The organism is Sphingomonas glacialis, assembly GCF_014653575.1.
Taxonomy (GTDB): domain Bacteria; phylum Pseudomonadota; class Alphaproteobacteria; order Sphingomonadales; family Sphingomonadaceae; genus Sphingomonas; species Sphingomonas glacialis.
Map to the genome: position 1 here is coordinate 1 of NZ_BNAQ01000003.1, position 111,845 is coordinate 111,845.

Here is a 111,845-nt window from a genome sequence, read left to right on the forward strand (position 1 = left end):
CCCTCTTTTCAAAGAGCCCCTCGGCGCCGACAATTTGGTGACTGCAGAAGCGAACCGTCCGGTCCGTCGCTGCGGTGACACCCCTCTAGGTCCACGCCCTGATTCGGTCAAACCCTTTTTTGCACTTTTCTTGCAATCCCGCGTCAATCCCGCAGAAACGCTCGGGTTTAGGCTCCTTAAAGGCTTTGCGGCTAAGGGTTGCTCCATGACCGCCGCCGCCGACGCCCCGATTCCCGCCACCGAATCGCTATCCAATCAGGTGCGCAGTGCGGTGATCTGGCGTTCGGGCAGCCAGATCCTCGCGCAGCTGGTGCAATGGTCCTCGACCTTCCTCGTCATCCGCATCCTCAACCCGCACGATTACGGGCTGTTCGCGATGACCGGCGTGGTGCTGGTATTTCTCAACATGCTCAACGGCTACGGCCTGGCGAGCGGGCTGATCCAGAAGCCGCAGGTCACGCCACGCGACATCCGCCAGCTGTTCGGGATGCTGCTGCTGCTCAACGGGCTGCTTGCCGCGGCGCAGGTGTTCATCCTCGCCCCTGCCGCCGCCGCTTACTATCGCCAGCCGATCGTCGCGCACATGCTGCAGGTCCAGGCTTTGCTCTATGCGACCACCCCGTTCATCGCGCTGCCCTACGCGCTTCTCTCGCGTACGCTCGACTTCAAGCTGCAGGCGCGCGTCAACATCCTTGCCTCAATCGCCAGCGCAAGCGCCGCGCTCGGCGGCGCGTTGGCTGGACTGGGCGTGTGGACGTTGGTGCTCGCGCCACTCGTATTGTTCGGCGTGCGTGCCATCGGGATGACGATCGCCGCAAAGTCGCTGGTCTGGCCGAGCTTCGACTTTCGCGGATCGGGCACGCTCGCGCGCTATGGCGGGGTGATGGCGATCGGCCAGCTCTTCTGGTTCGCGCAGAGCCAGGCCGACGTGTTCATCGCCGGCCGGCATTTCTCGCCGCACGAACTGGGCCTCTATACCGAAAGCCTGTTCCTGACCCAGGTGTTCGTCTCGAAATTCGTGCCGCCGCTCAATGAAGTCGCGTTCTCGGCCTATGCGCGGATCCAGCATGACAGCGCGGCGGTCGCAAACGCGTTCGACCGTTCGGTGCGGATCGTGATGCTCGCGGCGCTCCCCTTCTATTTCGGGCTGGCAGCGACCGCGCGGCCGCTGGTCGACGCGGTGCTCGGCGACAAATGGAGCGGGACCGCACCGGTTGTCCATCTGCTCGCGCTCGCGATGCCGTTCATGACCTTGCAAGTGCTGCTGCAACCCGCCTGCGATGCGCGCGGGCGCCCGGGAATCGGCGTCGGCAACGGCGCATTCGGCGCGCTGGTGCTGTCGAGCGGCTTCCTCGTCGCGGTGCAATGGGGCGCGACCGGCCTCGCCACCGCGTGGATCCTCACCTATCCGATCTATCTCGGCTTCAGCCTGTGGCGCTCGCTTCCCGTGATCGGGACCAACCTTCGCCGAATCTTTCACGCGATCTCGCCGGCGCTGTGCGCGGCAACCGCGATGGCACTGTGCGTCACCTTCGTGGCGGCGCTGCTCCCGCCACTACCCGACTGGCCCGACCTTGCGATCCTCGTGACGACCGGTGCTCTCGTCTACGTCGGCTGGCTGCTCGTCTTCTCGCGCGCCGCGGTGCGCGAGCTCATCGCGGTGGTGCGCAAGCAGCCGATCCCGACCTGAGCCTCACGCCGACTGGATGTAGCTGCGCATCGCCTCGGCATCGGCCTCGATCTTGTCGATGCGATATTTGACGAGGTCGCCGATCGAGACGAAGCCGACCACGCGGCCCTGATCGACCACGGGCAAATGCCGGATCCGCCGCCGCGTCATCAGCGACAGCGCACCAATCACCGCTTCGCCCGGGGCGACGGTGATCGGCGGCGCGGTCATCGTGTCGCCGACGCTGCGCGTCATCGCAGCGCTGCCATGCGCGGCGATCGCGTGGATCACGTCGCGTTCGGAAAAGATGCCGACGACCGCATCGCCTGCCATCACCGGGACCGCGCCGACGCGGCGCTCGGCGAGCAAAGCGACCGCGTCGCCGACGGTCTGCTCGGCGGTGATCGAGACCACCTCGCCGCCCTTGGTGCGAAGGATTGCCGCGATCGTCATTGGCTCTCTCCTGTCTGCGCTCGTCAGCCGAGTCTCTCAGGCGCTGGAGGATTCCACGTTTGGCAGCGCTTGGGAAGCCGCGCCCCGCAATCGCTAGCGATCGGCCGATACGCGATAGCCCAGCTCGCGCGTAGCATTGGCGGGGAGTTCGAGCGCCCAGACCAGCTTGCCGTCGGTGTGGGTCAGCGCGCTCGTGGGATGCGACACGCGCGGCGCAATCCGCGGATCGAACTGCAACTCGAACCGGACGGGATGAGGATTGGCGTTGCGCAGGGTCAGCGCGACGTCTTCCCACGCCTTGCCGCGATTGGCGCCGCTCTCGCGCGGCGTCGTCTCGAGCGTGACTTGCGTCGCGACCGCCAGATTCGCCTCGACCAGCTCACCGACTGCCTTGTCGTCGATCGCGCCTTCGCCGATCAGCACGGCGGCATCGCCGCGCGGCTGAAACACCGCGACCGGCCCGGCGGGAAGCGGCACACCGAGCCCCTTCGCACTACGATTGAGCGCGCGCAGCGTGAGGTGCGGCGCGCCGGCCTCGCCCGCCGCGTCGACCGTCGCGACATACAGGATATCGACCGGCACGGCGTGCCGATCGAGCAACGCCACCTGTTTCTGCGCGAGCGCTGCGACCGTCGTGCGATCGGGCACGCGGTAGAGCTTGAGGTCGCCGAGATCCTCCTGCGTCACCCGGCGCGGCGCGCGCATCGCCATTCCGGTCACGACGATATCCATTGTCTCGGCTGGCGGCGGCGGGGGCGGTGCGCCGGGCACCAAATCCGCGATCGGGTGCGCAAAGCAGTGAAACGTCAGCGGTGCACTGCCGCGCGCATATGGATAGGGCGCGCGGTCCTCGCGCTTCACGCGCCCGGCGACGACCATCGTCTCGGCATCGGCGAAGCTCGTCGAATCGCCGCTCGCGAGCGTGACCCAGGCGAGCAGGTCGGCGCTGCGGCCGTCCGGCTTCAGCGTCGCGACGTAGTTCGCCTGCCAGTCGAAACCCCAGGCAAGATACGACAGCGTGATCGTGACGGTCGCAGCGCGCGGCGAGTCGAGCGCGACCGACAAAGTCGGTTTGGACGACAGCCCCGGCGCGATGCCATTATAGACCAGCGTCTCCGTGGCCGGCCCGCAATCGACCGCGACCACGCCGTCGCGCGTCTGGACAATCGCCGCGCCATCGGGGCTCGACCGGATGATCGCGGGCTCCTCGACGCTCCGCTTGGCGATGGTGCGGCGGAGCGTGACGGGGCGGCCGAAAGTCCCCGCGTAGAGGCTGCGCGGCGACAGCAGCTCGGCATCGAGATTCTTCTCGCGAACGCCATTCGGCAACCCGGTCACGATGGCGCTTTCGGGCAGGATCCCCGCCGCGACACCCTCGAAGCGGAGCGTGGTGCGCCCAGCCGGGATGGCCACGCGGCGCTGCTCGGTGATCAGCGCATAGCCGCCCAGCCAGCTTAGATCGATCGGCGAGTCCGCCGATCGATCGGGCGCGCGGTAGATCGTCACCGCAACGCGGTCGGGCGCGGGCGAGACCGTCTGCGCCGGCGCCGCGCGCGCGACGACCGCGACGAGCAGCACGCTCAGCCATCGCAGCGCGCGGCGCACCGGGCTCAGTACCGCGTGTCGAAAGTCGCGGTCACGCTCGCCGTGCCATTGGCGGGGACGCGGACGTGCCACACCGCCTCGTCGGCGGTGACGCGCTCGCTCGGTTGGCTCTCCGTCACGACGCGGGTGTCGTGCCACCAAGTGTCGAGCCCGTCCTGCGCGACATCGACGACCGCTTCGGTCGCGCGCGCGTTGGTCAGCGTGTAGCGCATCGTCGTGCGCCAGCGATCCGCCGAGATCCGCTCGCGCTTTTCCACCACCGGCAGCATCTTCACGTCGAACGCCTCGCCGGTCTTGAGCGCGAGCCGCGAGCCCATCGGCGTGTGCGGGATGGCGCTTTCGCCGATGAATTGCGGCGCGCCGCGCGCATCGCGCATATAGACGCGGACGATCCCAGCGGGGAGCGCATCGCCGAGCCCGCCGTCGCGCGACGAACTGAAGGTCAGCACGGTGTCGACGCTCCTCGCTTCGCTCTGCGTCGCGAGCCACGGATTGCGATAGAAATACGCCTTGGCGGCGGGCGACCCGGCGACGTCGAGAAAGCTGACTTGCTTGGTCTGCGCGTTGGCAATCGTGGTGCGCTCGGCGAGCGGGTAGAGGTAGAAATCGCCGAGTTGTTCGCGGTTGGCGGTCTCGGTGCCGGGCTGGTTGCCGCGCGGCGTGGTCGGGCGCGCGGAATAGCGCGGGCCATTGTCGTCCTCGGCGCTGCCGACCGATCCGGCGACGAGCAGCGTCTTGGCGGCGGTGAAGGTCGTGCCGCTGGTGTTGTTCAGCGTTATCCAGCCCTGGACGTCGAGCTTTCCCGCCTTTTCATCGAACAAGGCGACATAATCGGCCTTCCAGCCGAGCCCGCGCGACAGATAACTGAGCGTCGCCGGGCGCGTCCCCGCCGCATCGCTGTCGAGCGTGACCGACAAGGTCGGGCGCGCGCGCAGATTGGGCGGCAGCGTCGGGAAGATCACGCGGCCGGCGCTGCGGTCGAGCACTTCGATCCGGCTGCCGATCTGGACGATCGTGCCGCCATTGTTGGCGAGCACGCGGGCCTCCTCGCGCGTCTCGGCGCCGGTCGCGGGGTTGGTGCGGACGAGCGTGACGGTCTGGCCAACCGCCTTGTCCATCAGCTTTTGCGGCGAGAGCAGGTCGTAATCGAAATTCTGCTCGACGATACTCGCGCCCGTTGTCTTGAGCGTGACGGTCTCGGGGCGGATCGCGGCGGAGACGTCGGCAAAATCCTGGCGACTGCGGCCGCGCGGGAGCGCGAGTTGGCGCGTGTCCTGGATCAAGGCGAGATCGTTATTGTAGATCGTGACCGCGACGTCGCCCTGCCCCGAGCGCGCGCCTTCGTCTTGCGATAGGGCGGTGGTCTGCGCGCAGGCGAGCGCGGGGGCCCACAGCATCGTCGTCGCCAGCCAGATCCGCATGTCGCCTCCCCCACTTCGTATCTTGGGGAATAGGCTAGGAATATAACGACGGTGTTACAATCCCTTCGCTGCGGCCAGCGTGTGGGACGCCCACCCCGGCGCGCGGCCGGGGTGAGGACATAGCGTGACTATTCGACCGTGGTTGCCGCGGTTGCGGGCGGGCGGCCGCGACGGCGGCGTGGCTTTTCGACGACGTCGCCTTCCTGGCCGAACTCGGGCTCGACGACTGCAGAGACGTTGAGCGACGGCGGCAGGCGATCGGCGGCGAAACCGTTATCCTCGAAACCGGCATCGTCCGATCCGGCTGCGTCGGACGTCACGGGCGCTTCGACGATCGGCGCGACTTCGCGGCGTGGACGGCCACGCCCGCGACGCGGCGCTTCGGCGACGGGCTCGACCGGCGCTGCGGCGTCGAGCGGAAGCTCCGCACCGGTGGGCTGCGCTTCGACGACGGGTTCGGGCGCGCGCGACACGCGGTCGGGGCGCTCGTAGCGCTCGCCGCGCGGCGGGCGCTCGGCACGCTCTTCGCGCTGCGGCTCGGCCTGGCGATCGTAACCGCCTTCGCCATTGCCATTCACGCGACCGCGCGGACGATCCTCATAACCTTGCGCGCCTTCGCGCTGCTCGCTGCCGTGCTGCCCATTCGACTGCCCGTTCGCCGCAGCGTGATTGGACTGGCCGTTTTGCGCGTAACCGCGATTGCCGTCCTGACGGTTGCCATCCTGACGGTTGCCATCCTGGCGGTTGCCATCCTGGCGATAGCCGTTCTGGCCGCCGCGCTGCTGATCGCCGCGCGGTTGTTCCTGGCGCGACGGATCGTGGCGTTGCTGGTCCTGACGGGGCTGGTCCTGACGGGCCTGCTCCTGACGCGGCTGCTCGACGACGCGCTCGCCCTCGTCCTCGTAATCGGGCTCGTCCTCGTCGAGCGTCGCGCCCTGGATCCGCTTGGTCGAGACCGCGCCACCATTTTCCTCGAAGCGCGCGCGCGTTTCGGCGAGCACGCGGAAATAGTGATCGGCGAACTGGAGGTAATATTCGACGTTGACGCGGTCACCCTGCATCTGCGCGTCGCGCGCGAGCGTCTTGTATTTCTCGAGCAATTGCGCGGCATTGCCGCGGGCGCGATTGTCGATGCGGTTGCCGGTGTCCTGACGACCCGGATTTCCACCACCACCCGACGAGCGCTGCTGCTGCCCGCCACGGCCGCGACGGCGGCCGGCCTGACGATTATTGATCAACGTCTTGTTGTCCTGTCCTTGGGAACCAACCTGGTCACGCTCCAGAAATATGGATGCAATGCCTCCTGCGCGCCGGCCACCGACCATCGGCACTGCGCGCTTGCCAGCGTCGCCGGACGGGGCGACTGCATGACGATGGAGGCGGACACCAGCCCATTTTCAACCGACTATGGTGAGAATGCGTGCCCCTGCGCCGTCCAATAGCGGGTCGCGGGGCAATCTCCAAGCACAATATTGTGCTGATCGAACGCAATATCACGCGCTGTGCGTTGCGATCAGCGCGCGCGGGTGGCGCGCGAGATCGTGCCGCAGCGCGACCGCGAGGCCTTGTGCGGCGAGCAAAGCGGTGACGGCAGGCGCCTGGGTCGAGCCGATTTCGAGGATCGCGGCGCCGCCGGGCGCGAGCAGGGCGGGGAGCTGCGGCGCGATGCGACGATAGTCGTCGAGCCCGTCGGCGCCGGCGAACAGCGCCATGCCGGGTTCGTGCGCACGGACCTCGGCGGGGAGCGGTTCGTCGGCGCCGATATAGGGCGGGTTCGAGAGGATGAGGTCGAACACGCCGTCGAGACCGGTCGCCCAATCGCCGGTCCGGAATTCGGCACGGGTCGCGAGGCCGAGCGTGGCAGCGTTGCGCGTCGCATAACCGAGCGCCTCGGGTGACGCATCGACGCCGAGCCCGGTCGCGCCCGGCCATTGGTCGAGCGCTGCGAGCAGCAGCGTGCCGGGGCCGGTGCCGAGATCGAGGATACGGCGCGGTCCGGCCTTGCCGAAATGCGCGAGTGCTGCGTCGAGCAGCGTCTCGCTATCGGCGCGCGGCACGAGCACGCCCGGGCCGACCGCGAGCTCGATCGTCCAGAAGGCGCGGGTGCCGGTGATATAGGCGATCGGCTCATGTGCGAGCCGGCGCGCGAGCAACGGGCCGAAGCTGTGCGGGGTGGCGGAATCGAGCCGGTTGAGCAGGAGCTGCTCGCGGGGGATGCCGAGTGCATGCGCCATCAGGAGCTCGGCATCGAGGCGGGGGGTTTCGCTGACGTCGGCGAGGAAGTTCGTGGCGGCGGAGAGCGCCGACCGTATCCTCCCCTCCCCTTCAGGGGAGGGGCTGGGGGTGGGGGAAGCCTCGCAGAGATCTGGCGTCGCGCACTTCCCCACCCCAACCCCTCCCCTGAAGGGGAGGGGCTTTTCGGGCTCGTCACGCATCGAGGGCGGCCAATCTTTCAGCCTCGTCCTGCGCGATCAGCGCGCCGATCAGTTCGTCCATCTCGCCCTGCAAGATCTCGGGCAGCCGGTGCAGCGTCAAATTGATGCGATGATCGGTCACGCGCCCCTGCGGGAAATTGTACGTCCGGATCCGCTCGGAACGATCGCCCGACCCGACCATCGACTTCCGCGCGCCCGCGCGCTCCTGATGCAGCCGGTCGCGCTCGGCTTCGTACAGCCGCGTGCGCAGGACCCGCATCGCCTTGGCCCGGTTCTTGTGCTGCGACTTCTCGTCCTGCTGGATGACGGTCAGCCCAGTCGGAATATGCACGATCCGCACCGCCGAATCGGTGGTGTTGACCGACTGCCCGCCCGGCCCCGACGAGCGGTAGACGTCGATCCGCAGGTCCTTGTCGTCGATCTTGACGTCGACCTCCTCGGCCTCGGGCAGCACCGCGACGGTCGCTGCCGAAGTGTGGATGCGGCCTTGCGCCTCGGTCGCCGGCACGCGCTGGACGCGGTGGACACCGCTTTCGAACTTCAGCTTGGCGAAGACGCCCTTGCCCTCGACTGAGGCGATCGCTTCCTTGAAGCCACCGCTTTCGGACGACGAGGCGGAGATCAGCTCGACCCGCCACCCCTGCGCTTCGGCATAACGCTGGTACATGCGGAACAGGTCGGCGGCGAACAGCGCCGCCTCGTCGCCCCCGGTGCCGGCTCGGATCTCAAGCATCGCGGCGCGCTCGTCGGCAGCGTCGCGCGGGAGCAGCGAGAGCGCGAGCTTCCGTTCGGCATCTGGAAGCGTGTCGCGGATCGTCGCGATTTCCTCGCGCGCCATCAGCTTGATCTCGGGGTCGCTCTCCTCCTCCATGCTGGCGAGCACGTCGAGCTCGGCGCGGAGCCGCCGCACCTCGCCCGCCGCGCGCGCGATCGGTTCGAGTTCGGCATAGTCCTTCGAGACCTGGACGAAGCGGTCCGACGGGAGGTCGCCCGACGCCATCAGCGCCGACAGTTCGTCGCGCCGCGCCTCGATCTGCAGGATGCGTTCGGGGGAGATCGAGGTCATCGCGGGCGCCAGATCAAGGCGATCCCCGTTCCGATCAAGGTGGCAGCATCGTCCGCGCCAACCGCGATATCGGCGGACAGCGCCTTCAAAACAGCGTCCGCCCTGTCCTCGAGCGCGACGGGCCCAGTCCCGATCTTGCCGAGCTTGAGCGACGCTGCGGTGCCGCCGTCGACGCCCACACGCCCGACGAAAAGAACCTCGGTCACATTCGCGCGCCGCGCGCGCTCGACTTGGCGCTTCGCATTACCGGCGAACGCCGCCGCAACGGACAGACCGCTGCGCCGAAGGCCTGCCACCACGCGAACGGCATCGAGCGGATCTGCGTCATTCTCGGTCACGACCGCGATATCGACCTGGTCGACCGTCGGCTCCTCGAGCAGCATCGCCAGCCGCTCGATCCCTGCCGCCCAGCCAACACCCGCCGTCTCCGGACCGCCGAGGCTGCCGATCAGCCCGTCATAGCGCCCGCCCGCCAGCACGGTGCCCTGCGCGCCGAGTCGGTCGGTGACGAATTCGAACGCGGTGTGGCGGTAATAATCCAATCCGCGAACCAGCCGCGCGTTGCGCGTCCACGCGACACCCGCCGCATCGAGCCCCGCCGTCACCGCATCGAAGAACGCGCGCGCCTCTGGCGTCAGATAGGCGTCGATATCAGGTGCGCTGTCGGCCACCGGGCGATCGCGCGGGTCCTTCGAATCGAGGATGCGCAGCGGGTTCTTGTCGAGCCGCGCGAGGCTGTCCTCGCTCAGCACGGCGCGGTGCGCCTCGAAATGCGCGACCAGCGCCGCGCGCCACGCGTCGCGCGTCTCGGCGTCGCCGAGCGTGTTGAGCTGGAGCGTCACGCCATCGGCGATGCCGAGTTCGCGGAGCAACTGGTCCGCCAGCACGAGAAGCTCGACATCGGCAGCAGGCTCGCTCGCGCCGATCACCTCGGCGTCGATCTGGTGGAACTGGCGAAAGCGCCCCTTTTGCGGACGCTCGTAGCGGAACACGGGCCCATGCGTCGCGATCTTGAGCGGCGCATATTGCTGCCAGCCTTCGGTCAGATAGGCGCGCGCGATACCGGCGGTGAATTCGGGGCGCAGCGTCAGCGAATCGCCGCCGCGATCCTCGAAGGTGTACATCTCCTTCGACACGACGTCGGTCGTCTCGCCGAGCGAGCGTGCGAACACCGCGGTGCTCTCGAACACGGGGATGTCGACGCGCTGGAAGCAATAGAGCCGGCGGACGCGTTCGAACGTCGCGATGACGTGTGCGAAGCGACGCTGCTCCTCGCCGAAGATGTCCTGCGTGCCGCGGATGCGTTTTGGGGTTTCTATGCGGGCCATAAGGGTGCGTTCTCTATGCGAGCGTTCGGGCGAACGCCAGATGGTTGTGGATTCTGCTCCCCTGCGTGGAAGGGAGGGGAGGAAGAGCGGCTTGACACGTCCGGCTCCCGCGCCGCAGCATAAGCGTAACGGGGGCGGCAACAGTCCCCATTTCAGCATCCGCAGGATCTCACCCGGCTCGTTTCGGAAAGGTCGCCATGCGTCTGTTTGCCGTGTCCGTTGTCCCATCCCCGCGTGCCAGCGCATGAGTGCCGTGCTCGCCTGGGCGCCCGCCATCCTCGCCATGCTCGCCGCCGGGCTGTTCGCGGGCTTTGCCGCCGGATTGTTCGGGATCGGCGGTGGCTTCGTCGTCGTTCCCGCAATGATCGCGCTGCTGCCGCTGCTCGGCGGCGCGAAGGGCGAATATACGCATGTCGCGATCGGCACGTCGTTCGCGACGATCGTCGTCACCGCTTTGCGCTCGACGCTCAGCCACCACAAACGCGGCGCGGTCGATTTCGAGATCCTCAAGACCTGGGCGCCGTGGATCGTCCTCGGCGTCGGTGTGGGCGTGCTGCTCGCACAGCGGATGACGGGGCAGACGCTGACCTTCATCTTCGCTGGCGGCATCGTACTCATGTCGATCAATTTCCTCGTGCCCAAGCTCGCGCGGCGCCAGGTCAGCGACACGATGCCGAGCGGCCTGCCCCGCGCCGCGATCGCCGGCGGGCTTGGCCTCTTCTCCTCGCTGCTCGGCATCGGCGGCGGGACGGTCGCGGTGATCGTGATGACGCTGTGCGGCCGCTCGATCCACAAGGCGATCGCGACCGCGAGCGGCTTCGGCTTCATCATCGCGGTGCCCGGCACGATCGGCTGGATCCTGATCGGGCTCGGCAAGCCCGGCCTGCCGGTCGGGTCGCTCGGCTATGTCAATCTGCTCGGCGCGGTCGTCATCACCTCGATGTCGATCCTCACCGCCCCACTCGGTGTCGCCGCCGCCCACGCGCTGCCGGCCGAGCCGCTCAAGCGCGTGTTCGGCGTGTACCTGCTGTTTATCGCGGGGGTGATGGCGAACCGCGCGCTGCAGATGTGACAGAAACGTTATGTTTGCGCGAGGATTTCACCCTGCACAAAAGCGCGGTAGCTCTGTTGCATGAGTCTGAATCTCGGCAACAAGGTCGCCCCGCCCCGCTTCATCCTGTTCGCGACGCTGTTCGTGATCGGGCTATTCGTCGCCATCCCCCCGCTCGGCTGGGGGCGCGGTGCGATGGCGGCGTTCGACGTCGCCGCTGCCGTGTTCCTGATCGCGATCTCGACGCTGCTCGGCCACGGCGAGGCCGACAAGATGCGCAAGGCCGCCGCGAACAACGACGCCAATCGTGCCGGGCTGCTCGTGCTCACCGGCGTGACGATGCTCATCATCCTCACTTCGGTCGCCAAGGAATTGCAGGGCAAGACGAGCGTTGCCGCGACCGTATTGGTGATCGCGACGCTGGTGCTTGCGTGGCTGTTCTCGAACACCGTCTATGCGCTGCATTATGCGCATCTCTTCTATTCGGACTGCGACGACGACGGGCAGGATTCGGGCGGGCTCGATTTCCCCGAATGTGCCGAGCCCGATTATTGGGACTTCCTCTATTTCAGCTTCACGCTCGGCATGACCTTCCAGACCTCCGACGTCGAAATCTCGTCGCGGCGGATGCGGCGCGTGTCGCTCGGCCAGTGCCTGGCGGCGTTCGTGTTCAACATCGGCGTGCTCGCCTTCACGATCAACGTGCTCGGCAGCAGCAGCGGGTCGTAGCGGAATCGCGCGGCGGGGGGCTGGACGGCGCGCGCTTCAACCGCTTTAACCACCGCCAAAGCCGCTCTTCCCAAGAAAGCTCCCCTGCATGATCCGTCGCGTCGCGTTCACCGCCCTGTTGCTCGCCACCACCGCATCGCCGGTGCTGGCCGAAAATTCCAAGCCGCAGCCGGTGCCGATCGTCGACACGATCCCCGAGGCGCGCGACACGCCCTTTCCCGGCACGATCAGCCTCGACATCGACGCGACCGACACGACGCGCGGCATCTTCACGACGCGCGAGACGATCAGCGGCGTGAGCGCGGGCCACATGGTGCTGCTCTTCCCGAAATGGCTGCCGGGCAACCATTCGCCGACCGGCCAGCTCGACAAGCTCGCCGGCCTGCACATTCGCGCGGGTGGCAAGGAGGTCGCGTGGACGCGCGATCCGGTCGACGTCTATGCCTTCCATATCGACGTTCCGGCGGGCGCAAAGAGCCTCGACATCGACTTGCAATTCCTCTCGGCGACCGCAGGCGACCAGGGCTCGGTGGTGATGACCCCGAACATGCTGCGGCTGCAGTGGAATTCGATGAGCCTCTATCCCGCAGGCTATTTCACGCGCCAGATCCCGGTCAAGGCTGTGGTCAAATACCCGATTGGCTTCACCGCCTCGTCGGGCCTGCCGTCGAAGGCGAACGGCTCGACCTATGCCTATCAGCTCACCAATTACGAAGTGCTGGTCGATTCGCCCGTCCTCGCCGGGCGCTATTACAAGCAGTGGCCGCTCTCGCCGCGCGTCAATCTCGACGTCTATGCCGACACGCCCGCCGAGCTCGCTGCAACGCCCGATCAGATCGACGCGCACAAGCGGCTGGTCGACCAGGCGGTCAAGCTCTACGGCGCGCAGCATTACGACACCTATGAATTCCTGCTGTCGATTTCCGACGTGATGGGCGGGATCGGGCTCGAGCATCACCGCTCGTCGGAAGACGGCGTGAAGCTTGGCTATTTCACCAAGTGGAAGGACGGCCCTGGTTCGCGCAACCTGCTGCCGCACGAATACAATCACAGCTGGGACGGCAAGTTCCGCCGCGGCGCCGATTTGTGGACCCCCGATTTCCGCATGCCGATGCGCGGCAGCCTGTTGTGGGTGTATGAGGGCCAGACGCAGTTCTGGGGCTATGTGCTGCAGGCGCGCTCGGGAATCGTGTCGAAGCAGGATACGCTCGACGGCTATGCCGCGATCATGGCCGAGCTCGACAACCGCCCGGCACGCAACTGGCGCGACATGGTCGATACGACCAACGACCCGACGATCTCGCAGCGCCGCCCCAAGGGGTGGACGAGCTATCAGCGCTCCGAGGATTATTATAACGAGGGCCTGCTGGTGTGGATGGAGGTCGATTCGATCCTGCGCCAGCAATCGGGCGGCAAGAAATCGATCGACGATTTCGGTCGCGCCTTTTTTGGCCTCAACGACGGCGATTACGGCGAAGTCACCTACACGTTCGACGACGTGGTCAAGACGCTCACCGCGATCCAGCCGTACGACTGGGCCGGTCTGCTCACCAAGCGGCTGACCGAGACCGGCGCCCCGGCCCCGCTGAAGGGCTTTGAAGCAAACGGCTACAAGCTGATCTACACCGAGGAGCCGACGCTCGCCTTCAAGAATGCCGAGGCCGCACGCAAGAACACCAACCTCACCTTCTCGCTTGGCCTGACCGTCGACAAGGACGGCAAGCTGACCGGCGTCGGCTGGGACTCGCCCGCGTACAAGGCCGGGCTGACGATCGGCGACAGCATCGTCGCGGTCGACGGCACCGCCTTCTCCGACAGCGCGCTGAAGGGCGCGGTCACCGCCGCCAAAGCGCGCAAGACGCCAATCGTTCTCCTGGTCAAAAGCAACGACCAGATCAGCCCGGTCAGCATCGACTATCACGAGGGCTTGCGCTATCCGCACCTCCAGAAGATCGGCACCGGAGAGGGTGGACTGGACCGTTTGCTGGCACCGCGTTAAGGCCGATTTTCTTCCATATTATTCAGTGTAGTTAAGGACTTACTATGCGTATCGACATGATCCCGGTCGGCAAGGGCCCGCCGGACGACCTCAACGTGATCATCGAAGTTCCGACCGGCGGCGAGCCGGTCAAGTATGAGTTCGACAAGGCGTCGGGCGCGCTGTTCGTCGACCGCATCCTGCACACGCCGATGCGCTACCCGGCGAATTACGGCTTCGTGCCGCACACGCTCTCGCCCGATGGCGACCCGCTCGACGCGCTGGTCGTCGCGCGTTCGCCGTTCATCCCGGGCTGCGTCGTGCGCGCGCGGCCGATCGCGGTGTTGAACCTCGAGGACGAGGCCGGCGGCGACGAGAAGCTCGTCTGCGTGCCGGTCGATTCGACCTTCCCGTATTATTCGAACGTCAACGAGCGCGGCGACATGCCCGAGATCGTGTTCGAGCAGATCGAGCATTTCTTTACGCACTATAAGGACCTCGAAAAGAAGAAGTGGGTCCGCGTCGGCAAGTGGGGCGACCGCGACGAAGCGCGCAAGGTCGTGATCGAAGCGATCGAACGCTATGAGCAGGCCAAGAAGGCCGGCAATCCTGCACCAGGCGAAGTCGCGCAGGCGGACTGAACCGCTTGAGCCCCTCCCCTTTAGGGGAGGGGTTGGGGTGGGGCCGTCCATCGCGTCCACCGCCGACAGTCTCGGTGAGACCTCCCCCACCCCCTGCCCCTCCCCTGAAGGGGAGGGGTGGTAGCGGCTACGTCCACGCCTTCTTCACCGGCGCGCGCATGCCCGCAGCAACGCCAAGCGCCGCCCATTCGCGCAGCGCATCGGCGTCGTCATAGACATCGTCGGGCGCGCGGCGATAGTTCATCGAGCCTTCACGCCCCTCGCCCATCGTATAGCTGAAGCGCGGGCAGCCGGCGGCATCCCACACCGGATCGCTCGTCGCATCGGCCTTGATCCACAGCCCGTCCTCGACCGCGATCGCGAAGATCGTGCCGTCGAGATAGAGCGTCGCCCCGCCCATCATCGCGCGCTTGGTCACCGTGCCCATCGGTGCGAGCGCTTCCTCGATCCAGGCGATCAGGCCCGAATCGACCGGCATCAGCCCTGCCCCGCCAGCTTGGCGAGCGCATCGCCGGTGACGCGGTAGACGGTCCATTCCTCCATCGGCGCGGCGCCCATCGAGCGGTAGAACGCTATCGCCTTCTCGTTCCAGTCGAGCACCGACCATTCGAAGCGCGTGCAACCGCGCTCGACCGCGAGCTTGGCGAGATGCTGCAGCAACGCCTTGCCGACGCCCGCGCCGCGCGCCTCGGGCGTGACGTAGAGATCCTCGAGATACAGCCCGCGCCAGCCGGTCCAGGTCGAGAAATTGTGGAAGAACAGCGCCATCCCGACGGGTTTCCCGTCGAGCTCGGCGATCACCGCCTCGGCGGCCGGGTGCGGACCGAACAGCGCGTCGTGAAGCAGCGGCTCGGTCGCGACGACCTTGTCGGCGGCGCGCTCGAACTCGGCGAGCTCGCGCACGAGATGCAGGATCAGCGCGACGTCGGCGGGGGTGGAGGGACGGATTTCGATCATGCGGCAGCCTCGGTTTGTGGAGCGGGTGCGGCATGGCCGCGCACGGCGAGGACGCATCCCAGGATGATCAGCGCCGCGCCGCCCGCGGTGTAGAGCGAGACGGTCTCGTGGAAAACCCACCAGCCGAACAGCGACGCCCAGACGAAAGCGGTATATTCGACAGGTGCCAGCACCTGCGCCTCGGCATGGCTGTACGCCCAGGCGAGCGCCATCGCCGAAAGCGACCCGAGCACCGCCGCCACGCCGATCGACGGAAGCTGCGCTGTGGTCGGCAGCCCGGCGAACCACGGCGCGCCGAGCAGCAGCAGCCCCCCAAGCACGACGCTGGTGAACAGTGCGACCTCGAGCGGATCGGCGACCTGCGCCTGCTGGCGTAGCAGGATCAGGCTGTAGGCGTAGAAGATCGACGCGGCGAAGATCGCGAGCGAGCCGAGCACATGGGCGGTCGAGGCATGCCCCTGCACCTCCCCTGCGGCGATCACCAGCACGCCCAGACTCGCGACGATCGACCCGAGGATCGCCGCACGCCGGATCGTCTCGCCAAGCAGGGCAGCCGCGAAATAGAGCGCGATCAGCGGCGCGAGAAAGGTCAGCGCCACTCCCTGTGCCATCGGCACGCGCACGAGGCCCCAGAAGAAGAGCAGCACCGAGAAGCCCGCCGTAGCGCCGCGCAGCGCGTGCAGCTTGAGCGCCGCGCGCCCCGGAAACGGCCGGCGCCGCAGCACGAAGATCGTCCCGAGCAACGCCACGCCGACGACCGAGCGCCACAGCACCGCCGAATAGGCGCCGCTGGTAATGCTCAGCCCTTTCATCAGCACATCCATCGCCGAATAGGTCGCGATGCCGGCGGCGGCGACAGCGAAAGCGAGCGCCGCACCCACCTTCTTCGGTGTTGGCACACGCATGTTCAGCGGATCAAACGAAGTTCGAGACCGATATCGACGCCGGCGAGTCGACGGTCTCCGGTATAGACGGTCGCGCGCCGCTCGGCGGCGAGCGCCAGACAGGCGCGATCGCCGAGCGAAATACCCGCCGCCTTGGTTGCGGGACGCAAATCGGCCGCAGCGATCGCGTCATCCATCGTAAAAGGAACGACTTCGATCTCAAGACCCTTCAGCAATGCGAGTACGCGCTGTGTCTGATGGCCCTTGTCTGCCGCACGCTGGAACGTCTCCGACGCGTTCACCGCCGAGAGCGCGCTCCCGCGCATCACCGGGATCACGATCTCCGCGCCGGGTTCATCCAACAGCACCGCGAGAATTGCTGACGCATCGAGAACGACGCTCATTCCTCGCGCCAGTCGCTCGCACGCTCACGCAAGAACTGATCCACGGAATAGTCGTCACCGGTCATCTCGCGGAACGCCTGCTGCGCCTCCCGGACTACCTGCCCGTAGGTTTTCAGCGATATCCCGCCATCGTCGCTCTTGGCGAGCACGAGCGAGTCACCGTCCGCAATCCCCAAGTCGCGGCGCAACTCCGCCGGGATAACGATCTTGCCGCCAGCGATCACTTTGGCATGATAGGTCATGTCAGGCCTCCCGAGACCTGACACATATCACAAGACCTATTCCGCCGCCACAGCCACCGGCGCCGCCGCCGCCAGCGCCGCATCATGCGCCTCGATCGACGCGGCCTTTTCCTCGACCAGCTTGACGATGTGCTCGAGCATGTCCTCGGAATTGACCGTGTGATCGGTCACGCCCGACAGATACACCATATGCTTGCCGTTGCCGCCGCCGGTCAGCCCGATATCGGTCTCGCGCGCTTCGCCCGGGCCGTTGACGACGCAGCCGAGCACCGACAGCGACATCGGCGTACGGATATGCTGGAGCCGCTCTTCCAGAGCCTGCACGGTGCGGATCACGTCGAACCCTTGGCGCGCGCACGACGGGCATGACACGACGCGCACGCCGCGGTTGCGGATGCCGAGTGCTTTCAGGATCTCGAAGCCGACGCGGACCTCGTCCTCGGGCTCGGCCGAGAGCGAGACGCGGATCGTGTCGCCGATGCCGTACCACAGCAGCGAGCCGATCCCGATCGACGATTTGACGGTGCCGCCGACGAACCCGCCGGCCTCGGTAATGCCGAGATGCAGCGGGCAATCGACCTGTTCGGCGAGCTGCTGATACGCCGCCACCGCGAGGAAGAAGTCCGACGCCTTCACCGCGACCTTGAACTCGTGGAAGTCATGGTCCTGCAGGATCTTGATATGGTCCATCGCCGATTCGACCAGCGCGTCGGGACATGGCTCGCCGTACTTTTCGAGCAGATGCTTTTCCAACGACCCGCCATTGACGCCGATGCGGATCGCGCAGCCGTTCGACTTGGCCGCGTCGATCACTTCCTTGACGCGGGCGGGCGAGCCGATGTTGCCGGGGTTGATGCGCAGGCACGCCGCACCCGCATCGGCGGCTTCGAGCGCGCGCTTGTAGTGGAAATGGATGTCGGCGACGATCGGCACGCGGCTGGCGCGGACGATCTGCTTCAACGCTGCGGTGCTCTCCACGTCGGGGCACGACACGCGAATGATGTCGACGCCGGCATCCTCGCAGCGGCGGATCTGGTCGATCGTCGCCTTGACGTCGTCGGTCGGCGTGTTGGTCATCGTCTGGACGGTGACGGGCGCGTCGCCGCCGACGGGCACGTTGCCGACCATGATCTGGCGGCTCTGACGACGGTTGATGTCGCGCCACGGGCGGAGGGACATGGAAAACTTCCTCTGGTTGGTCGCGCCCATATAGCGACGATCCGCGCCATCGGAAACCGCTAGAGTTTGCTCGATCGGGCACATCGCATTAGGGCCGCGCGATGGAACGGCATTACGGACTGGACTGGTTGCGCATCGGCGCGTTCGCGCTGCTGATCCTCTATCATATCGGCATGGTGTTCGTGCCGTGGGGATATCATGCCAAGACCGCGCAGCCGCTCGCATGGGTCGCGATCCCGATGCTCGCGGTCAACAGCTGGCGGTTGCTGCTGCTGTTCGTCGTGTCGGGCTATGCCAGCCGGGCGCTGCTGGTACGCGGGCCCGCAACCGGGCATTTCGCGGTCAACCGTACGTGGCGGCTGATCATCCCGCTCCTGTTCGGCGTGATCGTCGTGGTGCCGCTCCAGCCGTGGGTCGAGCTCATCACGCAGCACGGCTACACCCATGATTTCGCGTATTTCCTGCTCCACGATTATTTCAGCTTCCGCGTCGTCAACGGCCTCGCGCTGCCGACGTGGCAGCATCTTTGGTTCGTCGCGTATCTGTGGATCTACACGATGGTGCTGGCGGTGCTCGTCGCCGCGATGGGACAGCGCAGCCTTCAGCGCGGATTTGATCGGTTGTTCGGCGGATGGCTGGTGTGGTTGCTCCCGGCCGCCTGGCTCGTGCTGGTCAGCGCCTGGCTGTTCCCCGGGGTCGGGCCGAGCAACGATCTGGTCGGCGATTCGGTGAGTCATGTCCAATATCTGCCCGCCTTCCTGTTCGGCTTCGCGCTCGCCGGGTCGACGCCGGCGCTGGCGACGATGCGGCGATTGTGGCCATGGGCGCTGGCGATCGGAATCGCCTGCTACACGATCGTCGCAGCGACCGAGTTGCGCTGGCCGAACAGCTCGATGCCGACCTGGCCATGGGGTATCCTGTTCGCCAGCGCGCGCGCCGTGCAGGGCTGGAGCATGATCGTCGCGTTGATCGGCTTTGCCGACAGCCACCTCAACCGCGACCTGCCGTGGCGCCGCGTGCTGACCGAGGCGGTGTTCCCCTTCTACATCATTCACCAGACGATCATCGTCGGGGTCGAGGGCGCGCTCCTCCCGTTCGGCCTGCCGCGCTTCGTTGAGTTCGGCGTGCTGGTCGTGACGACGCTGGTCGGATGCTGGCTGTTTTACGCGATCGGCCGCGAAATCGGCTGGCTGCGCCCGCTGATCGGCCTGCGCCCCTTCCCCCAGACGAAAGAGACATGATGAGCTGGACCCTGATACTCCATGGCGGCGCGGGACAGATGACGCGCGACACCGTCTCGCAGGCACAGGCCGAGGGTGCGCGCGCCGCGCTCGGCCGCGCGCTCGATGCGGGCGCGGCGGTGCTGGCAGCGGACGGTGCGGCGCTCGATGCCGTCGAGGCGGCGGTGCGCGTGCTCGAGAATGATCCGCACTTCAATTCGGGGCGCGGCGCGGCGCTCACGCACGCCGGTGTCGCCGAGCTCGATGCAGCGATCATGGACGGTCGGGATCGTAATGCGGGCGCAGTGGCAGGGGTGACCGCGACACGCAATCCGGTGAGCCTTGCCCGCGCCGTCATGGCGAACAGTCCGCATGTGCTGCTGAGCGGTGCTGGGGCCGACGCGTTTTCGATGGAGCAAGGCTGCGAGCCCGCGACACAGGACTGGCTGGTCCTGCCCGAGCGGCGCGCGCAGCTCGACGAGATGCTCGAAGGCGGCGGCGCGTTCGATGTCGACATGAAATATGGCACGGTCGGCGCGGTGGCGTGCGACGTGCACGGCCATGTCGCCGCAGCGACCTCGACCGGCGGGGTAACGGGCAAGCGCTGGGGCCGGATCGGCGATTCGCCGCTGATCGGGGCGGGCACCTATGCCGATGATCGCGCAGGCGCCGTTTCGTGCACCGGATCGGGCGAATTCTTCATCCGCGCGAACGTCGCGCACGAGATTTGCGCGCGGGTGCGGCTGGCGGGCGAAACGCTGGAAGCGGCGGTCGAGACGGTGCTGGCCGAAGTAACCGCGCTCGGCGGGACCGGCGGCATCATCGTCGCGGGGCCGAAGGGCGAGGCGCTGTGGCGGTTCTCGACGCCGGGCATGTACCGCGCGCGCCTCGACTCCGCCGGGGGCCGCGAAGTCGCGGTGTTCGGCGACGAATAGCCTGCAAGGCAAAATCCTTCTTCTCCTCCGCGTCCTCCGCGCCTCTGCGCGAAAAAAGAAGATGGGTTCGCGCAGAGGCGCGGAGGACGCAGAGGCGGTTGCTTTCGCCTCTTCGTGCCTCCGCGTCTTCGCGTGAGCATCCCTTCTTTTCTCACGCGAAGGCGCGAAGGCGCGAAGAGCGGGCGTGACGGCGACGAAACTCTCGTTTCGGCATCGGACTTGCGAGACCCGCTTTCGCGGGAGGAGCAACGCCGCTAAGGCTGGAGCCCATGACCAGTCTCCGTCGCGTTCGTCCCGGCCTTGCCGTTGCCGCCACCTTGATCGTCGCGGCGACCGCGTCGCCGGCGGCGGCCTATTGGGAATATGGCCACCAGACGATCGCCCAAATCGCCGACGCGAATGTCCGCCCCAAGACGCGCCTGGCGATCCGCGCGCTGCTCGCGCATTCGGAGCTGCTCGGCACGCCCGAGTGCAAGGCCTCGACCATCTCCGACGCCGCGGTGTGGGCCGATTGCATCAAGCCGCTCAAGGGGCCCGACGGCAAATCGCGCTTCGGCTATGCCTATAGCTGGCACTATCAGGACGTGAACATCTGCCACCCGTTCGACCTCGTCGCGGCGTGCAAGGACGGCAATTGCGTCTCGACGCAGATCACCAAGGACGTCGCTGTGCTCAAGAACAAGCGCGCGCCGCTCCACGACCGCGTCGAGGCGCTCGCCTTCCTCGTCCACTTTGTCGGCGATCTCCACCAGCCGCTGCATGCCGGCGAAAAGGACGACCAGGGCGGCAACAAGGTGCTCGCCAGCTATGGCGGCTACGGCACCGCGCGGCTCAACCTGCACAGCATCTGGGACGGCTATCTCGCCGAGCGCGCGATCACCAGCGGGCCGCCGATCGTGCGCCGCTACCCGGCCGCCGTGCGCGCCAAGATCGCCGCGGGCGACGTCACCGACTGGAGCCGCGAGAGCTGGCAGGTCGCGCGCGACGTGACCTATGCGAGCGTGATGGCCGATCCCTGCGCGCCGACACCGGCGCACGTCACGATGGACGAAGCGACGATCGAGAAGGCCGTGCCGATCGCGCGGCTCGAGGTCGAGCGCGGCGGGCTGCGCCTGGCGAAACTGCTCGACCAGGCGCTCGGCTGAGGCCTGCCTAGCCCCGGATACCCCAGCGCCAGCTCCAGCCGCCCTTGGTCCTGCGCACAGCGATACCGGTGAAGACCGCGAAGAGCGCAACGCCGATCGCGATTTGCGCGATCCGCTCGTGGACGAAGCGAATATCGGCAACGAGCAACGCCGCAAACCCGATCGTCAGCGCCCAGCCCTGCCACGTCACTGGCGTCGCGCCGATGCCGAACAGCTTGGGCACGAACCAATAACCCGGCTCGGCGCGGTAATGGTCGATCACGTCACGCGTCTGCATCGTCGTCCTCCTTGGGTGGCCGCCCGCGCCGGGGCGGGTTGGGCGCTTCGAGCTTCACGCCGCGCTTGGCGAGCGCCTCGCGCAGCAGGCATTCGAACTGGGCGTTGACGCTCCTGAGATCGGCCGCCGCGATCCGCTCGACCGCCGCGTAAAGCGAAGGGTCGAGGCGAAGCGCGAACGCCTTCTTGGGAGGAGCCGCCACCGTCCAGCTCGTTACTGGTAGAGCGAGCCGGCGTTGACGACGGGCTGCGTATCGCGCTCGCCGCACAACACGACCATCAGGTTCGAGACCATCGCCGCGCGGCGCTCGTCATCGAGCTCGACGACGTTCTTCTCGCTGAGCAAGGCGAGCGCCATCTCGACCATCCCGACTGCGCCCTCGACCAAGGTCTTGCGCGCAGCGACCACCGCCTGCGCCTGCTGGCGGCGCAGCATCGCGCCGGCGATTTCCGAAGCATAAGCGAGGTGCGTAAAGCCGCATTCATCGACGGTGATCCCCGCGGTCGCGAGGCGCGCGATCAGCTCGGCGCGCAGCTCGGCGGCGACCTGGTCGTGATTGCCGCGCAGCGTCACTTCCTGATGCTCGAAATCGTCATAGGGGTAGCGCGCGCCGATCGTGCGCACCGCCGCCTCGATCTGGACGATGACGAACGCCTTATAGTCGTCGATGTCGAACAGCGCCTGCGCAGTGTCGGTGACGCGCCACACGACTTGCGCCGCGATCTCGATCGGGTTGCCGCGCAGGTCGTTCACCTTCAACCGCTCGGAGATCATGTTGTTGGCCCGCAGCGAAACCTTTTTCCGCGCGAGCCAGGGGAGCAGCCAGCGCAAGCCGGTCTTGCGATCGGTGCCCTTATACGCGCCGAACAGCGTGATCGCGGTCGCCTGGTTGGGCTGCTGCATGTAGAAACCACAGGCGACGAAGGCGATGACGAGCGCCGCGATCGCAACGAGCACGCCGCCGAGCGTCGATTCGTCCTGAAACAAGCTCGCGCCGAACAGCCCGAAGCCGAGCGCCACGAGCATCACGATCAACATCATGTACCCGCTCGACGTAGCCGCGGTGTGTTCGTGCGACAGCGTGAGTGCTGTGTTGCGTGTTGGCGACTCGACCATCAATGCCTCCCGTTAATGTGATATCATATTTATATCGGGATTTGAGGAGAGGCAAGCCTATTCCCTCGCCCGTTCAGAGAGGGAGTGTGGAGCATAGCGACGGGAGGGGTAAGGGTGACGGACATGGCAAGGGCGACGCCAGCGAAAACCGACGTCGCCCCCATCCCCATCTTCGTCACCCCGGCCCCGTGCCGGGGTCCACCGTGCCACACATTCTACGACCGTAGGGCGCGCATCCGAGTGGACCCCGGGACGAGCCCGGGGTGACGGATCTGTTAGTTCAGAACGATCGTCACCGCGCGACGGTTCTGCGCCCAGCTGGCTTCGTCCGAACCCAGCGCGATCGGGCGTTCCTTGCCGTAGCTGATCGTCGAAATCCGTCCCGGCGCGACGCCGCGTGCCGCGAGATAGTTCTTCGCCGAAAGCGCGCGACGATCGCCGAGCGCCAGATTGTATTCGCGCGTGCCCCGTTCGTCGGCATGGCCCTCGAGGCTCACCGGCGTGTTGGGATAGCGCGCCAGCCACGTCGCCTGGCTGTCGAGGATCGACCGCGCACGGTCATCGAGGCTGTAGCTGTCGAGCGCGAAATTGACGGTGTTGCTCGTCACCGACCGCTCGAAATCGGCACGCGAGCCGGGAACGATGGCGCCCTGCCCGCCCGAGCCGCTCTGATCGGTTACCGCCCCGGGCGCGGGCGGCAGCTCGGCGGGGCGCTTCTTGCTGCACGCGGTGGTCGCGAGCAAAGCGGTGGCAATCAGCAGCGTCGTGGTCAGTTTCGCCATGGCGGCTTCTCCCAGAGGTAAAAGGTCGTTTCGGGCACGGACCGAGGTAAGCCAAGGGCTTCGCCCGGTCGCAACGGTGAGTCAAACGCTTGGCTTGATATCAGGGGCGTAACGGTCCCCAGGCGGGATCGGATCCATCGAGCACCGTCGGAACGCGCCGAACATTGACCCCGGTGAGATCGACCGACCACAGATCGGCCCGCCCGCCGCCGCCCATCCCTGAGCGGAAGAACATGATGACGCGGCCGTTGGGCGACCAGCTCGGGCCCTCGTCCTGCGCGCCGTCGGTGAGCAATTGCTCGTTGCCGCCCGCGGGGCTCATCACGCCGATGCGGAACGATCCGCCGATCTTGGTATAGGCGATCAAGTTGCCGCGCGGGCTCCACACCGGGGTCGCATAGCGCCCGCTGCCGAAGCTGATGCGCTGCTGCGACGATCCGTCGGCATTCATCACATAGAGCTGCTGCGTACCCGAGCGATCGCTCTCGAACACGATTCGGCCGCCATCGGGCGAATAGGTCGCGCCGGTGTCGATCCCGGGCGAATCGGTCAGCCGCTGCGGACTGCCGCCGGTGAAGGCGACACGGTAGATGTCGGTATTGCCGCCGACCGCCATCGAGAACAGCACGAAGCGGCCATCGGGCGAGATGCGCGGCGCGAAGGTCAGGTTGGCGCTCGCCACGAGCAGCCGCGACGATCCGCTCGCCAGATCATAGACGTAGATCGCCGGGCGATCCTTGAGATAGCTCATATAGACGATCGAGCGCTGGTCGGGCGAGAAGCGCGGCGTCAGCGAGATCGCCTGGCCGTTGGTCAGGAAACGGTGGTTGCCGCCGTCCTGGTCCATGATCGCGAGCCGCTTGATGCGCTTGCCCTTGGGGCCAGTCTCCGAAATGTAGACGACGCGGCTGTCGAAATAGGGGCCTTCGCCGGTCAGCTTCGAATAGACCATGTCGGCGCATTTGTGCCCCGCGCGACGCCATTCGCTCGGCGGCACGACAAAGCCCTGCCGCGCGATCTCGGCGCGCGACGAGACGTCGTAGAGGTAGCAGCCGACCGTCAGCGTCCCGTCGCCATTGGCGCGAACGAACCCCTGGACGAGCGCCGAGGCACCTGCCGGCCCCCAGTAATCGAAGGTCGGCGCGGTCACTTCGGGATAGGCGATCGGATGGAGCGCGTCGCCGCCGAGCGGCTTGAACAGCCCCGAATTACGCAGATCGGTGGTGACGATATCGGACAATTGCCGGCCGAGTTCGTCGGTGCGACCGGCAGCCGTGCTGACCGCCTCCGACGTCGGCATCACCGGGATCGCGATGCCGAGCGGCGCCGAGACCCCGCCAACGACATCGACGACGAGCTCGCCCTGCTGCTGCGGGTTGGCCGCGCCCGCCTGCCCGCCAGCCTGCGGTGCGCTCTGCGGGCTGTTCGGGAACGGCACCGGCAGCGGCGCCGATCCCGTTTGCGCGAGGGTCGCCGCGGGGACCGCGGCCAGAGCAAGCGCGAGGATCGTCTTGGGGAGCATCATCGTCTTTCCTCAGCCGGGAAGTTTGTAGCGCAGGATAAAGGTCTTCCACCCGCGTGGCACGTCGTAAAGCTCGGGCGGCAGCCCACGCAGCGGCGCGCAGCCGGCGAAGGTCGCGATCGCGTTGCGATCGACCGTGTCGACATAGCGGCGGTTCTCGTCATCGACCCCGCCATGATCGTCCGACACGGTCGGCCGCCCAGCGAGCGACCCGTCGCGGTTGAGCGACAGCCGGATCGTCACGACGATACGCGACGCGCCGGGGCCCGGATTGACCTGCCGATCGGCGCACGGCTGGACCTGGCGGCGGATCGCCGAGCCGATGTCGGCGGCGGCCTTGGCATCCATCGTCGCGCCGGGCGCGGCTTCGGACGCCTTGGCCTTGGAGGGCGACTGCGTCAGGCCCTTGCGGAAATCATCGTCGAGCAGCGATCCGGTCGGCTTGGCCTTGGTCGCCTTTGGATTGGTACCCGTCGCCTTGGCGGTCGCCACCGCCTTGGTCGACGCCGCGCTCTTGGCGGGTGCGGCCTTCGCGGGCGCGGCCTTGGCGGGTGCCGGCTTGACAGCGGGCTTGTCGGCCGCCTCCGATTTCTCGGCGGCGGGTTTCTTGGGCGCAGGCTTGGGCTTCGGCGCGGGCTTGGGCGGCGGCACTGCGTCGGGCTTGGGCTCGGGTTTCGGCGCCGGCTTGGGTGCAGGCTTCGGCGGCGCGGGCTTGGGTACCACCGGCGCAGGCTTGGGTGGAGCCGGCTCGGGCGCGACCTCTTCCGCTTCGGGCGGCGGCGCCTCGGCGGGGGGCCCGGGATCGGGCGCGGCGGATTGCGCAGGCGGCTCAGGCGCGGCGGGTGCGGTCTGGTCGAGCGCGACGTCGTCGACCAGCGAGACTTCGATCGGCTTGTTCATCGGCGGCGGGGTAGGCGCGCTGCTCCAGGCAAGCGACAAGAGCGCGAACAACGCGACATGGCCGAGCACGGCCGCCCCGAGTCCGTATCGCTCCGATCGCGTCATTGGCCGTCCTGGCCCACCGTCACCAGCGCAACGCGGTTATAGCCGGCGCGGTTGAGCTCGCCCATCACGCGCATGACGTGCCCGTAATCGAGCTTGCGGTCGGCGCGCAGGAAGACCTGTGGCGGCTTGGCCGGATCGCCCTTGGCGGCAAGCTGGGCGAGCACGTCGGGCAGCATCGCTTCGCTGAGCGGATCCTTGTCGAGGAACAGCTTGCCCGCGCCGTCGAGCGACAGGACGAGCGGCTTCTGGTCCTGGTCGAGCGCCTTGGCGCGGCTGTCGGGCAGCGTCACGGGCACGCCTGCGGTGAGCAACGGCGCGGTGACCATGAAGATGATGAGCAGCACCAGCATCACGTCGACCAGTGGGGTGACGTTGATGTCGGCCATCGGCGCGCGACGCCCGCGGCCGCGCTGCGACGGGAGGTTCATCGACATGACTTACGCCCCTCCCGCAGGCGGGAGGGGGATTTGCCGCAGCCCCTCACCGGCGCACCTCACTCTCGAGCTGCCGGCTGAGCGTCGCGTGGAAACCGTCGGCGAAGCGGTTGAGCCGCGCCTCGATGCGGTTGATGCCATGCGAAAAGCGGTTGTACGCAATCACCGCCGGGATCGCCGCGAACAGGCCGATCGCGGTCGCGAACAGCGCCTCTGCAATGCCCGGCGCGACGACGGCAAGCGAGGTGTTCTGCGCCTGCGCGATGCCGGTGAAGCTGCGCATGATCCCCCACACCGTGCCGAACAGCCCGACGAACGGCGCGACCGAGCCGACCGTCGCGAGGATGTTCAACCGATCGGACAGCTGGTCGATCTCATTGGCGACCGCCGCGCCCATCGCCGTCGCAAGCCGCTCGCGCGTGCCGCCGCGGTCGACTTGCCCGCCGACCGTCGAACGGCGCCACTCGGCGACGCCCGCGGTGAACACGCGCGCGATCGGCAGATCGCTCTCATTGTGCAGCCGGTGGAAGGCGTCGATATCCTCGGCCTTCCAGAAATCGCGCTCGAATGCCGCGGTCTTGCGACGCGTGGCGCCGAGCCGGAAGAAGAAGCCGAGGATCACCGCCCAGGTCCACACGCTCGCCGCCAAGAGACCGATCATTACCGTCTTCACCACCCAGTCGGCCTGGAGGAACAGCGCGATCGGCGACAGCGTGGTTGCGTCGGTGTTGAGCATGATTTCGTTCACGTGGCGCTATCCCCTGATCCCATCGCGCGTTCGCCCATCGCTTGGGCAAACGCCGCGATCCATTCCTTCGGCTGGCGCAGCGGCCGGCCCGTTGTCGCGACCAAGGCCGCGGTGACGTCTGCCTCGGTGAGTATCGTCTCGCCGCGCATGACTCGTTGCTGAATATCGACCGATGCCGCGCGGACATTCTGGAGCGTCGTCAGGACGATCAGCGCGTCGTCGAGTTTGGCCGGCGCGCGATACCGGATCGCGAGCGCGGTCACCGCATAGGCTCCACCGCCGGCTTCTTGATGCGCGCGCTGGTCGATCCCGACGACGCGCAACATGTCCGAGCGCGCGCGCTCCATGTAGCGCAGGTAATTGGCGTGATAGACGATTCCCGAAAGATCGGTGTCCTCGAAATAGACGCGCAGCGGAAACCGGTGGACGGTTCCGACGATGCGGCCTTGCGCGGGCTGATCGAGGTCGCTGGCCGTCGTCATGCCCCGGCTGTTAATCTAACCGGGCAAGCGAGGGAACCCTTTACGGCGCTTGCGGCGATGTAACACTTAGGTTACATGTAACCCGTAGGTTACGACTCGAAAGGGGAATGATGATGGGAATGATCGAACTCGCCGAACGCAAGGCGCGCGCGCGCGCGCTTGGCCTATACGCCTTTGCGGGCCTCACCGTCGTGTTGCTCGGCCTCACCTTCGCGACATCGCGGGGCTCCTTCTTCCAGGGCATGTGGTTCGGCTTCACGCTCGTCTCGGTGCTCTATCTCTCGCCGCTGGTGACACGGTTGAAGAACGGCCCGCTCGCACAATTGCTCGAGGACGAGGTCACGCGCGAGCATCGCCGCGCAAGCAGTGCGATCGGCTTCTGGGCGGGCCTGCTCGCCGCCGCCGCGATGCTTGCGATCGGCGACGTTCCCGGGCTGCTCTCGGCAAGCGACAGCGCGCGGATCATCTTCACCACGGCGATCGTCGCGGCGCAGGTCCGGCTCGCGACGCTCGAACTGCAGGCCGCGCGCTGAATGGCCGAAACACTCCACAACACGCTCAAGGCCGAACGCGAACGGCTCGACCTGACGCAGGCCGCGCTTGCCGAGCGCGTCGGCGTCAGTCGCAAGACGATCAACACCGTGGAGAATGGAATCTTCGTTCCCTCGACGATTCTCGCGCTGAAACTCGCCGTCGCGCTCGATCGTCCCGTCGAAGCCCTGTTTCGGCTGGACGATCCGAGTGTATCGCCTAAACAGGACACATGAGCGATTTCTCTTCCCCTTTGGCGCTGCGGATCAGAGGCTTGGCCAAGGCGTTCGACAAGCCCGTCATCGCGGGGCTCGACCTCGATATCGCCGCGGGACAGCTTTATGCGCTGCTCGGGCCGAATGGCGCCGGGAAGACGACGACGTTGCGGATGGTCGCCGGGCTCGCCAAGCCAGACGCCGGATCAATCGAGATCTTCGGCGTCGACGCACGCCGCGATCCGCTCGGCGCCAAGGCGATCACCGCGTGGCTGCCCGACGAGCCGATGCTCTACGACAAGCTCAGCCCGCTCGAATATCTGGCCTTCGTCGCCGGGCTGTGGCGGATGGACCCGGCGCATGCCGCGCAGGAAGCCGACCGGCTGCTCCACTGGCTCGACCTGTGGGAGCAACGCGACACGCGCTGCGAAGGTTTTTCGCGCGGCATGCAGCAGAAGGTCGCGCTTGCCGGCGCGCTGATCCACGATCCCAAATTGCTGATCCTCGACGAGCCGCTGACCGGGCTCGATGCGAGCATGGCGCGCTCGGTCAAGGATGCGCTGCGCAGCGCGGTCGATGCCGGCAAGACCGTGATCGTGACGACGCACATCCTCGAGGTCGCCGAACGGATGGCCGACCGGATCGGCATCATCGGCGGCGGCAAGCTCCTCGCCGCGGGCACGCTCGACGAATTGCGCGATCGTGCGGGGACCGAGGGGATGACGCTCGAGGACACGTTCATCCGCCTGACCACGCCGGACGCCGTCGCCGCGTGAACTGGGCGATGCGTCACGTCCCGCCGGGCTCGTTCGGCTGGCTCGCGCTGAACGAAGTGCGGCTGGCGGTGCGCGCCCGCAGTTCCAGCGGGCGGCGGGGCTTGCTCGCGCGGCTCGGCGCAACGCAGGTGATCGGCTGGCTGCTGATCGCGGCATGGCTGGCGATCGGCTGCCTGATCGGCTGGGCGGCGCGCGACACCGCGATCCCCGTCCTGCCCGAACTGCGCATCGCGGCGCTTGGCGTGAGCGCGCTCATGCTGAGCTTCATGACCGCGCAAGCGGTTCTCGGCAGCCAGCGCAGCCTGTACGACACGGGCGACCTGGCTCTGCTCTTCTCGGCGCCGATCCCCGAAAGCAGCGTGCTGCTCGCCAAGATGCTCGGCATCGCCGCGACGATCGCGCTGACCTATGCCGTATTGCTGTTGCCGATCGTCGTGCCCGTCGCCGTGCTCGGTCACCCGCAGTTGTTCGGCGTGGTGGCGCTGCTCGTCGCGCTCGCCTTGACCGCGAGCGCCCTCGGGATCGCGCTGACGCTCGCTGTCGCGACGCTGGTCGGCCCACGGGCCGCGCGCACCTTCGGGCAGATCCTCGCGGCGTTGCTCGGCGGCGCGGTGTTCCTCGCCTCGCAAATCTATCCGCGCGCCGACCACAAGGGCAGCGCGATGGTCGCGCACTTCGAGCGGCTGCGTGCCAACGGGTTCGGCACGCACGGCCTGAGCAGCCTGCCGGGGCGCGCCGCGTTCGGCGATCCGCTGGCGATCGCGATCCTGCTTGGCGTCGCGCTGCTGCTGTTTGCGGGTGCGGGGCTGACGCTCCAGCGGCTGTTCCTGTCGGGCTATCAAGACGGCGGCAACCGCCTGTCGCGCAGCAAGCCGACCGGCCGCGCGAGCCAGCGGCTGTTCCATGCCGAGCTGACGCGATCGATCTTCGCCAAGGAATGGCGGCTGCTCGCGCGCGATCCCGCGCTCGCCTTCCAGATCGTGATGCGGCTGATCTACATGGCGCCGCTCGTGCTCGCGATGCTCGGCAGCCGCCATGCGGTGCCGGTGCCGCCAGCCCTCGCCTTTGCCAGCGTCCTGATCGCGAGCCAGCTCGTCGGCAGCTTTGCCTGGCTGACGGTGTCGGCGGAGGATGCGCCCGATCTGCTCGCGGTCGCGCCGGTGAGCAAGGAGCAGATCAACCGCGCGAAGCTGCTTGCGGCGTTTGCGATGGCGGCGCCGTTCGCGCTGGTGCTGCCGATCGGGCTCGCCTGGCAGACGCCGCTTGGCGCGCTGATCACCGTGATCATGACCGCGCTCGGCGGCGCGGGTGCGGGCTATGCCGAGCTCAAGCTCGGAAAGCCGAGCCAGCGCAGCAGCTTCGCGAGGCGGCGGCAAGGCGGCGTCATTGCCGGCTTGGCGTCGGTCGCGATCGCCGTGGTGTTCGGCGGCGGGGCGGCCATCGCGGTCTATCTCGTCTCGGGCGACCTCGGCGCGCTGCGCATGGTCGTCGGCCAGCGCTGACTCAGCGGCGCGGGCGCGTCGCAGCGAGCGTGCGCGGCGCACCACCGTGGACTTCGCGCCCCTCGGGATCGGGCAGCAACGCGACTTGATCGAGCTGGATCCACGGCGTCGCGCGCGGCGCTGCGCGGCGCTGCGCGACGATCGGCGGCGGCGCTGGTGCCGTGATCGCAGCCGGCGCTGCGCCCGCGCGCCAGCGATCGTAGCGCGCGTAGAAATCGGTAAAGGCGCCGTCGAGCACCGGCAGGCGCGCCGCCGCGAAGGCGGGGAACGCTGCGGGTGCGATCGTCTCGCTCTCCGCGAGAATCTGCGTCGCCGACGCGCAGAAGGTGTCGTGCGCAAAGCCCTGCGAGAAGAAATTGTAGAGCACGGTCATCGCATGGTCGTAGCGCGCGCGCCACGCGGTCCCGCCGCCGCTGCGATATTCGTCGGCGAGCCTTGCTTCGGAGTCGCGCAAGACGCTGCTCTGGCGCGTGAGGATTGCATTGTAGCGCGCGGCGACGAGCGCATCGCCGGGGCCGCGGCACGCGAGCGCCGCGACGTTGAGCCCGGCGCGAAAGTGCCAGACGGTCGCCGCTGCGCTGAGCGCGCGATTGGGCGTGGCGTACGATCCGTCGGCGAGGCGCGCGGGGATCGGCATTCCGGGATAGCTGCCCGCAGGGGGCGCCGTGGCGGCGATCGCCACGGGGGGCGGCGTGACCGTCGCGACCGATGGCAAGCGATGCGATGCGCATCCGCTCATCACCGCGACTCCAGCCAGCAACAGCGCGGACGCCGAAATTCGAATCCATCTCATCACGCAACTCCAGTCCGGGACTTGGGTGTCGCATGACAGGGTTAATGCGGCGTTACCGGGCGGAGGTCGGCGATGCCGAGACGCGGTGATCCGCGCGCTCGATCAACCGCTGCCGGGGAACGACGAGGCTGCGGGCGGAGGCTCGGCACTTGAACCGATGGACCGTGCGCCGCGTCAGACTTCGACCTGGTTGCCGACACCCGGAACCTGCGCGAGCACCGGCCCGCCCGTCGCAGGCAAGGCGGTGTTCGGCCATCGCGCGGCGAGAAACCGTTCGCGCGGCTTGCCGATGATCGACACCGCGTTGCCCTGATTGCCGCCGAGGATCAGGAAATCGCCGACTTGGTCTTCGCCGACATAGAAGCCGACATGGCCTTTGCCGCTGCCCTCCGACTCGCGCCAGAACACCATGATAGCGCCCGGCTGCGGCGCGACTTTCTTGCCGAATGTCTCATACGACCGCGCGCCGAGCGGGTTGGCGGGGAGCGGCTCGCGCGGCAGTTGCGACGCGATGCAATGGCCGACGAAGAGCCCGCACCACGGAACATCGTCGTCGTCGTATGCAATGTGCAGATCGCGCGCCCATTCCAGGATCTGCTGGTTGCTGCCGGCGCCAGTATCTTCCTTCAACCCGAGCAAGCGATACGCCTCGGCAAGCCAGGGGATCGTCGAGGCGAGCGTCAGCGTCGCGGGATCGGTGCCGGGGATCAGCTTGGCGAGCGTCTGCCGCCCGACGATCCCATCGGGCATCAGTCCTGCGGCGGACTGGAATGCCAGGATCGCGGCGATCGTCTTTCGCCCGCGCACGCCGTCGAGCGGCCCGGGATCGAAGCCCTTTGCCTGCAGCGCCTCCTGCACATCGAGCAAGTTCGTCGTCATCGGCCAACCCCATCAAGAGTATCGATAGACGCTGTACGACGCTAAACAGTATCCGATGGATCGTTGGCCATGACCAACGACTCGAGATCGATGTCTTGTGGCATATTTCAGGGCTTTTTACCATCGCCGCCACCTATAGTGGCGGCGGGTCGACCGAGACACGGAAGGACCTCGGCCCAATCAACACCCCTGATATTGACCTAATTTGTATCTTTAACTTGCGTAAGGCGAACGCCGCACGCGTCGCGCGCAACCTTTAGGCTGCGCGCTGCTCGAGCGCCGCCGCAGCCTCGGCCATCAGCAGCGCGATGATCTCGGCGACGGGCTCTTCCTTGGTCACCATCCCGACCGACTGGCCCGCCATCAGGCTGCCATGCTCGACATCGCCGTCGATCACCGCGCGGCGCAGCGCGCCCGCCCAATAATGCTCGATCTGCAATTGCGCCTCGGCCATCGCGACCTTGCCCTCGTCGAGCAGTTGCGCGACTTCGCGCTGCTTGGCGGTGAACAGGTCGCCGCCGGCATTCTTGAGCGCGCGCACCGGGATGACGGGCAGGCGCGGATCGATCTGCACGCTCGCCACCGCATCGCGGGCAGATGCACGCAGGAACGCCTTCTTGAAATTGGCATGCGCGATGCTCTCGGTCGCGCAGACGAAGCGCGTGCCGAGCTGGACGCCCGCCGCGCCCATGTCGAGATACGCCGCGATCCCCTCGCCGCGGCCGATTCCGCCCGCCACGAACACCGGCACCTTGTCGGCGACTTCGGGGAGGATTTCCTGCGCGAGCACGCTGGTCGACACCGGGCCGATATGCCCGCCCGCCTCCATCCCCTCGACGACGAGCGCGTCGACGCCCGAGCGAATCAGCTTCTTGGCGAGCGACAGCGCAGGGGCAAAGCAGATCAGCTTCGCGCCGTTCGCCTTGATCGCATCGATCGATCCCGTCGGCGGGAGGCCGCCTGCCAGCACGACATGGCCCACGCCGTGGCGGTTGCACACGTCGATCAGGTCGAACAGCGCGGGGTGCATCGTGATGAGGTTCACGCCGAACGGCTTGTCGGTCAGCGTCTTGGTCGCGGCGATCTCGCGGTCGAGCAGCTCGGGCGTCATCGCGCCGCATGCGATCAGCCCGAAGCCGCCCGCGTTCGACACCGCGGCGACGAGGTTGCGCTCTGACACCCACGACATCGCGCCGCACAGGATCGCGACCTCCGAGCCAAGAAATGCGGAACCGCGCGCCATGCGCCGGGCGAGGCGCGCTGCGCCGGTCGAGGAGATTTCGTTCATGCGCGCTGGCCTAGCCGCGCGCGGGGCTTTGGGGCAAGCCCGCGTCATGCGACAGACTTCGACCGAACTGATGATTGCGACCCCCGGACAAGGCCTCCACGAGATGACCGACGCGGTAGTACGCTGGGTCGCGGACAGCGCGATCGAGACGGGGTTGCTGACATTGTTCGTCCGCCACACCTCGGCATCGTTGCTGATTCAGGAAAATGCGGCGCCCGCCGCGCAGCGCGACGTCGAGCGCTATTTTGCGAAGATCGCGCCGGAGAGCGCGGGGTATGAGCATGACGATGAGGGGCCCGACGACATGCCCGCGCATCTGCGCGCGGCGCTGACCGCGACGAGCTTGTCGATTCCGGTGGTGGGCGGGAGGCCGGTGCTGGGAATGTGGCAGGGAATTTATCTGTTCGAACATCGCACGAATGCGCATCGGCGGCGGGTGGCGGTGCATTTGATCGGGGAGTAGAAGAAGAAGAAGGCCCTCACCCAACCCTCTCCCGCAGGCGGGAGAGGGCTAAGAAAGAAGCAGCCCTCGCCACATGCAAGCCCTCTCCCGCCCTTCGCGGGAGAGGGTTGGGTGAGGGCCTTCTTCTTCCTTCGACCTTCTTCCTTCGACCACATCCGACCCCGGAACCTCCCTCCCCGCCAAACGCTTGCGCTTGCAGCTTCTCCAGACAGGATCCTCAACATGCAGATCGGTTTCATCGGGCTCGGCAAGATGGGCAGCGCTATGGCCGTCAACCTCGCCAAGGCGGGGCATCAGGTCCACGCGTGGAACCGCTCGCCGGTCGACGCAGCCGAAGTCCCCGGCGTCACGATCGTCGACAGCGTCGACACGGCGCTCGACACCGAAGTCGTGTTCACGATGCTCGCCGACGATGCCGCGATCCGCAGCGTGCTGCTCGACTCGGGCGCACTCGACACGGCGCGCGCAGGGTTGATCCATATCGTCGCCGCGACGATCTCGGTCGCCTTCTCGAAGGCACTCGCGGCAGACCATGCCGAGCGCGGCCTGGCGTACGTCGCCGCCCCCGTCTTCGGCCGCCCCGATGCCGCCGCCGCGGCGCAGCTTAATGTCGTCGTCGCAGGGCCCGAAGACGCTGTTGCCACCATCACCCCGTTGCTCGAGACGCTCTCGACCAAGGTCTGGCCGCTCGGCACCGAACCCGCCCAAGCCAATGCCGCCAAGATCGCGGGCAACATGATGATCACCATGGCGATCGAGGCGATGTCCGAGGGCGTCGCGCTGGCGGGCGACAATGGCGTCGCGGCCGACACCTTCCTCGACTTGATGACCGGCACGCTGTTCGGCGCACGCGCCTATCAAAGCTATGCGCCCAAGATCGTCTCGGGCGATTTCACGCCGGGCTTCAAGATGAAGCTCGGCCTCAAGGACCTGCGGCTCGCGACCGAGCTCGCCGATGCGGCGCAGATCACGCTGCCGGTGCTCGACGCGGTGCGCACGCGGATGGATGTCGCGGTCGATGCCGGGATGGGCGAGCAGGACTGGTCGGGCATCGCGAGCCGGCCGTACGCGCGGAAAGAATGATCGGGCGTTTCTCTCGGAAATAGCCGCGCTTCTGCAAAGGTTTGCCATCGTTCCGCCGCGATCTGTCGCCACTCCGTCCTCAGCGCGGAGGATGGCCGATGTCGGTGGTGCTGATGCTGATCCTCCAGAGCGCGGGCGCGGCCTTGCCGATCGACTTCGATCTCGCGCATTTGCCCGCGCGCGACCGCCTCGCCATCCTGCAACGTTGCGCCGCGGCGTCGACCTCCGCCGCCATCGTCGTCTGCGCCTCGCGCCACGATCGCACGCCGATGGCGGCCGAGGGCTGGGCCAATCCCGACGACGAACCCGACGACGCGCGCGTCACACGCGGCACCGGGATGGCGGCGCTCACCCCGGTTGGCGCATGCGGCATGTTCGCCGGCCAGCGCGACTGCAACAAATCCGAGATGCGCCACTTCGGCTATGGCCGCGGGCGCGATCCGGTGACGTTCGTGGGCAAGCTCGCGACCAAGCTGCTCGGCCACGACTGAGCGCGCCGCGGTTCAGGCGGCGACGTCCTCCGCATCGAGGCCATAGGCGGTGTGCAGCACGCGCACCGCGAGCTCGGTATAATCCTCCTCGATCAGCACCGAGACCTTGATCTCGCTGGTCGAGATCGCCTGGATGTTGATGCCGCGCTCGCCGAGCGTGGTGAACATCGTCGAGGCGACGCCGGCATGGCTGCGCATGCCCACGCCGACCACCGAGATCTTGGCGACGCGCGTGTCGTGGACCAGCTCGGCGAACCCGATCGCCTCGCGCCCCTGGTTGAGCACTTCGATCGAGCGCGCGAGATCGGCGGCGGGAACGGTGAAGGTCACGTCGGTCGACCCCGCGGCATGCGCGATGTTCTGGATGATCATGTCGACGTTGATGTTCGCCTGCGCGAGCGGCGCGAAGATCGCCGCGACCGCGCCGGGCTTGTCGGGAACCGCGACCAGCGTGATCTTGGCTTCGTTCTTGTCGTGCGCGATGCCGGTGATGAGCTGGCTTTCCATATCGTCGATCTCCTCCCAAAACTCATCTTCGCCCACGATCATCGTGCCGGGCAATGTATCCGCCATCGGTGCATCCTCGCCGGTGAACGAAGACAGCACTTGAACGCGCACGCCTTCCTTCATCGCGAGGCCGACCGAGCGGGTCTGCAACACTTTCGCGCCGACCGAGGCCAACTCGAGCATTTCCTCGTACGTCACCTTCTTCAGTTTGCGCGCACGCGGCACGATGCGAGGATCCGTGGTGTAGACGCCGTCGACGTCGGTGTAGATGTCGCAGCGATCGGCCTTCATCGCCGCCGCCATCGCGACCGCCGACGTGTCCGATCCGCCGCGGCCGAGCGTCGTCACGCGGCCATGCTCGTCGACGCCCTGGAACCCCGGGATCACCGCGACTTCGCCTGCGGCGAGGCTCGCCTCGAGCGCGGCCATGTCGATGTCCTGGATGCGCGCCGAGGCATGCGCGTCCGAGGTCGAGATGGCGAGCTGCCAGCCGAGCCAGCTGCGCGCAGGGACACCCGCCGCCTGCAGCGCGATCGCGAGCAGGCCGCTGGTGATCTGCTCGCCCGCCGAGACGACGACGTCATATTCCTTGGGATCGTAGAGCGACGACGCCTCGCGGCAGAAGCCCACGAGCCGGTCGGTCTCGCCCGCCATCGCCGAGACGACGACGGCGACCTGATTGCCCGCCGCCACTTCGCGTTTCACCCGCGCGGCGACGCTGCGGATACGTTCGATCCCGGCCATCGAGGTGCCGCCGAATTTCATCACGATACGGGCCATGGGTGGCAGAAGTCCTTGAGGTGGGGCTTGGGCTATGCGGGCGGTCCTGATAGAAAGCGGGCATGAACAGCGCAACCGTAACGTCTGCAACCACTATCGACCCGGCCGAGGCCGCCCATTTCGGCGCGATGGCGGCGGAATGGTGGGATCCCAAGGGCTCGTCGGCGATGCTCCACCGGCTCAATCCGGTGCGGCTGCGCTATCTGCGCGAACGGATCGACGCGCACTGGCTCGGCGATGACACGGGCTTCACCCCGCTCGCCGGCAAGCACGCGCTCGATGTCGGGTGCGGCGCAGGGCTGCTGTGCGAACCGCTCGCGCGGCTGGGGGCGGCGGTGACGGGGCTCGATGCGGCGGCGGAGAATGTCGCGGTGGCGGCGACGCACGCCGTGCAATCGGGGCTGGCGATCGCCTATCGCACCGGCAGCGTCGAGAATCTGGCGGGCGAGACGTTCGATCTGGTGACGAGCCTCGAGGTGATCGAGCATGTCACCGATCCGGCGGGGTTCGTCGCCGGGCTGGCCCGCGCGCTCGCGCCGGGCGGGTTGCTGGTGCTGTCGACGCCGAACCGTACGGCGCTGTCGCGCCTTGCGCTGATCACCTTTGCGGAAGGGACCGGCACGATCCCGCGCGGGACGCATGATTGGGACAAGTTCCTGACGCCCGAGGCGCTGACCGAACTGGTCGTCGCGGCCGGGCTCAAGGTTGTCGATGTGCGGGGGCTGGGCTTCTCGGTGGCGAAGGGCTTCGTGCTGAGCGACGACACCAAGCTCGATTATTTCGTGACCGCCACCCGCTAATTTCCTCCCCTCCCCTTCAGGGGAGGGGACGGGGGTGGGGCCGTGCCTCGCAGAGACCTAGCGCCCGTTACGTCCCCACCCCAACCCCTCCCCTGAAGGGGAGGGGCTACTCGCGCTACAACCCGACCTTGCGCTCCAGCCAGCGCGCGGCGGCATCGGGCGTCGCCTTGTCGGCATCGCGGTCGACCTGATAATTCGCCGCGCGCATCGCCTCGACCGGGATTCGCCCGACCATCGGCTGCAACGCGGCGACGAATTTCGCATCCTTCGCCCGCCCGGGCGCGACCATCAAGATCGCGTCATACCCCGGAATCGCATGGCGCGGGTCGCTCAGCACGGTGAGGTGCTGCGCCGCGATCCGCCCGTCGGACGAGAAGGCCGAGATCACATCGGCCTGCCCACTCGCCAGCGCCTGGTACATGAAGGTCGGGCTGTAGGCGTGCGACGCGCCGAACTTGAGCGGATAGGCGCGCTGCACCGCCGCCCATTCGGGCCGCTCGAGAAATTCGAGATCGGCGCCGAGCGTCAGTTGCGGCGCGACGCGCACGAGATCGTCGAGCGATGCGACGCCCCTCGCCTTGGCCGCCGCGCCCTTCATCGCAAAGGCATAGGCATTCTCGAACCCGAGCGCACCGAGCAGCCGGACCTGCGCCGTCTTCGCCGCCCAGTCGCCGATCGCCGCGACCATCGCAGGGCGCGCGGGGATGTCGCGGCGCTTCATCTCGTTGGTCCAGATCGTGCCGGCATAATCGACATAGACGTCGATCGCGTCGGTCTTGAGCGCGCCGAACACCACCGCCGAACCGAGCCCGTCGCGATATTGCACATGATAGCCCGCGCGCTCGAGCCGATGCCCGATGACGCGCGCGAGGATATATTGCTCGCCGAAATTCTTCGCGCCGATCGTGATCGTATCGCCCGAACGCGGCCACAGCGGCGTCAGCGCGAGCAGCACGCCGACGAGCAGCACGCCGCTCGCCGCCCATACCCGCCCACGCTTGCGCTGTGCGATGCCGCGCTCGATCAGCCCGAGCAACGCATCGACCGCGAGCGCCAGCGCCGCCGCGCTGAGGCAGCCGGCGAGCACCAGCGCCCAGTTCTGCGTCTGGAGCCCGGCAAAGATCATGTCGCCAAGGCTCGGCTGCCCGACCGTGGTCGACAACGTCGCAGCACCGATCGTCCATACCGCCGCAGTCCGGATCCCCGCCATCAGCACCGGCGCGACGAGCGGCGCCTCGACCAGCCGGAGCTTCTGCCACGAGGTCATCCCGACGCCATCGGCCGCCTCGATCACCGCGGGGTCGAGCCCGAGCAGCCCGGTCACGCCATTGCGCAGGATCGGCAGCAACGCATAGAGCGTCAGCGCGAGCAGCGACGGCAGGAAACCAAGCGCGGGAATCCCGCCACCGACCAGCCCCGACACGAACAGCAGCAGCGGATAGAAAAGTGCGAGCAAGGCAAGACTCGGCACGGTCTGGACGAGGCTTGCAAACCCCAACGCGACCCGCGCTACGCCGGGCTTTCGCGCCGACCAGATCGCCAGCGGCAGGCTGATCGCAAGCCCGAGCAGCAACGCCGACGCCGCCAGGAGCAGATGCGCCGCAAGCAAAGGCGGGACGCGCGTAAGTGCTTCGACGAACGGGCTCATGCGCCTTGCTCCAGCGCCTGCAATTTGCGCGCTTGTTCGCGCGGCACCGCAACCAGCGCCGCGGCGACCGGCCCGCCTTCGCCCGCGAGCAGCGCCTTTGGCGTGGCATCGGCGACGATCCGCCCCTTGTCCATCACCAGCACGCGGTCGGCGAGGATCAGCGCCTCGGCCATGTCGTGCGTCACCATGATCGTCGTCAGGCCGAGTTGGTCGTGCAGTTGCCGGATCGCGGTCCCCAGCTGGTCGCGCGTCACCGGATCGAGCGCGCCGAACGGCTCGTCGAGCAGCAGCAGCCCCGGCGCGGTCGCGAGCGCGCGCGCGACGCCGACACGCTGGCGCTGCCCGCCCGACAGCGCATCGGGGCGGCGCAGCGCGAATTCGCGCGGGAGTTCGACCAGATCGAGCAATTCTGCGACGCGTTCGGCATGCATCTTCTCGCCTGCCAGCCGCAAACCGATCGCGATGTTTTCGCCCACCGTCATATGCGGGAATAGCCCGATATTCTGGAAGACATAGCCGATCCGCCGGCGCAGCACGTGCGGCGGTTCGTCACCGACGCCCACGCCGCCGATGCGGACCTCGCCCGCGCTGGGCGCGATCAGGCGATTGATCATCTTGAGCAAGGTCGACTTGCCCGACCCCGAGCTGCCGACCAGCGCGACGAAGCTCCCCCCCGCAATCTCGACCGACACGCCGTCGACCGCGATCGTCCCGCCGGCATACGCTTTGGTGACACCATCGAAGGCGACGGCGGGGCCGGGGGACTGGACTGACATCGCACGCTTTGTGCGGGAGCTTTGCGGGAGCGTCAAACCTTGGTTCGCCCGGGCTTGTCCCAAGCGCCCGCGTATCGCACACTCGCCGCCAACGCTTGAGCGGCCCGGGCATGTCGGGACGAAACGGGCATGACGGATAGGATGCAACATGACTGAGACGCCGAAGGCAATTTTCATCACCGGCGGGGGATCGGGGATCGGCCAGGCGACCGCCAAGCTGTTCGCGGCGCGCGGCTGGCGGGTCGGGCTCGCCGACGTCAACACCGCAGGGCTTGCCGCCACCGCCGCGATGCTGCCCGCCGGGATGGTCGAGACCTATACGATGGACGTGCGCGACCGCGACGCCTGGGTCGCGCACCTCGACGCCTTCACCGCGACGACGGGCGGCCGGCTCGACGTCTTGTTCAACAATGCCGGGATCGGCTCCGGCGGCCCGATCGCCGAGATGAGCTTCGATGATCTCGACCGCGTCGTCGCGATCAACCTCGTCGGCGTGCTCAACGGCGCGAAGATCGGCTACCCCTATCTCGCGCGCACGCCGGGCTCGTGCCTGCTCAATACCGCGTCGGCGTCGGCGATCTACGGCTCCTCGGGCCTGCCGGTCTATTCGGCCACCAAGTTCGGCGTCCGCGCGCTGACCGAGGCGCTCGACGGCGAATGGTATGGCGCCGGGATCAAGGTGCGCGATCTCGTCCCGAGCTTCATCGACACGCCTTTGCTCGCGACGCCCGCGGGCAACAGCAATTACTCGATCAAGCAAGTCGTCACCAACGCCGGTCTCGAGCTGACCAATGTCGACAAGGTCGCGCAGGCGGCGTGGGATGCGGTCCACGGCGACAAAGTCCACACCTATGTCGGCAAGACTGCCGACAAGATGGCGTTCGCCGCGCGCTGGATGCCGGGCAGCTTGCGCAAGCGGATGCGCCGCGGGACGATCGGCTCAGCCCAATAATCAGCCCAATAATCAGCCAAGCAAAGCGTCGATCGCCTCGGCCAGCGCCACGTCCTTGTGCGACAATCCGCCGGCATCGTGCGTGGTGAGCAGCACATCGACGCGGTTCCACACGTTCGACCATTCGGGATGGTGATTGGCCTTCTCCGCGAGCAGCGCGACGCGCGTCATGAAGGCGAACGCTTCGCTGAAATCGGCGAAGGTGAAGCGCCGCGTGATCGCGTCGCGCGCCTCGTCATAGTCCCATTCGTCGAGCGTATCGAGCGCCTCTGCCCGGTCGTCTTCGCTCAGCGGTTCAACGTGCACGCTTGCTCTCCTGCTGGCGCACGGCGCGCCTTCGCCGTAAGGCATAGCCAATGCCGCCCGCCGATCAACCGCGTAACCCGCCCGACGCCGCCACGATCGAAGCGATCGCGCGCGCGACGATCGCCGGGCTCCCCGCCGAGTTCCGCGCACACCTCGGCGATGTCGTGCTGATCGTCGAGGATCTCGCCGATGACGAGACGCTCGACGCGCTCGGCATCGCGCATCCGCTCGATCTGACCGGGCTCTATCACGGCCGCCCGGTCGGCGAGAAATCGTCGATGGACAGCGGTGGCCTGCCCGACCGGATCCATCTCTATCGCCGCGCGATCCTCGACGAATGGATCGAGACCGGGGTCGATCTCAACGCGCTCGTCGCGCACGTCACGATCCATGAGATCGGGCATCATTTCGGGCTGTCCGACGACGACATGCACGCGCTCGAGGATTCGGCGGGCGCGGCGTGACGCCCGTCTTCGCCTTCCGCGACGTGGCCTGCCTTCGGGGCGGGCGGATGCTGTTCGAACACGTCTCGTTCGCCGTCGCGCCGGGGGGCGCGGTGCTGGTGTCGGGGCCGAACGGGGTCGGCAAGTCGAGCCTGATCCGCATCGCGGCGGGCTTGCTGCGGCCGGCCGATGGCGCGGTCACCGTCCCGCCGCACCGCGCGCTGATGGCGGAAGCCGCCGCGCTCGATGCTGCGCGACCGCTCGGCGCGGCGCTGCACTTCTGGGCGACGCTCGACCCCGCCCCCGCCAGCGCGACCGAACGCGTTGCAAAGGCGCTCGATGCGGTCGGGCTCGCCACAATCGCCGCGGTGCCGGTGCGCCTGCTCTCGACCGGGCAGCGGCGCCGCGCGGCGCTGGCGCGCGTCGTGGCAAGCGGTGCGCCGTTGTGGTTGCTCGACGAGCCGGGCAACGGCCTCGACGTCGCGAGCGTCGGCCTACTCGAAGCGCTGATCGCGACGCACCGCGCCGCTGGCGGTGCGGTCGCCGTGGCGACGCATCTGCCGATCGCGCTGCCCGATGCGATGCCGGTCGTGCTCGGATGAGCGGCCTGCTCGCCCTCGTCGCGCGCGACGTGCGGATCGCCTGGGCAAGCGGCGGGATCGTCAATGCGCTCGCTTTCTTCCTGCTCGTCACGATCCTCTTTCCGTTCGCGGTCGGCCCCGACACCGCGTTGCTCGCGCGGATCGGCGGCGGGGTGATCTGGGCGGCCGCGTTGCTCGCCGCGCTGATGCCGGTCGAGCGGCTGATCGGCCCCGATGCCGAAAGCGGCGTGCTCGACCAAATGTCGGTGCGCGGGTTCAGCATGGCGGCGGTCGCCACCGCGAAGATCGCGGCGCACTGGCTCGGTTTCGGTCCGCCCTTGATGGTCGCCACGGTGCTGGCCGCCGGACTGCTCGGCTTGCCGGCGGAGACGCTGGCGGCGGTCGAGCTCGGGTTGCTGATCGGCACGCCCGGCCTCGCCGCGCTCGCGGTGGCGACATCGGCACTGGTCACCGGGTTGCGCGGGGCAGGCGCGGTCGCGGGGCTGGTGATGCTTCCGCTCGCGGTGCCGCTGCTGATCTTCGGCGCAGGCTCGATCGAAGGCGGCGTGCAGGCGGTCAAGCTGCTCGGCGCGGTGAGCCTCGTGTTGCTCGCGGGTGCGCCGTTCGTCGCGGGCGCGGCGATGCGCGGAAGCCTGGAATGATTCGCGCGCTGAACACCTGACAACGGTCACCGCAGATTTCGCTATGTGTTGCTGATATAGTACACTATAGCGCAGGCGATCCTAATCGCACGGAATGCCGGCCATGCTCACCCCAATGATGTCGTACCGCCTGTGAGCTTCCGCAATATCTCGGCCTGGTCGATCCGCAACCCGATCCCGGCGCTGGTGCTGTTCGCGATGCTGACCGTCGCGGGCATGGTCAGCTTCGCGCGGATGCAGGTCAACGACAATCCCGACATCGATTTCCCGGTGGTGATCGTCTCGGTCAGCCAGCCCGGCGCGGCGCCGAGCGAGCTCGAGAACCAAGTCACGCTCAAGATCGAAGCCGCGGTGCGCAGCCTCGCCGGGATCGACCAGATCAACTCGACGGTGTCGGAGGGCCAGTCGACCACCGTCATCCAGCTCGCGATCGGCACCCCGATCGACCGCGCCGTCGAGGACGTCCGCGGCGCGGTGCAGCAAGTGCGCAGCGCGCTACCCGACGGAATCCTCGAGCCGCAGATCGCGCGCGCCGACACGACCGGCAACGACCTGGCGAGCTATGCCGCGATCGGCACCGACATGACGATCGAGCAGCTCAGCTGGTATATCGACAATACCGTGGCGAAGGAGCTGCTGTCGGTCCCCGGCATGGCCAATGTCGATCGCAACGGTGGGGTCAATCGCGAGATCCGCGTGATCCTCGATCCGCTCAAGCTGCAGGCGCAGGGGCTGACCGCGGGCGACGTCAATCTGCAATTGCGCCAGGTCAACCTCAACGCCGCGGGCGGGCGGGCGCAGATCGCGGGATCGGAACAGGCGGTCCGCGTGCTCGGCAACGCCCACACCGCGTCCGAGCTCGGCCGCACGCTGATCAGCGCGGGCAATGGCCGGACGGTCAAGCTCGACGATCTCGGCGTCGTGCGCGATCTCTATGCCGAGCAACGCTCGGCCTCGGCACTCGACGGGCGGCCGGTCCTGAGCTTCGATTTCCAGCGTGCGAAGGGCGGGTCGGACGTGTCGGTGTTCCACGGCGCCGAGGCCAAGCTCGCCGCGCTCGAGAAGCGCTTTCCCAAGGTGCATTTCAAGCTGATCTTCAACCAGGTCAAATATACCGAGATGCAATATCACTCGGCGATCGACACGATGATCGAGGGTGCGGTGCTCGCGGTGATCGTCGTGTTCGTCTTCCTGCGCGACTGGCGCTCGACCGTCATCTCGGCGCTCGCAATCCCGCTCTCGGCGATCCCGACCTTTTGGGTGATGGACTTGATGGGCTTCACGCTCAACGGCATCAGCCTGCTCGCGCTCAGCCTGGTTGCGGGCGTGCTGGTCGACGACGCGATCGTCGAGATCGAGAATATCGTGCGCCACATGCGGATGGGCAAATCCGCCTATCAGGCGGCGATCGACGCCGCCGACGAGATCGGCCTCGCGGTGCTCGCCACCACGATGGCGATCGTCGCGGTGTTCCTGCCCGTCGGGCTGATGCCGGGGATTTCGGGCCAGTTCTTCAAGAACTTTGGCCTGACGATCGTCGTCGCGGTGCTGATGAGCCTCGCCGTCGCGCGTCTCGTCACGCCGATGATCGCGGCCTATTTCCTCAAGGCGCACGGGAGCCATGCGCATGGCGAGGGGCGGATCATGGACCTCTATATGGCGGTGCTGCGATGGACGCTGATGCACCGCTGGTCGGCGGTGGTCGGCGGGATGGCGGCGCTCGCGCTGACGGTGGTGTGCGCGGGCGCGCTGCCGATGACCTTCCAGCCCGACCAGGACAACGATGCCTCGACCGCCACGATCGAACTCGTCCCCGGCTCGACGCTCGCGCAGACGCAAGCCGTGGTCGATCAAGTCGCGCAGCTGCTGAAGCGCCAGCCCGATGTCGAAACGACCTATCAGCGCGCAAACGTCGGCAGCGGGCGAGTCACCGCGATCTTCAAGCCCGGCAAGACGCAATCGAGCAACGCGTTCGAACGCGCGCTCGCCCCACAGCTCGCGCAGATCGCCGATGCGCGCGTCGCGTTCCGCTCGAACAATGGCGGTAGCAGCGGGCGCGATTTGTCGATCACGCTGGCGGGCTCGGACCCCGATTTGCTGCGCAAGACCGCGGTGACGCTGGTCGGCCAGATGGGCCGCCTCCCGACGGTCACCGCGCCGCGCATCATCGGCGACCTGCAGCGCCCCGAAATCGTCATCACGCCGCATATGGATCTCGCGGCGAGCATGGGCGTCACCACCGCGGCGCTGTCGAGCGCGATCCGCGTCGCGACGCTCGGCGACATCGACCAGAACAGCGCGAAATTCTCGCTCAGCGACCGGCAAGTCCCGATCCGCGTCGCGCTCGACCAGAATGCGCGCACGCGGCTCTCGACGATCCAGAACCTGCCGGTGCAGACCGCGAGCGGCGGCTCGGTCCCGCTCGGGCTGCTCGCCGCGATCAGCTTCGGCGCGGGGCCGACCAAGATCGAGCGCGTCGCGCAGCAGCGCCAGATCACGATCGGCGCCGATCGCGCGCCGGGCGTCGTCAGCGGCACCGCGATGGAGCAGATCAACGCGCTGCCGATCCTGCGCAACCTGCCGATCGGCGTCGGCAAGCTGACGCTCGGCCAGCAGAAGTTCGAGACCGAGATGATCAACAATTTCATCGCGGCGGTGGTGTCGGGCATCCTGCTGGTGTTCGCGGTGCTGGTGCTGCTCTACCGCCGCATCCTCGCGCCGTTCGTCAATCTCGGCTCGTTGATGCTGGCGCCGCTCGGCGGGTTGCTCGCACTGCTGGTGACGGGCAACCCGATCTCGATGCCGGTGCTGATCGGCTTGCTGATGCTGCTCGGCATCGTCGCCAAGAACTCGATCCTGCTGATCGATTTCGCGCTCGAGGAAATGGCGAAGGGGGTCGATCCGTTCGTCGCGATCCTCGATGCCGGGCACAAGCGCGCGCAGCCGATCGTGATGACCACGGTGGCGATGGTCGCCGGCATGGTGCCGACCGCGCTGTCGCTCGGCGGCGACGGCTCCTGGCGCGCGCCGATGGGAATCACCGTGATCGGCGGGTTGTTGCTCTCGACCGTGCTGACGCTGGTGATCGTGCCGGCGAGCTTCAGCCTGGCGATGGGGATCGAGCGCTGGATCGGCCCGCGGCTCGGACGGCGGCTGCTGACCTATCGGCCCGAGGAGACCGCGCTGACGGTGCGATCGACCACATACCAGCACGCGCACCTGCAATAGCCGCGGACGCGGCGGGGCTCAGCCCCCCGCCGCGGCGAGCGCGCGATAGGTCGCGCGGAGCGTGACCTTGTCGATCTTCTCGGTGCCGAGCCGCGGCAGCGCCTGATCGACGAACCAGATCCTCGCGGGCACCTTGAACGCCGCGATATGCTCGAACAGGAAGGCGCAGAGATCCTCGGTGCTCAGCGCCGCGCCGTCGCGCAGCAGGACAACGGCGCCCGGCACCTCACCGAAACGCTCGTCGGCTAGGCCGAACACCGCTGCCTCGGCCACCGCGGGATGCTCGTAGATCGCCGCCTCGACTTCCTGGCACGAGATGTTCTCGCCGCCGCGGATGATGATGTCCTTCTTGCGATCCACGATGAACAGATAGCGGTCCTCGTCGAGATACCCGATATCGCCGGTCAGGAAATAGCGATCGGCCGTGAACGCCGCCGCGGTCGCATCGGGGCGGCCGTAATATTTGGTGAAGTTGCACACCGAGCGAATCGCGACCTCGCCGCGCTCGCCTTGCGCGACCGGCTTGCCGTTGCCGTCGACGATCGCGAGATCGATCAGCGGGAGCGAGGCGCGGCCGGTCGAATTGGGCTTGGCGAGGTAATTGTCGCGGAAATTGCCGCAGCCCGCGCCATTGGTCTCGGTCAGGCCGTAGCCGAGCAGCGGCTTTGGCCCGCCCATCTCCTCGGAGATGCGGCGGACATGCTCGATCGGGCGCGGCGCGCCGCCTGCCGCGAAATCGGACACGCTCGACAGATCGTAGTCGGCGCGCTTCGGGTGCGTCAGGATCTCGAAGCTCATCAGCGGCACGCCGACGAAATAGGTGACGGTTTCGGCCTGGATCAGCCGCATCGCTTCCTCGGCATCCCATTTCGGCATGAGCACGAGCTTGCGCCCCATGGCGAAGCTCTGGAGGAACACCGGCACCTCCGCCGTCACATGGAACAGCGGCACGTTGAGCAAGGTCGCATGCTGCGTCGGCGGCGCGGCGCCGTCGGCGGTCGAGATCGACAGCATGACGAGCGCCTGGACCAGATAATTGTAGACCGCCTGCGTCACCGCGCGATGGTTGCTGATCGCGCCCTTCGACTGGCCGGTCGAGCCCGAGGTGAACAGGATCGTCGCCGAATCGGTCGGCGCGACGCTCGGCAGCGCGGCGTCGCTCGAGCCGAGCAAGGCGGCCAGCGCGACGGCGAGCGGCTGGCTGTCCTCGATCGTCACCACCGCCACCTCGAGATCGGCGATCGCGGCAAGCCGCTTGGTGCGCGGCGGATCGGCGAAGACGAGGCTGCATTCGACATCGGCCATCGCCGCGGCGAGTTCCTCGGACTGCCACCAGCCGTTGAGCAGCGTGGCCACGCCGCCCGCCATCGTAATGCCCATGTAGAGCACGATCCACGACGGCGAATTGCGCATCGCGATCCCGATCCGGTCACCCGGCGCAACGCCGTGGCCACCGACCAGCGTCGCCGCGACGCGCGCTGCCGCAGCATAGACCTCGGCAAAGGTCAGCCGCTCGTCGCCCGCGACGAGGAAGGTCTTGGCGGCATGCTCGTTGCAGTAATGCGCGAAATAGGGCGGCAGCGTCTGCGGCACGCCGGTGATCAGCGGGAGATCGTTCCCGTCGACGTGCACGCTGCCGAGCGCCAGCGGACCGCCTGCGCCGGTCAATTGCGCGAGCGCGGAATCCATCCGTTGATCGAGTTTGCTCGGCATTCGCGCTCTCCACTTGGTCTTATCGCCTGGCGCCATTATGGAGGCGCAAATTCCAGGGGAAAAGCCTTGTTCCTGACTGCCGCCCTCCCCATCCTCGCTGCCGCTACGGCAGGCGTCGATCCGCACCTACATTTTACCGATCTGCACCTCAATCCGGTCGCGATCGACCTGCATTTCTTCCAGATCAAATGGTATTCGCTCGCCTATATCAGCGGAATTCTGCTCGGCTGGTGGTATCTGCTAAAGCTGATCGCGCAGCCCGGCAGCCCGATGGCGCGGCGTCATGCCGACGATCTGGTGTTCTACGCGACGCTCGGCATCATCCTCGGCGGGCGGCTCGGCTATGCGATCTTCTACGCGCCGCACCTGCTGACCTCGCTCGGGCTGTTCAAGCTGTGGGATGGCGGCATGTCGTTCCATGGCGGGATGATCGGCACGTCGATCGGCATCATCCTGTTCGCGCGGAGCCAGAAGCTCGATTGGCTGCGAATCCACGATTATCTCGCCTGCGTGGTGCCGTTCGGGCTGTTTTTCGGGCGGATCGCCAATTTTGTGAACGGCGAATTGTGGGGCAAACCCGCCGACGTGCCATGGGCGATCGTGTTCCGTGACACGGTGCAGACCGGCATGATCGAACCCGCGCGGCATCCGAGCCAGCTGTACGAGGCGGGGCTCGAGGGGATCGCCTTGTTCCTCGTCCTGTGGTTCGCCTTCTGGAAGACCAAGGCGCGCTACGAGCCGGGCAAGCTCGTCGGGCTGTTCCTGCTCGGCTACGGCCTCGCGCGCTTCATCGTCGAATTCTTCCGCGAGCCTGATTCGCAGTTCAGCGGAACGTTCTTTGCGACGACGATTCACATGGGCCAGGTGCTGACGCTGCCGATGATCGTCGGCGGGCTGTATCTCGTCCTAACCGCCAAGGGCCGCCGCCACCGCGTCGAGCCAATCGCGGGCGGGCAGAGCGTGGCGTAATCTCGCTGCTTGCCTCCCTCCCGCAAGCGGGATGCGCCCTTCTTGCTCCACTCCCGCTTGCGGGAGGGGCTGGGGGAGGGCAGTGAGCAACCCATGACAGTGCCCGTTTCAGACGCCCCTCCCCCGGCCCCTCCCGCAAGCGGGAGGGGGGAAGAAGGAGCCCCCCTCGCCGACCGCCTCGCCCGCGCGATCACGCTCGCCGGGCCGATCTCACTCGCGCAGTATATGGCTGCCGCCAACGCGCACTATTACGCGACGCGCGATCCGCTCGGCGCGGGCGGCGATTTCACCACCAGCCCTGAAATCAGCCAGATGTTCGGCGAGCTGATCGGCCTGTGGTGCGCCGACCTGTGGGACCGCGCGGGCCGCCCAGACGTCGCATGGGTCGAGCTCGGCCCCGGCCGCGGGACGCTCGCCGCCGACGCGTGTCGCGCGATGGCCAAGGCCGGCTTCACCCCGCCGGTCCATTTCGTCGAGACCAGCCCCGTGCTGCGCACCGCGCAAGCGACCCGCGCACCCGGCGCGACCTGGCACGATTCGATCGACACGCTGCCGAGCGACCTCCCACTTCTGATCGTCGCCAACGAATTCTTCGACGCGCTTCCCGTCCGGCAATTGGTCAAGCGCGCCGATGGCTGGTTCGAGCGGCTCGTCGCCTGCCAGGACACGCTGTTCCTGCCGATCGCGGGCAAGCAGATCCCCGATGCAGTCGTCCCCGAGACGCTGCGCGATGCGACGCCGGGATCGGTGATCGAGACCTCCCCCGCCAGCGTCGCGATCCTGCGCAGCCTCGCGCAGCGGATCGTCGCGCAGGGCGGCGCACTGCTGGCGGTCGATTATGGCTATGACGGACCCGCGCTCGGCGACACGCTGCAGGCGGTGCGCGGCCATGCGTTTGCCAACCCGTACGAACACCCCGGCGAGCAGGATCTCACCGCGCATGTCGATTTCGGTACACTCGCCGCCGCCGCACTGGTCGAGCGCGCGGCGGTCGCCGGGCCGATCGGCCAGGGCGCGTTCCTCGCAGCACTCGGCATCGACGCCCGCGCTGCCGCTTTGTCGAAGGCCGCACCCGGCCGCGCCGAGCAAATCGCGCTCGACAAAGCGCGGCTGACACGGGAAATGGGCGACCTTTTCCAGGTCCTCGCCGTGTCCGCACCGGGTTGGCCCAACCCCGCAGGTTTTGCATGATCACCTATCGCGACGCGCGCACGATCGACGGCCCGGCACTCGCCGCCATGGCGCGGCGCTCGTTCACCGAGACCTTCGGAACGCTCTACAGCGACGCAGATCTCTCGGCGTTCCTCGACGAAGCGTTCGGGCCGAACGGCTTGCCGTCGCAGCTGTCCGATCCCGATTTCACGATCCGCCTCGCGCTCGCCGATGACGAGATCGTCGGCTATGTGAAGATGGGCCCGGTCACCTTCCCCGGCGAATGGCGCCCCGATGCGATCGAGCTCTATCAATTCTACGTGCTCTCGGGCTGGCACGGCCAGGGCGTCGCGCAGGAACTGATGGCCTGGGCGCTCGATTTCTCGCGCGAACACGGCGCGCGCGAGGTGATCCTCAGCGTCTATGTCGACAATCACCGCGCACATCGCTTCTACGAGAAATACGGCTTCGAGGATATCGGGCGGATTGCCTTCCGCGTCGGCGAGACGGTCGATGACGACAATCTGATGCGGCTGGTGCTGTGAGCACACCCGTCGAGGTGATCACCGCGCGGACGCTCGCGGGGGTCGCGCACGGGTTTCTCGGACGGATCGGCGGCGTTTCGGGCGGGGTTCATGCCGGGCTGAACGTCGGGATCGGATCCGACGACGATGCCGCCGCGGTCGCCGAGAACCGCGCGCGCGCGACCGAGGCGGTCGTCCCGGGTGCGACGCTGGTGACGCTCTACCAGATCCACTCCGCCGAATGCGTGACGGTGCGCGGAAGCTTCGACGAAGCCCTGCGCCCGCGCGCCGATGCGCTGGTGACCGACCGGCCGGGGCTCGCGCTCGGCATCCTCACCGCCGATTGCGCGCCGGTGCTGCTCGCCGACCGCGAGGCGGGGGTGGTTGGCGCGGCGCATGCCGGGTGGAAGGGCGCGCTCGGCGGCGTGACCGACACGACGATCCTCGCGATGGAAGCGCTCGGCGCCAAGCGCGAGCGGATCGCCGCGGCGATCGGCCCGTGCATCGCGCGCGCGAGCTACGAGGTCGATACAGGCTTCGCGCAGCGGTTCGAGGCCGACGATCCGGCGAACGAGCGCTTCTTCGCCGAGGGTCGTGCGGGGCATTTCCAGTTCGATCTCGAAGCCTATGTCGCGCACCGGCTTGCTGCTGCGGGGGTGATGCGCGTCGCAATGCTCGGGCTCGACACCTATGCTGACGAAGCGCGCTTCTTCAGCTACCGCCGCGCGACGCATCGCGGCGAGCCCGATTACGGGCGGCAGATCTCGATCATCGGGCTGTAGCGGTGTTCTCCCCTCCCCTTCAGGGGAGGGGCTGGGGGTGGGGCCGTGTCTCACCGAGCGTGGCGCCCGTTACTGCCCCACCCCAACCCCTCCCCTGAAGGGGAGGGGCGTGCCCGGTCATCACCGCGTTCTGAATTCCTCGGGCGTCGTCAGCTGCGTCAGGATCAGCCCATTGCCGTCGGGGTCCTTCAGCATCGTGAAGCGCCCCCACGGCTGCGCGTCGACCGGCGACAGCGGCACGCCCAGCGCGCCGATCCGCGCATATTCGGCATCGACATCGTCGACCCCCAGCATCAGCCCCTGCACGCCGCCCGGCGGCATCGCATCGAACCACGTCACCAGCGCGATCGTCGCGCCACCATCGCTGGGCTGGAGCTGGATCCAGCGCATGCCGGGCCCCATCGGCTCGTCGCGCAGCACCGCGAGCCCGATCACGCGCGTGTAAAAATCCAACGCCGCCGCCGGATCGCGCACCGGCACAGAAACCACCGCAACCGCCATGTCCCGTCCCCCCGTCGCTCCACCGCGCAGATGGTTTCAATTGACACTATCTCGCGGTACACGATCCTACCGTATTTTTAGCGAGGACGCAGCATGGCCGACAAACTCGAAACCGAAGCCGATCTGACCGGCGTCGCCCCGCGCACCAAGCCCAAGCCGTCGATCGAGAAGATCGGCGACCGCAAGCTGAAACCATCGACGCTGATGATGGGCCACGGCTATGACCCGGCGCTGTCCGAAGGCTCGCTCAAGCCCCCGATCTTCGCCACCTCGACCTACGTCTTCCCCAATGCGGCCGCGGGCAAGCGCCACTTCGAAGGCGTCACCGGAAAGCGCCCGGGCGGCTCGGAAGGCCTCGTCTATTCGCGCTTCAACGGCCCGAACCAGGAGATTCTCGAGGATCGCCTCGGCGTGTGGGAAGAGGCCGAGGACGCGCTCGTCTTCTCGAGCGGCATGTCGGCGATTGCGACGCTGTTCCTGTCGATGGTCAAGCCGGGCGACACGATCGTCCATTCGGGCCCGCTTTATGCCGCGACCGAGACGCTGATCGCGCGCATCCTCGGCCGCTTCGGCGTGAAGTGGCTCGATTTCCCGGCGGGCGCGACGCGTGAGGAGATCGATGCGGTGATGACCGAGGCGGCGACTGGGAATGTCGCGCTGATCTATCTCGAAAGCCCCGCCAATCCGACCAACGCCTTGGTCGACATTCAGGCAGTGGCGGCGAGTCGCGACGCGATCTTCACCGGCGACGCCAAGCCGCCGATCGCGATCGACAACACCTTCCTCGGGCCGCTGTGGCTCAAGCCGCTCCAGCACGGCGCCGACATCGTCGTCTATTCGCTGACCAAATATGCCGGCGGGCACAGCGATCTCGTCGCGGGCGGCGTGCTCGGATCGAAGGCGCACATCAACACGATCCGGCTGATGCGCAACACGATCGGCACGATCTGCGACCCCAATACCGCGTGGATGCTGATGCGCAGCCTCGAGACGCTCGAACTGCGGATGAGCCGCGCGGGCGAGAATGCGGTCAAAGTCTGCGGCTTCCTGCGCGGCCACCCCAAGGTCGAACGCGTCGGCTATCTCGGCTTCCTCGCCGACAGCCCCGGCATGGAGCGCCAGGCCGACATCTACGCGCGCCACTGCACCGGCGCTGGCTCGACCTTCTCGCTGATCGTGCGAGGCGGCGAGAAGGAAGCCTTCGCCTTCCTCGATGCGCTCAAGATCGCCAAGCTCGCCGTGTCGCTCGGCGGCACCGAGACGCTCGCTTCGCATCCGGCGGCGATGACGCATCTGTCGGTCGCCGACGAGCGCAAGCAAGCGCTCGGCATCACCGACAATCTCGTGCGCATCTCGATCGGCGTCGAGGATGCCGACGATCTCATCGCCGATTTCGCGCAGGCCCTCGACGCGATCTGACGCGTTCAACGGGGGGACAGGTCTGCGGCGCTACAGCGCCGCAGACCCCGCTTGTGAAAGGTGTGCGATGCGACCGATGATGATGACGCTGGCCGCAGCGATGCTGGCCTTGCTCCCCGAAGCGGTGCTCGCCGCGCCGCCGACCGGCACATGGACCAACCCGCAAAAGTCGGTTCGCGTCGTGTTCCGGAAGTGCGGCCGCGCGATGTGCGGCAAGATCGTCTGGGCGAGCCCCAAGGCGCAATCGGATGCCGAACGCGGTGGTGGCGGGCCGCTGGTCGGCACGATGCTGTTCAGCGATTTCGTCGAGCAGCGCCGCGGGTTGTGGAACGGCAGCGTGCTGATCCCCGACATCGGCCAGACCGTCACGGGGACGATCGAGCAGACCGGACCCGACACGCTCGTCGGCGAAGGCTGCCTGCTCGCGGGCTTCGGCTGCAAGCGCCAGACCTGGACGCGAACGCGCTGAACCCTTGCCGCGCAGCCGTGATCGGGCGATGACGGCGGGATGATTGATTCCGACTTCATCGCCGGCCTGCCCAAGGCCGAACTCCACCTCCATATCGAGGGCAGCCTCGAGCCCGAACTGATGTTCGCGCTCGCCAAGCGCAACGGCATCGCGATCCCGTTCGCCAGCGTCGAGGATGTCCGCGCGGCCTACAATTTCTCGCGGCTGCAGGATTTTCTCGACATCTATTATGCCGGGGCCGACGTGCTGCGCGAGGCCCGCGATTTCCACGACCTCGCCGCCGCCTATTTCGATCGTGCGGCCGCCGACGGCGTCGTCCATGCCGAGATCATGTTCGACCCGCAGACGCACACCGCGCGCGGCGTCGCGTTCGAGACGGTGATCACCGGCCTGCTCTCGGCGATCGACGAAGCCAAGGCCAAGCACGGCATGTCGGTGCAGCTGATCCTGTCGTTCCTGCGGCATCTCGACGAAGCCGACGCGATCGCCACGCTCGATGCGGCACGGCCGTGGGTCGACCGGATCGGCGCGGTCGGCCTCGATTCGTCCGAGCTCGGCCACCCGCCCGAGAAATTCGCGCGCGTCTTCGCGCAGGCGCGCGCGCTGGGGCTCAAGCTCGTCGCGCATGCCGGCGAGGAAGGTCCGCCCGAGTACGTCTATCAAGCGCTCGACCTGCTCGGCGTCGACCGGCTCGACCATGGCAATCGCAGCCTCGAGGATCCGCTGCTCGTCACGCGGCTCGCGCGCAGCGGCATGACGCTGACGGTGTGCCCGCTGTCGAACCTCAAGCTGTGCGTCGTCGACGACATGACCGCGCATCCGATCGACCGAATGCTGCGCGAGGGGCTTCGCGCGACCGTCAATTCGGACGATCCGGCCTATTTCGGCGGGTATATCGCGGACAATTACCGCGCGATCGCGGCGGCACGCGGCCTTGGCCGCGACGATCTCGTCACGCTCGCGCGCAACAGCTTCCTCGGCTCGTTCCTGCCCGACGCTGCCGTCACCGCGCATCTTGCCCGGCTCGACGCCTATGTCGCACAGGCGCCCGCCGAGTAGGGAAGCCCTCAGCCGTCGCCGACACGCTCGATGTCGGCGCCGACTGCGCTCAGTTTCTCCTCGAGCCGCTCATAGCCGCGGTCGAGGTGATAGACTCGGCTGACCTGCGTCTCGCCGTCCGCCACGAGCCCGGCGATGATCAAGCTCATCGACGCGCGCAGATCGGTCGCCATCACTTGCGCACCGGTCAGCTTGGGCACGCCGCGGACCACCGCGGTGCGGCCGTGGACTTCGATGTTCGCGCCCATCCGCGCGAGCTCGGGCACGTGCATGTAGCGATTCTCGAAGATCGTCTCGGTCAGCACGCTCGCGCCGTCGGCCATGCACAGCATCGCCATGAACTGCGCTTGCATGTCGGTGGCGAAGCCCGGGAACGGCGCGGTCGACAGCGTGAGCGGCTTGATCTCGCCAGAGGCCGAGACGAGCAGATTGTCGCCGCGCTCCTCGAGCGTGACGCCCGCCTCGATCAGCGCGGCGGTCGTCGCGCGCATGTCGTCCATCTTGATGCCGACGAGTTCGACCGAACCCCCGGTGATCGCGGCGGCACACGCATAGCTGCCCGCCTCTATCCGGTCGGGCATCACGCGATAGGTCGCGCCGTGGAGCCGGTCGACGCCTTCGATCTCGAGCGTCTCGGTGCCGATCCCGTTGATCTTCGCGCCCATCGCGACGAGCAGATTGCACAGATCGACGATCTCGGGCTCGCGCGCGGCATTCTCGATCCGGCTGCCACCCTTGGCGAGCACGGCTGCCATCACGACATTCTCGGTCGCGCCGACCGAGACGATCGGGAAGGCGTAGATGCCGCCCGACAGTCGCCCGCCCGGCGCGATCGCCTTGACGTAGCCCGCCGCCATCTCGAGCTGCGCGCCGATCGCCTCGAGCGCCTTGAGATGCAAGTCGATCGGACGATTGCCGATCGCGCAGCCGCCCGGCAGCGACACCGTTGCCTCGCCCGCACGCCCGATCAACGGGCCCAGCACGAGGATCGACGCGCGCATTTTCCGCACGATGTCGTACGGCGCCTCGGTGGCGGTCAGCTTGCCCGCGCGGATCGTCATGACGCGTCCGAAATCCTCGGGGCGCGCGCCCTCGATCCGGGTCGAGCAGCCAAGCTGGTTGAGCAGATGCCCGAAACTGTCGACATCGGCGAGCCGCGGCAAGTTGCGCAGCGTGACCGGCTCTTCGGTCAGCAATGCGCACGGCATCAGCGTCAACGCGGCGTTTTTCGCCCCGGAAATGGGAATGCGGCCAGAAAGGCGGTTGCCGCCACGAATGAGAATACGGTCCATGCCCTCGTTTATCGCCTCGCCTGAAAGGCGCAAGCAGGTTACACCGTGTTATAAAGGTGAAACACGCGTCTCGACCGGTTGATCGATTTTAATGCATTGTTTCTTGCGCGCTGCTTTGTGCACCTAATCAAGGGGGATTTTTCGCGCGTGCCAGGAAGTTACTTCGCCGACCGTTTGACCGGGATGGTCGTGTTAAGCGAAAACGAACGGCTCGCGCTGGCACGGTTGGAGGAGCGTGAGCGGCCAGTCCGCCGTGGGATGACGCTGCACCGCGAGCGCGATCGTACCGGCGACGTCTATATCCTGCGCAAGGGGACGATGATGAGCTCGGTGCTGCTCGACGATGGCAGCCGGCAGATTTTGCGCTTCCATTTCCCCGGCGACATGCTGGCGACCGCGAGCATGATCTATCGCGAGGCGCCCGAGACGATCACGGCAGTCTCCGAGTGTATCGTCGCCCCGTTCGAGCGATCGGCCTTCGCCGCGCTGTATACCGAGCATCCACGGCTCGCCGCGCTGATCATGGTCTATAACCAGATCGAGCGTGCAGCGCTGACCGACCGGCTGGCAGCGCTCGGCCGGACATCGGCCAAAGCGCGTGTCGCGGCGATCCTGATCGAGATGCGCAACCGCATGCAGACCGAGGTCGACGGCACGGCCAGCTTCGTGCTCGGCTTGACGCAGGAAGAGATTGGCGACGCGACCGGGCTCACCGCGGTCCATGTCAATCGCATGCTGCGCCAGCTCGAGGAGGAAGCGCTGATCGCGCGCGAAAGCGGGCGGATCAGCTTTCTCGACGAGCGCGCGATGCTGCGTACCGCGAATTACATCGACCGGTACGCCAAGCTCAATCTCGATTGGTTGCCGCCCGCGAACTGAGGCGGCGCCGCGCTCAGGCCTTTTCGAGCGTGCATTGCAGCGGATGCTGGTTCTGCCGCGCAAAATCCATCACTTGCGTCACCTTGGTCTCGGCAACTTCGTAGCTGAAGGTGCCGCACACCCCGACGCCCTTTTGATGGACATGGAGCATCACGCGCGTCGCGGCTTCCATGTCCATGCGGAAATAGCGCTGCAGCACGAGCACGACGAATTCCATCGGCGTGTAATCGTCGTTGAGCAGCAGCACGCGGTACGGCGTGGGCTCCTTGGTCTTGGAACGCGTCCGGGTTGCGACCCCGGCGCCGGTGCCGTCCCCGTCATCGGTGCCATCGTCACGGCGTTCCGCCATCGAGATTCGGGTGCTGTCGATCATGTGTCGCCAAAATATGGCATTGCCGGGGGGAAGGGCAAGGGGCTCGGATACGAAAAGGGCGGCCCGTCGCCGGACCGCCCCCACTTATCGAAAGATCGCGCGGGCTTATGCGGCGACCTTGATCTTCTCGGCTGCCAGCGCGACGCGGTTCGAGATCGGCTGGGCGATCTCACCGGCGAGCTTGAGCATCGATTCGGTGTTCTTCGAGGTTTCGGCGACCATCGCGTCGAATGCGCTGCGCATGAAGTCGCTGTGGAGCTTGAGGAAGTCGGTCGGCGACTTGACGCTCGACAGCGTCTTCATCGCAGCCGTCGCGCTCTCGAGCTGCTTGCGGCCATATTCGGCGGCTTCCTGGCCCATCGTCTCGATGCCCTTGGCGGCGATCTTCGACGATTCGACGAGCGCCTCGATGTTGCCCTTCGAGAATTCGTTCATCTCTTCGATCATCTTCGAACCCTTTTCCATTGCGGTCTTGGTGCGATCGTTGACGTCGGCGATCATCGCCTGCGCACGGGCCTGGGTGGTGTCAGCGGCGGACTGTACGGTTTCCATGATCTTGGCTTCCTTCTGAGCGACGGCCGCCGCGGCTGCGACGACGGGGGTTGGGGCTGGCGTGGTAATGGGGGCAGACACCGGCAAGGCGGGCGCGGGCAAGACGGGCGCGAGCGCCTCGATCACCGGCTTCGGCGGTGCAACGGGCGCGACTGGCGGTGCAACCGCGGCGACTGGCGCAACCGGCTCGACTGGCGAAGCCACGGCTGCAGGCGCGGTGGTCACTGATGCTGGCTTGGGTGCAGCGGCGGCGCGCTTCTTCGCGACAGGCTTTGCAGCGGCAAGAGCGGCGGGAACCGAGTCGGACGGCGCAGCAACCGCAGCGGCGATCGATGCGATCGAGGGCGGGGTCGCGGGGGACTTCGGGTCGTTGCTGGCCATGACGGGATTGCTCCTGCTCTATTGCTGCGCCGCAATATACGCCGGAAACACGACACGAACAAGCGAAATGTTGCACTGCAACATAAGCGTAACGACTTGCCTTCGCAGGCGCTTCACCCCATCGGTCAGCGCGCCCGGACGTAGCGTCCCGGCGCATCGTCGAGCACCGGCAGACCGCCCCCGCCCGGCTGACGTGCGCCCGTCGCGGCGACGCTGTCGGCACCGTGATTGCGCAGCCAGCCGAGCCAGTCGGGCCACCAGCTGCCCTTGGTCTCGACAGCACCCGCGATGAAGTCCGCCAAGGTGGTGACAGGCGCGGGATTGAGCCAATATTGGTATTTTCCCGCACTCGGCGGGTTCACCACGCCCGCGATATGCCCCGATCCCGCCAGCACGAACTTGCGCTCGCCGCGAAAATGCTCGGTGAGCGCCCACACGCTCTCGGCCGGCGCGATATGGTCCTCACGCCCCGCCTGGATATAGGCGGGCGTCTCGACTCGCCCGAGATCGATCGGCACGCCGAGCGCGCTCAGCGCGCCCGGCTTGGCGAGGAGATTGTCGCGGTACAGATCGAGCAGATAGCGCATGTGCCAGCCCGCCGGCAGGTTGGTCGTATCGCCGTTCCAGTGGAGGAGGTCGAACGGCGCATAGTCCTTGCCGAGCAGATAATTGTTGGTGACGTAATTCCAGATCAGGTCGCGCCCGCGCAGCTGGTTGAACACCGACGCCATGTAGCGCCCGTCGAGAAACCCGTCGGGGGTCAGCGTCTTGAGCAAGGCGATCTGATCGTCGGCGACGAAGTGGAGCAGCTCGCCCGCCTTGGTGAAATCGACTTGCGCGGTGAAGAAGGTCGCGGTGCTGACCTTGTCCGCCTCGCCGCGCGCCGCGAGGATCGCCAGCGTCGCCGCAAGCGTCGTGCCCGCGACGCAATAGCCGATCGTGTGCACCGCGGGCACGTCGAGCCCGGTGCGGATCAAGTCGATCGCCTCGATCTGCGCGGCGATATAGTCGTCCCACGCCACGTCCTTCATGCTCGCATCGGCCGAGCGCCACGAGACGAGGAAGACGGTGATGCCTTGCTCGACCGCCCAGCGGATGAAGCTCTTCTCGGGGGTCAGGTCGAGGATGTAGAAGCGGTTGATCCATGGCGGGAAGATCACCAGCGGCGTCGACAGCACGCTTTCGGTCGTCGGCGTATATTGGATCAACTCGTAGAGATCGGTGCGGTGGACGACCTTGCCCGGCGTCACCGCCAAATTTCGGCCGACTTCGAACGCGCTCGCATCGGTATGCGTCACTTGCCCCTTGGCGAGATCGGCGAGCATGTTTTGCAAGCCCTTGAGCAGATTCTGCCCGCCGGTCTCGAGCGTCTTCTCGAGCACTTCGGGGTTGGTCGCGGGGAAGTTCGACGGGCTGACCGCATCGAGGAAGCCGCGCGCGGCAAAGCGCATCTGCTCGCGCTGCTTGTCGTCGACGCCCTTTACCGCCTCGACCTGCGCGAGCATCTGGTCCGAAAACAGGAAATAGCTCTGCCGGATCCAGTCGAACAGCGGGTTCTCGCGCCAGCGCGGATCCTTGAAGCGCTTGTCGCGCGCCTGTGCGGGGGTTTCGGCGACCGGCTCGGCCTGCCCGGGGATCAGCAGGCGCTGCCACAGCGTCAGGCTCTCGCTCCAGAAATCGCGCGTCCGCGCGAGCGTCTCGGGATCGGTCAGGCCGGGGATTGCGGGCAGGCCGGAGTCGCTTGCGCGGATCGCGTCGAACCCTTGTTCGATCATCATCTGCTGTGCGCGGCCCAACAGCCAGGTCCAATGCTGCAGGTCCGCCAGGCTCGGCATGGCGGGAGGGGGTGTGTCGGCCATGGCATCCTCTACGCTTGACGCATCCGACCTTAGCCCGATCCGCCCTGCCAGCAACCCCGCTAACACCCTTGGGCGCAAAGCCGGGTGACGAAGCGCGCGCGAGACCGTAAGGTGCGCGCGTAAGGAAATGTCTCCTCGAACCGGAATTCCGCAATGTCCGACGATTTCTACCGCATCAAGCGCCTGCCCCCGTACATCATCGCGGAAGTCAACGCGATGCGAGCGGAAGCGCGTGCGAGCGGGGAAGACATCATCGATCTCGGCATGGGCAATCCCGATCTGCCGCCCCCGCCGCATGTCATCGAAAAGCTGATCGAAGTCGCGCGCAAACCCGACGCGCACGGCTATTCGCAGTCGAAGGGCATTCCGGGGCTGCGCAAGGCGCAAGCGAACTATTACGGTCGCCGCTTCGGCGTCGATGTCGATCCCGACACCGAAGTCGTCGTGACGATGGGATCTAAGGAAGGCCTCGCCAGCCTCGCCACCGCCATCACCGCGCCCGGCGACGTCGTGCTCGCGCCCAACCCGTCCTACCCGATCCACACCTTCGGCTTCATCATTGCAGGCGCCACGATCCGCGCGGTGCCGACGACGCCCGACGACGCCTATTTCGATTCGCTCGAGCGCGCGATGGCCTTCACCGTCCCGCGTCCGTCGATCCTCGTCGTCAATTATCCGTCGAACCCGACGGCCGAAGCGGTCGACCTCGCTTTCTACGAGCGGCTCGTCGCCTGGGCGAAGGAGAACAAGGTCTGGATCATCTCCGACCTCGCCTATTCCGAGTTGTATTATGACGGCAATCCGACGCCCTCGATCCTGCAAGTGCCCGGCGCCAAGGACATCGCGATCGAATTCACGTCGCTCAGCAAGACCTATTCGATGGCGGGCTGGCGGATCGGCTTCGCGGTCGGCAACAAGACGCTGATCGCGGCGATGAGCCGCGTGAAATCGTATCTCGATTACGGCGCCTTCACCCCGATCCAGGCCGCGGCGTGCGCCGCGCTCAACGGCCCGCAGGACATCGTCGCGACAAATCGCGAGCTCTATCACAAGCGCCGCGACGTGCTCGTCGACAGCTTCGGCCGCGCCGGGTGGGATATCCCCTCGCCGCGCGCGTCGATGTTCGCCTGGGCGCCGCTCCCGCCGGCGCTCGCGCACCTAGGTAGCCTTGAGTTCTCCAAACAATTGCTGACTCACGCACGCGTCGCGGTTGCCCCAGGGGTGGGCTATGGCGAGAATGGAGAAGGTTTCGTGCGCATCGCGATGGTCGAGAACGAGCAGCGGCTGCGCCAGGCCGCGCGCAACGTGAAGAAATATCTGCTGTCGATGGGCGTCAACACCCCCGCCAAGACCGGCTGACGCCTACGCCGATGCATATCAATCTGTTGTATTCGATGGCCGGCGTGCTCGTCGGGCTGGTCGTCGGGCTGACCGGCGTCGGCGGCGGCTCGCTGATGACGCCGCTGCTCGTGCTCGCCTTCGGTTTCCATCCGGCGACTGCGGTCGGCACCGATCTGCTCTATGCCTCGGCGACCAAGACCGTCGGCACCACGGTGCATGGCTGGCGCGGGACGGTCGACTGGACCGTCGTGCGCCGCCTCGCGACGGGGAGCGTCCCCGCCGCTTTGCTCACGCTCGTGATCCTGCATTATGCCGGCGAGCAATCGGCCAAGACGGGCCACGCGATCTCGGTCGCGCTCGGCATCACGCTGCTGGTGTCGGGTCTGGCGACGATCTTCCGCGCGCGGATCGTCGCCGCGCTCAGCCGGCGGCTCGGCGCCGTGCGGCCGCGGCGGCTCGCGCGGCTGACGGTGCTGCTCGGCGCGGTGCTCGGCGTGCTCGTCTCGCTGACGTCGGTCGGCGCGGGCGCGCTCGGCATGACCGCCCTCCTGATCCTCTACCCGCTGATGCCGGTCAACCGGCTCGTCGGCTCGGACATCGCACACGCCGTGCCGTTGACGCTGCTCGGCGGAATCGGGCATTGGATCCTCGGGTCGGTCGATGGCGCGCTGCTCGTCTCGCTGCTGATCGGCTCGATCCCCGGGATCATCGTCGGTAGCCTGGTCGCGAGCCGCGTGTCGGATCGCTTCCTCACCCCCATCCTCGCCGCGGTGCTTGCCGCGGTCGGCCTGAAGTTGCTGTTCTGATGACCCGTCCCGACTTTGCCTTCTCGACTCGCTTCAAGGTCCGCTATGCCGAGATCGACGGCCAGAAGGTCGTCTTCAACTCGCGCTACCTCGAATATGCCGATGTCGCGGCGACCGATTACTGGGACTGGACCGGGATCGGCGCGGCGCTCGGCGAGGCGTGGACGCACACCGAATTCCACGTTCGCCACACCGCGATCGATTACCTGAAGCCATTCGTGTGGGGCGACACGATCGAGGCGTTCGTGCGGATCGCGCGAATCGGCTCGTCGAGCCTGACGCAGCGCTTCGAGCTCTGCCATGCCGAGACGGGGGCGCTCCACACCACGATCGACATGACGATCGTCAACGTCCATTTGCCGACCGGCGCGGCGCAGCCGATCGCCGCCGACGTGCGCGCCTATCTCGAGGCGCTGCCCGCTACTTCTTGAAGCCCGAGATCAAGTCGAAGCGGATCCGGACCCACGCGCCGATGACCGGCTTGCCGTTGACGCGCGGCGGCCGCACGCGGAACTGCCACGCCGCGAGCCGCAGCGCGCGCGACAGGCCACCGCCAGGCGGCGATTCGTCGAGCGAGCGGCAATTCTCGACATGATAATCGGGCGCGGTCTTGCACGCGATCATTGCCCAGCCGCCATCGCCCTTCATATATTCCTGCATATAGGGCTTGAGCTCGGCATCGCTCGGCTCGCGATACCATTCGGCATTGTAGAGCGATCCGCCGCCCGGCCCCTGCCCCGGGCCGTACGCCGCGACGCTGTCCTTGCCCGTGCCCTCGCCGCTGCCCTCGCCCTTGGCCGAGGGGATCTTGCCGATATCCGACGCGGCAAAATCCTGCGGGCTGAGCTGGATCAGCTTGGACGGAAGCGGCGCCTTGGGCATTGGCGGGACGGTCGGCGGCGGCGGTGCGGCAGACGCGGTCGTCACGACCTTCTTCTGCTGCTGCTTGACCTTGGTCTTCGAGGCGGTCTTCTCGAGCGGTGGGCCGATCGGTCTCACGTCGAAAGTGGTGAGCTTGGGCTGCTTCTCGACCTTGGTGAAAACGCCCGTGCCGAGCTGGAGCAGCAGCAACCCGACCAGCGCCTCGACCACGAGTGCGAGCACGATCCCGCGAACGCGGCGGCGATCCGACGTGGACTGATAGGAGGCGGATGCCATCGAGCGCCCCTAGGCCGCGCCGTCCCGCACTGCAACCGCTGGCGCGCGACCTGAACGCTTTGTCATGCGGCGTCGGCTGCCGCTGTCGTCCAGCCCAGTGCGGGGATCGTCAGCGACCGCTTGCCCGACAGATCGACCCGCGTGACCAGCAGGTTACGCCCCTCGATATAGCCGATCACGCGCCGCGCACGGCCGAGCGAGCTCGTGCCATAGGTATGCGCGATCTCCTCGTCGGTCGGTGCGGGGAGCCCCTCGCGCGCGGCCCGCGCGATCAGCAGGAAGCAGCCGAGCATCTCGTCGGGCAGATCATGCGCGATCGCGATCGCCTCGGCCCAATCGCCGTCGAGCCCGTCGAAGATCCCCGCGCGTGCCGCGGCGAGCCGGCGCGAAAAGCCCGAAGACGACAGCGGTGCCGGATGCACGCCGACCATGCGGCAGCGCACCTGGAAATCCTGGTAGAGCACGGCGGCCGGACGCGTGCTCGAATCGCGATCCTCGACGATCGCGCGCAGCACATCGGTCACGACGCGCGCGAGTTCCTCGGGGTCGCGCTTGGGAACATCGCGCGCCGGCTCGGACGTAGGCACCGTCTCGATCTGGTCGAGCACATATTCGGCCGGCGCCGCGCGCGGCGGGGGCGGCGGTGGGCGCACTGGCTCCTCCATCTCGGCGAAGAGGAATTGCCGCATATCGCTCGCCTGCGGCTGCGGCAGCGGGGTCAGCACCGGGCCGCCGCCGCGCGAGCCGGTCTCGACCGAACCGACCTTGATCGCGATCGGCCGGCGACACACCGCTGGCCCGAGCGCGAGGAAGGTGCCGCGCGGCAGATCGCGGATCTGCTCGGCCTGGCGCCGCTCCATCCCAAGCAGATCGGCCGCGCGCGCCATGTCGATGTCGAGGAAGGTGCGCCCCATCAGGAAGTTCGACGCTTCCGCCGCGACATTCTTGGCAAGCTTCGCGAGGCGCTGCGTCGCGATGATCCCGGCGAGGCCCCGCTTGCGCCCGCGGCACATCAAATTGGTCATCGCGCCGAGCGACGCGCGGCGGACCTCTTCGGTCACCTCGGCGCCCATCGACGGCGCGAACACCTGCGCCTCGTCGACCACGACGAGCGCGGGATACCAATGCTCGCGCGGCGCATCGAACAGCGCGCCGAGGAAGGCCGCGGCGCAGCGCATCTGCCCCTCCATCTCGAGCCCCTCGAGATCGAGCACGACCGAGGTGCGATGCTCGCGGATCCGCTGGCCGAAGCGCGCAACCTCGGCGACCGAATAGTCAGCGGCGGCGATCGCGATATGGCCGTATTTCTCGCCGAGCGTGACGAAATCGCCTTCGGGGTCGATGATGATCTGTTGCACTTGCCCCGCGCTGCGTTCGAGCAGCCGGCGCAGCAGATGCGACTTTCCCGAGCCCGAATTGCCCTGCACGAGCAACCGCGTCGCCAGCAATTCTTCGAGATCGATCGGAACGGAAGCGCCGCCCGCGTCGAGGCCCATATCGACCTGAAACGTCATCGGGAGCGCATGCCCGATTGCACGGGGTGGGGGCAAGCGCCATCGACATCGCACAGGCGCTTTGCACCCCCTCGTGTAAATGCGCACCTGTAACTGCGACTTGCCGCATGCCATCGCTCCGCCATAGGGTCGGCTCCGAAAGGACGCGCATGAAGGAACCCCGCAGCTCACGCCGCCAGCACAATGTCCCGACGGTCAGTGACGTCGCGGCGCGGGCCGGCGTTTCGCCGATGACGGTGTCGCGTGTGATCAACGACAAGGCCAGCGTGCGCCCGGCAACGCGCGAACGCGTCGAGGCAGCGATCGCCGCGCTCAATTATGCGCCCAACGCCGCCGCGCGGATGCTCGCGGGCGGCGAGGATGTGCGGATCGGCGTGCTCCACACCAATCCGAGCTTCTTCTATTTCAGCGAGTTCCTGATCGGCTGTCTCGACCAGGCGAGCCGCCAGACGGTCCAGATCCTGATCGAGAAATGCGAGACCGGCACCGAGATCGCGGCGATCGAGCATCTCACGCGTGGGCGGATCGACGGCATCATCCTGCCGCCGCCGCTATGCGACTCGGCGCTGGTGCTCGAGGCGTTGCACGAACGCGGCATCCCGGTGGTGGCGATTTCGACCGGGCGTGCGCCGGGCTGGGCGCTGTCGGTCAGCATCGACGATCGCCGCGCGGCCTATGACATGACGCGGCATCTCGGCGATCTCGGCCACCGCCGGATCGGCTTCATCACCGGCGCGCCCAACCAGACCGCGAGCGCCGAGCGGCTCGAAGGCTATCGTGCGGCACTCGCCGATCTCGATCTGCCCATCATCGACGCGCTCATTGCCGACGGGCTGTTCACCTATCGCTCGGGGTTGGAAGCGGCCGAACGGCTGCTCGACCTGCCCGAGCCGCCGAGCGCGATCTTCGCGGCGAACGACGACATGGCCGCTGCCGCGATCGCGGTGGCGCATCGCCGTGGGCTCGACGTGCCGCGCGATCTCGCCGTCGTCGGCTTCGACGATTCGGCGCTCGCGACGACGATCTGGCCCGAACTCACCACGATCCGCCAGCCCGTCACCGACATGGCGCGGATGGCGGTCGAATTGCTCGTCGAGGCGCTGCGGCTCGACCGGAGCACGGCGCCGGGCGAGATTGCCGAGCCGCACGTCCGGATCGCCTATACGCTGATCCGCCGCGAATCGGACGCACCGCCGCGCGCTGCGTGAGGCGCGCGGATCACGGCTGACACGCCAGCACGTCGTCGGCGACCATCCCGAGCGAGACGCGCGCAAGGCTGATCTCGAGCGTCTGGCTGGTGCGCAGCACGAACGGCGCGTCGATCGCCTTGACGTCGGCACCCGTGCGCCCGTTGGTAGCGGCAAAGCATTTGAGCGGGATGCCGACGACGCGCCATCTCCCGACCGGCAGCGTGCCCGCCGGAAGCGGGCGTGACCCGCCGCAGCCCGTCCCGCAGGTCACACCGAGCGTGAGATCGCTGCCCTGCGGCGCGTCGAGCCGCATGGTCGCGAGCAGCATCACATCACCATTGCTTTCGCGCGACAGGTCGACGGGGTCGGAACTGCGCAGTTCGATCGCTTGCGGCGCACCCCCGGCGAGCGAGAAGTGCCGCGCGCCTTCCTGCACGCCGTAATCGATCGCGGTGACCTTGATCCGTCCCGCCAGTGCTTGGGCGGGGACGCTCGTGATCGCGGTCATGGCCGTCGCATCGCCGACGCGCAGCGACCAGCCCGGCGTCGCCACGCCGGCCTTGAGAAAGACGCCGTCGGTGCCCGGATCGACCACGCCGGCCTCCTCGGACAGCGGCTTCCACGCGGCGCGCGGCTCGCGCCCGGTCAGGCCATAGCCGAACGAATAGAGCTTGGGGCCGCCGGGCTTGGCGGTCAGCGGCCAGTCGGCGGGGAGCTTGCCCGTGAACGGCGCGGCGGTGCCCGGCGCCGCGAACAGCCGGTCGGCGACCCCTGCCCCTTCGCTCCCCGGGAGCCACGCGACGACGAAGCCGTCGGCCGCATTGAGCATCGGATTGACGAACAGCGGCCGCCCGGTGAGCATCACCGCGACGACCGGGATCCCCGCCGCCTTGAGCCGCTGCATCGTCGCCAGCGGTGCGCGCAATTCGGGGCGCAGCTGGAGCGACTTTATGTCGCCCTGGAATTCGGCATAGGGCGTCTCGCCAAACACCACGATCGCAGCGTCGGGCTTGCGCGTATACTTTCCGTCGGGTGCGAGTTCGGCCTGCCCGCCGCCGGCCTTGACCGCAGCGGCGATCCCGCCCCACAGCGTCGTCGCGCCGGGGAACATCGCGTTGCTGAGCCCAGTGCCCTGCCAGCTGAGCGTCCAGCCGCCCGATTGCCGTGCGATGTCGTCGGCGCCGTCACCCGCCACCAGGATATTCGCGGACGGCTTGAGCGGCAGCACGCCGGTATTCTTGAGCAGCACGAGCGACTTGGCGACTGCCTCGCGCGCAATCGCGCGGTGCGCGGGCGCGCCGAGCTGGCGCCAGTCGCCAGCCAGCGCGCGCGACGACGGCTTGCCCGCCTCGAACAGCCCGAGCCGCAGCTTGACCCGCAGGATCCGCGCGACGGCATCGTCGAGCCGCGCCATCGGCACCGTGCCGTCCTTCACCTGCGCGAGCAGCGAGGTGTAGAGCCCGCGCCAGCTGTCGGGCGCCATGTACATGTCGACCCCGGCATTGATCGCCTGCGGGCAATTGTCGAGGCTGCACCCCGCGATCTGCGCGTGCGCGTTCCAGTCGGTGACGACGAAGCCGCCGAAATTCATCCGGCCCTTGAGCACGTCGGTGACGAGCCCCTTGCTGCCGCCGATCTTCTGCCCCTGCCAGCTCGAAAAGCTCGTCATCACGGTGCCGACACCGGCTTCGAGCGCGGGGACATAGGGCTTGCCGTGGACGTCGCGCAGCTCGGTCTCGCTGATCCGCGCGTCGCCCTGGTCGTGACCTTCGAAGGTCCCGCCATCGGCGATGAAATGCTTGGTGCTCGCGAGCACGTGCGGGCCGGCGAGGATCCGGCTGCCGTCGGGCCGCCCCTGCAAGCCGACGATCATCCGCCCAGCGTAACTGGCGACGAGATCGGGGTTCGACGAATAGCCCTCATAGGCGCGCCCCCAGCGATAATCCTGCGGCACGGTGATCGTCGGCGCGAAGGTCCATTCCTGCCCCGTCGTGCGGATCTCGACCGCAGTCGCGGCGCCGATCCGCTCGATCAGCGCAGGATCGCGCGTCGCGCCGAGCCCGATATTCTGCGGAAACAGCGTCGCACCGACGATGTTGCTGTGGCCGTGGACTGCGTCGGTGCCCCACAGGATGGGGATGCCGTGCCCACCCGCCGAACGATCGACCGAAGCGGCATAGAATTGGTCGGCGAGTTCGAGCCATTTCGGCGCCGGCGCGAAATCGTCCTTGTTGGGCCCCGAATTGCCGCCGTTGAGCACCGAGCCGATATGATAGCGGCGGACTTCATCGGGGGTGATGCTGTCGATATCGGGCTGGAGGATCTGCCCGACCTTTTCCTCGACGCTCATGTGCGAAAGCAGCGTCGCGATCCGCGCTTCGTCGGCGGCGATCGGCGCGACCGGCCAGGCGACGCTCGGCCAGACGGCGGGATGCACGACCGGGTCTGCCGCATTCGGCGCAGCGATCGCCGCGCTCGCAGCGAGGCACGCACCGAGCGCGGTGCCCCAGGCAAATTCGCGTCTCATATCCCCTCCAGCTCCGCTTCAAATTCGATGGCCCGCGTGTCGTGGGCGCACGGCACTTGGCCGGATCGCATTGACAACGTTGACATTGCGCTGTCAAGCCGGTGTGCGGTCGTTTTCCGGCCCGACCGGGGGATAGAAGATCACTGCCAGCACCGTCAGCAGCGCGACCCCGGCGATCGCCACGAGCAGCGCGCCATTGGGCAGATACAGCGCGATTGCAATCGCTTGCGGGGCAAGCGCTTGCGCCAGTTTGCGCGCGATCGTCGCCATCGCATAGACGCGCACCGCATAGCCGCCATCGGTATCGGCCCGCTCGCACGCCGCGACGGTCGCGGGCACGAGCGACCAGAACATCACCGACATCCCCTGCCCCGCGATGATCGCCAGCGTGATGCACACCAGATCGGGCGCGACACCGCGCCCGACGAGCAGCAGCACGACCGCCACCATCAGCGCGACCGCCGCGATCCGGAGCGTGGCGACTTGCCCGGCGCGCAGCGCGAGCCGCGCCCATAACGGCGCGGTCAGCAACAGCGACAGCGCGGGGACGAGCGCGACGTAATAACCGAGCCGCCGCGCGCCGATCTGGTCGAACAGGAACAGCAGCGACTTGTTGATCAGCGTCATCGTCAGTCCGACGAGCAGGATCGTGACGATCAACCGCCGCAACGCCGCCGACCGGACGAGCAGCGCCACCATCGCCGCGACCGCGCCGCCAAGCCGCCGCGGTGGCGCCGCGCGCGGCACGACGCGTTCGGTGGTGCCAAAGCTCGTCGCGAAGAAAGCCGGCATCGCGAGCCCGGCAAGGATCAGTGCGCCGAGCCGGAAATCGGCGCCGCCGCTGCGGTCCGCCGGGAGCAGCGCGTACGTCAACGCAGCGATCAACCCGCCGAGCGCCGCGCCCTGCATCCGCGCGCCGGTCAGCTTGAGATGATCGGCAGGATCGGGGGAAAGCCGCGCGGTAAGCGCGCCGTAGGGGATGTTGCCGAGGCCGTAAGCAAAGCGCAGCGCGAGATAAGTGACGAGCGCATAGCCCGGCACCCACGCCGCAGGCACTGGCGGCGGCGCGAAGGCCAGGCACAGCAACAGCACCGAGAGCGGACCGCCGATCGAGACCCAGGCGCGCAACGGGATCCGCGGTGCCAGCCGATCCGCCACCGCACCGATCAGCGGATCGGTCAGCCAGTCGACCGCCGCCCCCGCCAGGAAGATCGCCGAGGCGACCGCAGGCGCGATGCCGAGCCCACGGATATAGTAGAATAGCAGATACAGCTCGATCGACTGCCACACGAAGTTGAAGCCGAGATCGCCGACGCCATAAAACCACGCTTCGAAACGGCGCAGCATCAGGCGCGCGGGGTTGCGGCGGATTCGCGGATCATCAGCGTATGCGGGTGGAGGATCCGCGCGATCGGCGCGCGATCCTCGAGCTGGGCGATCACCATCTCGGTCGCTGCGACAGCCATCTCGAACACCGGCTGGCGCACCGTCGTCAGCCGCGGCCAGGTGATCCGCGACACTTCCGAATCGTCGAACCCGACGACCGACAGATCGCCGGGGATCGACAGCCCGAACTCGCGCGCCGCCATCATCGCGCCGACCGCCATGTCGTCGTTCTGCGAGAGGATCGCGGTCGGCCGGTCGGGCCGTGCGAGGATGTGGCGCGCCGCGGCGAGCCCGCTGTCGAAGGTGAACAAGCCAGGCTCGATCCGGTCGAACTTGAGTTCGAGCCCCGCCTGGTGGAACGCCTGGGTATAGCCGAGCATCCGCGCCTCGCTCGACGGATGCGTCGCATCTCCGCGAATGATGGCGATGTCGCGGTGGCCAAGGCCGATGACATACGCCGCGATCTCGCGCGCGGCGGCGACATCGTCGACCAGATTGCTCGGCGCGGCGTCGATCATCCGCGTCGGCGCGATCCGCGCGCAGAAGATCCGCGCTTCGTGCAACTGCTTGAGGATCAGCGGATGGTCCGACGCCGGCGGCGCCAGCACCACGCCGTCGAGCGCGGCCGAACGCAGCAGACCGACGACTTCGCTCGCATTTTCCTGGACCGAGCGGATCGGGATCACCACTAAGCGATAGCGCTCGTTGGTCAGCCGCTCGAGCACGCCGCGTTGCAATTCAACGACATAGCTTGGGCTGGGGTTCTCATACACCAGCCCGATCATGTTCGATTTGCGCCGCACCAGCGCCTGGGCGAAGACATTGGGGTGGTAATCGAGCGTGTCGGCGGCCGCGCGGACGCGCTGCTGGACGTCCGCGCTGACATGCGGCTCGCCATTGAGCACGCGCGATACCGTCTTGGCCGACACACCGGCGAGCCGCCCTACGTCGACAATCGTTGTTCGCTTCATGCCATCCCGATCCAGAGGAGCGCGGAATAGACCAGATCGCCCGCCCTCACGCTAGAGGGTATGACTGCGTTGACATAAGAAAGCGCACGGCATCCCTAGCGGTAAAAGGGGAAGGCTGCCCGGTCGCCCACATTCGGATCGAGGCGCGAAAGCACTCAACAGACCATAATCTGCTTTAAGATGTACGTTTTCCTCGCATCTGCACACGATATTGGCGATGCGCGCCTCCCCGTCCCCGCCGGTGCGACCCGGAGATTCATCTTGACAACGTAGGACAAAAGGATAGCGCTATCCCAGCCGGTTCAGCAGGGGGTCGGCATGTCATCGGAGCGGCCAGATAAGGCCGCACACAGCAGGGAGGGGTCCATGAAGGCCTATCATCACGCGTCGGCCCAAGTGTGGTCGGCTTCGCTCATCGCGCTCGCCGCCGGACTCGCACTTCCACAGACCGCGCAGGCGCAGGCAGCACCCGTTGCCGCGCAACAAGGCACGCCACAGGCCGATACAGCCCCAGGCACGCTCGCTCCCGAAAAGGGCGCCACCGCGACCAATGCAGTGCCCGAAGCGGCGAACCCCGCCACGAACCCCGACGACATCGTCGTGACCGGCGTGCGCGCCTCGCTCGAACGTTCGATTTCGATCAAGCGCAATTCGACGGGCATCGTCGACGCGATCTCGGCCGAGGATATCGGCAAGTTCCCCGACACCAACCTCGCCGAGTCGCTCCAGCGCATCACCGGCGTGTCGATCGACCGCGTCAACGGCCAGGGCGCGCAAGTCACCGTCCGCGGCTTCGGCCCGAGCTTCAACCTCGTCACCTTGAACGGACGCACGCTCGCCTCGTCGTACGTCCAGACCGTCGGCGGCGACGAAAGCGCCGATGGCGCGGTTGGCGTGACGCGCTCGTTCGATTTCTCGAACCTCGCTTCGGAAGGCGTCAAGACGCTCGAAGTCTACAAGACCGGCCGCGCCGCAGTCCCCTCGGGCGGGATCGGCGCGACGATCAACGTCGTTACGCGCCGCCCGCTCGATTCGCGGACGTCGGGCTTCAACGGGTCGCTCGGCGGCAAGCTCAACTACGACACCAGCGCGAGCGACTGCGTCGATTGCGGGTCGGTGGTGACACCCGAAGTCACCGGACTCGCCAGCTGGTCGAACCCCGACCAGACCTTCGGCATCTCGCTGTTCGGCAGCTATCAGCAACGCCATTTCTCGACGGTGTCGGCAACGTCGAACGCGTGGAACATCAAGACGCTGTCCGAATTCCTCGATCCGGGCAACGGCTTCGTCAACGCCGCCACCAAGATCAACAACAAGCCGGCCGATCCCAAGCAATTGGTCTCGGTACCGAACGACAGCCGCTATCATTTCTCCGACAACAAGTATGAGCGGCTCAACGGCCAGGCGATCGTCCAGTTCAAGCCGACCGACTCGCTGACGATCACCGCCGATGCGCTCTACGCGCGCACGCTGCAGAGCGAGCAGCGCTCGGATGAATCGAACTGGTTCAACCGCCCGTTCGACGTCGTCACCTTCGACAGCAACAAGGCGGTCGCGACGACGACCTATCTCCACGAGACGATCGCCGGCGTGAAGGACACCGGCTTCGAGCAGCAGGCGCGCGCGCAGAAGAACCAGCTCGAGGATTACGGCCTCAACGCCAAATGGGACATCGCCCCCAATCTGACGCTGTCGATCGACGGGCATTACGGCAAATCGTCGGTGTTGCCGAACAACCCCAACGGCACCAGCTCGACCCTGGTCGGTCTCGGCGCGACCGTCATTTCGGCGCATTCGGTCGACTATAGCGGGCTGATCCCGGTGCAGGACATCGTCGTCAACGATTCCACGCTCCCCGGCGGCAACCATAACGGCATCCTCGACGTCAACGACGTCGGCTCGTCGATCGCGCGCACGTACTCCACGAGCCAGAAGCAGAAGGTCAAGGAACTCCGCGCCGACCTCGGCTGGGATCTGGGCGGAGGGAGCCGGTTCGACTTTGGCGGCCTGTACCGCGACAGCGACACCAACCAGCAGCTCGTGTCGACGCAGCAGACGCTGGGCAATTGGAGCGTCGATTTCCCCGGCGACGTCCAGAAGCTCGCGCCGGGCGTGCTCCAGCAATTCTGCCTGCTGTGCAAGTTCAGCAGCTACGACCCCAAGGCGAGCGGCGCGAACCTGATCGCGTTCCGCGGCGATACACTGAAGCTCTACAATGCGCTGTCGCCGGCCTATGCCAAGACGGGCAACGCGATCTCGATCACCGCCAACCAGAACAATTCGGTCAAGGAAACGATCTACGCGGGTTATGCGCAAGTCACCTGGAAGGGCGACATTGCGGGCCACGAAGCAAGCCTCGTCGCAGGTGGCCGCTACGAGCACACCAAGGACGTCGCGACCTCGCTCCAGGCCGTGCCGACGCAAATCGCCTGGGTCGCCGACAACGACTTCACGATCACCGTCGGATCGACCCCGCAACCGCTGGTGGCGATCGGATCGTACGACAACATCCTGCCGTCGTTCGATTTCCAGGTCGAACTCAAGCGCAACTTGATCGGTCGCTTCTCGGCGAGCCGGACGATCGCACGCCCGAATTACGACAACCTCTTCTCCTCGACGAGCGTGTTCGCGCCAGGGCGGCCGACGGCGATCGGCGGCGTCGCCACCGCCAACACCGGCAACACCAACCTGGCGCCGCTGATTTCGGACAATATCGATCTGTCGTTCGAATATTACTTCAAGCCCGACAGCTATGTCTCGGCGGGCTTCTTCGACAAGCGTGTGCACAATTTCATCGGCACCGGCCTGTCGAACGGCAGCCTGTTCGGCCTGCGCGACCCAAGTTCGGGTGCTGCGGGGACGACGTCGGGGGCGGCAAAGGCCGCGCTCAGCGCACTCGGCGCCGATATCAGCGACGTCAACCTGTTCACCTACTCGGCGCTGCTCCAACGCGATGGTGCCTCGGCCGCGGCAAGCCAGTTCAACGCGCATTACAGCGCGGTGACCAAGACGGTCGACCAGGCGTTCGTCAACCAGATCCTCTCGGCGGTCGACATCAACGGCACCGCGGCGGATCCGCTCTACAACTTCACGATCTCGCGCCCGATCAACAACAAGGACGCCGAGATCTACGGCTTCGAGATCGCCGGCCAGTATTTCTTCGGGCGCACCGGCATCGGCGTCTCGGCGAGCTTTACCTATGTGAAGGGCGATGTCGGCTTCAACAATGGCGGCGATCCGAACATCGACCAGTTCGCGCTGACCGGGCTGTCGAACACCGCAAACGCCACGCTGATCTACGACAAGAACGGCATTTCGGCGCGGCTGAGCTACAATTGGCGCGACAAGTTCCTCTCGTCGCTCAATCGCGACAGCTACAAGAACCCGGTCTACACCAAGCCGTTCGGTCAGCTCGACATGAACATCAGCTATGATCTCAACAAGAAGATCGCGCTGTCGCTCGAAGCGATCAATCTGACCAATTCCAGCCTGCGCACCTATGGCCGGTCGGAAAACAACGTCTGGTTCGCACAGGAGCTGCAACGCCGCTTCCTGTTCGGCGCGCGCTATCGCTTCTAGCGCGTGAAGCCTGACCGGACGATGCTTGAGGGGGGAGCATCGTCCGGCCAGTGCACGATACGACACGATTTGTCGGCGCCGTGCTTGGCGCTCCCTCGATCGGCGATTATCACGTCTGCATGACCATCACAGCATGACCAACACCGTTCTTCTCGATACGATCGCGCATGCCGATCTGCGTGTTGCCATCGGCCATGCCGCGCGCTTCGGCGATGCGGTCAACCAATGCGTCGTCTTCCCGACCGAGTTCGAGGCGGCGCAGCGCGACTATCCGATCGTGTTTCGGCGCGATGCGGAGGGTTCCTTCTATGCCGTCGCCTTGCTCGGGCTCGACCGCGACGAGAATCTGTTCCTCGATCCGCGCGGCTGGGACGCGCGGCACATCCCCGCGCTCCACCAGCGCGGCCCGTTCCTGATCGGCATGGTCGACCGCGACGGCGTCAGCGAACCCGAACCGATGCTCCACGTCGATCTCGACCACGCGCGCGTCGGTGCAGCCGATGGCCAGCCGGTCTTCCTGCCGCACGGCGGGCAGTCGCCGTATCTCGACCATATCGTCAAGGTGCTTCGCGTGATCCATGACGGGATCGCGATGCGCGCGCCGATGTTCGCCGCGTTCGAGCAAGCCGAGCTGATCGAACCGATCACGCTCGACATCGCGCTCGACGAAGAGACGCATTACAGAGTGCCCGATTGCTTCACGATCGGACCCGAGCGGCTCGCCCGGCTCGACGCCGCCGCGCTCGATGCGCTGCACCGCGCGGGGTTCCTCCAGCATGCGTTCCTCGTCGCGTCCTCGCTCGGCAATGTCACGCGGCTGATCGAGCTCAAGAACCGCAAGCGCCGCGCGGCATGACGCTGCCACTCCACCCAGCCACGCTGATCGCGCAGCAACGTCCGGTGGTGTTGCGCGCTTTGGTGCGCGATTGGCCGATCGTGCGCGCCGGGCTCGAGAGTCCCGCCGCCGCCGCTGCCTATCTCAAGCGGTTCGATCGCGGTGCGGCAGTCGTCGGCTATACCGGCGCGTCCGAGATCGGCGGCCGCTTCTTCTACGACGAGAGCGGCACGGGGATGAACTTCACCGCGTCGCGCGTCGCGCTCGACGCCTATCTCGACCGGATGCTGTCGACGCTCGACGCGCCCGATGCGCCGTCGCTGTATGTCGGCTCGACCGACCTCGACACCTATCTCCCGGGCTTCCGCGCCGAGAACGACCTCGCCGTCGATTTTGCAGGCGCGACGCCGCTCGCGAGCATCTGGATCGGCAACCGCACCACCGCGGCGACGCATTTCGACATGTCGAACAACATCGCCTGCTGCGTCGTCGGTCGTCGCCGCTTCACACTGTTCCCACCCGCGCAGATCGCCAACCTCTATCCCGGCCCGCTCGAGCCGACGCCGGGCGGCCAGGTCGTCAGCATGGTCGACGCGCGTACGCCCGATCTCGCACGCTATCCACGTTTCGCCGAAGCGCTCGCCAGCGCGGAAGTGTTCGATCTCGAGCCCGGCGACGTGCTCGTCTATCCGGCCTTGTGGTGGCACAATGTCGAGGCGCTCGACGGCTTCAACGTGCTCGTCAATTATTGGTGGAACAACGCGCCGCGCTTCCTCGACAGCCCGATGAACACCATTCTCCACGGCTTGCTGAGCTTGCGCGACCGGCCCGATACCGAAAAGCAGGCATGGCGCGCGCTGTTTGACTATTACGTGTTCGGCCCGGCCGATCTCCCCGCCGCGCATCTTCCCGAGCCGATGCACGGGGCGCTCGCGCCACTGACCGATCTCACCGCGCGACGGCTGCGCGCGCAGCTTCTGCAAAGGCTCAACCGATGACCGCAGCCCCCTCGCCCGACCAGACGATCAAGCGCGTCGTCGTCGCGGGCGGCGGCACCGCGGGCTGGATCGCGGCGGCGGCGCTGGCGAAACATCTCGGGCCGTTGCTCGAGATCGTGCTGGTCGAATCCGACGAGATCGGCACCGTCGGCGTCGGCGAAGCGACGATCCCGACGATCCGCACCTTCCACCGCTTGCTCGAACTCGACGAGCGCGACTTCCTGCGCGCGACACAGGCGACCTTCAAGCTCGGCATCGCGTTCGAGAATTGGGCGCGCGACGGGGATCGCTACATCCATTCGTTCGGGCGCGTCGGCCAGTCGATCTGGATGGGCGACTTCCAGCATATGTGGCTGCGCGGCCGCGCGGCGGGGATCGCCGACGAGCTCGGCGCCTATTGCTTCGAGCTTGCCGCCGCCGAAGCGGGCAAGTTCGCCACCGCCGACGACGCCAAGATCAACTATGCCTATCATTTCGATGCCGGGCTCTACGCGCGCTACCTCCGCGATTTCAGCGAGAAGTGCGGTGTCACGCGGATCGAGGGCAAGATCGGCGGTGTCGTGCAGAACGCCGAGAGCGGGTTCATCGAAGCGCTCGAGCTGGACGACGGACGCCGTATCGACGGCGATCTGTTCGTCGATTGCTCGGGCTTTCGCGGGCTGCTGATCGAGCAGACGCTCAACGCCGGCTATGAGGATTGGAGCCACTGGCTGCCGACCAACCGCGCGCTCGCGGTACAGACCAAGGCCGTCGCGCCGCCCCGACCCTACACACGCGCCATCGCGCATGAGGCCGGGTGGCAGTGGCAGATTCCGCTCCAGCACCGCGTCGGCAACGGGCTGGTCTATTGCAGCGACTATCTGTCGGACGACGCAGCGCGCGAGAAACTGCTCGCGCAGGTCGACGGCGAGACGATCACCGAGCCGCGGACGATCCGCTACGTCACCGGGCGGCGCAAACGCGTGTGGGACAAGAACTGCGTCGCGCTCGGGCTCGCCAGCGGCTTTGTCGAACCGCTCGAATCGACCAGCATCCATCTCATCATGATCGGCATCACGCGGCTGATCCAATCCTTTCCCTTTGCCGGGATCAAGGATTCGGTCGTGCGGCGCTACAACGATCTGGCGGAGACCGAACTCGAGCGCGTGCGCGACTTCATTATCCTGCATTATCATCTGAACGAACGGCGCGAGCCGTTCTGGCAGCGCTGCGCGACGATGGAGATTCCCGATACGCTCGCGCAGCGGATCGCGCTGTTCGCCGAATCCGCGCTCACGCCGCAGACCGCCGACGATCTGTTCCAGGCGGATTCGTGGTTGCAAGTGATGCTCGGCCAGCGGCTCGAGCCCGGCGGCTACCACCATATGGGGCATGTGCTGAGCGACGCGCATCTCGCGCGCGCCTTTGCCGATCTCAAGGGCAATATCGCAGGGGCAGTCGGCCGGATGCCGACGCATCAGGCGTTTCTCGACGGCTATTGCGCGCGCTGAGCGCAAGAGCCGTCGCGATGCGATGGTTCGAGCTCAAGCAGCGCCAGCTGTGCTAAATGCGCGCATCGGCACACTTCGAACAGGGGCTTTCGCATGAGCACGATCGACACGCGTCAGGCACAGGCCTTCCCGGTGCTCACCCCGGCGCAAGTCGAAACCGCGTCGCGCTTCGCCAGCGGCCCGGCGCAAAGCTTCGCGCCCAGCTCGCCGATCTTCGCGATCGGCGACGAGCATGCCCCGACCTGGCTCGTCCTCAGCGGCGGGATCGCGGTGCACCGCCGCGACGGGTTGAGCGATGAAGCGCCTGTCACGGTCCACGGCCCCGGCCAGTTCAGCGGCGAAGTCAGCCAGCTTGCCGGGCGCCCATCGCTCGCCGGCGGCACGGCGGGCGAAGCCGGATGCACCGCGCTGCCGTTCGATTCGGCGCATCTGCGCGCGCTGATGGTCGGCTCCGCCGATGTCGGCGAAGTCGTGATGCGCGCGCTGATCCTGCGCCGCGTCGGCTTGATCGAGGCGGGCGGATCGGGCTCGGTGCTGATCGGCGATCCCGACGGCAAGGCGGTGCTCGCGCTGCAGGGCTTCCTGACGCGCAGCGGCTATCCCAACCTCGTGCTCGATGCCGCGGTCGACGGCGAAGGCCACGACGTGGTCGAACGGCTCGGCGTGCTCCCCGCCGAACTGCCGCTGCTGGTCTGCCCCAACGGCACCGTGCTGCGCAATCCGAGCACGAGCGAAGTCGCGGCCTGTCTCGGCATGGTCGCCGAGCTCGACCCGGCCAAGGTCTATGACGTCGCGATCGTCGGCGCTGGGCCGGCTGGCCTCGCCGCCTCGGTCTATGCCGCGTCCGAGGGGCTCGGCGTGATCGTGCTCGACGAAGTGGCGATGGGCGGCCAGGCGGGCCAGTCGAACCGGATCGAGAATTACCTTGGCTTCCCGACCGGCATTTCGGGCCAGGCGCTGGCCGGCCGCGCGTTCAACCAGGCGCTCAAGTTCGGCGCCGAGGTTGCGATCCCGCTCTGCGCCGAGCGGCTCGAGTGCGCCGTGGAGAAGAGACGCGCGCCCCTGTCGCTCCACTTGTCCGAGGGCCGACAGCTGCGCACGCGCAGCGTGGTGATCGCCTCGGGCGCGCGCTACCGTCGCCCCGACGTGCCCGATCTCGCCACGTTCGAGGGGGCGGGCATCTCCTATTGGGCGTCGCCGATCGAGGCCAAATTGTGCGCGGGCGAGCAGGTCGCGCTGGTCGGTGGCGGCAATTCGGCGGGGCAGGCGGTGGTGTTCCTCGCGCCGCACGTTGACCGGCTGCATCTGATCGTGCGGCGGCCGCTCGAGGCGACGATGTCGCGCTATCTGATCGATCGGATCGCCGCGCTCCCCAATGTCGAGCTGCATGTCGGCAGCGAGATCGTCGCGCTCGATGGCGATGCGCAGGGCTCGCTCGCCGGGGCGACGTTCCGCAACCGGGCGGATGGCGCGCAATCGCATTGCGAGATGCGGCATCTGTTTCTGTTCATCGGCGCCGATCCCAATACGGCATGGCTCGACGGCTGCGTCGCGACCGATGCCAAGGGGTTTGTGCTGACCGGCGACGACTTCATCGACGAGGCCAAAGGCTATGGCCGCGCGGCACTCCCGCTCGAGACGAGCCGGCCGGGGGTGTTCGCGATCGGCGATGTCCGCGCGGGCTCGACCAAGCGCGTCGCCGCGGCGGTCGGCGAAGGCGCGGCGGTGGTCGCGCAGATTCATACCGCGCTGGCGCATCTGGCGGAGGCATAGGTTCCGATCCTCGCCGGCACGGGGACGCCGGCAACGGCAGGCAGACGGCGCGCGCGATGCGAGCGCTGCGTTCGCGGCCAGCCCCCTCCACCGTTCGCCGAAGGCTCACGGTCCCCCTCCCCGTGCCGTGGAGGATGGCTACGCTTTTGCGTTCAGCACAATCGGCGGGTCGTCGGGCGTCCACGGGGCGAAACGCTGCATCGTCTGCTCGAACAGAGGCGACGCGACATGCCGCGCGAGCCACTCCTGCACTCGCGCGATGGGCTGCGCGGCGAACCAGTTAGCGTCCACCGCGGCGAACTGTCGGACGAACGGGAAGATCGCGATGTCGCTCAAAGTGCGCTGCGGGCCGCACAGATGGTCGCTGTCCGACAGTCGCGCATCGAGCTGCCCCAGCATCGCCAGCCCGGCGTCGCGATTTGCGATCGGATCGGCTTCGTGGCGCTCGGGATATTTGTAGCGGTCGAGATGGTGCTTGAAGTGGGTGTCGAACGTCTCGACCAGCGCCGCGTCATACCCTGCCAGCCACCGCTCCGGGTCGTTCCGCCCGAGCGCCCACAGCATGATCTCGAGGCTCTCGTCGATCACGCGCCCGTCGGCGCACACCAATACCGGCACCGTGCCCTTCGGCGACGCCGCCAGCATCGCCGCGGGCTTGTCGCGCAGCACGATCTCGCGAAGCTCGAACGGCTCCCCGCTGGCCAGCAACGCCAGCCGCGCCCGCATCGCATAGGGGCAGCGGCGGAAGCTGTAGAGCAGTGTCACCGCGCCCGCGCGCGCTCCAGCGCGATCCCGGCAAGGTTCTGCGTACGCTTGATGTAGCGCAGATTGGGCATCGCGCCGTCGGCGAACAGCGCGCGGAACGCCGCGAGATGCGGGACGCTGTCGCCGCGGCACTTGGTGCGGCCATTGGCCATGTCGATCACCGCGACCGAATCGCCGAGCAAGACGAAGTCGGTGAGGCCAAGCGCCTGTGCCCCCTTCAGCGCCGCGATCAGCGCGAGCCATTCCGAATCCATGCTCGAGCCTATGCCCGCGTCGAGCTCGGCATGCGCCACGCCGGCGATGACATAGGCATATTCCATCTTGCCCGGATTGGGGCGGCAACCGCCGTCGAAATAGACTTTTACCCGGTCGGTCATCGTAGCATCCTTTTCATGCCGCCCACGCGGCCAGATCATCCTGCTGACCGATCAAGGCCAGCCCGTGCGCGATCGAGGTCAGTTCACCGCCCGTCGCGATCCGCTCCTCGCCGAAGCGTTCGTCGAACAGCCGACGAATGCGCGGGGTGAGCGAGGTACCGCCGGTCAGGAAGACGCGGTCGATCGCGCTCGCCGGCGTTGCCGCCGTCGCCAGCGCGCGGTCGACCGCGTCGCCGATCCGCGCGATGTCGGGCGCGATCCACGTCTCGAACTCGGCGCGCGTGACATCGGCCTCGACCGTCAGCCCCGCACCGGCAAAGTGGAAATGCGCGTCCTCGCTGCTCGACAGCGCGCGCTTCACTTGCCCGACCGCGTCGTACAATTGATAGCCGAGCTCCTGCTCGATCACCGCGATCATCCGCGTGATCGCATCCGGCTCGACCGCGTTGCGGCGCAATTTGTCGAGTTCGGCGAGCGTGCGGCGGTTGCGCATCAGCGCGAGCTGCGACCAGTCGCTGAAATCGTTGAAATAGCCCCCCGGAATATCGAGCACCTTGCCCATCGAGCGATACGACCCGCCCTTGCCGAGCAACGGCATGACGAGATGATCGACGATCCGATAGTCGAAGCGGTCGCCCGCAATCCCGACGCCCGCCGCGCCGAGCGGGGTACAGCGCCGCGCCGCGCCGGGTGCCGCAATGTGGACCACCGAGAAATCGCTCGTCCCGCCGCCGAAATCGGCGACGAGGATCGTCGCCGGGTCGCTGATCCGCGACGCATAGCTGAACGCCGCGCCGATCGGCTCATAGACGTAATGGATCTCGGCACCGAGCCCGGCGAACATCGCGTCATAGCGCGTCCGTGCGAGCGTCTCGTTCGGGCGACTGCCCGCAAACTCGACCGGCCGTCCCACCACGACGCGCGCCGCCTGTCCGTCGAGCGCACCGCCGGCGCGTGCAGCGAGCTTGGCGAGGAACAGCTGGCCGAGCTCCTCGAAGCGCAAGCGGCGTTCGAACACGTTGGCGAATTCGAAGCTCGCGCTCGCCACCACCGACTTGAACGATTGCAGGAAGCGGCTGTCCTGCGGGAATTCGAGATATTCGCGGATCGCCCATGGCCCGGCATCGGCGGCGAGCCCGCTCGGCACGCCGGGATGGCGCCCGTCGTCTTCCCAGAAGCACAAGGCCGAGCGGAAGACGGGGTTGCGCGCGTCGGGCACATCGAGCGCGACAAGTTCGGCGGCATTATCCTGCGACAGCGCGACCACCGAGTTGGTGGTGCCAAAATCGAGGCCGATCGCGGTGGGGGAAGATATGGACATGACGCGAGGCGCTCTAGTCGCAAAGTCCGGGCGGCGCAAAACTCCGGCAAGAGGTGCGACTCGCACAGATCAGACATCAGCAACGCCGATGCGCGCACGAGAGCAGCGCATGACAAGACGCCGCTGTGTGACAAGTTAGCCGCACTTGGGTAAATACGTAAATAATCGTTTCCCGAAAAGCGCGCGTAAGATCCGGTACAGTGGCGCGCGTGCGCCGCATTTTACGCGACGTAACGATCCCGCGCGGCGGCGCCATCGATCGAAGCGCGGTTTATGACGCGAAAATGATATTTTGGTAATACGCCGGTTGCAGCGAATGTAACATTCCTGACCCAATCGAGCGCTAGCCGAGCCGGACCGGGGCTAAACGGCCCGACTGGTTCAGGGGATATCACAATGATCGTTCGTTCGGGCTTCCGCCTGCAGCTGCTCATGGGCGGCGCGCTAATCGCTCTCACCGCTTCGCCAGCCCTGGCGCAGACCGCTCCGGCCACCGACGCCGCGGCCACCGCACCGGTCGCCGACACGCAGGCGACGACGCCCGCCGCAGCTCCCGAAGAGCAGGGCGCCGGCATCGGCGACATCGTCGTCACCGCGACCCGTCGTGAAACCAACCTGCAGAAGACGCCGATCTCGATCAGCGTGCTCAGCGCACAGGGCATCGCTGATCGCCACGTGCTCAGCCTGTTCAACCTCGCCGACGGCTCGATCCCGTCGCTCCGCGTCGCGACCTTCGAAGCGCGCCAGTCGGCGCTGACGATCGGTATCCGCGGTATCGTCCCCTACGATCAGAACCAGACCGCGCGCGACGGCGGCGTCGGCGTCTATATCGACGGCGTCGCGCTGGGTAAGACCCAGGGCCTGAACGCTGCGCTGTTCGACATCGAGCGCATCGAAGTGCTGAAGGGTCCGCAGGGCACGCTGTTCGGCCGCAACACCGAAGGCGGCGCGCTGTCGCTCGTCTCGAAGGCCCCGACCGGCGTGTTCGACGCGCGCGTCACCGCTGGCATCGGCAATTACGGCGCCCGCAACACCGACCTGCACCTCGACCTGCCGAGCTTCTACAACATCTCGCTCAAGTTCGACGGCGTGTATCAGCATCAGGATCCGACGGTGAAGAACCGGCTCCAGGGTGCGACCGGCTGGAATTATTACGACCGCAAGGGCGGCCGCGTCGCAGCCCGCTGGCAGCCGATCGACGGCTTCACCGCTGACCTCGCTTATGATTATGCGAAGGACGAGAACAGCCCGAACTTCAGCCAGCTGCTCAACTACAACCCCGGCAAATATGCGGTCGGCTCCTACACCAACGGCGCGACCGGCGTCCTTGGCACCTCGCTGTTCGTGCCCGGCACCGGCACCGCTTGCGGCGGCACGATCACCGCAGCGCAGTCGGCTGCCGGGCGCCCGATCTGCGTCGCGCCCAAGGCGCCGCTCGTCGGCGTCCATCCCGAGCGCCAGTACATCTCCGATGTCGGCGTCCCGCAGCAGCCGAGCGTCGACATCACGCACGGCTTCTCGGCCAATCTGAAGTACAAGCTCGCACCGTGGATCGAGTTGCGCTCGATCACCGCATGGCGCGGCGTCAAGACCGATCAGTGGGACAACTCCGGTGGTCCAGAGCGCAGCTCGTTCTCGCCGTTCGTCGTCAACACCGCGAACCCGACCGCGATCAACACGACCGGCACGTTCAGCCGCTACAGCCTCTCGTTCCTCAAGCAGAACCAATTCAGCCAGGAATTCCAGGCGGTCGGCAGCGTACCGCAGTTCGACTATGTCGTCGGCGCGTATTACTACACCGAACAGGCGAGCGAATATGCCGCCACCCCGCTGACCAACCAGTGGAACGCCGATGGCACCGCCTATACGATCCGCAGCCCGATCCCGGGCAATTCGAGCGCGATCACGGGGGCGAACTCAGGCCTTCAGCGCTATGATGCATCGTGCAACAACACGCTGGCGGCCACCGCACCGCAATTCGCCAACAGCTGCCAGTTCATCACGCGCGCCAGCGCCGCGACCGACCACAACTATTCGGTGTTCGGCAATCTGACCTTCTCGCCCGAGGCGCTCGGCAACGTGCTGCACATCACGGCAGGCGGTCGCTGGACCAAGGACGACCGTCACGGCAGCCTCTACGTCATCAACAACCGGACCGATCTTGCCGGTGCGACCGGCGTCGTTGCACCGTTCGGCTTCAAGAACAGCATCAGCCGCTTCGACCCGATGTTCAACATCGCGTTCGACGCGACGCGCGACATCCACTTCTACGCAAAATATGCGACCGGCTTCCGCGCCGGTGGTGCGAACGACCGCTCGCTGCAGTTCAACGCCTTCGGTCCGGAAGCGGTCAAGTCGTACGAAATCGGCGCCAAGGCCGACTTCTGGGATCACCGCGCGCGCCTCAACGTCGCAGGCTACATCATGGATCGTAGCAACACGCAGTTCGACTTCGACTATTTCGACACCAACGGCTCGAGCCCGACCAACGGCGCGCATATCGAGCAGACCACCAATGCCGGAAAATCGAAGATCCGCGGCGTCGAAATCGACCTGACGGTGAAGCCGATCCCGCAGCTGACGCTGACCGGTTCGTATGCCTACACCTATTGGAAGGCACCTTCGGCCGTGAACCCGCTGACGCCAGGTGCGCCGCCGCAGCAGCTCTACATCGTCTACACGCCGAAGAATGCGGCCTCCGCCGCGCTCGACTATGTGCTTCCGGTCAATATCGGGGATGCCAGCGTCCGTCTTCACCTCGACGGCAACTATTCGAGCAGCCAGTACAGCTTCCAGCTCGAGAGCACCAAGACCGACGCCAGCTTTGTGATGAACGGGCGCCTCGCGCTCGCCGACATCGCGGTGAACGACCATAACAAGGTCACCGTCTCGGTCTGGGCGCGCAACCTGCTCGACACGACCTACGTCTATCGTCGCTCGTCGGCGAACTCGACGCCGGTGCAGAACTACAGCGCGACCGGTGCGCTGATTTCGACCGCATACGGCGGCATCCTCGGCGACTATGGCAATTTCAACGCGCCGCGCACCTACGGCTTCGAACTCTCCGCCAAGTTCTGATCACTCGGGATTAGGCGGGAAGACCCGGTCCGAGCATCGCTCGGGCCGGGTTTTTCTTTGCCTGCGCGGTTCAGCCGTGGTCGACCAGCATATAGCCGACGCCGCGGATCGTCTCGATCGGGTCTGGCTCGCCGGCTGCATTCAAATGCCCGCGCAAGCGCCGGATGTAGGATTCGACGACATTGGTCGCGGGCTCGCCGTCGTAGCGCCACACGTTGCGATAGAACATCGCGCGCGTGACGATCGCATTCTTGTTGCGGATCAGCTCGCACAGCATTTGGAACTCGAGCTTGGGCAAAGCCAGCACACGCCCGCCGCGTTGTGCGCGATACTTGATTTCGTTCACTTCGATGTCGCCGGCGCGCATCACGCCGTGCCCCCCGCTGCGCGTCGCCCGCCGCAGGATCGCGCGCAACCGCGCCTCGATCTCGACCGCGGCGATCGGCTTGACGAGATAGTCGTCGGCGCCGGCATCGAGCCCGGCGAGCCGGTCGGGCAAATCGCCATGCACGCTCAGCAGCACGATCGGCAGATCGAGCCCGCGCTCGCGCAGCGTACGCGTGATCTCGACCCCGCCGACATAGGGCAGCACCAGTTCGAGCAGCACCGCGTCGAACGTTTCCTGCGTTGCCCGCGCGAGCGCGGTCCGGCCATCGCCGACGATCACGACCTCGTGCGCCAGCGCCCCGAGATCGCTCGCGAGCTGGCGCGGCGCGCGCGCATCGTCATCGGCAATCAGGAGACGCACCGCTAGACTCCCGCGCGAGGGTTCGTTTCTGCCCAGCGACCATAACCGAACCGCGCCGCATTGCACGGGCGGCGTAGCGCGACCGCGCGAGCTGATCCAGGTGATTGACCCGTTTCCGTCCCCCCGCTACGCGCCTTCCTGCGACAGGTTCCCCGGCGATGGGGATGAAAAGGGAACGGGAAAACCCCGGCTGCCCCTGCAACTGTAAGCGGCGAGTTGCCCGGCCATTTGCCATTGGGACCTTCGGGTCCTGAGAAGGCGGCCGGAACGACGGTGACCCGTGAGCCAGGAGACCTGCCCGTCGCAGTCGTCTTTCGACCGGCCAGGGTGCGCCGAGCGAACGGGGAAGACCCCGCGTGACGACATCGCCGACCTGCGTCGTGCAGGCGGGATGGTTCGCGCCCTCCCCCTTGCGCGCTTCAGGTCTCCGACTGTCTACAAGCGGGGACTGCCATGAAACGATTCCACCCATCGACCTCGGGCCTGCTACTCGGCCTGCTGATCGCGACGCCGGCCTTCGCCGACACGCCGCCACGCCCCGACGATACCCAGCAAGCGCCACGCCCCGATGCGGCGAGCGACATTCCGACCGACGCGAGCGCCGACATCGTCGTCACGGCAACGCGCGTGCCGACCGCGATCGAGCGTGTCGCAGCCTCGGTCACCGTGCTCGACAAGGCTGCGATTGATCGCAGCCAGGACATCGGCGTCACCGAGCTCCTGGTGCGCACGCCCGGCGTCAGCATGTCGCGCAACGGCGGCTATGGTACCAATACCTCGCTGCGCATCCGCGGCGCCGAGACCGACCAGACCGTCGTCGTCATTGACGGGGTCAAGCTCAACGATCCCTCGTCACCCGGCGGCGGCTATAATTTCGCCAACCTCCTCACCGGCGACGCGAGCCGGATCGAAGTGCTGCGCGGGCCGCAATCGATCCTGTGGGGCAGCCAGGCGATCGGCGGCGTCGTCAACATCGTCACCGCGCTGCCGCAAAAGCCGATCGAGGGGAGCTTCGACGTCGAGGCGGGATCGCGCGAGACGGTCAGCGCACGCGCGGCGATCGGCGGCAAGGCCGGGCCGCTGACCTTCCGCATCGGCGCGCAGAGCTTCACCACCGCCGGCATCTCCGCCATCGCGCCGGCGTTCGGCGGCACCGAGACCGACGGCTATACCAACCAGAGCGTCACCGGACGCGCCGAACTCAAGCTCGCCGACGGGATCAGCGCCGACGTCCGCGGCTATTATGCGCGGGGTCGCGTCGAGCTCGATGGCTTTGCCGGCGATTCGGCGGACTTTTCGATCGATACGCAATTCGTCGGCTATGCCGGGCTCAACGTCGATCTGTTCGGCGGGCGGCTGCGCAATCGCGTCGCCTATGGCTATACCGATATCCAGCGTGACAATTACAGCCCCGAGCTGCCGCAACCGCTGACCTTCGACGCGAACGGCCGCAACTCGCGGCTCGAATATCAAGGCAGCCTCGGCATCGCGACCGGCTGGGACGCGGTGTTCGGCGTCGAACACGAGGTTTCGCGCTTCCGCACCGTATCGCCCGACGGCACGCTCGGCACGCCGATCCCGGCGCCCGACAGGGCCCGCGCCGCACTGACCGGCGTCTATGCCAAGCTCACCGCGACGGTGGTCGACGGGCTGACGCTCAGCGGCGGGGTGCGCAACGACGATCATAGCCGCTTCGGCAGCAAGACGCTGTTCGAGGCGGGCGCGGTGTGGGCGCTGCGCAGCGGCACGACGCTGCGCGCGAGCTATGGCGAGGGCTTCAAGGCACCGACGCTGTACCAGCTCTTTTCCGAATACGGGAACCAGACGCTCCGGCCCGAACAGGCCAAGGGCTGGGAAGCCGGCGTCGAACAGCGGCTGCTGGGTGGCGCACTGACGCTCGGCGGCAGCTATTTCGAGCGCCGCTCGACCAACCTGATCACTTTTGCCAGCTGCCCTGACGTTCCGACGACGGCGGTGTGCTTTCAGCCCGGCACGACGATTGCGCGCTTTGGCTATTACGCCAACGTGTCGCGCGCCTTCGCCCGCGGCGTCGAGGCGCAAGGCGCGCTGCGGCTCGGGAAGCGCCTGCTGATCGACGGCAATTACACCTATTCGCTCTCGGAAGACCGGTCACCGGGCGCGACCTATGGCCTGCAGCTCGCACGGCGCCCGCGCAACGCCGCGAACGGATCGGCGACCTATACGCTGCCGAGCGGGATTTCGGGCGGCGTCGCGGTCCGTTGGTCGGGCGAAACCTTCAACGACGCGGCGCACTTCACGCGGCTTGCCCCCTACACGCTGGTCGATTTGCGTGCCGAGCTGCCGGTCACCCAGCATGTCGCGCTGTTCGGGCGGATCGAGAACCTGTTCGATGCGCAGTATCAGACGATCTATCGCTACGGCACGCTTGGCCGCAGCGTCTATGCCGGCTTCCGTGGCCGGTTTTGAGGGGGGAAAGCCGATGACCACCGACCTTCACGCGCGTCAGGCCGATCTGCTGTGGATCCTGCTCTTTACCATCGCGAGCACGCTCACCACGCTGATCTTCGCTTGCGCCACGCCCTTTCCCGCGCTCGCAGCCTTGGCGGCGGTGCATCTCGATCGCCGTGACGGCGTGCTGCTGATGGTTGCCGCCTGGGCGGTGAGCCAGGCGGTCGGGTTCTGCGTGCTGGGCTATCCGTGGGACGCCGCGACCGCGCTGACCGGCGTCGCGATCGGCACCGCTGCGGTGGCGGGCGCGATCGTATCGAGCCTCGTCGATAACCGCGTTCCGGCGCGCTCGACCGTCGCGCGGCTCGCGATCGCCTATGTCGCGGCCTTCGCCGTGTTCAAGCTGGCGATCCTGCTCTGGGCCCCGGTGATCGGCCATGCCGATGTCGCGCTGTCGCTGCCGATCCTGCAGCGCCAGTTCGTGCGCTACGCCGCGATCCTCGCCGGCTTCTACGCGCTCTACCGCCTGCTGACCGCGGCGGGCGTGCCAGCCCCAGCGGCCGCGCCGCAGCCGGTGACGGCATGACCTTGCGCGAAGTGACCGACGGCCCCGCGGTCGTCGCGTGCAACACGTGCCGCTTTTCCGCCGACGCCCGCGACGATGCCGCCGATGTGCGCGGCGGGGCGCGGCTGGTCGAGGCGTTGCGCGCGGTCCAGGCCGAGCCCGGCTATGACGGCGTCGCGGTGCAGGAAATGCCGTGCCTGTTCGCCTGCCAGGATTTCTGCACGGTGCATCTGCGCGCGCCGGGCAAGGTCGGCTATGTGCTCGGCCGCTTCGAGCCGAGCGCCGAGGCCGCGCGCGCGATCCTCGATTATGCGCTGCTCTATGCCGAGAGCGACGCGGGCCAGGTGCCCTATCGCAGCTGGCCCGCCGGGGTGAAGGGGCATTTCATCACGCGCACGCCGCCCGCCGGCTTCATCGTCGAATGACCGGATTCGAGTCGGTCGCCGCGTTCGAGGCCGCGCTCGCCGCGCTGCCCGGGCCCGATCGTAGCGCGCAGGCCGAAGCCGCGGAGCGCCAAGGCCAGTTGACCAAGCCGCCCGGGTCGCTCGGGCGGCTCGAAGACCTCGCCGTGTTCGTTGCCGGGTGGCAGGGCCTCGGCGCGCCGCGGATCGCGCATGGGCGCGTCGCGGTGTTCGCGGGCAATCACGGAATCGTCGCGCACGGGGTCAGCGCGTTCCCGGCGGCAGTGACGGCGGAAATGGTCCGGAACTTCCGGAACGGCGGCGCTGCGATCAACGCGCTGGCCGCGGCGGCGGGGCTCGAACTGGTCGTCGTTCCGCTCGACCTCGACCGACCGACCGCCGACTTCACCCGCGCACCCGCAATGTCGGCCGACGAATGCCTCGCCGCGCTCAACGCCGGCGCGGCGGTGGTGCGCGACGACGTCGATCTGCTCGTGCTCGGCGAGATGGGGATCGGCAATTCGACCGCTGCCGCGGCGCTATGCGCGCGCAGCTTCGGCGGGGCGGCTGCCGACTGGGTCGGGCCCGGGACGGGGGTCGATGCCGCGGGCGTCGCGCGCAAGGTCGCGGTGGTCGAGGCCGCGCTCGCCTGTCATGCGGATGCCCCGACGACCGCGTTCGAGACGCTCCGCCGTGTCGGCGGGCGCGAGATTGCGGCGATCGCCGGCGCGGTCGTCGCCGCGCGGCTGGCGGGCGTGGTGGTGGTGCTCGACGGGTTTATCTGCAGCGCAGCACTCGCGCCGATCGCTGCGGCGCATCCCACGATTACCGACCATTGCATCGCCGGGCATTGCTCGGCCGAGCCGGGGCATGCGCGCTTGCTCGCGCGGCTGGGGCTTACGCCGCTGCTCACTCTGGGCATGCGGCTCGGCGAGGCGAGTGGTGCCGCCGTGGCCGCGGGCGTGATCCGCGCTGCACTTGCCGCGCATGCCGAGATGGCGACCTTTGCCGAAGCCGGCGTCTCGGGCGCGTGAGCGCGCCGGTCCTGCTCCACCTGCTGCGCCACGGCGCACCCGAGTTGACGGGCACGCTGCTCGGGCGGATCGACAGCGCGGTGACGGCGCAAGGCCTTGCAGACTGCGTGGGCCGGGCCGTCGGACTCGATGTCGCGACCGTCGTAAGCTCCGACCTGATCCGCGCGCGCGCCTGTGCGGAAACGATTGCGCGCGACCACGGGCTTGGCGTGACGGTCGACCCGCGCTGGCGCGAACTCGACTTCGGCGCGTGGGATGGGCACGCGCCCGCGACGATCGACCCCGCCGCGCTCTCCGCCTTCTGGGATGATCCCGACGCCAATCCGCCGCCCGAAGGCGAGCGCTGGTCGAGCCTCGCCGCGCGCGTCGGCTCGGCGTGCCGCGACATCACCGTGCCGACCTTGGTGGTGACGCATGCCGGCGCGATGCGCGCCGCGCTCGCCACGCTGTGCGGGTTTTCGCAAGCGCAGACCTGGTCGATCGACCTTCCCTACGCCGCCCTGCTGTCGCTGCGGGTATGGCGCGAACCCAGCCTTGCCGCGCAGATCGTCGGACTGTCGGCATGAAGCGGCTGATCGTCGCATTCGGTTTCCTGACTCGCCTGCCGGTGCCGCAGGTCTCCGCCGACGGAAACGATTTTGCCGCGGCGATCCGCGCTTATCCGATCGTAGGACTGGCGATCGGCGGGCTCGTCGCGGCGAGCGGCTGGGCGGGAAGCCAGATCGATCCGTGGGTCGGCGCGCTCGCCGCGCTGGTCGCTTGGGTGGCGGTGACCGGCGCGCTGCATCTCGATGGGCTTGGCGATCTCGCGGATGGGCTCGGCGCCGCGCATCGCGACCGGACGCGGCTGCTCGCGGTGATGGCCGATCCGCATATCGGGAGCTTCGGGGTCGTCACGATCGGGCTGCAGCTGCTTGCCAAGCTCGTCCTGCTCCATGCGCTCGCGGGCATCGCGTGGTGGCCCGTGATCTTCGTGCCGTTTGCGGCGCGGATCGGGCCGCTTGCCTGGGCGCGCTGGCTGCCGCCGCTGCGTGATGGGCTCGGCGCGCGCGTCGCCACCGCAGTGCGATCGCGCGATCTGATCGGCTGGGCGCTCGTGCTTGGCGCCACGGCGGTCGCGCTCCCCGCTGTGCTCGTCACGCCAGTCCTGATCCTCGGTTTCGGCCTGTGGCTGCGCTGGCGCGTCGGCGGGGTGAGTGGCGATTGCCACGGCGCGGGGATCGAGCTGGTCGAAACCGGGCTATTGCTCGCGATCGTCGCGTGCGGTCTTCGATAGCGCGATCAGCGCGTCGATATCGACATGGCGTTCGAGTGTCGCGGCGATCGCATCGAGCGCGGCATCGATCGACGCGCGGTGATCGGGCCCGGCACCGTCGACACCGATCCGCGCGAGCCACGCCGCGCGCTGGCGCGCATCGCCGAGCAAGCCGTGGACATAGCTGCCGCACACCAGCCCGTCGGCGCTCATCGCCCCCTCGGCGCGGCCATCGCCGAACTGGCCGACAGGCCGAGCGGTATCGGGGCCGGTGGTGCGCCCCATATGGATCTCATAGCCATCGAACGCCGCGCCGAGCGCCGTGCCGCTGACGGCGCCGACGGTCTTGGCGCGCCCGATCTCGGTCTCGACGTCGAGCAGGCCGAGCCCCGGCACCGCGCCGACCGGCCCCTCGATCCCATGCGGATCGGATACGACGCGCCCAAGCATCTGATACCCGCCGCACAGCCCGAGCACCGGGCGCCCGCGCCGATGGTGCGCGAGGATATCGATGTCCCACCCTTGCGCGCGGAGGAACGCAAGGTCGGCGATCGTCGCCTTCGATCCGGCGAGCACGATCAGCGCCGCATCGGGAATCGGCTGACCGGGCGGCACCATCACCAGTTCAACATCGGGCTCGAGCCGCAACGGATCGAGATCGTCGAAATTGGCGATGCGCGCGGTGATCGGACACGCGATGACGACGCGCCCGTCGCCACCGACGCTGCGGCGTTCGAGCACGACCGCATCCTCGCTCGGCAACCGCACCGCTTCAGGCAGCCACGGCACCACGCCGAACCCGCGCCAGCCGCTGCGCACCTCGATCGCGCGATAGCCGTCGTCGAACAGCGCGGGATCGCCGCGAAACTTGTTGACCAGGAAACCGTGGATCATCGCCGCGTCGGCGGGATCGATCACCGCGCGCGTACCCACCAGCGAGGCGATCACCCCGCCGCGATCGATATCGCCGACCAGCACCACCGGCACCCCCGCCGCGCGCGCGAACCCCATATTGGCGATGTCGCCGCTGCGCAGGTTGATCTCGGCGGGGCTCCCGGCGCCTTCGATCACGATGATATCGGCCTGCGCGCGCAAGCGGTGATAGCTGGCGAGCACGTCGTCGAGCAAACCGGCACGCCCCTCGCGCCAGTTCGCCGAGCCGAGCGTCCCGCGCACGCGCCCGTGAACGATGACTTGCGAGGTGCGGTCGCCCTGCGGCTTGAGCAGCACCGGGTTCATGTCGACATGCGGCGCGACGCGCGCAGCGAACGCCTGCGTCGCCTGCGCGCGGCCGATCTCGCCGCCAGCGGCGGTGACCGCGGCATTGTTCGACATGTTCTGCGGCTTGAACGGCCGGACGACGAGCCCGCGATTGGCGAGCGCGCGACACAGGCCGGCGACCAGCACCGACTTGCCGACGTCCGACCCCGTCCCCTGCAGCATCACAGCACCCATGCGATGCCCCCTGCCACGATCCACAGCAATGCGCACCCCCGCCGATAGACGCCGAGCGCGCGACGGATCTCGCGCGCGCCGATCACCACGGCGCCAGTCCCGATCCACGGCTTTTCGGCGACCACGCCATCATAGGCGATCGGCCCGGCGAGCCGGACGTCAAGCACCCCCGCCATCGCCGCCTCGGGCCAGCCGGCGTTGGGCGAGGCGTGCTTCCACGCATCGCGCCACAGCGTCGCCCAGCCGCCCCCGCCGACCGCGCAGAGGATCATTCCGGCGAGGCGCGCGGGCACCAAGTTCGCCACGTCATCGCTCCGCGCCGCCGCCCAGCCGAACATCCGCCAGCGCGGCTCACGGTGGCCGATCATGCTGTCGGCGGTGTTGAGCGCCTTGTAGATCCACAGCCCCGGCAGTCCCCCCAGCAGCAGCCAGAAGAACGGCGCGACGACGCCGTCGCAGAAGCTTTCGGCGAGACTCTCGATCGCGGCGCGCGCGACGCCGGCTTCGTCGAGCGCGGCGGTGTCGCGCCCGACGATCATCGCCACCGCACGCCGCGCCGCAGGAAGATCGCCCGCCTCGAGCGCCGCCGCGACGGGACGGACGTGATCGTCGAGGCTGCGCTGCGCCAGCCCCGGCCAGGCAAGCACCGCGATCCCGATCCATGCCCAACCGCCTAGCAGCGCCCGCAGCGCCAGCGTCGTTCCCCAGGTGATGGCGCCGACGCTGCCGACCAGCAGCAGCACCGTCAAAATCCCGCCAATCCACCGCGCCCGCGGCGTCCGCGTTGCACCATTCCAGCGGGCCTCGCACACCGCGATCAGCCGCGCGCACCACCCGACCGGATGGCCGATCCGCGCATACAGCCCGCCCGGCCAGCCGAGCACCGCGTCGAGCGCGAGCGCGCCGAGCGCGATGGGCTCAACCACCACCCAGCGCCCGATCGAGCCTTGCCAAGGCAGCCGCGCTCCCCGGCAAACCGATCCGCAGCCAGCCGGGGGCATAATCGAAGGGCCGCGTCAGAATCCCCGCCGTCGCGAGCCGCTCAAACACCACCGCAGCATCATGCGTCTCAACTAACCGGAACAGTGGGCAATCCCCCCGCGGCGCGAGGCCGTGCCTGCGCAACACCTGGTCGAGCGCAGCAGCAGCTGCAGCAAGATCGATCCGCATCGCCGCGCGCCACTGCGTATCGCGATATGCGCCGATGCCGAGCTCGATCGCAGCCGATGAAACCGGCCAGCTTCCGAGCCGCTCGCGATACCCCGCAACGATCGCCTCGGCCCCGCAAACGAAGCCGAGCCGCACCCCGGCGAGACCGTAGAATTTCCCGAACGAGCGAAACACCAGCACGCGGTCGTCGTCGCGCAGCAGCGGCAGCACGCTCGCACCAGCGACACAATCGGCGAACGCTTCGTCGATCACCAGCCAGCCGCCATCCGCAGTGCGCGAGCGAGCAAGGTCGAGCAGCGTTTCGGGCGCGATCACCCGCCCGTCGGGATTGTTGGGGTTGGCCAGCAACGCGCTGCGCCATTCCGCGCCGGCCAGCGCCTCGCTCTTAACCGGCGTGGCATCGGGCAAAGCGGCAAAGTGCGAGCCATAGCTCGGCGCAACGACACAGGCCGGCCCCGGCAACCCCATCGTCGCGAGCAAGCGCAGCCCGATCTCGCTCCCCGGCAGCGCGGCGATCGCCCCGCACGTCATGCCGAACGCCGCTGCCGCCGCATCCTCGAGCGCTGCCAGCCGGCTCGGCGAGGGCAGCACGCGCGGATCGGCCAGCGTCAACGCCGCAGGATCATAGCCGTTCGGATTGATCCCGGTCGACAGATCGAGCCACGGCAAGGGCGCCGCCGGATAGCGCAGCGCCGCGGCATCGATGCGGCCGCCATGGATCGTCAATACGGACACGGCTCTAGCTCTCGACTTGCGGCATGCCGGGTGCCATCGCCAATCCGCTTGCCGCGCGCAAGCCGCGATAAGGACGCTGCCGATGCCGACCTTTACCAAAAGCCTGTTGGTGCTCGGCGGCGCGCGTTCGGGCAAGAGCCGCCATGCGCAGGCGATTGCCGAGGCGAGCGGCGGCGACCTCGTCTTCATCGCGACGGCGCAAGCCTTTGACGGCGAGATGACCGACCGCATCGCGCGCCACCGCGCCGACCGCGACGCGCGCTGGCGTACGCTCGAGGCGCCGCTCGATCTCGCCGAGGCGATTGCGGCGGAGGACCGGCCGGGCGCGACGATCCTCGTCGATTGCCTGACGCTGTGGGCGTCGAACCTGCTCCTCGCCGACGCCGATACCGATGCCGCGGCGCAAACGCTTGTCGCGACACTCGCGCGGGCCAGCGCGCGAATCGTGTTGGTCTCGAACGAAGTCGGCTTCGGCATCGTCCCCGACAACGCGCTCGCCCGCCGCTTCCGCGACGTGGCGGGGCTGCTCAACCAGCGCGTCGCGGCGGTGGTGAGCGAGGTCGATTTCGTGATCGCCGGGCTACCGCAACGGCTCAAGGGCTAGCGCGTCGGCGCGGTTACGTGCCGTTCCCGACCGCGCCCTCGCCCCCCGTCCCGAGCAAGTCGCGGATCCGCGCGCTCATTACGTCCATCGGAAACGGCTTGGTCAGGATGTGCATCCCGGGATCGAGATGGCCATTCCCGATCACCGCATTCTCGGCATAGCCGGTGATGAACAGGATCTTGAGATCGGGCCGCTTCTGCCGCGCCGCATCGGCGAGCTGACGCCCGTTCATCCCCTTGGGCAGCCCGACATCGGTGATCAACAAATCGATCCGCACGGGTGAATCGAGGATCGCGAGCCCCGCCGGACCATCGGCCGCCTCGAGATAGTTGCAGCCGATATCGGCGAGCAAATCGGTCACCAGCATCCGCACGGCATCCTCGTCATCGACGACGAGGACGGTCTCGCCACTCGCCAGCGGCAAGGTCGCTTCGGTCGGCATCGCCACTTCGTCGATCGCGTGCTGGCCGACGACGCGCGGGAAATAGAGGCACATCGTCGTGCCTTGCCCGAGCTCGGAATAGATCCGCACTTGCCCGCCCGACTGGCGGACGAAGCCGTAGATCATCGAGAGGCCCAGCCCAGTCCCCTCACCGAGCGGCTTGGTGGTGAAGAACGGGTCGAATGCGCGCTCGATCGTCTCGGCGCTCATCCCCGAACCGGTATCGGTGACGCACAGCGAGACATATTGGCCCGGTGGCAATTGCCGCTCGGCAGCCGCTTTCTCGTCGAGCCATTTGTTTGCGGTCTCGATCGTGATCCGCCCACCTTCGGGCATCGCGTCGCGCGCGTTGATGCACAGATTGAGCACTGCGTTCTCGAGCTGGTTGGGATCGATCAACGCGGTCCACAATCCGCCCGCGCCGACGACTTCGAGCTCGATCGTCGGCCCGACCGAGCGGCGCAGCAGATCGTCGAGGCTGACGATCAGCCGATTGATGTCGGTCGGCCGCGGATCGAGCGTCTGGCGGCGCGAGAAAGCGAGCAAGCGGTGCGTCAGCGCCGCCGCGCGCTTGGCCGCCTGCTGCGCTGCCTCGACATAGCGCTCGACATCGCCGGACCGGCCCTGGCGCACGCGGATCTGCATCAACTCGAGGCTCCCCGAGATTGCGGTCAGCAAATTGTTGAAATCATGCGCGATGCCGCCGGTCAGCTGCCCGACCGCCTCCATCTTCTGCGCTTGCCGCAATTGCGCCTGCGCCGCCTCGAGCTCGAGCCGCGCTTCCTTCTCGGCGGTAACGTGGCGCCCGCTGGCATAGATCAGCCCGTCGCCCGACGACGCCACCCACGACACCCAGCGATAGCTGCCATCGCGGTGGCGGATGCGGTTCTCGAACTGGCGCAAGGGTTCTACCTGCGCCTGGCGATACGCGGCTTGCGAGGCGAGCGCATCGTCGGGATGGACGAAGTCGTCATAGGCTCGCCCTTCCATCTCGCGCGGATACCAGCCGAGGATTTCGGTCCAGGCGGGATTGACCGCGACGAACCGCCCATGCGTGTCGATCACGCCGAGCAGGTCCTGCGAATTCTGCCAGGTGCGGTCGCGCTCGCGCGTTCGCACTTCGACCTCGCGCTCGAGCGAATCCGCGAGGTCCGCAAGCGCCGTCTCGGCATTGCGGCGTTCGATCGCCGATTGCGTGCGGTTCGCCACATCGCGGATGAATGCGATGTCCTCGGCCGACCAGGGGCGGACCTCGGCATGGTTGAGATAGAGTAAGGCGACGAACTGGCCGTTGTCGACGATCGGCATGTTAATGAACGCGCGCGCCGAAATCGCCTCGAGCGCGCTCGCGCCGTCGGCGGTGCGCGGGTCGAGCCGGGCGTCGGCGATCGCCGCGGTATCGCCGCGCTTGAGATCCTCGATATACGATCCGTAGTCCCGGAAATGGAGCGTGCCGGCGAGGCTCTCGATCCCGGGCATGTTCCAGTCGCGCTTGACGGTGATCGTCTCGCGCACCGGGTCGATCGTGCCGTACCCGGCGCGGCTTACCCCCATCGTCTCGCCGAGGATGCGCGCGGCGAGGAACGACATCTTGTCGGCATCGGTCATATGCCGCAACGCGTCGCCGAGTTCGAGCAGCGCTCGCTGGCGCAGTTCGTCCTGCCGCCGCTCAGTGATCTCGTGCGACACCCCGACCAGTCGCACGATCGAGCCCGACGGATCGCGTTCGACGCGGCCGTTGATCTGTACCCAGTGAAGCGACGCATCGCGCCACAGGCAGCGCGCTTCGAGATCGAAATCGACCCCCATCGCGACCGACTCCGCGAGCGCGTCCTCGAGCAGTGCGCGATCCTTCGGATGGACGGTGTCGATAAGGTCTTCGAAATCGAAGCGATCGTCGGCCCCGCGCCCGAAATGCGCCTTGCTTTCGGGCGCGGCGCTGAGCGTTCGCGCCGGCATCGCCAGCGTCCAGGTCCCGAGCCCGCCCGCCGACAGCGCGAGCTTGAGGCTCGCTTGCCCGTCATTGATTTCCTCGAGCCGCGCGCGCGCTTGATATTGCCGGATGCGCGCACGCGACGCGGCCTTGGCGAGGCTGACGAGCGTCGTCGGATGAAATGGCCGTTCGAGAAAGGTGACGTTACCGAGCGTCTCGAGCAACCGCACCGCACCCGGATTGCGCTCGAGCCCGCCGCCACGCTCGGTCAACAGGATGAACGGAAAGTCCGACCATTCCTGCTGATCGGCCAGGAATGCGGCAAGCTCGCGCAGATCGGCGTTGCGCAGCGCCTCCTCGGTGATGATTGCAAAGCCCGCGCCGCGTCGCAGCGCCGCCACCAACGCCGCAAGGTCGGGCACCGTCTCGGCGACGAGCCCCGCCTCCGCCAGCATCGCTCGCGCGATCGCACCATCGCGACCACGCGGCGCAAGCACAACGGCACCTTCTGCAAACGTACGGTTCAACGGTCGTTCAAGCCTTCGTGCCAAGGAGCCCTTCGTCGTCCCCCAGCAAGGTCGGCACGCCCCGCAACACGCCCTGAAAGCCCGTCAACGGCTCACCGAGCGTGATCCCGTTGTCGCCGATCATGAACTCGCGGATCGTGTCCTCGTGGGGACCGGTCCGCTTCTTAACGACCGAAATCGCTCTTCGGACCCGTCCGCGCGCTTCGAAATATCGCAGCAAAATAACGGTATCGGCGAGGTAGGTGACATCGACCGGCGACTTCATGTCGCCGACCAGCCCGTGCTGCGCGACCGTCAGGAACGTCATCACGCCCTGCCGGTTCAGATATTGCAGAAGCTCGTGCATGTGCAGGATCAGCGCCTGCTCTTCGGGCATCGCCGCCTGATAGCCGTTGAGACTGTCGACGATCACGGTGCGCGCGGCATGCGTCTCGACACAGGCGCGGACGCGTTCGGAAAATTCGCCCGGCGTCAGTTCGGCAGCGTCGATCTGCTCGATCACCAGATTGCCCGCCGCGACCATCGCCTGCAGATCGATGTCGAGCCCCTTGGCGCGTTCGAACAGCAGACCGAGCTCTTCGTCGAAGATGAACATCGCCGCGCGTTCGCCGCGCGCGACCGCAGCCCTGACGAATCCGAGCGTCAGCAGCGACTTGCCGGTCCCGGCCGGGCCGAGGATCAAGGTGCTCGCGCCGCGCTCGAACCCGCCACCGACCAGCGCGTTGAAGGCGGGATCATCGACCCCGACGGTCTCGCGCGTAAAAGCGGTCTTGTGCTCGGCCGCAACCAGCCGCGGAAACACGCGGATCCCGCCGGTCCCGATGACGAAATCGTGATAGCCACCAAGATATTTGCGGCCGCGATATTTGAGCACGCGCAGGCGGCGGCGCTCGGCGCCGTAATTCGGCGACAGCTCCTCGAGCCGAATCACCGCATGCGCGACGCTGTGGACGGTCTTGTCGCCGACATCGGCGGTGAGATCGTCGAGCATCAGGACCGTCGCGTCGGCCTTGGCGAAATAATGCTTCAGCGCGAGGATCTGGCGACGATAGCGCAGTGAGCTTTGCGCCAGCAGACGGATTTCGGACAAGCTGTCGAGTACGACGCGCACAGGCCCGATCCGCTCGAACGATTCGAAGATCCGCTTGGTCGTCTCGCCAAGCTCGAGATCGGAGGAATAGAGCAAGCTCTGTTGCTGATCGGCGTCGAGCAGGCTTTCGGGCGGCACGAGTTCATAGATATTGAACCCGTCAGCGAAGCTCCAGCCATGCGATGCAGCGCCATCGCGCAACTCTTCCTCGGTCTCCGATAAGGTGATGTAGAGCGCGCGCTCTCCCGCCGCGACGCCCGCCATCAGGAATTGCGTGGCGATCGTCGTCTTGCCCGTACCAGGGCTTCCTTCGAGCAGAAACAACCGCCCGCGCGAAAGGCCGCCGGCCAGAATGTCATCGAGGCCTGTCACCCCGGTCGCGCAATTGTCCATCAAGCCTCACTACACCATCGTCGCTTCGCTTCGTGCCACGCGCCGACGTCTTCGATCCCTACCAAACCGTCGCCGGGGAGAGAACCACGTTCGCACTCGCGCGCGGGTCACTCAGCGGCTAGGGATGGCGCTACTATAAGAGAGGAAATCCCGATGACCGATCCTGTTCCAAGCACTGGCCTCCAATTGCTGTCGCGCGTCACCAAGGACGCGCATCTCGAGGTCTCGCTGATCGACCAGCCGGTTCCCGCGCCGCGCGACGATCAAGTCGTCGTCAAGGTGCTGGCAACGCCGATCAATCCGTCAGATCTGGGATTGCTGTTCGGCGCCGCCGACATGAGCAGCGCTGTCGCGACGACGCGCGACGGCCATCCGCTCGTCACCGCCGATGTGCCGCCAGGCGGAATGCGCGCGATGGCGGGCCGGCTCGATGAAGCGATGCCGGTCGGTAACGAAGGCTCGGGGATCGTCGTCGCGGCCGGCGCCTCGCCCGCCGCGCAGGCGCTGCTCGGCAAGACCGTCGCGATGCTCGGTGGCGCGATGTACGCGCAATATCGCGTTCTGCGCGTCGCCGAGTGCATGGTGCTCCCCGACGGCACCGCGCCTGCCGATGGCGCATCGTGCTTCGTCAATCCGCTGACCTCGCTCGCGATGACCGAAGTGATGCGGCGCGAAGGCCACACCGCGCTGGTCCACACCGCCGCCGCGTCGAACCTCGGTCAGATGCTCGTCAAGATCTGCCTCAAGGACGGGATCCCGCTCGTCAACGTCGTCCGCAGCCCGGCGCAGGCCGAGTTGCTGCGCGGGATCGGCGCGGTGCATGTCGCCGATTCGAGCCAGCCCGACTTCCTCGAGACGCTTACCGCGATGATGGTCGAGACCGGCGCGACGCTCGCCTTCGACGCGATCGGCGGCGGCAAGCTGGCCGGGCAGTTGCTCAGCTGCATGGAGGCAGCCGCAGTCAAGCGGATGACGACCTATAGCCGCTACGGATCGGACACCTTCAAGCAAGTCTATATCTATGGCGGGCTCGACGTCGCGCCGACCACGCTCAACCGCAACAGCTTCGGCTTCAGCTGGTCGCTCAGCGGCTTCCTGCTGACGCCGTTCCTCGTCAAGATCGGCGCCGAGGCGGTCCAGGCGCTCAAGGATCGCGTCGTTGCCGAGCTGACGACGACCTTTGCGAGCCACTACACGCACGAAATCTCGTTGGTCGAGGCGCTTCAGCCAGACGTGATCGAAGCGTATAATCGCCGCGCGACGGGGACGAAGTATCTGATCTGCCCGCACAAGGCTGGCTGATCGCCGCAGGGCGAACGTCAGGCACCCCCAACGGGATACACCCGCCTGACGTTCGCCCGGGCCAACCGCTGCGCATTGAGGAACCGACCTGCACGGCAAAGCGTTCGAGTGGATTAAACCCGCTCGAGGTGGAATCCGTGGCCCGACACCGAATGTCCCTGGAGTGTGCCCCCTTTGCCGAGACCGCCGGCTTGCGCGCCGATCTGGCGGAGGTGAAAGCACAGCTCCGCGCGGCACGGTCGGCGCTCGACGACGAGCGCGACCGCGCGGCCCAGCTGATCACGACGATTCGATCGATCGTCTCGCAAAGTCCTGCCTCGGGCGAGCCGGCCGATACCATTGCGGACCACTTTGCCGCACGGCTTGACGTCCTGGCACGCTATCACCGGCATCCCCGCGAATCGCACGACCTGGAAATGCTCATTCGCGATGAACTGCGCGAATTCCAATTCGGATGGGATCCGCGGATCACGATCGGTGGCCAGATCGCATGGGTCCAGCCCGCACAAGCGCAAGCGCTGGCGCTCGCGTTCCACGAACTGATCATCAATGCGCTCAAGTTCGGTGCCTTGTCGCACCCTGGCGGCAAGCTGCAGATCGCCTGGGTGGCGACGACCAGCGAGCTGCGGCTCGATTGGACCGAAACCGGCGGCGCCGTCGAGCAAAACGTCGCCCACCATCACGGCTTCGGGCGCGAACTGATCGAGCAGGCGCTGCCCGATCAACTCGGTGCGCGCACGCACTTCGCGTTGCGCGCGGACGGACTCCATTGCCGAATCGGATTGCCGCTCGGTTCGCGCCACGCCTTCACGCACCGCATCGTCGCGAACATCCTATCGCAGAGCACCGCATTACAATAAATTTGGTTGGGGCGGTTCCGCGTCGCTGACATAGATACGGCACAGTATTGTCGAACTATTTGACGCGATTGATCTACATTATTGCCATTCTTACAGGCTTTCCGCAGTATCGGGTGTCAGCGAGTACGCCATGCCTATGGCGCTGGAGTGTTCACCCCAAATTACTCGGGCTATCATGGACCAGCAGACTGCTCCGCACGACTTCGACCAGGCGAAACGGGGGGCACACGTGCTCGAAGACCCGTTTGTACCGCTGTTGGCCAAATTACAGCGCGTCTCGCACCTCGACGGAGACGACCTCCTGGCGATTCGGGCGTGGCCGATTCGTATGCAGAACGTACGCGGCAACGGCTACCTCCTGCGCGACGGGCAAATGGTGCGCGACTGCAGCTTGGTCCTTGAAGGGCACGCCTTTCGCAGCAAACTGACCGGCGTCGGGCAGCGCCAGATCCTGTCCTTCCACCGCCGCGGCGATATCGTCGATCTCCACCATCTCGAACTGCGCACCGCCGACCATAATGTTCAGGCGCTCAACGAGGCGCGGATCGCCTGGATTCCGATCGATGCGATCCGCGCGACGATCGACGCGCGCCCGAACGTCGCGCGCGCGTTGTGGCGCGACAGCTTGATCGACGGATCGATCCAGCGCGAATGGATCCTCAACGTCGGTCGGCGCGACGCGCGGACGCGGATCGCGCATCTGTTGTGCGAGCTGATCTATCGGCGCGAAGGGCCGCCGCTCGACGACGCGCAACGCCGTTTCGAACTGCCAATGAGCCAGGAACAGATCGCCGACGCGACCGCGCTCACCCCGGTGCACGTCAACCGCATGCTGCAGAATCTCGAGGCCGAGCAGCTGATCGCGCGCGAACGGCGGATGTTCGTTGTGCAGGATTGGGACGCGCTGTGCCGGGTCGCCGATTTCGACCCGGCCTATCTCCACTTCGATTGAGCCGTCGCTAGCTCGAAGTCACGCCACCGCCTGCAGCCTGGAACAAGGCGACGGTATCGATGAGCCGCGCCGCGCGCGCCTGGATGACGAGCGAACGCGCCTGCGCATCGGTCGCGGTCGCGTTGAGCAAGGCAAGCGTGCCGACATCGCCGAGCGCGAGCTGTCGCCGGATGAAGCCGAGCGCCCGCGCCGACGAATCACCCGCGCGCGACGCCGCGTCATAGGCGTCGGCATCGGTACGCAGCCCGGTCAGCGCGTCCGACACATCGCCGAACGCCTGAAGCACGGTCGCGCGATATTGCGCCTTGGCCCCATCGAGCGCGGCCTCGGCGGCGCGTTGCTGGTGGCGCAGCGCGCCTGCGTGGAAGATCGGCTGCGTCACACCGCCGAGCACCGACCAGAACGGATTGCCGCTCTTGAACATGTCGAACAGATGCTGCGCGGTGCCGCCGCCGCTGGCCTCGAGCTGGATGCTGGGCAGCCGCGCCGCGACCGCCGTCCCGACATCGGCCGCAGCACCCTCGAGCTGCGCGCGCGCCGCTCCCACGTCGGGCCGCCGCGCGACCAGATCTGACGGCAGCAGCACCGGCAGGTCCTGCGGCAACACGAGCGCCGTCAGCGACGGCAGCGCCGGCAGCGCGCTGCCAGGGGTACGCCCGATCAGCGTGGCGATGATGACGCGCTGATGCGCCTCGGCGCGGACCAGCGCCGGCAGCGCGCTTTGCGCGGTGGCGAGCGCCGCCTGTTGCGTCGCGACATCCGCCGCGCCGACCGCGCCGAGCTGCTGCCGCTTGAGCAATTGCGCGAGGATGTCGCGATTGACCGCGACGCTCGTCTGGAGCGCCGCGATCTGGTCGGCGAGCGAGGCGCGCTGGATCACTGCCTGGACGAGATTGGCGAGCACCGTGGTGCGCGCGGCATCGAGCCGGTGCCGCTGCACTTCGGCCAGCGCGCGCGCCGAGCGGATCCGCGTCTTGATGCCGCCGAACAGATCGGGGTTGTACGTGACGCTCAGCTGCGCGGTGTGCAGCGTGTAGAGTTGCTGGTTCGAGTCGCTGACCGCGGGCGAGAGCGCATACGACACGCGCGTGCGCTGCGCCTGGTAACTCGCGTCGACCTGCGGCAGCGCGCTGCCTGCGGTGGCGGACGCTTGCTCGCGCGCCTGGCGCAGGGTCGCGTCGGCGACCGCGATATCCGTGGCGTGCGCGAGCGCCTCGGCGACCAGCGTATCGAGCTCGCTGCTGGCGAAGGCGCGCCACCATTCGCGGGGAACTTCGGCGACGCGGGTCACCTGCGTCGGCCCCTGCGTTGGCGCGAAGCTCTGCGGCGCGGTCGCCGGCGGCAGCGCGACCGGAGGCACCACAGTGCGCGGGCCCATCGCACACGCGCTGACGCTCAGCGCGAGCAGGCTGATGGCAATCCGCTTCATGCCAGCGCCTCCCCTTCGCTCGCGGGATGCGGATGATGCCCGACATCGCGGCCATGCGCGCCGCGATCCTCGGGCGCGACGCGGTGCGAGAACAGGTCGATCAGCACCGGCAGCACGAGCAGGATCAGGATCGGCGCGAGCGTCATTCCCCCGACCACGACCAAAGCGAGCGGCTTCTGCACCTGGCTACCGATGCCGTTCGAGAGCGCGGCCGGCAGCAACCCGATCGCCGCGACCAGGCAGGTCATCACCACCGGCCGCAGGCTATGCCGCACCGTCGTCGCGATCGCGCCTTCGCGCGCGACGCCCTCGTCGATCGCATGGTTGAAGGTGGTGACGACCAGGATGCCGTCCATCACCGCAATGCCGAACAGCGCCACGAAGCCGATCGCCGACGAAATGCTGAACGCCGTCCCCGACACCGCGAGCGCGAGCACGCCGCCGATGATCGCCATCGGGATCGCCGAAAAAGCGAGCAGGCTGTCGCGGATCGAGCCGAAATTGGCGTAGAGCAGCAGCAGGATCAGCAGCAGGCTGATCGGCACCACAACCTCGAGCCGCGCGACGGCATTGTTGAGATTGTCGAGCTCGCCCGCCCATTCGAGATGATAGCCCGGCGGCAGATGGACGCTGCGCGTAATCTCGGCGCGCGCCTGATCGACCGCACCGCCGAGATCGCGACCGCGCACCGAGAATTTGATCGGGATGTAGCGCTCCTGATGCTCGCGATAGATGAACGACGCGCCCGAGGTCAGCTTCACGTCGGCGACTTCGGACAGCGGCACCTGGATCGTACCCGTGCCATTCGGCGAAGGCGCACCGACGGTGATGCGACGGATCGAATCGATGCTGTCGCGCTGTTCGGCACGGAGGCGGACGATGATCGGGAAGTGGCGGTCGGTGCCCTTCTCGTACAGATCGGCATTCGATTGCCCACCGATCGCCGCGGCGACGGTCGCGTTGAGGTCGTCGGGGGTCAGGCCGTAGCGCGAGGCGCGCGCGCGATCGACGTCGATCCGCACCGTCGGCTGGCCGAGCGACTGGAACACGCCGAGGTCGACGATGCCGGGGACCTTGGCCATCTTGTCCTTGATCTGGTCGGCGTACTTTTCGAGCGTCGCGAGATCAGGACCGAACAGCTTGATCGAATTGGCGCCCTTCACGCCCGAGGCGGCTTCCTCGACATTGTCCTCGATATATTGCGAAAAGGAGAAGTCGACGCCCGGGTATTTCGCCTGGAGCTTCTTCGACAGCTCGGCGGTCAGCGTCTCCTTGGTGACGCCCGCGGGCCATGTGCCGAACGGCTTCAACGGCACGAAGAATTCGGCGTTGAAGAAGCCGGTCGAATCGGTCCCGTCATCGGGCCGGCCATGCGCCGAGAGCACCGATTCGACCTCGGGATAGGCCGCGATCATCCGCCGCACGCCGTTGACGACGGGCTCCCCGGCCTCGAGGCTGATCGATGCGGGCAAGCTCGCGCGGATGTACATATTGCCTTCCTCGAGATGCGGCAGGAATTCGATCCCGAGCGAGCGCACGCCGACCATCGCCGCGGCGAGCAGCAGCAACGCGCCCCCGACCGCGAGCACGCGGTTGCCGAGCGCGAAGGCGGCGGCGGGTTCGTAGGCGCGGCGCAGCTTGCCGACGATCCACGTCTCGACCTCGGACAGTTTGTCGGGGAGCAGCAGCGTCGCGAGCACCGGCGCGACCGTGAAGGTCGCGATCAGCCCGCCGGTGATGGCATAGGCATAGGTCTTCGCCATCGGCCCGAAGATATGCCCCTCGACTCCGGTCAGCGTGAACAGCGGCAGGAAGCTCGCGATGATGATCGCCGCCGCAAAGAAGATCCCGCGGCTGACCTCATGGCTCGCGCCGAGCACCGCCGAGAAGCGGCTCGCCAGCGTATAGTGCCCGCGCCCGTTTTCGACATGCGCCGAACGCTCGACCATGTGGCGAAAGACGTTCTCGACCATGATCACGCTCGCATCGACGACCAGCCCGAAATCGAGCGCGCCGACCGACAGCAGGTTCGCGCTTTCACCCTGAAGCACGAGGATCAGGATCGCGAAGGCGAGCGCGAACGGGATCGTCGCCGCGACGATGATCGCGCTGCGCAGGTTCCCGAGGAACGCCCATTGCAGGAAGAAGATCAGCGCGATGCCGGCGACGAGATTTTCGAGCACGGTGTGGATCGTCAGCTTGATCAGATCGGAGCGATCATAGACGCGGTCGAGATGCACGCCCGGCGGCAGCAGCCCCGAGGCGTTGATGTCGGACACTTCCTTCTGCACCGCCTGGATCGTCGGCATCGACTGCGCGCCGCGCTGCATCAGCACGATGCCCTGCACGATGTCGTCTTCATTGTTGTAGCCGGCGATGCCGAGCCGCGGCTCGTTGCCGATCTGGACGCGCGCGACGTCCTTCAACAGGATCGGCTGGCCGTTGGCACTGCCGACCAGCACGTTCTCGATTCCCGAGACCGACTGGATCAGCCCGACGCCGCGGACGATCGCCGCCTGTGCGCCGAAGTTGATCGTCTGGCCGCCGACATTGCCGTCGCTCTTCGACAGCGCGGCGAGCACCTGCGACACCGTGACGCCGTGTGCCGCGAGCCGGTCGTTGTCGATCACCACGTCATAGGCGCGCAGCTTGCCGCCCCAGCCCGTCACGTCGATCACGCCCGGGATCCGCTTGAAGCGACGTTGCAGCACCCAGTCCTGCAGCGTCTTCAAGTCCATCACCGAATAGCCCGGCGGCGCGGTGATCTTGTAGCGATAGATCTCGCCCACCGGACTCGTCGGCGACAGCGTCGGCTGCGCCCCGCCGGATAGCGGCGGCAGCTGCGACAGGCGGTTGATCACCTGCTGCTTGGCGGCCTCGTTGGTGAGATCGTAGCTGAACTGGATCTTGATGTCGGACAGGCCGAACAGCGAGATCGCGCGGATCGCGGTGAGGTGCGGGATGCCCGCCATGCCAACTTCGATCGGGATGGTGACGTTGCGCTCCATCTCCTCGGCCGACAGGCCTTGCGTCTGCGTGATGACCTCGACCATCGGCGGGACGGGATCGGGATAGGCCTCGATGTTGAGGTTCCAGAAGCCGATCGCCCCCGCCACCAGCATGGCGGCGAAAATGCCGACGATCAGCAGCCGCTGGCGCAGCGAGAATTCGACGATTCTGTTCATTCGCCGAGACCAGCCTCGTTGACGAACAACGCGCCCGCCGTGACGATGCGCTCGCCGGGGTTGAGCCCGCTCAGGATGACGACCTGGCCGTCCTGCTCGTCGCCGGCGGTGACGGTGCGCGCCTGCAACAGCCCATCGGGCCGGACAACCCAGACGCGCGCGCTATCGCCTTCATGGATCACCGCCGCGACCGGAACGCGCAGCGCCGCGCTCTGCTGCGCCCGCTGGATCGAGAAGCTGGCGAACATCTGCGGTTTCAGCGCGCCGTCGGGATTGGCGATCGTCGCGCGCACCGGCAAGCGGTGCGTCTGCGGATCGAGCGCGGCGCCGACCAGGTCGATCGTCGCGTGGAAGCTGCGCCCCGGCAGCGCGGGGGTCGTGACGGTCACCGTATCGCCGACATGCACTGCGCTCGCATCGCCCTCGGCGAGCTGCGCGATCAACCAGACGTGCGACGGATCGGTGATCGTCATCACCGGCTTGTCGCCGCCTTGCGCGACATATTGCCCCGCCGCCACGTCGCGCGACGCAATCAGACCGCCGACAGGGGCGTGGAGCGTCGTGCGGTCGTGGATCCCCGACACTTCGCCGACACGTTCGAGCGCGCCGATCTCGCCCGCCGACTTGCCGAGGATCGCGAGCTTGTCTCGCGCCGCGCCGAGCGTCGCCGCCGCGGTGCGCGCGGTCGCCTGCGCGGCGATCAGGTCGGTCTGTGCCTGCTGATAATCCTTTTGCGCGCCGCCTGCGGTTTCGAAGATCTGCTTCTGACGCTCGGCGTTGCGGGTCGCAGTGGCGAGTTGTGCTTGCGCGTTCTGGAACGCCGCGCGTGCGCTGAACAGGCCGCTGCGCGCATCGACGAAATCGCTCGTCTGGATCAGCAGCAGCGGCTGCCCCGGCTTCACATATTGCCCGGCATCGGCGAGCACTTTCACAACTTGCCCGGCATAGGGCAGCAGCACCGGTGTGCTGCGATCGCCATCGACGGTGATCGCCCCGCTCGCCAGCGTACGATGATCCGACTCGCCGACGCCGACGCGCAGCGTTTGGAGCCCCGCCATTTGCTCGCGCGTCAGCCGGAGCATGCCGGGCGGCGTCGTCGGCGGCGGTGCCGCATCGTGGTGGAACAGCGCGGCGAGCGCGCTCCACAACAGCGCCAAGCCGATCGCCACCCCTCCAACGATACCGAGCCAGCGCATTTGCGTCGCGCGCGACAGGCTACGGGTGGGGGGCAGCGCCTGGGGGGGAACGGTCGTGTGCATCGAAGGACCTGCTGTGATTTGGCTGTCAGCCCTAGGCGCGCTCGCTTACAGTCGGCTTACAGATGCCGCAGTGCACACAGAAAAGGTCCGATGCGCGTACTATTGGTCGATGATGAGCCCGCGGTCGCGACGGCGCTGGCGGATGCGCTGGTCCGGCGCGGCGTCGCGATCGACCATGCGTCGACGATCGAAGCCGCCGAAGCCTATCTCGAAGCAAGCGACTATGCCGCGGTGCTGCTCGATCTCGGCCTGCCCGATGGCGACGGGATGGGCCTGCTCACGCGAATGCGCGCGCGCGGCGATACGCGTCCCGTCCTCGTGCTGACCGCACGCGGGGCGATCGACGCGCGGATTCTCGGGCTCAACGCCGGCGCCGACGAATATATGGTCAAGCCGTTCGACCTCGACGAACTCCATGCGCGGCTGCTCGCGATCCTGCGGCGGCGCGACGGGCATGTCGGACGCGCGCTGCAATGCGGTGCGCTCAGCTTCGCGGTCGAGACGCGCGTCGCTTCGGTCGGCGAGCGCGTGCTCGGCCTGTCGGCGCGCGAGACCGAATTGCTCGAGCTGCTGCTGCGCCGCGTCGGCAAGGTCGTCCCCAAGCGGATCGCCGAGGATCATCTGTTCGGGCTCGACGGCGATCTCGGGTCGAATGCGATCGAGGTCTATGTCCACCGCTTGCGCAAGCGGCTCGACGAGGCGGCGACGGGTGCGCGGATCGAGACGGTGCGCGGCGTCGGCTATATGCTGCTCGCCACGCCGGCATGATGCGCGCGCCGCGCTCGCTGCTCGGGCAATTCGTCGTGCTTCACATCGCGGTCGCACTGATCGCGACGCTGGTGTTGCTGTGGAGCGCGACCACGCTGCTCCACCAGACCGCCGATCGTTTCCAGCGCAGCTTGCTCGTTCGGCAGGCACAGGTCGTCGCGGCGGCGCGCGCCGACGGCGCTGGCACGATCGCGGCCATCCCGCTGATCAACGGCATGGCGGTCGCCACCTTCGGCAGCGATCGTCGGATCGACCGCAGCAGCGGCCCCGCGCGGCGCGCGGTGCTTGCCGCGGCCCCGCTCGACAGTCACGCGCATTTCTTCCGTCGGGGCGCGGTCGAGGGGTATAGCCTGCCGACGCGCGGCGGCTGGATCGTCGTGTCGCAGGACGATACCGACCCCGAGGTCATCACCGACGATATCGTACGGGCCTTCCTCAAGCGCTTCGCCCTGCTCACGCTGCCGATCGCCGCGCTGGTGCCGTTGATCGGCGTGCTGCTCGCGCGGCGGCTGACGCTGCGGATGCGCGCGGTGTCGGCGATCGCGGCGACGATCGGCCCACAGTCGTTCGACACGCGCTTGCCGCGCGGGGTGCTTCCCACCGAGGCCGAGCCGCTCGCCGAGGCGACCAATGCCGCGCTCGATCGGCTGGTCGCCGCGCTGCACATCCAAAGCGCATTCGCCGCCGATGTGTCGCATGAACTCCGCACCCCGTTAGCCGCGATCCGGCTGCGCGCCGACGCGGTCGCCGATGCGGGCGTGCGCGCCGACCTGATGGCGTCGGTCGATCGCGCGGCGCGCGTCATCGGTCAGTTGCTCGCGCTCGCCGAGCTCGAGCAACCGCATGCCGTCGAGGCCGAGGCGTTCGACTTAGTCGCGCTCGCCACGCAGGTGGTCGCCGATCGGGCACCGGGCATCGTTACCGGCGGCCGGTCGATCGCGTTCGAGACTGCAACCGATGTCGCCCCGGTCCACGGCTATCCCGATGCGATCATCCTCGCGCTCGAGAATCTGGTCGACAATGCCGCGAAATACACGCCGCTCGGCACGGCGATCATCGTGCGGGCGGGCCCCGGCGCGCGGCTGAGTGTGACCGATGACGGCAACGGCGTACCAGCAGCGCAGCTTGCTCGTCTAAAGGACCGCCTGTGGCGCGGCGCCGATCGCGGCATCGAAGGATCGGGCATCGGCCTGTCGCTGGTAGAGCGGATCGCACGCGCGCATGGCGGGACGCTGACGATCATGCCCGGCCCCGAGGAGCGCGGCCTGGTGTTCGAGATCGTGCTGCGCGACCGCGCCACGCCGCACTGACCAGCGTCAGAGCAACGCCGCGATTACCGCGTCCAGCGTGCGAAGATCGCGGTCGGCAGCAACAGCCCGCGCGCTTCCTCGCGCACCGCCATCTCGCCGACTTCGACCGTACCGCCGAGATCGGAGAGCGCCTGGCGCACTACCTCGCCGATCGCCAATGCCGACATCCGCACGGCATAAACGGTGAGGACGAGGAACTTGCTGTCCTTGTCGAGCAAGCGGCGACAATCGGCGATCAGGCCGGGCAGGCCCTCCTCGAGCTTCCACACTTCGCCGTCTGGCCCGCGTCCGAACTTGGGCGGATCGAGGAAGATCCCGTCATAGCGCTTCTCGCGCCGCACTTCGCGCGCGGCGAACTTGGCGGCGTCGTCGACCATCCAGCGGATCGGCCGATCCGACATGTCCGACAGGAAGGCGTTGGCCTTGCCGGCATCGACCGATTTCTTCGAGGCATCGACATGCGTCATCGCCGCCCCCTTGGCGGCGAGCGCGAGCGTGCCGACGCCGGTATAGCCGAACAGGTTGAGCACTTGATCGCCCTCGGCGACCTTGC

The 111,845-nt window shown here is 67.4% G+C and carries 104 protein-coding genes and 1 riboswitch (1 of these 105 running past the window's edge); of the genes, 51 read left to right on the forward strand and 53 right to left on the reverse strand.

Annotated elements, in window-relative coordinates; translation table 11 throughout:
• Positions 1–205 precede the first annotated feature (205 nt).
• Complete coding sequence (locus IE187_RS10695) at positions 206–1,690, forward strand: lipopolysaccharide biosynthesis protein (protein WP_189676265.1); 1,485 nt, start codon at positions 206–208, stop codon at positions 1,688–1,690.
• A gap of 3 nt (positions 1,691–1,693) precedes the next feature.
• Here IE187_RS10695 and IE187_RS10700 read toward each other — a convergent pair whose 3' ends face one another.
• The 7 genes from IE187_RS10700 to hisS all read right to left on the reverse strand — a co-directional run bounded on the left by IE187_RS10700 (position 1,694) and on the right by hisS (position 9,977).
• Complete coding sequence (locus IE187_RS10700) at positions 1,694–2,122, reverse strand: CBS domain-containing protein (RefSeq protein WP_133191586.1); 429 nt, start codon at positions 2,120–2,122, stop codon at positions 1,694–1,696.
• Between the two features lie 93 nt (positions 2,123–2,215).
• Positions 2,216–3,799 carry a DUF4139 domain-containing protein gene (locus tag IE187_RS10705; RefSeq protein WP_189676266.1) on the reverse strand — a complete coding sequence of 528 codons (1,584 nt, stop codon included), beginning with the start codon at positions 3,797–3,799 and terminating at the stop codon, positions 2,216–2,218.
• Positions 3,733–5,148 carry a DUF4139 domain-containing protein gene (locus tag IE187_RS10710; RefSeq protein ID WP_189676267.1) on the reverse strand — a complete coding sequence of 472 codons (1,416 nt, stop codon included), beginning with the start codon at positions 5,146–5,148 and terminating at the stop codon, positions 3,733–3,735. The genes IE187_RS10705 and IE187_RS10710 overlap by 67 nt, the downstream gene beginning before the upstream one ends.
• Positions 5,149–5,276: 128 nt before the next feature.
• Positions 5,277–6,386 carry a DUF4167 domain-containing protein gene (locus tag IE187_RS10715; RefSeq protein WP_189676268.1) on the reverse strand — a complete coding sequence of 370 codons (1,110 nt, stop codon included), beginning with the start codon at positions 6,384–6,386 and terminating at the stop codon, positions 5,277–5,279.
• A gap of 255 nt (positions 6,387–6,641) precedes the next feature.
• Positions 6,642–7,460, reverse strand: a complete 819-nt coding sequence (gene prmC, locus IE187_RS10720) for a peptide chain release factor N(5)-glutamine methyltransferase (RefSeq protein WP_189676643.1) — start codon at positions 7,458–7,460, stop codon at positions 6,642–6,644.
• A gap of 115 nt (positions 7,461–7,575) precedes the next feature.
• Positions 7,576–8,649 (reverse strand): peptide chain release factor 1, encoded by a 1,074-nt coding sequence (gene prfA / locus IE187_RS10725; RefSeq protein ID WP_189676269.1) that lies wholly within the window; start codon positions 8,647–8,649, stop codon positions 7,576–7,578.
• The gene (gene hisS / locus IE187_RS10730; protein ID WP_189676270.1) at positions 8,646–9,977 is read right to left on the reverse strand and encodes a histidine--tRNA ligase; all 1,332 of its coding nucleotides are present in this window, start codon (positions 9,975–9,977) and stop codon (positions 8,646–8,648) included. The genes prfA and hisS overlap by 4 nt, the downstream gene beginning before the upstream one ends.
• A gap of 244 nt (positions 9,978–10,221) precedes the next feature.
• On the opposite strand from hisS, the gene IE187_RS10735 reads away from it, so the two are divergent.
• The 4 genes from IE187_RS10735 to ppa all read left to right on the forward strand — a co-directional run bounded on the left by IE187_RS10735 (position 10,222) and on the right by ppa (position 14,376).
• Entirely contained in the window at positions 10,222–11,049 is an 828-nt protein-coding gene (locus tag IE187_RS10735) for a sulfite exporter TauE/SafE family protein (protein ID WP_189676271.1), read from the forward strand.
• A gap of 60 nt (positions 11,050–11,109) precedes the next feature.
• Positions 11,110–11,757: a DUF1345 domain-containing protein gene (locus IE187_RS10740; protein WP_133191579.1), complete on the forward strand. Its 648-nt coding sequence runs from the start codon at positions 11,110–11,112 to the stop codon at positions 11,755–11,757.
• An 88-nt stretch (positions 11,758–11,845) separates the two neighbouring features.
• Complete coding sequence (locus tag IE187_RS10745; protein WP_189676272.1) at positions 11,846–13,756, forward strand: M61 family metallopeptidase; 1,911 nt, start codon at positions 11,846–11,848, stop codon at positions 13,754–13,756.
• Positions 13,757–13,800: 44 nt separating this feature from the next.
• The gene (ppa, locus tag IE187_RS10750) at positions 13,801–14,376 is read left to right on the forward strand and encodes an inorganic diphosphatase (protein ID WP_189676273.1); all 576 of its coding nucleotides are present in this window, start codon (positions 13,801–13,803) and stop codon (positions 14,374–14,376) included.
• A gap of 127 nt (positions 14,377–14,503) precedes the next feature.
• Here the strand turns inward: ppa and IE187_RS10755 are convergent, their stop codons facing one another.
• From IE187_RS10755 to ispG, 6 genes are read right to left on the reverse strand one after another with little or no spacing between them, the layout of a single operon-like run.
• On the reverse strand, positions 14,504–14,854 hold the full coding sequence (locus IE187_RS10755) for a TfoX/Sxy family protein (protein ID WP_189676274.1): 351 nt from the start codon (positions 14,852–14,854) through the stop codon (positions 14,504–14,506).
• Positions 14,854–15,333: a GNAT family N-acetyltransferase gene (locus IE187_RS10760; protein ID WP_189676275.1), complete on the reverse strand. Its 480-nt coding sequence runs from the start codon at positions 15,331–15,333 to the stop codon at positions 14,854–14,856. Before IE187_RS10760 ends, IE187_RS10755 begins: the two co-directional genes overlap by 1 nt.
• Complete coding sequence (locus IE187_RS10765) at positions 15,330–16,238, reverse strand: DMT family transporter (protein WP_189676276.1); 909 nt, start codon at positions 16,236–16,238, stop codon at positions 15,330–15,332. The genes IE187_RS10760 and IE187_RS10765 overlap by 4 nt, the downstream gene beginning before the upstream one ends.
• A 2-nt stretch (positions 16,239–16,240) precedes the next feature.
• Complete coding sequence (locus tag IE187_RS10770; protein WP_189676277.1) at positions 16,241–16,621, reverse strand: type II toxin-antitoxin system VapC family toxin; 381 nt, start codon at positions 16,619–16,621, stop codon at positions 16,241–16,243.
• On the reverse strand, positions 16,618–16,863 hold the full coding sequence (locus IE187_RS10775) for an AbrB/MazE/SpoVT family DNA-binding domain-containing protein (RefSeq protein WP_189676278.1): 246 nt from the start codon (positions 16,861–16,863) through the stop codon (positions 16,618–16,620). The genes IE187_RS10770 and IE187_RS10775 overlap by 4 nt, the downstream gene beginning before the upstream one ends.
• A 36-nt stretch (positions 16,864–16,899) precedes the next feature.
• Positions 16,900–18,042, reverse strand: a complete 1,143-nt coding sequence (gene ispG, locus IE187_RS10780) for a flavodoxin-dependent (E)-4-hydroxy-3-methylbut-2-enyl-diphosphate synthase (RefSeq protein WP_189676279.1) — start codon at positions 18,040–18,042, stop codon at positions 16,900–16,902.
• A gap of 101 nt (positions 18,043–18,143) precedes the next feature.
• On the opposite strand from ispG, the gene IE187_RS10785 reads away from it, so the two are divergent.
• The 3 genes from IE187_RS10785 (at position 18,144) to IE187_RS10795 (ending at position 21,342) form a co-directional block, all read left to right on the forward strand.
• Positions 18,144–19,283: an acyltransferase family protein gene (locus IE187_RS10785; protein ID WP_189676280.1), complete on the forward strand. Its 1,140-nt coding sequence runs from the start codon at positions 18,144–18,146 to the stop codon at positions 19,281–19,283.
• Positions 19,283–20,197 carry an isoaspartyl peptidase/L-asparaginase family protein gene (locus tag IE187_RS10790; protein ID WP_189676281.1) on the forward strand — a complete coding sequence of 305 codons (915 nt, stop codon included), beginning with the start codon at positions 19,283–19,285 and terminating at the stop codon, positions 20,195–20,197. The genes IE187_RS10785 and IE187_RS10790 overlap by 1 nt, the downstream gene beginning before the upstream one ends.
• A gap of 269 nt (positions 20,198–20,466) precedes the next feature.
• Positions 20,467–21,342 carry a S1/P1 nuclease gene (locus IE187_RS10795; protein WP_189676282.1) on the forward strand — a complete coding sequence of 292 codons (876 nt, stop codon included), beginning with the start codon at positions 20,467–20,469 and terminating at the stop codon, positions 21,340–21,342.
• Positions 21,343–21,349: 7 nt separating this feature from the next.
• Here IE187_RS10795 and IE187_RS10800 read toward each other — a convergent pair whose 3' ends face one another.
• The 9 genes from IE187_RS10800 to ybgC form a co-directional block, all read right to left on the reverse strand.
• Positions 21,350–21,619, reverse strand: a complete 270-nt coding sequence (locus IE187_RS10800) for a hypothetical protein (RefSeq protein ID WP_189676283.1) — start codon at positions 21,617–21,619, stop codon at positions 21,350–21,352.
• Positions 21,606–21,821 carry a type II toxin-antitoxin system antitoxin gene (locus tag IE187_RS10805; protein WP_133191566.1) on the reverse strand — a complete coding sequence of 72 codons (216 nt, stop codon included), beginning with the start codon at positions 21,819–21,821 and terminating at the stop codon, positions 21,606–21,608. Before IE187_RS10805 ends, IE187_RS10800 begins: the two co-directional genes overlap by 14 nt.
• An 11-nt stretch (positions 21,822–21,832) precedes the next feature.
• Complete coding sequence (locus IE187_RS10810; RefSeq protein ID WP_189676284.1) at positions 21,833–22,735, reverse strand: SPFH domain-containing protein; 903 nt, start codon at positions 22,733–22,735, stop codon at positions 21,833–21,835.
• A 275-nt stretch (positions 22,736–23,010) separates the two neighbouring features.
• Positions 23,011–23,517: a peptidoglycan-associated lipoprotein Pal gene (gene pal, locus IE187_RS10815; RefSeq protein ID WP_133191564.1), complete on the reverse strand. Its 507-nt coding sequence runs from the start codon at positions 23,515–23,517 to the stop codon at positions 23,011–23,013.
• A 100-nt stretch (positions 23,518–23,617) separates the two neighbouring features.
• Positions 23,618–25,042, reverse strand: coding sequence for a Tol-Pal system beta propeller repeat protein TolB (gene tolB / locus IE187_RS10820; RefSeq protein WP_133191563.1), 1,425 nt, complete (start codon positions 25,040–25,042; stop codon positions 23,618–23,620).
• A 9-nt stretch (positions 25,043–25,051) separates the two neighbouring features.
• A complete protein-coding gene (tolA, locus tag IE187_RS10825) occupies positions 25,052–26,044 on the reverse strand; it encodes a cell envelope integrity protein TolA (protein ID WP_189676285.1) in 993 nt (330 codons plus the stop codon).
• Positions 26,041–26,478 carry a protein TolR gene (tolR, locus tag IE187_RS10830; protein WP_133191561.1) on the reverse strand — a complete coding sequence of 146 codons (438 nt, stop codon included), beginning with the start codon at positions 26,476–26,478 and terminating at the stop codon, positions 26,041–26,043. The genes tolA and tolR overlap by 4 nt, the downstream gene beginning before the upstream one ends.
• Before the next feature lie 46 nt (positions 26,479–26,524).
• Positions 26,525–27,214, reverse strand: a complete 690-nt coding sequence (tolQ, locus tag IE187_RS10835; RefSeq protein ID WP_189676644.1) for a protein TolQ — start codon at positions 27,212–27,214, stop codon at positions 26,525–26,527.
• A gap of 8 nt (positions 27,215–27,222) precedes the next feature.
• The gene (ybgC, locus tag IE187_RS10840) at positions 27,223–27,708 is read right to left on the reverse strand and encodes a tol-pal system-associated acyl-CoA thioesterase (RefSeq protein WP_133191559.1); all 486 of its coding nucleotides are present in this window, start codon (positions 27,706–27,708) and stop codon (positions 27,223–27,225) included.
• Positions 27,709–27,821: 113 nt separating this feature from the next.
• Here ybgC and IE187_RS10845 point away from each other — a divergent pair, with 113 nt between their 5' ends.
• From IE187_RS10845 to IE187_RS10860, 4 genes are read left to right on the forward strand one after another with little or no spacing between them, the layout of a single operon-like run.
• The gene (locus tag IE187_RS10845) at positions 27,822–28,241 is read left to right on the forward strand and encodes a hypothetical protein (RefSeq protein ID WP_133191558.1); all 420 of its coding nucleotides are present in this window, start codon (positions 27,822–27,824) and stop codon (positions 28,239–28,241) included.
• On the forward strand, positions 28,242–28,475 hold the full coding sequence (locus IE187_RS10850; protein ID WP_189676286.1) for a helix-turn-helix transcriptional regulator: 234 nt from the start codon (positions 28,242–28,244) through the stop codon (positions 28,473–28,475).
• Complete coding sequence (locus tag IE187_RS10855) at positions 28,472–29,230, forward strand: ABC transporter ATP-binding protein (RefSeq protein WP_189676287.1); 759 nt, start codon at positions 28,472–28,474, stop codon at positions 29,228–29,230. Before IE187_RS10850 ends, IE187_RS10855 begins: the two co-directional genes overlap by 4 nt.
• An 8-nt stretch (positions 29,231–29,238) precedes the next feature.
• The gene (locus IE187_RS10860) at positions 29,239–30,732 is read left to right on the forward strand and encodes a hypothetical protein (RefSeq protein WP_229839369.1); all 1,494 of its coding nucleotides are present in this window, start codon (positions 29,239–29,241) and stop codon (positions 30,730–30,732) included.
• Position 30,733: 1 nt separating this feature from the next.
• On the opposite strand, the gene IE187_RS10865 is transcribed toward IE187_RS10860, so the two are convergent.
• The 3 genes from IE187_RS10865 to IE187_RS10875 all read right to left on the reverse strand — a co-directional run bounded on the left by IE187_RS10865 (position 30,734) and on the right by IE187_RS10875 (position 33,692).
• On the reverse strand, positions 30,734–31,525 hold the full coding sequence (locus IE187_RS10865) for a hypothetical protein (protein ID WP_189676289.1): 792 nt from the start codon (positions 31,523–31,525) through the stop codon (positions 30,734–30,736).
• A gap of 174 nt (positions 31,526–31,699) precedes the next feature.
• Positions 31,700–32,404: an NlpC/P60 family protein gene (locus tag IE187_RS10870; RefSeq protein WP_189676290.1), complete on the reverse strand. Its 705-nt coding sequence runs from the start codon at positions 32,402–32,404 to the stop codon at positions 31,700–31,702.
• A gap of 256 nt (positions 32,405–32,660) precedes the next feature.
• The gene (locus tag IE187_RS10875; RefSeq protein WP_189676291.1) at positions 32,661–33,692 is read right to left on the reverse strand and encodes an NAD(P)H-dependent flavin oxidoreductase; all 1,032 of its coding nucleotides are present in this window, start codon (positions 33,690–33,692) and stop codon (positions 32,661–32,663) included.
• 46 nt (positions 33,693–33,738) lie between these two features.
• Here IE187_RS10875 and IE187_RS10880 point away from each other — a divergent pair, with 46 nt between their 5' ends.
• The 3 genes from IE187_RS10880 to IE187_RS10890 all read left to right on the forward strand — a co-directional run bounded on the left by IE187_RS10880 (position 33,739) and on the right by IE187_RS10890 (position 35,729).
• Positions 33,739–34,155: a secondary thiamine-phosphate synthase enzyme YjbQ gene (locus tag IE187_RS10880; RefSeq protein ID WP_189676292.1), complete on the forward strand. Its 417-nt coding sequence runs from the start codon at positions 33,739–33,741 to the stop codon at positions 34,153–34,155.
• Between the two features lie 222 nt (positions 34,156–34,377).
• Complete coding sequence (locus IE187_RS10885) at positions 34,378–35,238, forward strand: NAD(P)-dependent oxidoreductase (protein WP_189676293.1); 861 nt, start codon at positions 34,378–34,380, stop codon at positions 35,236–35,238.
• Positions 35,239–35,336: 98 nt separating this feature from the next.
• Positions 35,337–35,729: a hypothetical protein gene (locus tag IE187_RS10890; protein ID WP_189676294.1), complete on the forward strand. Its 393-nt coding sequence runs from the start codon at positions 35,337–35,339 to the stop codon at positions 35,727–35,729.
• Positions 35,730–35,741: 12 nt separating this feature from the next.
• Here IE187_RS10890 and IE187_RS10895 read toward each other — a convergent pair whose 3' ends face one another.
• On the reverse strand, positions 35,742–37,016 hold the full coding sequence (locus IE187_RS10895; protein WP_189676295.1) for an aspartate kinase: 1,275 nt from the start codon (positions 37,014–37,016) through the stop codon (positions 35,742–35,744).
• A gap of 62 nt (positions 37,017–37,078) precedes the next feature.
• Here IE187_RS10895 and ubiG point away from each other — a divergent pair, with 62 nt between their 5' ends.
• Positions 37,079–37,816, forward strand: a complete 738-nt coding sequence (gene ubiG, locus IE187_RS10900; RefSeq protein WP_189676296.1) for a bifunctional 2-polyprenyl-6-hydroxyphenol methylase/3-demethylubiquinol 3-O-methyltransferase UbiG — start codon at positions 37,079–37,081, stop codon at positions 37,814–37,816.
• Between the two features lie 115 nt (positions 37,817–37,931).
• On the opposite strand, the gene IE187_RS10905 is transcribed toward ubiG, so the two are convergent.
• A complete protein-coding gene (locus IE187_RS10905; RefSeq protein WP_189676297.1) occupies positions 37,932–39,464 on the reverse strand; it encodes an ABC transporter permease/substrate-binding protein in 1,533 nt (510 codons plus the stop codon).
• Entirely contained in the window at positions 39,461–40,240 is a 780-nt protein-coding gene (locus IE187_RS10910; RefSeq protein WP_189676298.1) for an ATP-binding cassette domain-containing protein, read from the reverse strand. Before IE187_RS10910 ends, IE187_RS10905 begins: the two co-directional genes overlap by 4 nt.
• Positions 40,241–40,388: 148 nt before the next feature.
• On the opposite strand from IE187_RS10910, the gene IE187_RS10915 reads away from it, so the two are divergent.
• Positions 40,389–41,192, forward strand: a complete 804-nt coding sequence (locus IE187_RS10915) for an SDR family oxidoreductase (protein WP_189676299.1) — start codon at positions 40,389–40,391, stop codon at positions 41,190–41,192.
• Positions 41,193–41,204: 12 nt separating this feature from the next.
• Here the strand turns inward: IE187_RS10915 and IE187_RS10920 are convergent, their stop codons facing one another.
• A complete protein-coding gene (locus IE187_RS10920; protein WP_189676300.1) occupies positions 41,205–41,498 on the reverse strand; it encodes a 4a-hydroxytetrahydrobiopterin dehydratase in 294 nt (97 codons plus the stop codon).
• 50 nt (positions 41,499–41,548) lie between these two features.
• Between IE187_RS10920 and IE187_RS10925 the strand changes: the two genes are divergently transcribed.
• The 4 genes from IE187_RS10925 to IE187_RS10940 all read left to right on the forward strand — a co-directional run bounded on the left by IE187_RS10925 (position 41,549) and on the right by IE187_RS10940 (position 46,412).
• The gene (locus tag IE187_RS10925; protein ID WP_189676301.1) at positions 41,549–41,962 is read left to right on the forward strand and encodes a metallopeptidase family protein; all 414 of its coding nucleotides are present in this window, start codon (positions 41,549–41,551) and stop codon (positions 41,960–41,962) included.
• Positions 41,959–42,543 (forward strand): heme ABC exporter ATP-binding protein CcmA, encoded by a 585-nt coding sequence (gene ccmA / locus IE187_RS10930; protein WP_189676302.1) that lies wholly within the window; start codon positions 41,959–41,961, stop codon positions 42,541–42,543. The genes IE187_RS10925 and ccmA overlap by 4 nt, the downstream gene beginning before the upstream one ends.
• Positions 42,540–43,184 carry a heme exporter protein CcmB gene (locus tag IE187_RS10935; RefSeq protein ID WP_189676303.1) on the forward strand — a complete coding sequence of 215 codons (645 nt, stop codon included), beginning with the start codon at positions 42,540–42,542 and terminating at the stop codon, positions 43,182–43,184. Before ccmA ends, IE187_RS10935 begins: the two co-directional genes overlap by 4 nt.
• A 132-nt stretch (positions 43,185–43,316) precedes the next feature.
• Positions 43,317–46,412, forward strand: coding sequence for an efflux RND transporter permease subunit (locus IE187_RS10940; protein WP_189676304.1), 3,096 nt, complete (start codon positions 43,317–43,319; stop codon positions 46,410–46,412).
• Between the two features lie 18 nt (positions 46,413–46,430).
• On the opposite strand, the gene IE187_RS10945 is transcribed toward IE187_RS10940, so the two are convergent.
• Complete coding sequence (locus tag IE187_RS10945; RefSeq protein WP_189676305.1) at positions 46,431–48,125, reverse strand: class I adenylate-forming enzyme family protein; 1,695 nt, start codon at positions 48,123–48,125, stop codon at positions 46,431–46,433.
• Positions 48,126–48,191: 66 nt separating this feature from the next.
• Here IE187_RS10945 and lgt point away from each other — a divergent pair, with 66 nt between their 5' ends.
• The 4 genes from lgt to pgeF all read left to right on the forward strand — a co-directional run bounded on the left by lgt (position 48,192) and on the right by pgeF (position 51,552).
• On the forward strand, positions 48,192–49,094 hold the full coding sequence (lgt, locus tag IE187_RS10950; protein ID WP_189676306.1) for a prolipoprotein diacylglyceryl transferase: 903 nt from the start codon (positions 48,192–48,194) through the stop codon (positions 49,092–49,094).
• A 93-nt stretch (positions 49,095–49,187) separates the two neighbouring features.
• Entirely contained in the window at positions 49,188–50,285 is a 1,098-nt protein-coding gene (locus IE187_RS10955; protein WP_438810926.1) for a class I SAM-dependent methyltransferase, read from the forward strand.
• On the forward strand, positions 50,282–50,791 hold the full coding sequence (locus IE187_RS10960; RefSeq protein WP_133191540.1) for a GNAT family N-acetyltransferase: 510 nt from the start codon (positions 50,282–50,284) through the stop codon (positions 50,789–50,791). The genes IE187_RS10955 and IE187_RS10960 overlap by 4 nt, the downstream gene beginning before the upstream one ends.
• Positions 50,788–51,552, forward strand: coding sequence for a peptidoglycan editing factor PgeF (gene pgeF / locus IE187_RS10965; protein WP_189676307.1), 765 nt, complete (start codon positions 50,788–50,790; stop codon positions 51,550–51,552). Before IE187_RS10960 ends, pgeF begins: the two co-directional genes overlap by 4 nt.
• A gap of 120 nt (positions 51,553–51,672) precedes the next feature.
• On the opposite strand, the gene IE187_RS10970 is transcribed toward pgeF, so the two are convergent.
• Complete coding sequence (locus IE187_RS10970) at positions 51,673–52,053, reverse strand: VOC family protein (RefSeq protein WP_189676308.1); 381 nt, start codon at positions 52,051–52,053, stop codon at positions 51,673–51,675.
• 93 nt (positions 52,054–52,146) lie between these two features.
• On the opposite strand from IE187_RS10970, the gene IE187_RS10975 reads away from it, so the two are divergent.
• From IE187_RS10975 to IE187_RS10985, 3 genes are all read left to right on the forward strand, one after another.
• A complete protein-coding gene (locus tag IE187_RS10975; protein WP_189676309.1) occupies positions 52,147–53,472 on the forward strand; it encodes a cystathionine gamma-synthase family protein in 1,326 nt (441 codons plus the stop codon).
• Positions 53,473–53,548: 76 nt separating this feature from the next.
• Positions 53,549–53,941 (forward strand): DUF2147 domain-containing protein, encoded by a 393-nt coding sequence (locus IE187_RS10980; protein WP_189676310.1) that lies wholly within the window; start codon positions 53,549–53,551, stop codon positions 53,939–53,941.
• Positions 53,942–53,980: 39 nt separating this feature from the next.
• Positions 53,981–55,000, forward strand: coding sequence for an adenosine deaminase (locus IE187_RS10985; protein WP_189676311.1), 1,020 nt, complete (start codon positions 53,981–53,983; stop codon positions 54,998–55,000).
• A gap of 8 nt (positions 55,001–55,008) precedes the next feature.
• Here IE187_RS10985 and murA read toward each other — a convergent pair whose 3' ends face one another.
• A complete protein-coding gene (gene murA, locus IE187_RS10990; RefSeq protein ID WP_189676312.1) occupies positions 55,009–56,292 on the reverse strand; it encodes a UDP-N-acetylglucosamine 1-carboxyvinyltransferase in 1,284 nt (427 codons plus the stop codon).
• Positions 56,293–56,475: 183 nt separating this feature from the next.
• On the opposite strand from murA, the gene IE187_RS10995 reads away from it, so the two are divergent.
• The gene (locus tag IE187_RS10995; protein ID WP_133192163.1) at positions 56,476–57,171 is read left to right on the forward strand and encodes a Crp/Fnr family transcriptional regulator; all 696 of its coding nucleotides are present in this window, start codon (positions 56,476–56,478) and stop codon (positions 57,169–57,171) included.
• 13 nt (positions 57,172–57,184) lie between these two features.
• Here the strand turns inward: IE187_RS10995 and clpS are convergent, their stop codons facing one another.
• The 3 genes from clpS to IE187_RS11010 all read right to left on the reverse strand — a co-directional run bounded on the left by clpS (position 57,185) and on the right by IE187_RS11010 (position 60,336).
• Positions 57,185–57,520, reverse strand: a complete 336-nt coding sequence (gene clpS, locus IE187_RS11000) for an ATP-dependent Clp protease adapter ClpS (protein WP_133192162.1) — start codon at positions 57,518–57,520, stop codon at positions 57,185–57,187.
• A gap of 129 nt (positions 57,521–57,649) precedes the next feature.
• A complete protein-coding gene (locus tag IE187_RS11005; RefSeq protein ID WP_189676313.1) occupies positions 57,650–58,477 on the reverse strand; it encodes a phasin family protein in 828 nt (275 codons plus the stop codon).
• 125 nt (positions 58,478–58,602) lie between these two features.
• Entirely contained in the window at positions 58,603–60,336 is a 1,734-nt protein-coding gene (locus IE187_RS11010; RefSeq protein WP_189676314.1) for a PHA/PHB synthase family protein, read from the reverse strand.
• 153 nt (positions 60,337–60,489) lie between these two features.
• On the opposite strand from IE187_RS11010, the gene IE187_RS11015 reads away from it, so the two are divergent.
• Genes IE187_RS11015 through IE187_RS11025 form a run of 3 tightly spaced genes read left to right on the forward strand, consistent with a single transcriptional unit; the run spans position 60,490 to position 62,914 of the window.
• Positions 60,490–61,695 (forward strand): LL-diaminopimelate aminotransferase, encoded by a 1,206-nt coding sequence (locus IE187_RS11015; protein WP_189676315.1) that lies wholly within the window; start codon positions 60,490–60,492, stop codon positions 61,693–61,695.
• Between the two features lie 11 nt (positions 61,696–61,706).
• Positions 61,707–62,483 (forward strand): sulfite exporter TauE/SafE family protein, encoded by a 777-nt coding sequence (locus tag IE187_RS11020; protein ID WP_133191530.1) that lies wholly within the window; start codon positions 61,707–61,709, stop codon positions 62,481–62,483.
• Positions 62,483–62,914: an acyl-CoA thioesterase gene (locus tag IE187_RS11025; protein ID WP_133191529.1), complete on the forward strand. Its 432-nt coding sequence runs from the start codon at positions 62,483–62,485 to the stop codon at positions 62,912–62,914. Before IE187_RS11020 ends, IE187_RS11025 begins: the two co-directional genes overlap by 1 nt.
• Here IE187_RS11025 and IE187_RS11030 read toward each other — a convergent pair.
• Together IE187_RS11030 and IE187_RS11035 are read right to left on the reverse strand one after the other, a co-directional pair.
• Positions 62,904–63,641 carry a hypothetical protein gene (locus IE187_RS11030; protein WP_133191528.1) on the reverse strand — a complete coding sequence of 246 codons (738 nt, stop codon included), beginning with the start codon at positions 63,639–63,641 and terminating at the stop codon, positions 62,904–62,906. The two genes, IE187_RS11025 and IE187_RS11030, sit on opposite strands and share 11 nt — an antisense overlap.
• Positions 63,642–63,703: 62 nt before the next feature.
• Positions 63,704–65,155, reverse strand: coding sequence for a helicase HerA domain-containing protein (locus IE187_RS11035; RefSeq protein ID WP_189676316.1), 1,452 nt, complete (start codon positions 65,153–65,155; stop codon positions 63,704–63,706).
• 149 nt (positions 65,156–65,304) lie between these two features.
• Between IE187_RS11035 and IE187_RS11040 the strand changes: the two genes are divergently transcribed.
• Positions 65,305–66,363 carry a LacI family DNA-binding transcriptional regulator gene (locus tag IE187_RS11040; protein ID WP_189676317.1) on the forward strand — a complete coding sequence of 353 codons (1,059 nt, stop codon included), beginning with the start codon at positions 65,305–65,307 and terminating at the stop codon, positions 66,361–66,363.
• Positions 66,364–66,373: 10 nt separating this feature from the next.
• Here the strand turns inward: IE187_RS11040 and IE187_RS11045 are convergent, their stop codons facing one another.
• The 3 genes from IE187_RS11045 to IE187_RS11055 all read right to left on the reverse strand — a co-directional run bounded on the left by IE187_RS11045 (position 66,374) and on the right by IE187_RS11055 (position 71,229).
• The gene (locus tag IE187_RS11045) at positions 66,374–68,872 is read right to left on the reverse strand and encodes a glycoside hydrolase family 3 protein (RefSeq protein ID WP_189676318.1); all 2,499 of its coding nucleotides are present in this window, start codon (positions 68,870–68,872) and stop codon (positions 66,374–66,376) included.
• Between the two features lie 93 nt (positions 68,873–68,965).
• The gene (locus tag IE187_RS11050; protein WP_189676319.1) at positions 68,966–70,219 is read right to left on the reverse strand and encodes an MFS transporter; all 1,254 of its coding nucleotides are present in this window, start codon (positions 70,217–70,219) and stop codon (positions 68,966–68,968) included.
• The gene (locus IE187_RS11055) at positions 70,219–71,229 is read right to left on the reverse strand and encodes a LacI family DNA-binding transcriptional regulator (protein WP_189676320.1); all 1,011 of its coding nucleotides are present in this window, start codon (positions 71,227–71,229) and stop codon (positions 70,219–70,221) included. The genes IE187_RS11050 and IE187_RS11055 overlap by 1 nt, the downstream gene beginning before the upstream one ends.
• A gap of 366 nt (positions 71,230–71,595) precedes the next feature.
• On the opposite strand from IE187_RS11055, the gene IE187_RS11060 reads away from it, so the two are divergent.
• From IE187_RS11060 to IE187_RS11080, 5 genes are all read left to right on the forward strand, one after another.
• Positions 71,596–74,808: a TonB-dependent receptor gene (locus IE187_RS11060; RefSeq protein ID WP_189676321.1), complete on the forward strand. Its 3,213-nt coding sequence runs from the start codon at positions 71,596–71,598 to the stop codon at positions 74,806–74,808.
• Between the two features lie 133 nt (positions 74,809–74,941).
• On the forward strand, positions 74,942–75,664 hold the full coding sequence (locus IE187_RS11065; protein WP_189676322.1) for a SapC family protein: 723 nt from the start codon (positions 74,942–74,944) through the stop codon (positions 75,662–75,664).
• Entirely contained in the window at positions 75,661–76,641 is a 981-nt protein-coding gene (locus IE187_RS11070) for a cupin-like domain-containing protein (protein WP_189676323.1), read from the forward strand. Before IE187_RS11065 ends, IE187_RS11070 begins: the two co-directional genes overlap by 4 nt.
• Complete coding sequence (locus tag IE187_RS11075) at positions 76,638–78,131, forward strand: tryptophan halogenase family protein (RefSeq protein ID WP_189676324.1); 1,494 nt, start codon at positions 76,638–76,640, stop codon at positions 78,129–78,131. The genes IE187_RS11070 and IE187_RS11075 overlap by 4 nt, the downstream gene beginning before the upstream one ends.
• A 93-nt stretch (positions 78,132–78,224) precedes the next feature.
• The gene (locus IE187_RS11080) at positions 78,225–79,904 is read left to right on the forward strand and encodes an FAD-dependent oxidoreductase (protein WP_189676325.1); all 1,680 of its coding nucleotides are present in this window, start codon (positions 78,225–78,227) and stop codon (positions 79,902–79,904) included.
• A gap of 138 nt (positions 79,905–80,042) precedes the next feature.
• Here the strand turns inward: IE187_RS11080 and IE187_RS11085 are convergent, their stop codons facing one another.
• The 3 genes from IE187_RS11085 to IE187_RS11095 are packed head-to-tail and all read right to left on the reverse strand — an operon-like array spanning position 80,043 to position 82,367.
• Complete coding sequence (locus IE187_RS11085; RefSeq protein ID WP_189676326.1) at positions 80,043–80,669, reverse strand: glutathione S-transferase; 627 nt, start codon at positions 80,667–80,669, stop codon at positions 80,043–80,045.
• Positions 80,666–81,046, reverse strand: coding sequence for a reverse transcriptase-like protein (locus IE187_RS11090; protein ID WP_189676327.1), 381 nt, complete (start codon positions 81,044–81,046; stop codon positions 80,666–80,668). The genes IE187_RS11085 and IE187_RS11090 overlap by 4 nt, the downstream gene beginning before the upstream one ends.
• A 13-nt stretch (positions 81,047–81,059) precedes the next feature.
• Positions 81,060–82,367, reverse strand: coding sequence for an Hsp70 family protein (locus tag IE187_RS11095; RefSeq protein ID WP_189676328.1), 1,308 nt, complete (start codon positions 82,365–82,367; stop codon positions 81,060–81,062).
• Between the two features lie 396 nt (positions 82,368–82,763).
• Here IE187_RS11095 and IE187_RS11100 point away from each other — a divergent pair, with 396 nt between their 5' ends.
• Positions 82,764–85,445 carry a TonB-dependent receptor gene (locus tag IE187_RS11100; RefSeq protein WP_189676329.1) on the forward strand — a complete coding sequence of 894 codons (2,682 nt, stop codon included), beginning with the start codon at positions 82,764–82,766 and terminating at the stop codon, positions 85,443–85,445.
• Between the two features lie 70 nt (positions 85,446–85,515).
• On the opposite strand, the gene IE187_RS11105 is transcribed toward IE187_RS11100, so the two are convergent.
• A complete protein-coding gene (locus IE187_RS11105) occupies positions 85,516–86,193 on the reverse strand; it encodes a response regulator transcription factor (RefSeq protein ID WP_189676330.1) in 678 nt (225 codons plus the stop codon).
• A 128-nt stretch (positions 86,194–86,321) separates the two neighbouring features.
• Positions 86,322–86,509, forward strand: a riboswitch (cobalamin riboswitch).
• Between the two features lie 137 nt (positions 86,510–86,646).
• Between IE187_RS11105 and IE187_RS11110 the strand changes: the two genes are divergently transcribed.
• Genes IE187_RS11110 through cobS form a run of 6 tightly spaced genes read left to right on the forward strand, consistent with a single transcriptional unit; the run spans position 86,647 to position 91,899 of the window.
• Complete coding sequence (locus tag IE187_RS11110; protein ID WP_189676331.1) at positions 86,647–88,641, forward strand: TonB-dependent receptor plug domain-containing protein; 1,995 nt, start codon at positions 86,647–86,649, stop codon at positions 88,639–88,641.
• Between the two features lie 13 nt (positions 88,642–88,654).
• Positions 88,655–89,209, forward strand: a complete 555-nt coding sequence (locus IE187_RS11115; protein ID WP_189676332.1) for a hypothetical protein — start codon at positions 88,655–88,657, stop codon at positions 89,207–89,209.
• A complete protein-coding gene (locus tag IE187_RS11120) occupies positions 89,206–89,613 on the forward strand; it encodes a DUF1636 domain-containing protein (RefSeq protein WP_189676333.1) in 408 nt (135 codons plus the stop codon). The genes IE187_RS11115 and IE187_RS11120 overlap by 4 nt, the downstream gene beginning before the upstream one ends.
• On the forward strand, positions 89,610–90,623 hold the full coding sequence (gene cobT / locus IE187_RS11125; RefSeq protein ID WP_133191511.1) for a nicotinate-nucleotide--dimethylbenzimidazole phosphoribosyltransferase: 1,014 nt from the start codon (positions 89,610–89,612) through the stop codon (positions 90,621–90,623). Before IE187_RS11120 ends, cobT begins: the two co-directional genes overlap by 4 nt.
• Positions 90,620–91,189, forward strand: a complete 570-nt coding sequence (locus IE187_RS11130; RefSeq protein ID WP_189676334.1) for a histidine phosphatase family protein — start codon at positions 90,620–90,622, stop codon at positions 91,187–91,189. The genes cobT and IE187_RS11130 overlap by 4 nt, the downstream gene beginning before the upstream one ends.
• A complete protein-coding gene (gene cobS, locus IE187_RS11135) occupies positions 91,186–91,899 on the forward strand; it encodes an adenosylcobinamide-GDP ribazoletransferase (RefSeq protein WP_133191509.1) in 714 nt (237 codons plus the stop codon). The genes IE187_RS11130 and cobS overlap by 4 nt, the downstream gene beginning before the upstream one ends.
• On the opposite strand, the gene IE187_RS11140 is transcribed toward cobS, so the two are convergent.
• The 3 genes from IE187_RS11140 to IE187_RS11150 are packed head-to-tail and all read right to left on the reverse strand — an operon-like array spanning position 91,864 to position 95,238.
• Positions 91,864–93,333: a cobyric acid synthase gene (locus IE187_RS11140; protein WP_189676335.1), complete on the reverse strand. Its 1,470-nt coding sequence runs from the start codon at positions 93,331–93,333 to the stop codon at positions 91,864–91,866. The two genes, cobS and IE187_RS11140, sit on opposite strands and share 36 nt — an antisense overlap.
• Positions 93,321–94,259 (reverse strand): adenosylcobinamide-phosphate synthase CbiB, encoded by a 939-nt coding sequence (gene cbiB, locus IE187_RS11145; RefSeq protein ID WP_229839370.1) that lies wholly within the window; start codon positions 94,257–94,259, stop codon positions 93,321–93,323. Before cbiB ends, IE187_RS11140 begins: the two co-directional genes overlap by 13 nt.
• Positions 94,252–95,238 (reverse strand): aminotransferase class I/II-fold pyridoxal phosphate-dependent enzyme, encoded by a 987-nt coding sequence (locus IE187_RS11150; protein WP_229839371.1) that lies wholly within the window; start codon positions 95,236–95,238, stop codon positions 94,252–94,254. The genes cbiB and IE187_RS11150 overlap by 8 nt, the downstream gene beginning before the upstream one ends.
• Before the next feature lie 82 nt (positions 95,239–95,320).
• Here IE187_RS11150 and cobU point away from each other — a divergent pair, with 82 nt between their 5' ends.
• On the forward strand, positions 95,321–95,842 hold the full coding sequence (gene cobU / locus IE187_RS11155; RefSeq protein WP_189676338.1) for a bifunctional adenosylcobinamide kinase/adenosylcobinamide-phosphate guanylyltransferase: 522 nt from the start codon (positions 95,321–95,323) through the stop codon (positions 95,840–95,842).
• 13 nt (positions 95,843–95,855) lie between these two features.
• Here the strand turns inward: cobU and IE187_RS11160 are convergent, their stop codons facing one another.
• Both IE187_RS11160 and IE187_RS11165 read right to left on the reverse strand, forming a co-directional pair.
• Positions 95,856–98,744 carry a GAF domain-containing hybrid sensor histidine kinase/response regulator gene (locus IE187_RS11160; RefSeq protein WP_189676339.1) on the reverse strand — a complete coding sequence of 963 codons (2,889 nt, stop codon included), beginning with the start codon at positions 98,742–98,744 and terminating at the stop codon, positions 95,856–95,858.
• 7 nt (positions 98,745–98,751) lie between these two features.
• Positions 98,752–100,227: an ATPase domain-containing protein gene (locus tag IE187_RS11165; protein WP_189676340.1), complete on the reverse strand. Its 1,476-nt coding sequence runs from the start codon at positions 100,225–100,227 to the stop codon at positions 98,752–98,754.
• Positions 100,228–100,380: 153 nt separating this feature from the next.
• On the opposite strand from IE187_RS11165, the gene IE187_RS11170 reads away from it, so the two are divergent.
• The 3 genes from IE187_RS11170 to IE187_RS11180 all read left to right on the forward strand — a co-directional run bounded on the left by IE187_RS11170 (position 100,381) and on the right by IE187_RS11180 (position 103,341).
• Positions 100,381–101,529 carry a zinc-binding dehydrogenase gene (locus IE187_RS11170; RefSeq protein WP_133191502.1) on the forward strand — a complete coding sequence of 383 codons (1,149 nt, stop codon included), beginning with the start codon at positions 100,381–100,383 and terminating at the stop codon, positions 101,527–101,529.
• A 152-nt stretch (positions 101,530–101,681) separates the two neighbouring features.
• Entirely contained in the window at positions 101,682–102,389 is a 708-nt protein-coding gene (locus tag IE187_RS11175; protein ID WP_189676341.1) for a hypothetical protein, read from the forward strand.
• Between the two features lie 328 nt (positions 102,390–102,717).
• Positions 102,718–103,341 carry a Crp/Fnr family transcriptional regulator gene (locus IE187_RS11180; protein ID WP_229839372.1) on the forward strand — a complete coding sequence of 208 codons (624 nt, stop codon included), beginning with the start codon at positions 102,718–102,720 and terminating at the stop codon, positions 103,339–103,341.
• A 7-nt stretch (positions 103,342–103,348) separates the two neighbouring features.
• Here IE187_RS11180 and IE187_RS11185 read toward each other — a convergent pair whose 3' ends face one another.
• From IE187_RS11185 to IE187_RS11195, 3 genes are read right to left on the reverse strand one after another with little or no spacing between them, the layout of a single operon-like run.
• Positions 103,349–104,770 (reverse strand): efflux transporter outer membrane subunit, encoded by a 1,422-nt coding sequence (locus IE187_RS11185; protein WP_189676343.1) that lies wholly within the window; start codon positions 104,768–104,770, stop codon positions 103,349–103,351.
• Positions 104,767–107,955, reverse strand: a complete 3,189-nt coding sequence (locus IE187_RS11190) for an efflux RND transporter permease subunit (RefSeq protein WP_189676344.1) — start codon at positions 107,953–107,955, stop codon at positions 104,767–104,769. Before IE187_RS11190 ends, IE187_RS11185 begins: the two co-directional genes overlap by 4 nt.
• Complete coding sequence (locus IE187_RS11195; RefSeq protein ID WP_189676345.1) at positions 107,952–109,214, reverse strand: efflux RND transporter periplasmic adaptor subunit; 1,263 nt, start codon at positions 109,212–109,214, stop codon at positions 107,952–107,954. The genes IE187_RS11190 and IE187_RS11195 overlap by 4 nt, the downstream gene beginning before the upstream one ends.
• 90 nt (positions 109,215–109,304) lie before the next feature.
• Here IE187_RS11195 and IE187_RS11200 point away from each other — a divergent pair, with 90 nt between their 5' ends.
• Together IE187_RS11200 and IE187_RS11205 are read left to right on the forward strand one after the other, a co-directional pair.
• The gene (locus IE187_RS11200; protein ID WP_133191496.1) at positions 109,305–109,982 is read left to right on the forward strand and encodes a response regulator; all 678 of its coding nucleotides are present in this window, start codon (positions 109,305–109,307) and stop codon (positions 109,980–109,982) included.
• Positions 109,982–111,292, forward strand: coding sequence for a sensor histidine kinase (locus IE187_RS11205; protein WP_189676346.1), 1,311 nt, complete (start codon positions 109,982–109,984; stop codon positions 111,290–111,292). The genes IE187_RS11200 and IE187_RS11205 overlap by 1 nt, the downstream gene beginning before the upstream one ends.
• A 23-nt stretch (positions 111,293–111,315) precedes the next feature.
• Here the strand turns inward: IE187_RS11205 and IE187_RS11210 are convergent, their stop codons facing one another.
• Positions 111,316–111,845, reverse strand: partial view of an RsmD family RNA methyltransferase gene (locus tag IE187_RS11210; RefSeq protein WP_189676347.1) — the 3' portion only. It continues 337 nt past the right edge of the window; the window shows 530 of its 867 coding nt (coding positions 338–867); its start codon lies beyond the right edge, outside the window — the gene reads right to left on this strand; its stop codon occupies positions 111,316–111,318.

What these genes read in the sequence shown, in the direction of transcription:
- IE187_RS10695 (WP_189676265.1), top strand. Translation starts at nt 206, where the DNA reads ATGACCGCCGCCGCCGACGCCCCGATTCCCGCCACCGAATCGCTATCC.
- IE187_RS10700 (WP_133191586.1), bottom strand. Translation starts at nt 2,122, where the DNA reads ATGACGATCGCGGCAATCCTTCGCACCAAGGGCGGCGAGGTGGTCTCG.
- IE187_RS10710 (WP_189676267.1), bottom strand. Translation starts at nt 5,148, where the DNA reads ATGCGGATCTGGCTGGCGACGACGATGCTGTGGGCCCCCGCGCTCGCC.
- prfA (WP_189676269.1), bottom strand. Translation starts at nt 8,649, where the DNA reads ATGACCTCGATCTCCCCCGAACGCATCCTGCAGATCGAGGCGCGGCGC.
- hisS (WP_189676270.1), bottom strand. Translation starts at nt 9,977, where the DNA reads ATGGCCCGCATAGAAACCCCAAAACGCATCCGCGGCACGCAGGACATC.
- IE187_RS10735 (WP_189676271.1), top strand. Translation starts at nt 10,222, where the DNA reads ATGAGTGCCGTGCTCGCCTGGGCGCCCGCCATCCTCGCCATGCTCGCC.
- IE187_RS10740 (WP_133191579.1), top strand. Translation starts at nt 11,110, where the DNA reads ATGAGTCTGAATCTCGGCAACAAGGTCGCCCCGCCCCGCTTCATCCTG.
- IE187_RS10745 (WP_189676272.1), top strand. Translation starts at nt 11,846, where the DNA reads ATGATCCGTCGCGTCGCGTTCACCGCCCTGTTGCTCGCCACCACCGCA.
- ppa (WP_189676273.1), top strand. Translation starts at nt 13,801, where the DNA reads ATGCGTATCGACATGATCCCGGTCGGCAAGGGCCCGCCGGACGACCTC.
- IE187_RS10755 (WP_189676274.1), bottom strand. Translation starts at nt 14,854, where the DNA reads ATGCCGGTCGATTCGGGCCTGATCGCCTGGATCGAGGAAGCGCTCGCA.
- IE187_RS10760 (WP_189676275.1), bottom strand. Translation starts at nt 15,333, where the DNA reads ATGATCGAAATCCGTCCCTCCACCCCCGCCGACGTCGCGCTGATCCTG.
- IE187_RS10765 (WP_189676276.1), bottom strand. Translation starts at nt 16,238, where the DNA reads ATGCGTGTGCCAACACCGAAGAAGGTGGGTGCGGCGCTCGCTTTCGCT.
- IE187_RS10770 (WP_189676277.1), bottom strand. Translation starts at nt 16,621, where the DNA reads ATGAGCGTCGTTCTCGATGCGTCAGCAATTCTCGCGGTGCTGTTGGAT.
- IE187_RS10775 (WP_189676278.1), bottom strand. Translation starts at nt 16,863, where the DNA reads ATGACCTATCATGCCAAAGTGATCGCTGGCGGCAAGATCGTTATCCCG.
- ispG (WP_189676279.1), bottom strand. Translation starts at nt 18,042, where the DNA reads ATGTCCCTCCGCCCGTGGCGCGACATCAACCGTCGTCAGAGCCGCCAG.
- IE187_RS10785 (WP_189676280.1), top strand. Translation starts at nt 18,144, where the DNA reads ATGGAACGGCATTACGGACTGGACTGGTTGCGCATCGGCGCGTTCGCG.
- IE187_RS10790 (WP_189676281.1), top strand. Translation starts at nt 19,283, where the DNA reads ATGAGCTGGACCCTGATACTCCATGGCGGCGCGGGACAGATGACGCGC.
- IE187_RS10795 (WP_189676282.1), top strand. Translation starts at nt 20,467, where the DNA reads ATGACCAGTCTCCGTCGCGTTCGTCCCGGCCTTGCCGTTGCCGCCACC.
- IE187_RS10800 (WP_189676283.1), bottom strand. Translation starts at nt 21,619, where the DNA reads ATGCAGACGCGTGACGTGATCGACCATTACCGCGCCGAGCCGGGTTAT.
- IE187_RS10810 (WP_189676284.1), bottom strand. Translation starts at nt 22,735, where the DNA reads ATGGTCGAGTCGCCAACACGCAACACAGCACTCACGCTGTCGCACGAA.
- pal (WP_133191564.1), bottom strand. Translation starts at nt 23,517, where the DNA reads ATGGCGAAACTGACCACGACGCTGCTGATTGCCACCGCTTTGCTCGCG.
- tolB (WP_133191563.1), bottom strand. Translation starts at nt 25,042, where the DNA reads ATGATGCTCCCCAAGACGATCCTCGCGCTTGCTCTGGCCGCGGTCCCC.
- tolA (WP_189676285.1), bottom strand. Translation starts at nt 26,044, where the DNA reads ATGACGCGATCGGAGCGATACGGACTCGGGGCGGCCGTGCTCGGCCAT.
- tolR (WP_133191561.1), bottom strand. Translation starts at nt 26,478, where the DNA reads ATGTCGATGAACCTCCCGTCGCAGCGCGGCCGCGGGCGTCGCGCGCCG.
- tolQ (WP_189676644.1), bottom strand. Translation starts at nt 27,214, where the DNA reads ATGCTCAACACCGACGCAACCACGCTGTCGCCGATCGCGCTGTTCCTC.
- ybgC (WP_133191559.1), bottom strand. Translation starts at nt 27,708, where the DNA reads ATGACGACGGCCAGCGACCTCGATCAGCCCGCGCAAGGCCGCATCGTC.
- IE187_RS10845 (WP_133191558.1), top strand. Translation starts at nt 27,822, where the DNA reads ATGGGAATGATCGAACTCGCCGAACGCAAGGCGCGCGCGCGCGCGCTT.
- IE187_RS10850 (WP_189676286.1), top strand. Translation starts at nt 28,242, where the DNA reads ATGGCCGAAACACTCCACAACACGCTCAAGGCCGAACGCGAACGGCTC.
- IE187_RS10855 (WP_189676287.1), top strand. Translation starts at nt 28,472, where the DNA reads ATGAGCGATTTCTCTTCCCCTTTGGCGCTGCGGATCAGAGGCTTGGCC.
- IE187_RS10860 (WP_229839369.1), top strand. Translation starts at nt 29,239, where the DNA reads ATGCGTCACGTCCCGCCGGGCTCGTTCGGCTGGCTCGCGCTGAACGAA.
- IE187_RS10865 (WP_189676289.1), bottom strand. Translation starts at nt 31,525, where the DNA reads ATGAGATGGATTCGAATTTCGGCGTCCGCGCTGTTGCTGGCTGGAGTC.
- IE187_RS10870 (WP_189676290.1), bottom strand. Translation starts at nt 32,404, where the DNA reads ATGACGACGAACTTGCTCGATGTGCAGGAGGCGCTGCAGGCAAAGGGC.
- IE187_RS10875 (WP_189676291.1), bottom strand. Translation starts at nt 33,692, where the DNA reads ATGAACGAAATCTCCTCGACCGGCGCAGCGCGCCTCGCCCGGCGCATG.
- IE187_RS10880 (WP_189676292.1), top strand. Translation starts at nt 33,739, where the DNA reads ATGCGACAGACTTCGACCGAACTGATGATTGCGACCCCCGGACAAGGC.
- IE187_RS10885 (WP_189676293.1), top strand. Translation starts at nt 34,378, where the DNA reads ATGCAGATCGGTTTCATCGGGCTCGGCAAGATGGGCAGCGCTATGGCC.
- IE187_RS10890 (WP_189676294.1), top strand. Translation starts at nt 35,337, where the DNA reads ATGTCGGTGGTGCTGATGCTGATCCTCCAGAGCGCGGGCGCGGCCTTG.
- IE187_RS10895 (WP_189676295.1), bottom strand. Translation starts at nt 37,016, where the DNA reads ATGGCCCGTATCGTGATGAAATTCGGCGGCACCTCGATGGCCGGGATC.
- ubiG (WP_189676296.1), top strand. Translation starts at nt 37,079, where the DNA reads ATGAACAGCGCAACCGTAACGTCTGCAACCACTATCGACCCGGCCGAG.
- IE187_RS10905 (WP_189676297.1), bottom strand. Translation starts at nt 39,464, where the DNA reads ATGAGCCCGTTCGTCGAAGCACTTACGCGCGTCCCGCCTTTGCTTGCG.
- IE187_RS10910 (WP_189676298.1), bottom strand. Translation starts at nt 40,240, where the DNA reads ATGTCAGTCCAGTCCCCCGGCCCCGCCGTCGCCTTCGATGGTGTCACC.
- IE187_RS10915 (WP_189676299.1), top strand. Translation starts at nt 40,389, where the DNA reads ATGACTGAGACGCCGAAGGCAATTTTCATCACCGGCGGGGGATCGGGG.
- IE187_RS10925 (WP_189676301.1), top strand. Translation starts at nt 41,549, where the DNA reads ATGCCGCCCGCCGATCAACCGCGTAACCCGCCCGACGCCGCCACGATC.
- IE187_RS10935 (WP_189676303.1), top strand. Translation starts at nt 42,540, where the DNA reads ATGAGCGGCCTGCTCGCCCTCGTCGCGCGCGACGTGCGGATCGCCTGG.
- IE187_RS10945 (WP_189676305.1), bottom strand. Translation starts at nt 48,125, where the DNA reads ATGCCGAGCAAACTCGATCAACGGATGGATTCCGCGCTCGCGCAATTG.
- IE187_RS10955 (WP_438810926.1), top strand. Translation starts at nt 49,188, where the DNA reads ATGACAGTGCCCGTTTCAGACGCCCCTCCCCCGGCCCCTCCCGCAAGC.
- IE187_RS10960 (WP_133191540.1), top strand. Translation starts at nt 50,282, where the DNA reads ATGATCACCTATCGCGACGCGCGCACGATCGACGGCCCGGCACTCGCC.
- IE187_RS10970 (WP_189676308.1), bottom strand. Translation starts at nt 52,053, where the DNA reads ATGGCGGTTGCGGTGGTTTCTGTGCCGGTGCGCGATCCGGCGGCGGCG.
- IE187_RS10975 (WP_189676309.1), top strand. Translation starts at nt 52,147, where the DNA reads ATGGCCGACAAACTCGAAACCGAAGCCGATCTGACCGGCGTCGCCCCG.
- IE187_RS10980 (WP_189676310.1), top strand. Translation starts at nt 53,549, where the DNA reads ATGATGATGACGCTGGCCGCAGCGATGCTGGCCTTGCTCCCCGAAGCG.
- IE187_RS10985 (WP_189676311.1), top strand. Translation starts at nt 53,981, where the DNA reads ATGATTGATTCCGACTTCATCGCCGGCCTGCCCAAGGCCGAACTCCAC.
- murA (WP_189676312.1), bottom strand. Translation starts at nt 56,292, where the DNA reads ATGGACCGTATTCTCATTCGTGGCGGCAACCGCCTTTCTGGCCGCATT.
- IE187_RS10995 (WP_133192163.1), top strand. Translation starts at nt 56,476, where the DNA reads ATGGTCGTGTTAAGCGAAAACGAACGGCTCGCGCTGGCACGGTTGGAG.
- clpS (WP_133192162.1), bottom strand. Translation starts at nt 57,520, where the DNA reads ATGGCGGAACGCCGTGACGATGGCACCGATGACGGGGACGGCACCGGC.
- IE187_RS11005 (WP_189676313.1), bottom strand. Translation starts at nt 58,477, where the DNA reads ATGGCCAGCAACGACCCGAAGTCCCCCGCGACCCCGCCCTCGATCGCA.
- IE187_RS11010 (WP_189676314.1), bottom strand. Translation starts at nt 60,336, where the DNA reads ATGGCCGACACACCCCCTCCCGCCATGCCGAGCCTGGCGGACCTGCAG.
- IE187_RS11015 (WP_189676315.1), top strand. Translation starts at nt 60,490, where the DNA reads ATGTCCGACGATTTCTACCGCATCAAGCGCCTGCCCCCGTACATCATC.
- IE187_RS11020 (WP_133191530.1), top strand. Translation starts at nt 61,707, where the DNA reads ATGCATATCAATCTGTTGTATTCGATGGCCGGCGTGCTCGTCGGGCTG.
- IE187_RS11025 (WP_133191529.1), top strand. Translation starts at nt 62,483, where the DNA reads ATGACCCGTCCCGACTTTGCCTTCTCGACTCGCTTCAAGGTCCGCTAT.
- IE187_RS11030 (WP_133191528.1), bottom strand. Translation starts at nt 63,641, where the DNA reads ATGGCATCCGCCTCCTATCAGTCCACGTCGGATCGCCGCCGCGTTCGC.
- IE187_RS11035 (WP_189676316.1), bottom strand. Translation starts at nt 65,155, where the DNA reads ATGACGTTTCAGGTCGATATGGGCCTCGACGCGGGCGGCGCTTCCGTT.
- IE187_RS11040 (WP_189676317.1), top strand. Translation starts at nt 65,305, where the DNA reads ATGAAGGAACCCCGCAGCTCACGCCGCCAGCACAATGTCCCGACGGTC.
- IE187_RS11045 (WP_189676318.1), bottom strand. Translation starts at nt 68,872, where the DNA reads ATGAGACGCGAATTTGCCTGGGGCACCGCGCTCGGTGCGTGCCTCGCT.
- IE187_RS11050 (WP_189676319.1), bottom strand. Translation starts at nt 70,219, where the DNA reads ATGCTGCGCCGTTTCGAAGCGTGGTTTTATGGCGTCGGCGATCTCGGC.
- IE187_RS11055 (WP_189676320.1), bottom strand. Translation starts at nt 71,229, where the DNA reads ATGAAGCGAACAACGATTGTCGACGTAGGGCGGCTCGCCGGTGTGTCG.
- IE187_RS11060 (WP_189676321.1), top strand. Translation starts at nt 71,596, where the DNA reads ATGAAGGCCTATCATCACGCGTCGGCCCAAGTGTGGTCGGCTTCGCTC.
- IE187_RS11065 (WP_189676322.1), top strand. Translation starts at nt 74,942, where the DNA reads ATGACCAACACCGTTCTTCTCGATACGATCGCGCATGCCGATCTGCGT.
- IE187_RS11070 (WP_189676323.1), top strand. Translation starts at nt 75,661, where the DNA reads ATGACGCTGCCACTCCACCCAGCCACGCTGATCGCGCAGCAACGTCCG.
- IE187_RS11075 (WP_189676324.1), top strand. Translation starts at nt 76,638, where the DNA reads ATGACCGCAGCCCCCTCGCCCGACCAGACGATCAAGCGCGTCGTCGTC.
- IE187_RS11080 (WP_189676325.1), top strand. Translation starts at nt 78,225, where the DNA reads ATGAGCACGATCGACACGCGTCAGGCACAGGCCTTCCCGGTGCTCACC.
- IE187_RS11090 (WP_189676327.1), bottom strand. Translation starts at nt 81,046, where the DNA reads ATGACCGACCGGGTAAAAGTCTATTTCGACGGCGGTTGCCGCCCCAAT.
- IE187_RS11095 (WP_189676328.1), bottom strand. Translation starts at nt 82,367, where the DNA reads ATGTCCATATCTTCCCCCACCGCGATCGGCCTCGATTTTGGCACCACC.
- IE187_RS11100 (WP_189676329.1), top strand. Translation starts at nt 82,764, where the DNA reads ATGATCGTTCGTTCGGGCTTCCGCCTGCAGCTGCTCATGGGCGGCGCG.
- IE187_RS11110 (WP_189676331.1), top strand. Translation starts at nt 86,647, where the DNA reads ATGAAACGATTCCACCCATCGACCTCGGGCCTGCTACTCGGCCTGCTG.
- IE187_RS11115 (WP_189676332.1), top strand. Translation starts at nt 88,655, where the DNA reads ATGACCACCGACCTTCACGCGCGTCAGGCCGATCTGCTGTGGATCCTG.
- IE187_RS11120 (WP_189676333.1), top strand. Translation starts at nt 89,206, where the DNA reads ATGACCTTGCGCGAAGTGACCGACGGCCCCGCGGTCGTCGCGTGCAAC.
- cobT (WP_133191511.1), top strand. Translation starts at nt 89,610, where the DNA reads ATGACCGGATTCGAGTCGGTCGCCGCGTTCGAGGCCGCGCTCGCCGCG.
- cobS (WP_133191509.1), top strand. Translation starts at nt 91,186, where the DNA reads ATGAAGCGGCTGATCGTCGCATTCGGTTTCCTGACTCGCCTGCCGGTG.
- IE187_RS11140 (WP_189676335.1), bottom strand. Translation starts at nt 93,333, where the DNA reads ATGGGTGCTGTGATGCTGCAGGGGACGGGGTCGGACGTCGGCAAGTCG.
- cobU (WP_189676338.1), top strand. Translation starts at nt 95,321, where the DNA reads ATGCCGACCTTTACCAAAAGCCTGTTGGTGCTCGGCGGCGCGCGTTCG.
- IE187_RS11165 (WP_189676340.1), bottom strand. Translation starts at nt 100,227, where the DNA reads ATGGACAATTGCGCGACCGGGGTGACAGGCCTCGATGACATTCTGGCC.
- IE187_RS11170 (WP_133191502.1), top strand. Translation starts at nt 100,381, where the DNA reads ATGACCGATCCTGTTCCAAGCACTGGCCTCCAATTGCTGTCGCGCGTC.
- IE187_RS11175 (WP_189676341.1), top strand. Translation starts at nt 101,682, where the DNA reads ATGTCCCTGGAGTGTGCCCCCTTTGCCGAGACCGCCGGCTTGCGCGCC.
- IE187_RS11180 (WP_229839372.1), top strand. Translation starts at nt 102,718, where the DNA reads ATGCAGAACGTACGCGGCAACGGCTACCTCCTGCGCGACGGGCAAATG.
- IE187_RS11185 (WP_189676343.1), bottom strand. Translation starts at nt 104,770, where the DNA reads ATGAAGCGGATTGCCATCAGCCTGCTCGCGCTGAGCGTCAGCGCGTGT.
- IE187_RS11190 (WP_189676344.1), bottom strand. Translation starts at nt 107,955, where the DNA reads ATGAACAGAATCGTCGAATTCTCGCTGCGCCAGCGGCTGCTGATCGTC.
- IE187_RS11195 (WP_189676345.1), bottom strand. Translation starts at nt 109,214, where the DNA reads ATGCACACGACCGTTCCCCCCCAGGCGCTGCCCCCCACCCGTAGCCTG.
- IE187_RS11200 (WP_133191496.1), top strand. Translation starts at nt 109,305, where the DNA reads ATGCGCGTACTATTGGTCGATGATGAGCCCGCGGTCGCGACGGCGCTG.
- IE187_RS11205 (WP_189676346.1), top strand. Translation starts at nt 109,982, where the DNA reads ATGCGCGCGCCGCGCTCGCTGCTCGGGCAATTCGTCGTGCTTCACATC.